Below are 113,686 nucleotides of genomic sequence, written 5' to 3'. Positions count from 1 at the left end.
AACTGGGCCAGTTCCCGTTGACCGGCGGCAGCTTCGGACATACCCGCAACCCGTGGGCGGCCGACCGGACGCCCGGCGGCTCCTCGGGCGGCAGCGCCGCGGCCGTCGCCGCCGGACTGGTGCCCGCCGCGCTCGGCTCCGACGGCGCCGGGTCGGTGCGGATCCCCGCGTCGTGGACCAACCTGGTCGGCATCAAGCCGCAGCGCGGCCGGGTCTCCACCTGGCCGGAGCCCGAGGCCTTCTACGGACTGACCGTGATCGGCCCGCTGGCCCGCACCGTCGCGGACGCGGCACTGCTGCTGGACCTGGTTTCCGGCTCGCACGAGGGCGACCTGCACCAGCCGCCGCCGGTGACCGTGCGCGACGCCGTCGACCGCGAGCCCGGCCGGCTGCGGATCGCGCTGTCGCTGAAGATCCCCTACACCGCGACCCCTCGCACGCTGGACCCCGAGATCAAGGACGCCGTCGGCACGACCGCACACACACTCCGCAAGCTCGGCCACGAGGTGGTGGTCGCCGACCCCGCCTACGGCATCCTGCTGGGCCTGAACTTCCTGCCCCGCTCGATGGCCGGGATCGAACAGTGGCGCGCGGGACTGCCGGATCCCTCCCTGGTCGACCCGCGCACCCAGGCCAACGCCCGCACCGGCCGACTGCTCGGCGGGCTGCCGCTGCGCGCGTCGCGGGCCGCCGAGCCGCGGATGCGCAGGCGGATCGGCGCCGTCTTCAACGACTTCGACGTGATCCTCGCGCCCAGCACCGCCACCCCGCCGCCGCCGGTCGACGCCATCGACGGGATCGGGCATTTCGAGACCGACAAGGTGATCACCGCGGCCTGCCCGTACACCTGGCCGTGGAATCTGCTCGGCTGGCCGAGCGTCAACGTGCCGGCCGGGTTCACCTCGAACGGGCTGCCGGTCGGCGTACAGCTGATGGGCCACCATGACACCGAGCCGATGCTGGTGTCGTTGGCCGCGCAGCTCGAACGCGAACTACGGTGGGACCGTGAACGTCCCGAGCAGTGGTGGTGAAGTGAGTGGTGGTGAAGTGACCGAGCGGGCACCGGCGCGGGATCGAATTCTCGCGGCGGTGCTGCACGTGATCGGCACGGACGGCATCGCCGCCGTGACGAACCGGCGGATCGCCGCGCAGGCGCAGGTGTCGCTCGGGTCGATCACCTACCACTTCCCCAGCCAGACGGACATGCTGCGCGACGCCCTGCTCGGGTTCGTCACCGAGGAGACCGCGCGGCTGACCGAGTTGGCGGAGCAGTACCGCGACCACGGACTGAGCGTGCAGGACGCCGCCTCGCTCACCGAGCAGGTGGTCCGCGACCTCGGCTGGGCCGCCGAGCGGGTGGCCCCGTTCGAGCTGTACATCCAGGCCGGCCGCGACCCGGCGCTGCAGGAGGCCGCGAGCGAGTGCTTCGCCGCCTACGACACCCTCACCGTCACCATCCTCGAGGCGCTGGGCGTGCCGAACGCGGCGATGCTGGCCCCGACACTGGTCGCCACGGTCGCCGGCCTGCAGCTGCGCCGGCTGGCGACCGGCGCCGCGGGCACGGACATCTCGACCGCGATCCTGCTGCTGGTCAGCGGGGCACAGCCGTGACGTAGGCAACCACCTCCTACGGTTCGAACATCAGCAGCGGTTTGCCCCCGTGCCCGGGAGCTTCGGCCTCCTGCCACGTGCCCGTGACTCCGATCGTGATGATGCGTTGCCCGACGGTCAGACCGTCTGTGCCGCTACCGAGTTCGTCGATCAGTCCGACGGATTCGATTCCGGGCACGGCAGGGAGTTCCGGGGGGTGAGTCCGTACGTCCCGCGGATGGCGTGCAGATCGCCGGCATGGACAGGTACAGCTGTCACCCGGATCCGGGCCTGACCGGGACGTATCGTCACGATGCCTTCGCGGCTCGGGAGCGCGCCCCGACACCCAACAGGGGCAGACAAGTTCGGTCGGCGACGACGGCGGTCAGTTCGGCTGCCACATCGCGTACCACTCGTCCCAGCTCGGCCCGCGCTCCGCGCGGTCCGCGGCGTGTGCGATCCCCTCCAGCATGAAGTCGAGGTAGCGCTCATGCAGTTCGCGGGCGCGCTCGGGGGCCGTGGGCAGCCGGGGACGCAGGTGCACCGTCATGAGCATTATGTCGGCTGGGGTGAAGCTGTCCGGCACCTGACCGCGGTCGCGGGCGACGTCGATCAGTGCCTCGAGTGCCGCCAAAAGGTCCCCTGTGGCCCGGTCCACTTCTGGGTCGCGCGGGAGGTGTCCGCCGAGTGTCGGGATTAGCGGGCTCTCCAGCTCGGCAAGATGGCGGCGAAAGAACACCTCGAGTAGTCGCTGGTCGGGGTCGGTGCGCTCGACGCAGTCACGGGCCAGTTGGGCGAGGTGGTCAATGACATACACCCGCAGGGATTGGGCGAGTTCCTCCTTGGTGCGGTATCGGCGGTAGATGCTGCCGACGCCTACCCCGGCCCGGTCGGCGATCGCGGAAACCGGTGCATCCCAGCCACGTTCGGCGAATATCTCACGGGCGGCGCGCAAGACGCCGATGTCGTTCGACCGAGCCTCCCTGACCCGACCCGGCCCGGTCGGGACCCGGTCGGGTCCGTGCATCTCGTCCTGTCGCATTGCCAGAGGCTATCAATCCGTGGTCTCATATCGGACCGGAACGCTCCGTTCCGATATTCGCCCCAAGTATGGCCGAGCAGGTCGTTGCTCCGAGAGGACCTCCATGAACATGTCGCTGACTGCGCCGAAGCACTTACGTGCGTCGCCGACGCCCGTGCACGCGGGCCTGCTGGTGGCGGCACTCTCGTTCACCGTACTGATCTACTCGATGATGCAGACGCTCCTGGTGCCGGCGCTGCCGGTGCTCGGCGACACCCTCGGCGCCTCGGTTCCGGCGACGGCGTGGATCCTCACCGCCTATCTGATGGCAGGGGCGGTGCTCGCGCCGGTGATCGGGTCTCTCGGCGACCGGTACGGCGACAAGCGCGTCCTCCTCGCCGTTCTGGTGGTGTTCGCGGCCGCCACCTTCGGTGCCGCGCTCACCAGCACCATCGAGATGTTGGTGGTGATGCGCATGCTGCAGGGTGTGAGCACGGCAGCCTTCCCGCTGGCGCTGGCGGTGATGCGGCGCAACTTGTCGGGTCCCGCCATGGCGTCCGGCATCGGCTGGGTCGCCGGCATGCTCGGTCTGGGCGCCGGTGCTGCGCTCGTCCTCGGCGGCCTGATCCTGGAGTACCTGAGCTGGCAGTGGCTGTTCGTCGGCGCCGGCATCCTGATCCTTGTGGCGTTGGTCATGGTGTGGCTGTGGGTGCCGCAAACTGAACGCCCCGCGGTCGCATCGCGGACCGACTGGGCCGGCACGGCGTTCCTCAGCAGCACGCTGGTCGCACTGCTCCTCGCGACGACACAGGGCGGCACCTGGGGATGGACGGCACCGGCGACCCTGGGACTGTTCGCGGTCGCGCTGCTCGCGGCGGTGGCGCTGGTCATCGCAGAACTCCGCCAGCCGAACCCGCTGGTGGATGTCCGCAGTCTCATGGACGCGCCGATGATGCTGACCAGCCTGGTCACCCTCGTCTTGGGCTTCGTTCCGTACGTCTTCTACCTGTGCATCCCGCGCATCTTGCAGGCCCCGCATTCCACCGGCTACGGCAGCGGGTTCACGGTGATCCAGACCGGGCTGGCACTGTTGCCGTCGGCGGTGATGGTCTTCCTCGGTGGGCGGATCGCTTCGGGCATCACCGCACGGTTCGGGCTGCGGACGCCGGCCATTGCCGCGATGGTGCTGATGGGGGTCGGCGCGGCCGGGATGGCCGTGTGGCCCACTCAGATGTGGTCCCTCGTGGTGTTCTTCAGTCTCATCGGCCTGGGCAGCGGGCTCGGATACGCGATCTGTGCGCAGCTCTTGGCCGTACTGGTGCCGCCGACCGAGATGGCGGCGGCGAGCGGCCTCAACAGCGTGATCCGCACGATCGGGTCGGCGATCAGCGCGCCGGTCACCACCGCCGTGCTCCTCGCGGGCGGCCAGGACCGTTCCGCGTTCGTGGGCGCCTTCGCAGTCGCAGTCGTGCTGAGTGTGCTCGGCGCCGGCGCTGCGGCCGGGCTGCGCACCGCTCGGTAGCGGGGTGGCGGCGCCGTACGTGGCCAACCATACGGACGGGCGCGAGTCGATGAGGTCGGCCCGTCGCCGACCGGCTCATGACGCGTCAGCTGATGGATCGAGCCGTGGCACTGTCCAGGAGTTCGGCCGCCCGAACGGTTGGGCACATCCCGCCGGACCCTATGGGAGCGTGGTGATCTGAAAGCGGTCCGGAGCCCGCCGGGGTGAAGATGCGGTGGACCGGATGCAATCTCACTGATTCGAGGTCCGCCCGATCCACGTGACAAGGGCGCTCAGAGTTTGTAACCGATCGTGCGGAGCAATGCCTTGCGGTCTGCGACATCGACGCTCGTCTCCACGCCGGCAGGTGGGCACCCGTCGATCACACCGACAATGCCCCGGCCGAGCTCCGTCTCGGCCACGATGACCTCGACGGGGTTGGCCGTAGCGCAGAAGATGCCGCACACCTCTGGCACCTGCTTCAGCGGGTTCAGGATGTTCACCGGATAGCCTTCCTCGACGAACACGAAGAACGAGTGGCCCGCGCCGACCGTGAGTGCGTTGCGCGTGGCCAACTCGACGAGGCGGTCGTCGTTGCCCGAGCAGCGCACGAGGCGAGGGCCCGAAGCTTCGCAGAACGCCACACCGAACCGGAGGTGGGGACTCACTCCAGCCAGTGCTTCGTGCAGGTCCTCGACGGTCTTGATGAAGTGCGCCTGCCCGACGACAACGTTCATGTCGTCGGGCTTGTCGACCGCCACGATGTGCAACTCCACGATTGCCTCCTCGGTTGCTGCGACTGTGCAGGCCAGCGTCGAAGTAAGTCTGCCTCGCTCCGGTAACGACGGCAACGACGGCAATGGAGGGGTGTTCACCTATGCCGGTTCGGTCTGAGCTGCATGCGGATTGGATAGGTCGACCAGTTGGTAATCACATTTAGTGATGGCTCCAGATCACACAAATCTGGAAGGTTTCCAATCTTCCGAGAGATATTGTCAAGACCTGTGGATCAGCAAGGTTCAGGCGACTCCGTCGGGGTTGTGTCGTTGAGGTGCTTGCCGACGGTTGGCTGGAGCTGAACGAGGACCATCCAGTTGCCTGGGTCCTTGATGTAGGTCGCCCGGATTCGGTATCGCCCTGGATCGAGGGCAATGTGGAGCTGGTTGTCGAGTTCGATCTCAGCTCCCGGCCATGCCGAGTCGAAAAGCATGACGGGCTCTCGAATTTCCCAGACGAGGTCTTCGTCTTGATCCCATGTGATGTGTTCTTGTAATGCTTGCCGCGCGGCGGCGACGAGTTCTTCTTCGGAGTCTGCCGCTGCCCATCGCAGGAACAACCGCTCGGCTGGGAGATATGTCGTGCGAGCGGGTTCGTCTCCAAGGATCCGTGGGACAGTAATCGGCGATAGGTTGACCAGCTATGTCGAACCAGATGATCGCTGTCGCGTATGTAGGCGGGGTGATGCTGTTCGCAGGGATTCTGCTGCTGGGCATCTTTGCGGCCGGACGTCGTGCTCGCGCGGGACGCAAGGCCGGCCGCTACACGTCGCGACCTGGTAACTCGTCGTCCAACTGGTAGTCATCCTCGTCGATCGCATCGGCAGCTCCGAGGTGAGTTGACCGCGGTGTTGACCTCCTACGGTTCGAGGTGCGGTTCGGGGATCGAGTTCAGCAGTGCGTCGAAGTCGTCGCGGTCAGTCATGGCTGGATCGAGCCAGTCAGGTGCGGTTCGCGATGCCTGTTCACGGCCCGTATTCGATACCTCGCCCCAGAGCATTCCCCCGCGATCTCCAGAGCTTCTCTCGGTCACGACCGTGAACATTGCGAGGGCGACGAACTTGGGTGCTGTACGGATCGACCACCGGGCGTCGATCGCTCTTCGTAGATCAGCTGCGACTGCGTCCTGTTCACAGATCGCCACTCAGGTTCTGATATGACGGATGCCGACGGCGGCCCGCCGGAGCTGATAACGGACGGGGTCCAGGCGGTCGCGTGCCAGGTGTAGGTCCGTGCGTGCCGCAATGTGCTCGACTACGTCGTCGACGGCGCGATCGTCGGTATCGACATGTTCAGTGAATCGTTCCGTGACTAGCGCGGTCACACACCGGCTGATCTGTTGCATAGCCCAGGTTTCATCGCTTCCCACAGCGCGACCCAGCCAGTAGCCGGTGCGGGTTTGCAGTCGACGTCGGAGAGTGCCGGGTGACGCGACGAGGGAGAAGTGCCTGACGTCAACGCCTTCGGTGGACAGACCTGCCATGATCTCGTCGAAGTAGTCCGGGTTGACCAGCGTCATCGGGACGATCACTGGACCGTCGTGGGCAGCCACCGCGTCGGCGAGCGTCGCGACTACAGCTGATCGCCACTGGGGTCGGTCCTGAAAGTCGCGTCGCGCGGAGGCCGGAAGCATCTTGTGGATGGCGAATCCGATGAGTTCAGGATCGGCGACGTGAGAGCGAGAGACACGTCGATTCAACTCGAACGCAGTCTGAGTCTTTCCCACACCGAACGCGCCGTTGATCCATATGAGCATTGCTCCGAGCCTAGCGAGCACGGCCGATTCGCGTCGGCGCTGACCTCGTAACAGTCCCACCTGATTCGGAGCGACCGACTGGAACAGCCGTGACCAGCGGACCGATCCGTGCAACGAAAACGAACAAGGCCACCGCTCTTGCGAGTTCGCGATCTCGTCGTCGCAGTTCGTGGATGGATGGACGGGGGCCCAGGCCGATGGAGCAACGACTCCACGGGCACGGGCCGGACTCCGATGCCGTCCACGTGGTCTGGCACACATCCTCATCGACGACAGGCACCCCCGCCTGGCGGAACTGGCAGACGCGCCGGATTCAAAATCGGTATCCGTAAGGGTGTCGGGGTTCGATCCCCCGGCGGGCACCGAACCGGACGGTGTCCGGTGTGACTGGGCTCGTGTGGGTCACTGCCCGAGGCCGTCTCGAACGGGATCCGCCCCACTCCGCCCGTAGGGCTCGGCGCCGGACCGCCCCACGAAGTTCCGTGTGCGAGGTCGCCGGACGACGCGCCGCCGACGGGGCGCCTGCTTTGATGACTGATGCGACGTCAACCCGAGGAGCCGAATTGTCCACCCGCCACGCACCCGACCCCACGACCCTGCACCCGGTCGCGGGACAGCCGCGGGTCGTCCTGCTCAAACCGCTGATCGACAACCCCCTGATCGAGATCGGGGAGTACACCTACTACGACGACCCCGAGTTCGCCGAGCAGTTCGAGACGCGAAACGTGCTGCACCACTACGGTCCCGACCGACTCGTGATCGGAAAGTTCTGCGCCCTCGCCACGGGGACGACCTTCATCATGAACGGCGCGAACCACCGGATGGACGGGGTCTCGACCTTCCCCTTCCCCATCATGGGCGGCGCGTGGGCCGAACACCTCGACCTGGTGACCGACCTGCCCTCGCGGGGCGACACCGTCGTCGGGCACGACGTGTGGATGGGCGGCAACGTCACCGTCATGCCCGGCGTCCGCATCGGCCACGGGGCGATCATCTCCACGGGATCCGTTGTCACCCGCGATGTTCCCGACTACACCGTGGTCGGCGGCAACCCCGCCGTCCACATCAAGGACCGCTTCGCCCCCGACGAGGTTCGGGAACTGCTCGCCCTCGCCTGGTGGGACTGGCCGATCGAGACCGTCACCGAGCACCTGCGGACCATCGCCTCGGGCACCGTCGCCGAGCTGGCCCTGGTCGCTCCGCACTCGTGAGTGGTTGACGGGTCCGTGGACCCTGTTCAGTCTGGGGACATGTGAGACACGAGATGTCTACCCAGATGTGAGAGTCCGTGGACCCGTCAACCACTCACGGGCGGCGCAGCCGCCTAGAAGCCCAAGCGGCCCAGCTGCTTCGGGTCGCGCTGCCAGTCCTTGGCGACCTTCACGTGCAGCTCCAGGAACACGCGGGTGCCGAGCAGCTTCTCGATCTGGGTGCGGGCCTTGGTGCCGACCTCGCGCAGCCGGACGCCGCCCTTGCCGATCACGATGCCCTTCTGGCTGGGCCGCTCCACGTAGAGCAGCGCGTGCACGTCGAGCAGTTCGCCCTGCTTCTCGGTGCGGCCCTCGCGCGGGATGATCTCCTCGATGACGACGGCCAGCGAGTGCGGCAGCTCGTCGCCCAGGCCCTCGAGCGCGGCCTCGCGGATCAGCTCCGCCATCAGCGTCTCCTCGGGCTCGTCGGTGAGCTCCCCGTCCGGGTAGAACGCCGGCCCGGGATCCATCTTCGACGCGAGCAGGTCCACGACGACCTCGACCTGCTCCCCCGACGCGGCCGAGACCGGCACCACCTCGCAGTCCGGGCCCAGCAGCTTCGACAGCGCCAGCAGCTGCTCGGCGACCTTCTCCCGGCTCACCTTGTCGATCTTGGTGACGATGCCGATCAGCGTGGTCTTGGGCGCCATCTGCCGCACCTGGTCGAGGATCCAGCGGTCGCCGGGACCGATCTTCTCGTCGGCGGGGATGCACAGGCCGATCGCGTCGACCTCCGAGTAGGTGTCGCGCACCAGGTCGTTGAGCCGCTGACCGAGCAGCGTCCGCGGCCGGTGCAGGCCGGGGGTGTCGACCAGGATCAGCTGCGAGTTCTCGCGGTGCACGATGCCGCGGATGGTGTGCCGGGTGGTCTGCGGCCGCGACGAGGTGATCGCGATCTTGCTGCCGACCAGCGCGTTGGTCAGCGTCGACTTGCCGGTGTTCGGCCGGCCGACGAAACAGACGAAGCCGGAACGGAATTCGGTCTCAGTACTCACAGTTGTTCTCCATCGGTAGGGCTGTCGGGCGTCCAGCCCATGACGTGCGGTGCCGACCCGTCGGCGCGGGCGGCGATGAGTTTGACGGTCGTGGTCACCTCGGTGAGGGCGAGCACGCCGGGTTCGGCGTTCCAGACGGCCTCGACGATCTCCTGGGCGGTGCCGGTCAGGTCGGCGTCGACCACGGCGGCGGCCTCGAAGCCCTGCGCGCCGCTCGACAGCGCCGCGACCACCGCCGCCTGCAGCGCGGTGAGGGTCAGTGCGTCGAGCGAGACCGGACCGGCGGCGTAGGTGCGGCCGTCGAGGTCCCGCACCGCGGCGCCCTGCCGCCCGCCGGTGCGGCCCATGGCGGCGCGGGCCAGGACCACCAGCTTGGCGTCCTCCTCGGCGAGTTGGTCACTCATGTCGGCCCCTCCCGGTCTCGGTCCGTCCGCCCGGTTCGTCGTCCGGTTCCGGCAGGCGCCACGCCAGCACGGTGTTGATCCGGACCCGGCCACGCGGGTCGCCGCCGCCCTCGGCACGCAGCGCCAGCCCGTGGGTGTTCACCTCGGAGCCGGGCAACGGCACCCGGCCGAGTTCGTAGCCGAGCAGCCCGCCGACGGTCTCGACCTCGTCGTCGTCGATCTCGATGTCGAACAGTTCGCCGAGGTCCTCGACGGGCAGCCGCGCGGACACCCGGAAGCGTCCGTCGCCGAGCGTCTCCACCGGCGGCGTCTCGTCGGTGTCGTACTCGTCGGCGATCTCGCCGACGATCTCCTCGATCACGTCCTCGATGGTCACCAGCCCGGCGATGCCGCCGTACTCGTCGACCAGCAGCGCCATGTGGTTGCGGTCGCGCTGCATCTCGGCGAGCAGGCTGTCGAGCGGCTTGGAGTCCGGCACGAACACCGGTGGCCGCATCACCTCCTCGACGGTGACGCCGCCGCCGCCGTCGGTGGAGTGGTAGGTCCGCGCCACCAGGTCCTTGAGGTACACCACGCCGAGCACGTCGTCGACGTTCTCGCCGATCACCGGGATCCGGGAGTGGCCGCTGCGCACCGCCAGCGACGTGGCCTGGCCGGCCGACTTGTCCGCCTCGATCCACACCATCTCGGTGCGCGGCACCATCACCTCGCGGGCCGGGGTGTCGCCGAGTTCGAAGACGGACTGGATCATCCGGCGTTCCTCGTCGGCCACCACGCCGCGTTCCTGCGCCAGGTCGACGAGCTCGAGCAGCTCGATCTCGGAGGCGAACGGGCCGTTGCGGAAGCCCTTGCCCGGGGTCAGCGCGTTGCCGAGCAGGATCAGCAGCCGGCTGATCGGGCTGAGCAGCACCGCCAGCGCCTGCAGGGGCATCGCCCCGACCAGCGCGATCGAGTACGCGTGCTGACGGCCCACGGTCCGCGGTCCGACGCCGATCGCCACGTAGTTGACCAGGATCATCACCACCGCCGAGATCACCAGCGCCCAGCCGCGGCTGAGCAGGTCCAGCAGCGCGGCGGCCAGCAGCACGGTGGCGCAGATCTCCGCGGCGATCCGCAGCAGCACCACCAGGTTCACGTACCGCGGACGGTCCGAGACGACGGCCAGCAGCCGCTGCGCACCCGGGCGGCCGTCCTTGACCATCTCCTCCACGCGGGCGCGGGAGACCGTGTTGAGCGCCGAGTCGACGGCCGCGAACAGGCCGCCGACCAGGACGAGGACGACGGCCAGCAGGATCAGCCCGATGTCACCGGTCACGGACACTCACGGCTCGCCGGGTTCGCCGAACTCCACGGTAGGCACCGCCTCACTGCTGGGGGCCGTCGACAAACCCGGTCTTGCCGAGCAGCCGCTGGTCGCGGGCGGCCAGCTCGGCCTCCCGCTCGGCGCGGGCCAGGTCCTCGTACCAGTCGGCGAGCAGGCTGTTCTGCAGCGCGAACATCTCCTTCTCCTCCTCCGGCTCGGCGTGGTCGTAGCCGAGCAGGTGCAGGACGCCGTGCACGGTGAGCAGCGCCAGCTCGTGCGCGGTGGAGTGACCGGCCTTGGCGGCCTGGTCGGCGGCGAACGCCGGGCACAGCACGATGTCGCCGAGCATGGCGGGGCCGGGCTCCGGCGCGTCGGGCCGTCCGCCGGGCTCGAGCTCGTCCATCGGGAACGACATCACGTCGGTGGGGCCGGGCAGGTCCATCCACCGCATGTGCAGCTCGGCCATCGTGTCGAGGTCGACGAGGACCATCGACAGCTCGGCGGCCGGGTGCACGTCCATCTGGGCGATGACGAACCGCGCGACGTTGATCAGCTCGGGTTCGGAGACGTCGATCCCGGACTCGTTGGATACCTCAATGCTCATGACAGTCGATCTCCTCGGGCGGCCGCGTGGGTGACGGTGGTGGGGTCCAACGGACGGGGCGGCACTAGCGCCGCTGCGAGCGGGCCGACGCCGACCGCCGGTGCGCCCGGTTGCCGAGCGTCACCTCGTCGACGCGCTCGGCCTCGAAGCGCTCGTAGGCGTCGACGATGTCGGAGACCAGCCGGTGCCGGACCACGTCGGCGCTGGTCAGCTCCGCGAAGTGGATGTCGTCGATGTCGGTGAGGATCTCACTGGCCGCGCGCAGGCCGGAGCGGGCGCCGCCGGGCAGGTCCACCTGGGTGACGTCGCCGGTGACCACGATCTTCGAGCCGAAACCCAGCCGGGTCAGGAACATCTTCATCTGCTCGGCGGTGGTGTTCTGCGCCTCGTCGAGGATGATGAACGCGTCGTTGAGGGTGCGTCCGCGCATGTACGCCAGCGGCGCCACCTCGATCACCCCGGCCTGCATCAGCTTCGGGATGGCCTCGGGATCCATCATGTCGTGCAGCGCGTCGTGCAGCGGCCGCAGGTACGGGTCGATCTTCTCGTGCAGGGTGCCGGGCAGGAAGCCGAGCCGCTCGCCCGCCTCGACCGCGGGCCGGGTCAGGATGATGCGGCTGACGTTCTTGGACTGCAGCGCCTGCACGGCCTTGGCCATGGCCAGGTACGTCTTGCCGGTGCCGGCCGGGCCGATGCCGAACACGATGGTGTTCGCGTCGATCGCGTCCACGTAGCGCTTCTGGTTGACCGTCTTGGGCCGGATGGTCTTGCCGCGCCGGGACAGGATGTCGAGGCTGAGCACCTCGGCCGGGGACTCCCCCATGCCGTCGGTGAGCATCCCGACGCTGCGCCGCACCGCGTCCGGCGTCAGCGACTGGCCGCGGGCGACGAGGACGGCCAGTTCGCCGATCGCCCGCTCGGCCAGGGCGACGTCCGCGCTGGTGCCGGTGAGGGTGATGGTGTTGCCGCGCACGTGGATGTCCGCGGTGAGTGCCCGCTCGAGAGCCTTGAGGTTCTCGTCCGCGGAGCCGAGCAACGGGAGCGCAATTTCGGGGTCGATCTCCATGCTGGAGCGGACCGTACGGTGTGCCGGGCGGTCCCGGCTCCCGTCCGGCGTCGACGCCGAGGTCACCGTGGTCTCACCCATTTCGCTGTCTGCACTCACGTGTTGGCTTCGGCCTGCTTCCCTGACTCGACGAATGCCTGTGCCTGCAGTCTATCGCGGGTCCACGCGGCCACCCACCGAGTTCACCCGGCCGGGACCCGCCGCGGGCAACCGCCCGCCCCCGGCATCCCGGATCCACGCCCGCGCCTGGTCGACCACCGCCGCCTCGCCCGCTAATTCCACTTCGTGCTCGGCCACGGACCGCTCGAGACCGGATCTCGAACCCCACGATTACTCTAGCGCTAGAGTAGTCCCGTGACCGACCATCTGACGGATGCCGAGCTGACCCTGCTCGGCCTCCTGAGTGAGCGCCCCCGGCACGGCTACGACCTCGACCGCGTGATCGAGGACCGAGGCATGCGGGAGTGGACCTCGTTGGGGTTCTCCTCGATCTACTACCTCCTCGACAAGCTCTCTCGCAGAGGCCTTGTCGAGCCGGAGTCCGCGGACGAGCCCCGTTCGCGGCGTGCGACCTACCGGCTCACCGACGAAGGTCACTCGCTGGCGGCGGCCCAGACGCTCGACGCCGTCGACACCCTCACACCGATCCGGGCGAGGGTCCTCGTCGGCATCGCCAACAGCCCGGACCTCGGCACGCCGGAGGTGACGGATCGGCTTCGCCGTCGGGCCGCGCGCCTCCGGGCGCAGCTCGACGCGCTGCGCGAACGGTCGCGGGCGCAGTCGCCGCTCCCCGACCACGCGGCCGCACTCTTCCGTTACAGCGAGGCAATGATCCTGGCCGACATTCAGTGGACCGAGGATCTCGTCTCCCGACAGAAAGCCGCCGGCATGGACAAGTACGACATCAAGAAGGCGCACAAGCAGCTCTACGCACCGAACGCGAAGGCGTTCGCACTCGTCGACGTCCCGGAGCTGACCTACATCGCCGTCGACGGGCACGGCGACCCGAACACGTCGTCCGAGCACACCGCCGCCGTCGAGGCGCTGTACGCCACCGCGTACGCGATCAAGTTCGCCAGCAAGAACGCAGGCGGCCGAGACTTCGTGGTCGGACCGCTCGAAGGTCTGTGGCGCGCCTCCGACATGCGCAGCTTCGTCACCCGCGACAAGGACGGTTGGGACTGGACGATGATGATCGTGCAGCCCGAGTGGATCACCGCGGCCGACATCGAGCGGGCGCGCGCAGAGGCGGGCGCCAAGAAGGATCTACCCGCCCTGGACCGGCTGCGCCCGATCACCCTCGCCGAGGGGCGGAGCGTGCAGATCCTGCACCTCGGCCCCTACGACGACGAGGCACCCACCCTGGCCCGGCTGCACGACGAGTTCATGCCCGAGCACGAACTGACCTTCAACGGCGATCACCACGAGATCTATCTCAGTGACGCCCGCAGGACGGTTCCGGCGAAGCTCCGGACGATCCTCCGTCAACCCGTCCGGTCCGCACAGCCCGTGTCACCGTCGGGTGGGAGCGGTGACGCGCGAGAGGCGTCGCCGGATGAATGACCTCCGCATCGCCGAGGTCACCTTCACCGACACAGACGTCGTCCTGACCCTCGCGAGCGGCGACGTGGTGACGACGCCGATTGTGCGGTACATCCGGGTCGAGAAGGCGGCACCCGCCGAGCGCACCCGCTGGGTGCACGCCGACGACGGGCACGGTGTGAACTGGCCGGAGCTCTGGGAACCCGACGACGAGGGCATGGTGAGCATCTGGGACATCCTCCAAGACCGGCTCTACGAGGCCGCGCTCGGTCGCGTGCAGCAGGCCGGCTGGGACGTGGACGCCCTGTCGCAGCGTGACCACGAGCTGGTCGCGCTGTGGCGGCTGGAGGCCGACGTCAACAACGGCGGGTTCTTGCAGTTCTTCGGCAACTGGGGCGTGCGCAACCATCTCACCGCCGTCGCCGCACTCGAGCTGATCGGTGCATGCCGGGCCGCAGAGCTCGTCCGCAGGATGCATGCGGTGATCGAGCCGTACGCCGACGAGGCCGTCTCACCCGCCGACCTTCCAGGTCTGCTCACCGAGTCCGACCATGACCGGCTGCAGGAGCTGGACGAGGCCTTCTGGGAGTACCCCGACCGGCTCGCGCGGCTCGTCGTGCAGCACTACGGCGCCGGCACGCACGATGAGCACACGAAAAGCACACGACGATCACACGAGGCGCGCAATGACCGAGTTTTTCAAACCCGCGCGGTAGCCGTTGGCGCAGAGCAGATGGAGCACAGGCGTTGATCAGAGTGATGGTAGGAAGCACCGTGCCGGCCGAACACCTCGACAGGGTTCTCGCGCTGTACGACCGGCTGGTGACGGAGACGCGGAAGGAACCTGGTTGCACGAGCTATGAACTCCTGCAACGGGAGGACGATCCACGAGAACTGATGTTGGTCGAGGAGTGGGAATCTCAGGAGCACCTCGACGCGCACACCAGGACGTCCCACTTCGTGTCCATTGTCGGGGAACTGGACCAGCTCGAACGGGCTGCACCAGCACTCATCTACAACCAGGTCTTCTAGGCCGGCAGGTCACCAGCACCTGCCGATGACCCCTGGTCTGGTGGTCGTGGTCAACCAGCTCTCGCGGCTGGTCGTGGATCCGGAGCGGTTCCCGGACGACGGCGAGCCGACCACCGCGTTCGGCCGCGGCGCCGTCTACACCCGCACCTGCGCTGGTTCGCGACTGCGTGCCGAGCCGTACCCGCATGCCGGCGTCCCGTGGGGTGGTGAACACGCGGCCAGCGATTTCCTTGCTGTTTGATCTCTTCAAATCTCTCATAATCAAGACGCCCTTCTTCGCCGCCTACTACGAACCGCGCACAGAACGCGGTGAACCCTGTCGACCACTCCAGCACCTCTGACTGCTGTCGTTGCAGTACTAGGGGATGCGGCCCACCGAATCCCCCGCCGGGTCTCCTGCGGACGCGAAGCTCATCGAGTCCGCAACCGAACCGTGACGCAACGTGACCAGGTCGCGGAAGAAGTTCATCCGCAGCCGCCACGGCGCCGCGTCGCCCTGCTTGGGGAAACTGTCGACCGTGCGCAGCACGTACCCGGCGGCGAAGTCGAGGAACGGCTCCTCTCCCACCGCGGGGTCACGGCGCGGCACGCAGGACGCGTAGCCGCCGGCGTCCATGTGGCCCAGCAGGCGAACGACGTACTCGCACACCAGGTCCGCCTTGAGGGTCCACGACGCGTTGGTGTACCCGACGACGAACGCGAAATTCGGTACCCCGCTGAGCATCATGCCCTTGTAGGCCATGGTCTCCGGGAGCGACACCGTGTCGCCGTCGACGACGATCTCGATGCCGCCGAACGCGATCAGGTTCAGGCCCGTCGCGGTCACGACGATGTCCGCCGGTAGCCGCTTACCCGACCGCAACGTGAGACCGAATTCGGTGAAGGTGACGATGTGGTCGGTCTCGATCTCGACGTCGCCGCGCCGTAGGGCGCGGAACAGGTCACCGTCGGGGACCAGGCACAGACGCTGGTCCCACGGGTCGTACCGCGGCGAGAGATGGGTTTCGATGTCGAAACCCTCACCCACCCGGCCGACCTGGGCCCGCCGGATCAGCGCCCGCGCGGCCCGCGGGAACCGTTGGCACAGCTCGTAGACCGCCACCGAGCGGGTGATGTTCTTGGCCCGGGCCACCGCGTAGGCGGCGCGGGTGGGCAGCACCCGGCGCAGCGCCGAGGCCATGGCGTCCTTCGCCGGCATGGCCACGATGTAGGTGGGTGAACGCTGCAGGATCGTCACCCGCGCACCCAGTTCCGCCAGGGCGGGCCCCAACGTGACGGCGGTCGCACCGCTGCCGATGACGACCACCCGCTTGCCGGCGCAGTCGAGGTCCTCGGGCCAGTGCTGGGGGTGGACGACCCGGCCCGCGAACTGATCGACACCCGCGAAGTCCGGCGTGTACCCCTCGTCGTAGCGGTAGTAGCCGCTGCAGGTCATGACGAAACCGGCGGTGAGCGTGACCCGTCCCCCGGTGTCGCTGCGCCGGGCGTCGACGGTCCACCGACTGTCCGCACTCGACCACGCGATCCGAGTCACCTGGTGCCGGAAGCGGATGTTGCGGTCGATCCCCGCGTCTGCGGCGGTGTCCCGGATGTACTGCAGGATCGACGGGCCGTCGGCGATCGCCTTGCCCCCGGTCCACGGCCGGAACCGGTAACCGAGGGTGTACATGTCGGAGTCGGACCGGATCCCCGGGTAGCGGAACAGGTCCCAGGTGCCGCCGATGCTCTCGCGCGATTCCAGGATCGTGTAGGTCTTGTCCGGGAAGTTCTCCTGCAGATGATGCGCGGCGCCGATTCCGGAGAGTCCGGCCCCGATGATCAAGACGTCGACGTGGTCGGCGGTCGGTTCTGTTCGCATCGCGTGGCGTCCTCCGCTCTTGCTCGTCGAGCCGTGTCAATACTAGTCAACACGTAACCCCCCCGGCCGGGTGCAGAGCTCAGGCCCGCAGCTCGTCCAGTCCCGCAGCCCATCGGGGCGAGTCACCTCTCGTCGCCAGGCGGCCTCGCACCGATGAGTTTCGCCCGCTCGAGACGTCTACCTCCCCTGAACGACAACCGGAGGCGGATCATGCGAATGATGCAGACACTGGCGAACGGTTTCGGCCAGCTGGAATCCCCACGCTGGCACGACGGCCGGCTGTGGTTCGCGGACTGGACGGCCGGGGTGATCCACGCGATCGACCCGGCGGGCCGGATCGAGGCCGTGGTCGAGCATCGGTCGTTGCCACTGTGCTTCGACTTCCTGCCCGACGGGGCACCGGTGCTCGCCTCGGGCCCCGAGCGGGCGCTGCTCCGCCTGTCCCCGGACCGGGCCCTCACGCGCTACGCGGACCTGTCGGCGCTGTCGCCGTACGGCAGCAACGACATCGTCGTCGACGGCCGGGGCAACACCTACGTCAACAACGTCAACTTCGACTTCGCCGCGGGGCCTCCCGCGGGTGAGTCCGCGCCGGGATTCGTGGCACTGGTCTCGACGGACGGGCGCGCCCGCGTGGCCGCCGACGACCTGGCCTTTCCGAACGGCATGGCGGTCACTGCCGACAACGCCACGCTCGTCGTCGCCGAGTCCTACCGTCACCGGCTGACCGCCTTCGACATCGCGGCCGACGCTTCGCTGACGAACCGCCGCGTGTGGGCCGACGTCGGCAACCACTCACCGGACGGCATCTGCCTCGACGGCGAGGGCGCCGCCTGGTACGCGGACGTCGGCGACCGGTGCTGCGTGCGGGTCGCGGAGGGCGGTCAGGTGCTCGACCGGGTGCAACTCGACCGGGGCGCGTTCGCCTGCGCGCTCGGCGGGGCGGACGGCGCCACCCTCTTCGTCGTCGCGGCGCGGTGGCCCGGGGCCGAGCGCTTCACGGACCACACGGCCTGGGACGGCACCGTCGTCAGCACCCCCGCGCCGGCGCCGGGGGCCGGGTGGCCGGGGGCCTGACTCGCGTCGGCGCCCGGCCTGTGTCACTGCGGCGGCGCCGACCAGGGATCGTCGTCGAGCAGCGCCCGCAGGGTGAGGTCCCAGCTGCGGGAACCGCGGGAGAGGAAGTCGTTGTGCCCCTCGCCCGGCACCTCCCAGAACGCCACCGTGTCCCCGGCCGCCGCCGCGGCGTCCCGGTACGCGCGGCTGGCGGCGGCGGGCACCTGGATGTCCTCCGCGCCGTGGATGCAGACCGCCGGGACGCCGATCGGGACCCGGTACACGGGCGAGGCGTCGCGATAGAGCTCCGGCGCGTCCTCGTACCGGGCGCCGAAGAACGCCGCCAGGGCGGCACCGGCGGTGCGACCGGCCGCCCGCGCGGCCAGGTCCATCGCACCCGCCTGCGTGACGACCCGCTCGGGGCGGATCGGGGAATCCCGTTGCCCGGCAACCCACAACGCCAGCTGCGCGCCCGCGGAGTGCCCGACGACCCGGACGTTGCCGAGGTCGAGCGGGATCGGCGACAGGCCGGGCAGCACGCCGCCGACCGCGGCCAGCGCGGCCTCGATGTCGGCACTGGTCTGCTCCCAGCCGCCACCGGCGCCGACCCGGCGGTACTCGACGTTCCACGACGCCACCCCGAGCCGGGACAGTTCGATCGCGAGGGCGGTCGCCAGGTTCAGGTGGAAGTCGGCGCTCCAGTAGCCGCCGTGCACGAGCATCACCACCGGCACCGGCTCGGCGACCGGGACGGAGGGCAGGTACAGGTGCCCGAACTGCTGCGGCTCGGGTCCGTAGTCGACGCGTTGGCGGGGCACCGCTAGTCCTGCAGGGGCCGCGCGGACCAGCGGTCGGTCAGCACGCCGAGCGCACCGAGCGCCACCGCGGCCGCCGTCGAGGTCCGCAGCACCGTCGGGCCCAGCCGCACCGCGACCGCGCCGGCCGCCGTCAGCGCCTCGACCTCCGAGCCGTCCAGGCCGCCCTCCGGGCCGACCACCAGCACCACTTCCGCCACGTCCGCCAGCTCCAGCCCGGCGAGCGCGGTGGTGGCCGACTCGTGCAGCACCCCCACCACCCCGCCGGACGCCGTGACGCGGCGCACCAGCTCGACCACGGCGGCGGTGCGGTGCAGCTCGGTGACCTCCGGAATGTGTGCGCGCCGTGACTGTTTCGCCGCGGCAACCGCCACCGCGCGCCAGCGGGCGACGCCCTTGTCCGCCTTCGGCCCCTCCCAGCGGGCCACGCAGCGCGCGGACTGCCACGGCACGATGGTGTCGACGCCGGCCTCGGTGGCCAGTTCGACGGCCAGCTCGGAGCGCTCGGCCTTCGGCAGCGCCTGCACCAGCGTCACCGTCGGCGTCGCGGGCGGCAGGCTGTCGCGTTCGCCGACCTCGAGGTCGAGCCGGTCCTTGCCGACCGCGACCACCACGGCCCGTGCGATGCCGCCGTGGCCGTCGGAGAGCACCAGGTGCTCACCGACCCGGATGCGGCGCACCGTGGCGGCGTGCCTGCCCTCCTTGCCGTCGAGCACCGCCGGCTGACCGGCAGCGGGCAGCGGGTCCAGGTAGAAGACGGTCGCGGCCATCGGTCAGACCCCGCCCTGTGCGGCCGGCATCCGTCGGTCAGCGGCCACTGAACGCGTCCCGCAGCCGGGAGAAGAGACCGCCGTTGTGCTGCGAACCGGTGGTCACGACCTCGGCGTGGTCCTTGTCGCGCAGGTCCTTGAACTCGCGCAACGCCGCGGCCTGCTTGCCGTCCAGGCGCGAGGGCACCACGACCTCGAGGTGGGCGTGCAGGTCGCCGCGCACGCCGGAGCGCAGCTTCGGCATGCCGTGCCCGCGCACCGACTCGACCGTGCCGGGCTGGGTGCCCGCGGGGATGTCGATCTCCGTCGGCCCGTCGAGGATGGTGTCGACGACGACCTTGGTGCCCAGCGCGGCGTCGGCCATCGGCACCCGGATGGTGCAGTGCAGGTCCTCGCCGTCGCGCACGAAGGTCTCGTGCGGCTGCTCGCTGATCTCGACGTACAGGTCGCCGGACGGTCCGCCGCCGGGACCGACCTCGCCCTGCGACGCCAGCCGGATCCGCATGCCGCTGCTCACGCCGACCGGGACCTTCACCGCGATGTCGCGGCGGGCCCGGACCCGGCCGTCGCCGCCGCACTTGTGGCAGGGGTCGGGGATGGTCTCGCCCGCGCCGCGGCAGGTGGGGCACGGCCGCGACGTCATCACCTGACCGAGGAACGAACGCTGCACCGACTGCACCTCGCCGGCGCCGGCGCAGGTCTCGCAGGTGACGGGCTTGGAGTCGCCGTTGGTGCCGGAGCCGGTGCAGCTGTCGCACAGGATCGCGGTGTCGACGGTGATGTGCTTGGTCACGCCCGTCGCGCATTCGTCGAGCGTCAGCTTGGTGCGCAGCAGCGAGTCCGCGCCGGGCTGGACGCGGCCGCGTGGGCCACGGGCGGCGCCGCCACCGCCGCCGAAGAACGCCTCGAACACGTCGCCGAGACCGCCGCCGAAGCCGGCACCACCGAAGCCGCCGGCACCCCCGCCGCCGCCCTGCGCGAGCGGGTCGCCGCCGAGGTCGACGATGCGCCGCTTCTCCGGGTCGGAGAGCACCTCGTAGGCGGTCGAGATGTCCTTGAACCGGGCCTGCGCGGACTCGTCGGGGTTGACGTCGGGATGCAGCTCCCGGGCCAGCTTGCGGTACGCCCGCTTGATCTCCTGGTCGGTCGCCTTGGATCCGACTCCCAGCAATCCGTAGTAGTCCCGTGCCACGTTCTCGTCTCTCACCCTCGTTGGTTGATCAGCATGAAGAAATATCGGTCAGTAAGCGGGCCCGACCGGGCCCGGAACGCGCGAAGTCCGCGCGTGGTTCAACGCTCGGCGAGCACCTCGCCGATGTACCTGGCAACCGCGGCCACCGAGGCGATTGTTCCCGGGTAGTCCATCCGGGTGGGGCCCAGCACACCCACGCCGCCGAAGCGGGTGCTCGCGGTGCCGTAGCCGGTGGTGATGACGGAGGTGCCGCGGATCTCCTCGACCTGCGTCTCCTCGCCGATCCGGACGGTCACGGTGCCGGCGTCGCCGGTCGCGGCCAGCAGCTTGAGCACGATCACCTGCTCCTCGAGCGCCTCGAGGACGGAGCGCATCGAGCCGGGGAAGCCGGTGAAGTCGGCGGCGTTGCGCGTCAGGTTCGCGGTGCCGCCGAGCACCAGCCGCTCCTCCGGGTGCTCGACGAGGGTCTCGATCAGCACGGTCGCCGACCGCACCACCGCGTTGCGCAGGTGGTCGGGGGCGTCGGCCGCCAGCTCCGAGACGGCGATGGACGCCGCCGCGAGCTTCTTGCCCTCCAGGGCGCCGCCGAGCAGGTCCCGCAGCCGGGCCAGGTTCTCGTCGTCGATGGTGTCGCCCAGTTCGACGATCCGCTGGTCCACCCGGCCGGAGTCGGTGATCAGCACCAGCAGCAGCCGGGCCGGGGTCAGCGCGACCACCTCGAGGTGCCGCACCGACGACGCCGACAGCGTCGGGTACTGCACGACGGCGACCTGGCGGGTCAGCTGCGCCAGCAGCCGGACGCCGCGCCGGAGCACGTCGTCCAGGTCGACGCCGGACTCGAGGAACTCGAGGATGGCCCGGCGCTCGGCCGGCGAGAGCGGCTTGACGTCGGCGATCCGGTCGACGAACTGCCGGTAGCCCTTGTCGGTGGGCACGCGGCCGGAGCTGGTGTGCGGCTGGGCGATGTAGCCCTCGGCCTCGAGCACCGCCATGTCGTTGCGGATGGTCGCGCTGGACACCCCGAGGTTGTGCCGCTCCACGAGTGCCTTCGAGCCGATCGGCTCCTGGGTGGCGACGTAGTCGGCGACGATCGCCCGCAGCACCTCGAATCGTCGGTCCTCGGTACTCGACACGCCGGCTCACCTCCGTTTCCCGGATCACACCGCCGGATTCCCGGCGACGACAGTCGTCCCTGTGTAGCAGGGGTGCGCACACCCCGCTGTCAGTAACCACTCTAGTAGCCGGTCACGACCGCCCCGTGGAGGCCTTACTGTGGGTGGCTGCGCGACACAGACAAGTGCCCGACGGCACACCACCGACTACCGCTACGGATGCATCGATGATTTTCAAGGGCGTGAGGGACGGCAAGCCATACCCCGAGCACGGGTTGTCGGTCCGTGACTGGTCGAAGATCCCACCGCGCCAGGTGCGCCTGGACGAGATCGTCACCACCACCAAGGTGCTCGAGCTGGACCGGCTGCTGTCCGAGGACTCCACCTTCTACGGCGACCTGTTCCCGCACGCGGTCCAGTGGGACGGCGTGATCTACCTCGAGGACGGCCTGCACCGGGCGGTCCGCTCGGCGCTGCGCAACCGCGTCGTGCTGCACGCCCGGGTCTTCGACTACGACGCGATCCGCTGACGCGACCGCAGGCCTTGTCCGCCGCCTCTCGACGCGAGGAGCCACCATCAGCATCGCCAGCGCAATCATGCTGCCGGAACGTGTGCTCACGCGCGGGTTCGGCGAACTCCGCGACCTGGAGCGTCAGTTCATGACGACCCTCGCCATGGCCCGCGGCGTCTTCGACGCGTTCGCCCGATCGTGGACCGGGCGCAGCAACTCGGTGCGCTCATCGATCGGCTCGGCCCCGCCCTCGACGACCTCTCCGAGTTGCTGGTGACCGCCCGGCAGATCGCCGAGAGCGCCGAGCGGATCGCGGTGAGCGCGCAGGGCATCGACGGCAGCGCCGCGATCGTCGCGCGCGACGCCGAGGTGCTGGCTCGCGACGCCGGGCGACTGGCCCGGTTCACCGACCGGATTCCCGGTTGCGGCAAGCGCCAGGCGTGACGCCCCGGCGTTGGTCGCGTCAGATCATCAGGGCGGCGAAACCGACACAGGCGACGGTGAACAAAGCCACGAGCGCGCACAGGACAACGGACCCGGTCACGATCAATGCGGGCGCGCAGGCCAAGATCCCGGAGCCGAGCGCGATGACCGGCGACGATCGGAGTCGGGAGGTCGACGGTTCGGCGGGGACGGGGGCCCGGTCGGCTGCTGGGCGGTTCATGTGATCTCCTGTCCCGGCCTACAGGCCGACGGTCTTTTCGAGGGCGCAGAGTTCGTCGTCGAGGTGACCGAGCAGCGGCTGCAGTAGCGGCACCGTTCGCCGGCAGCCGGTCAGCCCGAACGCGATCTCGTCATCGGTACTGGTGCAGGTGATGTTGAGGGCCTGTCCATCTACCGGGATCGACAGCGGATACAGCGCGGTCAGACGGGCGCCGTTCCAGTACAGAGGCTCAGCCGGCCCGGGAACGTTGGAGATCATCACGTTCGGCGGGCGGATCGGCCCGCCCATTCCGAACATGCCCAGTGCGAGCGGCGCGGCCCCGAGCGCACTCATCGCCAGGGCCTGCGCCGAGCTCATCGCCCGCAGTGCCTGTTTGCCCTCGCGCATGGAGGCCGTCACGGTCGCGAGGCGGTTCGCCGGGTCGGCGAGGTCGGTGGCGAGATTGCACATCAGCACCCCGATCTCGTTGCCTGCCTTGCCCTCCCGCTGCTCGCCACGCAGCGAGACCGGCACCATCGCGATCAGCGGGTCGGCGGGCAGCGCCTCGAGGTCGCCCAGGTAGCCGCGCAGCGCCCCTGAGCACATCGCGAGCACCACGTCGTTTATGGTCGCCTCGGCATGCTTGGCGACCAGCCGTAGCCGTTCGATCGGCCAGGAGCGCACCGCAAACCGTCGGGCCCCACCGATCGGCACGTTGAGCATCGACCCGGGCGCAGAGAGCGAGAGCGATCCGCCACGCCCGTGCAAGGCCCGGTCGACGGTGCCAACGAGCGCGGGCACGAGGCCTCCCAGCTCACCGAGCGCGCCGCGAGCGACACGCAGCGCGGTGGCAGGCACGCCGAGCGGTCCGGGACCGCCCGCCTGCTGGTCCGAGACGAGTCTCAGCGCGCTGCGCTCGCGCACCAGCGGCTCCCATGGCGCGGGCATCTCCCGCCGTGCCGGGTCCGTGCTGAGCCCACGGCGCAGCAGCTTCATCGCCGACACGCCGTCCGCGAGGGCGTGGTGGATCTTCGTGTAGACCGCGAAGCGGCCGTCAGCGAGGCCCTCGATGAGGTGCATCTCCCACAGCGGCCTGCTTCGGTCCAGCAACACGGCGTGCAGGCGGGAGACCAGCTCCAGCAGTTCGGTGATCCCGCCGGGGCGCGGCAGGGCATCGCGACGCACGTGGTACCCGAGGTCGACGTCGACATCCGTCTCCCAGCCCCACTGCCCCAGCGAGGTCACCGACCGACGGGCGCGTTTACGCAACAGCGGCGCGACATCGCCCCGACCCAAGGACGAATCGAGCAGTGCCCGCACATCGCACCCATCGGCGCGATCCGGCGGAGCGAACAGCGCGAGCCCCCCGACATGCATCGGATGGTCACGAGACTCGCCGAGCAGGAACATCGAATCGGTCGGCGCCATCGGCAGCAGCAAGGTTCGGCCTTTCCATGTGCCCGCACCCGGACGATCACGCGGGTCGTGGAGCCGAGGGGGGCGTGTTCTGGATTTTGTCCAGCGGCAACGATGGGACCAACGCTAGGTGCAGCAGCGGCTGAAGACTGTCCCCGAAGCGCGGGGGATGTCCCGATTGCGCAGGTACTTCGAGCGCGCAGGGTTTCGGGCCGGGCTACGTCGTGGTGAGGGTCTTCGACGGCGGTTGCCCGTACCGCTTTCGGTAGTCGATAGCGAAACGGCCGAGGTGCTGGAATCCCCAGCGGTAGGCCACATCGGTGACCGCGACGTCGGACGGGTCTGCCTGGATCAGGTCATCATGGGCCCGCTCGAGCCGCACATCGCGAAGATAGGCCAGTGGCGAGACCCCGACGTACCGCTGGAATCCGTCCTGCAGGGTGCGCACGCTGACACCCACCAGCCGCGCCAGCCCGCTGACGGTCCACGGCTCCTCGGGATGCGCGTGGATCGCATCGATGGCCCGGCTGATTGTGCGCGGGCGGGCCGCGTGTGCGGGCGAGTCGAGGAGCTCACGGCTGTCGTGAGTCGCCGTGAGCAGCAAACCGGTGGTCACGGCATCCACCAGCCGGCTCGAAACCAGCTCGTTGTAGAGCAGGCTGCTGTCGTCGTCGAGTTCCGCGGCGAGGGTTCGAACCAGCGCCAACCAGCTTGCGCCCGACTTGCGGGACAGATCGAGCACGGGGTCGAAGGTCACCGGTTTACCGACCGGCCGGCCGAGTAGCGCGCGAAGCTCGGACTCGAGGTAGGCGCGGTCGAACTTGATGCCGTACACGACGCAGTCCGCGCTCCATCGCGTGATCCTGGTGGAGCGATGCGGGAGGTAGATGGACGCACGCCCGTGGGTGACCACATCGGACTCTCCGCCAGCTTCCGACTGGATGCCGCCCGATATCGGAATGCTCACGTGGTAGGCACTTTCCAACTCGCCGAGGTCGATGCTCACGTCCGCTCCGTACGACAACCGCCCCACGGACACAGGACCGAGCTGCACAGTGCGTAGCGACATGTCGAGGTCGGAATCCGTGGTGAGCTGGGACAGCCGGTGGGGGTAGTACCTCCGACCGACGGCCGCGCGCGCTTCGTCGAGGGTTCGGGCGTGAAATGCCAACACCCGGCGCGTCGGTTCGGGCGCACCCGCTGCAGGCGATTTATCGTGCATCTTTCGCCTCCACACCCAGGCTACGCGCGGCCCGGCCGAAGCAGATCCCACAGGATCACCTGCCCACTTGTGCCGCTGACCCAAACCGCCCGTGGTTGTTGGCCGAATCGGCCAAGCGCGGCGGCTCCCGACGATCGGCCGACCGCCCGTGACCGTTCACTGCCCGGCGACCGGCGAGGTGGTCGGCTCGGTCCCCGACACCGAGCCCGACTCGGTCGACGACGTGGTCGACGAACTCCGCGCCCAGCAGCCCGCCTGGGAGGCCCTCGGACCCAAGGGCCGGGCGATGTGGCTCTTCGCCCTACGGGACTGGTTGCTGGACAACGAGATCCACCTGGCGGATGTGCTCCAGTCGGAGACCGGCAAGCCGCGGACCGAGGCCGGGCTCGAGGTGCCGGTGATCGCCGAGATCATCAACTTCTACGCCGCCCGCGCGCCGCGCGACCTGGCTGACGTGAAGCTCCCGAGCTCCGGTGCGTTCAGCGTCACCAAGTCGCAGCGCAAGACAACCGCCCGCATCCGGTGGTCGGGGTGATCACGCCGTGGAACTTCCCGCTGCTGATGCCCGCCATGGACGTGATCCCCGCGCTGCTCACCGGCGCCGCCGTAATCCTCAAGCCGTCCGAGGTGACCCCGCTGTCCGCGCTCGAACTGGCGCGCGGATGGCGCGAGATCGGCGCGCCGCCGGTGCTGGCCTGCGTCACCGGCCGCGGGGGCACCGGCGCGGCCGTCGTCGACGTCGTCGACATGGTGCAGTTCACCGGCTCCACCGTTCGGGTCGCCAACGACTCGGTCTACGGCCTGTCCGCGACCGTCTGGACCGGCAGCCGCTCCCGCGGGGACGCCATCGCTCGCCGCCTCGAGGCCGGGGCGGTGAACGTCAACGACATGTTCAGCAACCTCTTCTGCTTCGGCCTGCCGCACGGCGGATGGAAGAGCTCCGGGATCGGCGCGCGCTTCGGCGGCGCCTCGGGCCTGCACAAATACTGCCGGGTGCAGGCCGTCACCGCACCCCGGTTCCCCACCCTGACGAACGAACCGCTTTGGTACCCGTACACGCCCTCCCTGGGGCGGGTCGCGGCGCGCCTGCTGCGGGCGATCGTCGCCCGCGACGTTCGTCGCCGATTCTTCGGAAACCGTCGGTGACACTCGGAGGCCAGACCCGATCCCGTCTCCGGCGCAAGCCGATCGAGACGAAGTACGCGGAGATCGAGCGGCTGTACGGGTAGCGGCTCCGCCACCCGCAGTCCGTGCCGGTTGTGTTTAGCGGGTTGACCTGCGACGACGCCGATTTCCGAATTCGACTGCCGACCGGGCTGACTCGCCCTACCCAGACCGATCGGGGGTCGTCCGATGTGGGACACCCAGCCAGCACACTTCGAACGAAGGAACCTCATGTCTCGATCTCTGGCGCGCCGTGGCGCGTCCGTCCTCGTCACCGCGGCTCTGCTCGGCGGCGGCCTGGCCCTCGGTGGGGGCACCGCGTCGGCCGCGGAAGCCACCGGCAGCGCGAGCGGCATCCAGCGCTTGAGTCTCATCGATCTGCCGGCAGCCCTAGCGATAACGCTCGGGCAGGCGACAGGCTCCGTCGACATCGGTCCCAGCCCCTGCTCTGCGGTTGGCGGCTCCGGCATTCACTGTCCCAGCAACACGGAGCTTTTGCTCGACTTCTTGCTGGGAAGCGAGTCTTCCTGAGCTCCCCGTCAGTTCGAGGCCGCAGCCAGTCGGCCGCAACCCCCGCCCGCCCAGGATTCCCGGGCGGGCGGAGTTGCGTACTGAGGGTTCAGCTCAGGATGCCGCGGATGACGCCGTCGGCGAGCAGCCTGCCGCGGTCGGTGAGCACCAGGCAGCCGCCGCCGCGCACCAGCAGCCCGTCCTCGACCGCCTGCTCGGCGGCGGCGAGTTCGCCGGCGTCCAGGTCCGTCACCGGCAGCCCGGTGCGCAGCCGCAGCGCCAGCATCACCCGCTAGCCGAGGTTGTGCCGGCAGGCCGCGGTGTCACCGTCGACCGCGACGCCGCCGCCCGCCGCCCAGTCGTTCCGCAACCTGCGCAACCGTTACCGCCCACCGGTCGGGTAGTTGTCGATGGCCCGCTGCAGCCGGTCCACCGCCTCGCGCAGCTGGGTCAGCGCCGCATCGAGCTCGGCCCGGTCCGGAGCCGGCGGTGCGACCGGACCGACTGCGGTCGGCGGCTGGGGCGGGGGCGGACCCGGGCCGCCACCCGGCGCGGTGGCGACGTGCCCGGTGCCCGACCCGAACACCTGGTCCAGGGCCTCCGCGAGGGTCGGCGCGTACCCTACCCGGACGCCGCCGGTGGCTCCGGGCTCGCGGTAGCCGACCAGCAGCCGGGCCAACTGCGGGAACGTCGAGGTGTTCCCCGCCGTCGAAATCCGTTCCGTGAACAGAGGTTCCACGTACAGCACCCCACCGTCCGCGATCGGCAGCGTCAGCAGGTTGCCGTACTGGATCCGGTTGGACCGCTCGAGCAGCGTCCGCTCCGACGCCACCCGAGTGTCGGAGATCATCGAGTTCTGGATCTGCTGCGGCCCCTGGGTCAGCGTGTCCGTCGGCAGCCGCAGCACGGTGATCTTCCCGTAGTCCTCCGGGTCCGCGTGCGCGGAGATGTACGCGGACAGGAACTCCCGGTTGAACCCGACCATCGCGCTCGCCAGCCGGAACGACGGCTGCGCTGTCTCCTCGTCCCCGACGAGCACGTAGAACGGCATCTGGTAGGGGTTCGTCTCGACGGTCGGGTCACTCGGCACCGACCAGAAGGCATTGGTGGTGAAGAAGTCCCGCGGATCGTCGACGTGGTACTTGGCCAGCATCTCGCGCTGGATCTTGAACAGGTCCTCGGGATACCGGAAGTGCTCCCGCACGCCGGCCGGGATCGCCTCCTCCGGTTGGACGGTACCCGGGAATGCCCGCATCCACGTGGCCAGCACCGGATCCTGCCGGTCCACCTGATACAGCGTGACGGTGCCGTCGTAGGCGTCGACGGTGGCCTTCACCGAGTTCCGGAGGTAGGAGACCTCGCGGCCCCGCTGCCCCGGCAGGTCCCCGGCCACCAGCGCATCGAGCGAACTGCGCTGGGCGTACGGATAGCCGTCGACGGTGGTGTACGCGTCCACAATCCACACGATCCGCCCGTCAACCACGGCCGGGTACGGGTCGTGGTCGGTGGTCAGCCACGGCGCCACCCGGTGCACCCGGTCGGCCGGCGCCCGGTTGTAGAGGATCTTCGACTCCGGCCCGATCGCCTTCGAGAACAGAATGTTGCGTTCGGCATACTTCACCGCGAACGCCACGCGGTTGAACCAGTTTCCGATGTTCACCCCGCCCGACCCCGCGTAGGTGTACGTGGAGGTGTCGGTGTCGTACTCGCGCGGCCCCGAGCCCGTGGGCCCGCCGACGACGGCATAGTCGGGGTCGTCCTGCGCGATCACCTCGCCGAAGTAGATTCGCGGCTGCTCCACCGGGATCACCTGGTGCCCGGCGGCCTGGGTGGCGAGGTCGCTGACCGCGTACACCGGGTACCCACTGTTGCTGCTCGACGAGTCCCCCGCGGCGTCAAGCACGGCGGCGTTGACCTGGTTCGCGGGCGCGGCGACGAAGCCGTTGCCATGGGTGTAGACGGTGCGCCGGTTCACCCACTGAGTCTGGTTTCCGGTGAGGTGACGCGGGGTCAGCTCCCGCGCGGCGACGACGTAGTCGCGCAGCCGGCCGGCGACGACGTACCGGTCCAGGTCCAGCGTCGGCGGGAAGCTGTAGAAGTTCTTGAGCTGCTGTTGCTGGACGAAGGTGCGCGAGAGCACGTTCGGGTCCAGCAGTCGGGCGTTCGCGATGGTCGTCACGTCCGCGGGCACGTCGCGCGGAGCGGCGGACCCGATGCCCGGGTAGTCCCGGTACTCGACCTTGTCGAGACCGATCCCGTACGCCTGCCGGGTGGCGGCGATATTGCGCTCGATGTAGACCCGCTCCAGGTCGGCGGCGTTCGGCCGGACCACGAACTGCTCGACGCCCAACGGCAGCAGGGCCCCGACCAGGACCGAGCTGACCACCAGGAGAATCGCGGCCATCGCCGGGATCCGCAGGTCCCGCATCACCACCGCCGCAAAGAACGCCCCCGCGCAGATCACCGCGATGGCGACGAGGATCAGCCGGGCCGGCAACACCGCGTTGATGTCGGTGTAGCCGCCGCCGGTGAACGTCGGCTCCTTGCGTCCGCTCGACAGCAGCGCGTACCGATCCAGCCAGTACGCAACGGCCTTGAGCAGTATGAAGGTTCCCACCAGCACCGCGCACTGGATGCGGGCGGGGCGGCCGACGCGGCTGCCGTTGCCGGACAACCGAATCCCGCCGAGCACGTAGTGCGCGAGCAGCGCGGCCAGCAGCGCCAGGAAGACAGCGACGAACAGCCAGTTCAGCACGGACCGGTAGAACGGCAGGTCGAAGACGTAGAACCCGACGTCCAGCCCGAACTGCGGGTCGGTGACGCCGAATGCCCCGCCGTGCAGGAAGAGCCGCACCGCCATCCAGTTCGACTGCGCGATCAGCCCGCACAGCACGCCGACGGTCACCGGGACCCACAGGGCGAACACCCGCGGCCGGCGCGCGACGACGGCCCGGACCACCTCGATCGGGTCGTCCGGCTCGGCCCGGGGCACCATCAGCGGCCGAGTCCGGTACGCCGCCAGCACCGTCGCCACCAGTACGCCTGTGACGAGCACCGTCACCGCCACGAACAGCAGCAGTCGGGTGATCAGCACGGACGACCAGACCGAGCGGTACCCGACCTCCCCGAACCACAGCCAGTCGGTGTAGACGTCCACCAGCACGGGGACGACGAACAGCGCCGCCACCAGCACCACCGAGGTCAAGAGCAGCCAACGGCCGCGGCGCGAGAGCACCGGCCGCGACGGCGTACGTGGATCTTCCGCGGGTGCCATACCCACTTCCTGACCGCGTCCCCGCCCCACCGTCGATTCTACGGAGGGCCGCGGGTTCCCGCGGCCGGCCGCGTGCCGGTCAGCTCAGGATGTCGCGCACCACGGCGTCGGCGAGCAGCCGGCCGCGGTCGGTGAGCACCAGGTGGCCGTCGCCGCGCACCAGCAGCCCGTCCGCGACCGCCTGCTCGGCGGCGGCGAGTTCGCCGGCGTCCAGGTCCGTCACCGGCAGCCCGGTCCGCAGCCGCAGTGCCAGCATCACCCGCTCGGTGTGCCGGTCCTCGGCGGTGAGCACCTCGCTGCCGCCCACCGGCAGCCGGCCCGACGCCAGCTGGTCGGCGTAGCGCGCCGGGTGCTTGACGTTCCACCAGCGCACCCCGCCGACGTGGCTGTGCGCGCCCGGACCGGCGCCCCACCAGTCGCCGCCGTCCCAGTAGCCGAGGTTGTGCCGGCAGGCCGCGGTGTCACCGTCGACCGCGACGCCGCCGTCCGCCGCCCAGTTGGACACCTCGTACCAGCTCAGGCCGGCGCCGGCGAGCGTCGCGTCGATCCGCTCGTACCGGGACGCGAGGACGTCGTCGTCGGGCGCGGGCAGCTCGCCGCGGCGTACCCGGCGGGCCAGCGCGGTGCCGTCCTCGACGATCAGCGCGTACGCCGAGACGTGGTCGACCCCCGCGGAGAGCACCGCCGCCAGGGTCGCGTCCAGGTCCTCGTCGCGTTCGCCGGGTGTGCCGTAGATCATGTCCAGGTTGACGTGCTCGAAGCCCGCGGCCCGCGCCTCGAGCGCCGCGGCGGCCGCCCGCCCGGGGGTGTGGGTGCGGTCGAGCACCGCGAGCACGTGCGCGGCGGCGGACTGCATGCCCAGCGAGACCCGGGTGTACCCCGCGTCCCGGATCCGGCCGAAGAACTCGGGCGAGGTGGACTCCGGGTTCGACTCGGTGGTCACCTCGGCGCCCGGGGCCAGGCCGAAGCTGTCGCGGACCGCGCCGAGCACGTCGGCCAGTCCGTCGCCGCCGAGCAGCGACGGCGTGCCGCCGCCGACGAACACCGTCTGCGCGGCCGGGACGGCGCCGCCTGCGGAGCCGAGCATCCTTGCCCCCGCGTCGAGTTCGCGCCGCAGGCCCTCGAGCCAGGACTGCGGCGACGCCGAGGTGCCGAGCTCACCGGCGGTGTAGGTGTTGAAGTCGCAGTACCCGCAGCGGGTCGCGCAGAACGGGACGTGCACGTAGATGCCGAAGGGCCGCGTCCCCACCCCCGCCAGCGCGTCGGCCGACAGCACGAAGTCCGGTTGCCCGTCAGCCCCGCCCACACCGGCCGCCGGTGCTGTCGTCGGTCCACTGATGTCGCTGGTCGTGCCGCGGGCTGTACTCACCCCTCCAGTGTCCCATCGCCGCGGACCCGCCCCCGCCGAACTCCCGGGTCCCGACCGCCTCCACCCCGGCCAGACCGGTTCCGCGCCGATGTGTCACGGATCACACCGGCCCCTGCCTGCGCATTTCCCCCAGTTTCGGGGGAAATACCGCCAGGGGGTCGGCTTTGCGGAGCTGATCTGGCACGATAGCGACTGTGACCGGACTTGGGATTGCGCTCGTGGCTCGACGCCACGTCGATCTCAAGCGTGTCTGTAGCTGTCTGCCCTTCTCTGCGTAGACGCATTCCGCCAGCCCCCTTGTTGTCCCGGCCGGTCTCGGATGTGGCACGGGGACAGCCCTCCTTGTGACTGCATGCCCTCTTCAGGACCGGCGCCCTAGATCTTGGAGCGCCCGATGTCGCAGACAGTCGACACTTCACCTCCCGCGCGCCCAGCGCGCGCCGCCCGCCCCGTCAAGACCCGTGCCGAGGGCCAGTGGGCCCTCGGCTACCGCGAGCCCCTGAACGCCAACGAGCAGGCCAAGAAGGACGACAACCCGCTCAACGTTCGCGCCCGCATCGAGAACATCTACTCGAAGCAGGGCTTCGACAGCATCGACAAGTCCGACCTGCGTGGCCGGATGCGCTGGTGGGGCCTCTACACCCAGCGCGAGCAGGGCTACGACGGCACCTTCACCGGCGACGAGAACATCGACCTGCTCGAGGCCCGGTACTTCATGATGCGGGTGCGCTGCGACGCCGGTGCCCTGAACGTCGAGCAGCTGCGCACCCTCGGCGGCATCTCCACCGAGTTCGGTCGCGACACCGCCGACCTCTCCGACCGCGAGAACGTCCAGTACCACTGGATCGAGATCGAGAACGTCCCGGAGATCTGGAAGCGCCTCGAGTCCGTCGGCCTGCACACCACCGAGGCCTGCGGCGACTGCCCGCGCGTGGTGCTCGGCTCCCCGCTGGCCGGCGAATCCCTCGACGAGGTTCTCGACGCGACCCCGGCGATCGACGAGATCGTGCGCCGCTACATCGGCAAGCCCGAGTACTCGAACCTGCCGCGCAAGTTCAAGACCGCCATCTCCGGCCAGCAGGACGTGGTGCACGAGATCAACGACGTCGCCTTCGTCGGCGTCAACCACCCCGAGCACGGCCCCGGCCTGGACCTGTGGGTCGGCGGCGGGCTGTCCACCAACCCGATGCTCGCGCAGCGCGTCGGCGCCTGGGTGCCGCTCGACGAGGTGCCGGACGTGTGGGAGGCCGTGGTCTCGATCTTCCGCGACTACGGCTACCGCCGGCTGCGTTCCAAGGCGCGGCTGAAGTTCCTGATCAAGGACTGGGGCATCGAGAAGTTCCGCGAGGTGCTCGAGACCGAGTACCTGAAGCGGAAGCTGATCGACGGCCCGGCACCGGCGAAGCCGGAGCGGCCGATCGACCACATCGGCGTGCAGAAGCTGCGCAACGGGCTCAACGCGATCGGCTTCTCCCCCATCGCGGGCCGGGTGTCGGGCACCGTCCTGACCAAGGTGGCCGAGGCGGTGGCCGCCGTCGGCTCCGACCGCGTCCGCTTCACCCCGTACCAGAAGCTGATCGTGCTCGACGTGCCGGACGACAAGGTCGAATGGCTGATCGAGGAGCTCAAGCCGCTCGGCCTGCACGGGCGTCCGTCGCACTGGCGGCGAAACCTGTTGGCGTGCAGCGGCATCGAGTTCTGCAAGCTGTCCTTCACCGAGACCCGAAAGCGCTCCCAGGTGCTCGCACCGGAACTCGAGGAGCGCCTGGCGGACGTCAACGCCAACCTGGACGTGCCGATCACGGTGAACATCAACGGCTGCCCCAACTCCTGCGGCCGGTCCCAGATCGCCGACATCGGCTTCAAGGGCATGCTCGTCGACGACGGCGCGGGCAACCAGATCGAGGGCTTCCAGGTGCACCTGGGCGGCAGCCTCGGCCTCGACGCCGGTTTCGGCCGCAAGCTGCGCCAGCACAAGGTGACCAGCGAGGAGCTGGGCGACTACATCGAGCGCGTGGTGCGTCAGTTCGTCAAGCACCGCAACGAGGGCGAGCGCTTCGCCGAGTGGACAGTCCGAGCAGACGAGGAGGACCTGCGATGAGCATCGACCTTTCCAGCGCAACCGAGGACGACCTGAGGGAGCTCGCCTCGCAGGGGGCGGCGAGCCTCGACGGGGCGTCCGCGCTCGAGCTGCTGCAGTGGACCGAGGACACCTTCGGCAACGACTTCATCGTCGCGTCGAACATGCAGGACGGCGTGCTGGTGCACCTGGCGACCCAGGTGCACCCCGGCGTGGACGTGCTCTTCCTCGACACCGGCTACCACTTCGCGGAGACCATCGGCACCCGGGACGCCGTCGAGGCGGTGTACGGACCGCGGATCGTCAACGCCGCGGCCGAGGCCAGCGTCGCCGAGCAGGACGCGGCCGAGGGCAAGGACCTCTTCGCCCGGGACGCCGCCCGCTGCTGCGCGCTGCGCAAGGTGGCGCCGCTCAAGGCCACCCTGCAGAACTACCGCGCCTGGGTCACCGGGATCCGGCGGGTGGAGGCCCCCACCCGGGCCAACGCGCCGCTGATCTCGTTCGACGACGCCTTCGGACTGGTGAAGATCAACCCGATCGCCGCCTGGTCCGACGACGACATGCAGGCCTACATCGACAAGCACTCGATTCTGGTGAATCCGCTTGTCGACGAGGGCTATCCGTCCATCGGGTGCGCACCCTGCACCGCCAAGCCAGCACCCGGCTCCGATCCGCGCAGCGGACGGTGGGCCGGCCAGTCCAAGACAGAATGCGGGTTGCACGCCTCATGACTGCTGAATTGACCGACATCCGACCGCTTCTCGACGGCGCCTCCTTCGACACACTGGACGCGCTCGAGTCCGAGGCCATCCACATCTTCCGGGAGGTGGCCGGCGAGTTCGAGCGCCCGGTGATCCTCTTCTCCGGCGGCAAGGACTCCACGGTGCTGCTGCACCTGGCGATCAAGGCCTTCTGGCCCGCGCCGGTGCCGTTCGCGCTGCTGCACGTCGACACCGGGCACAACCTGCAGGAGGTGCTGGACTTCCGCGACCACGTCGTCGCCAAGTACAACCTGCGCCTGCACGTGGCCAAGGTGGAGGACTACCTCGCCGACGGCCGGCTCACCGAGCGGCCGGACGGCATCCGGAACCCGCTGCAGACCGTGCCGCTGCTCGACGCGATCGCCGAGAACCGCTTCGACGCGGTCTTCGGCGGTGCCCGACGCGACGAGGAGCGGGCCCGCGCGAAGGAGCGGATCTTCTCGCTGCGCAACTCCTTCGGGCAGTGGGACCCGAAGAAGCAGCGTCCGGAGCTGTGGAACCTGTACAACGGGCGGCACTCCCCCGGCGAGCAGGTCCGGGTGTTCCCGCTGAGCAACTTCACCGAGCTCGACATCTGGCGGTACATCGCCCGCGACAACGTCGAGCTCGCCAGCATCTACTACGCCCACCAGCGCCCGGTCTACCAGCGCGACGGCATGTGGATGACCCCCGGAGTGTGGGGCGGACCCGCCGAGAACGAAGAGCTGCAGACGCTCTCGGTGCGCTACCGCACCGTCGGCGACGGCTCGACCACCGGCGCGGTGCTGTCCGAGGCCGCCGACAACGAGGCGATCCTCGCCGAGGTCGCCGCGTCCCGACTGACCGAACGCGGCGCCACCCGAGGCGACGACCGAGTTTCCGAAGCGGCCATGGAAGACCGCAAGCGAGAGGGCTACTTCTGATGAGCGACCTGTTGAGGCTCGCTACCGCGGGCAGCGTCGACGACGGCAAGTCCACCCTGGTGGGCCGGCTGTTGTACGACACCAAATCCGTGCTCGCCGACCAGATCGACGCCGTCACCCGGGCCTCGGTGGACCGCGGCCTGGATACCCCGGACCTGTCGCTGCTGGTCGACGGCCTGCGTGCCGAGCGTGAGCAGGGCATCACCATCGACGTGGCGTACCGCTACTTCGCGACGCCCAACCGCACGTTCGTCCTCGCCGACACCCCGGGCCACGTGCAGTACACCCGCAACACGGTCTCCGGCGCGTCCACCGCGCAGCTGGTGATCCTGCTGGTGGACGCGCGCAAGGGCGTCATCTCGCAGACCCGCAAGCACGCGGCGGTGCTCGCCCTGCTGGGCGTCCCGCGACTGGTGCTGGCGGTCAACAAGATCGACCTCGTCGAGGATCCGGCCCAGGTGTTCGCGGACATCTGCGCCGAGTTCACGTCGCTGACCTCGTCGCTGGGCTGGGCGGCCGAGGACGTCGTGGAGATCCCGGTCTCGGCGCTGCACGGCGACAACGTCGCGGTGCGCTCGGAGAACACCCCGTACTACGACGGCCCCACCCTGATCGAGCACCTCGAGTCGATCCCGGTGGACGCCGAACCGCACCGGGTGGGCCTGCGCTTCCCCGTGCAGTACGTGATCCGGCCGCGCACCGCCGAGTTCCCCGACTACCGCGGCTACGCCGGTCAGGTCGCCGCCGGGTCGGTCACACCGGGCGACGACGTCGTGGTGCTGCCCTCGGGCATCCGCACCACGGTGACCCGCATCGACACCGCCGACGGCGAGCTCGACTCCGCGCACGCCGGCCGCAGCGTCACGCTGATCCTCGCCGACGACGTCGACATCTCGCGCGGCGACACCATCGCCTCCCCGCAGGACGCGCCGGAGCCGATCGGCGAGTTCGACGCCACCGTGTGCTGGCTCGCGGAGAAGCCGCTGCGCCCCGGCGCCCGGCTGCTGCTCAAGCACGGCACCCGCACCACGCAGGCGATCGTGGGCTCCATCGTGGAGCGGTTCGACGAGCAGGACCTCACCACCGAGGCGAACCCGGACACGCTCGCGCTCAACGAGATCGGCAAGATCTCGGTGCGCGTCGCGGAGCCGATCGTGGCGGACGACTACCGCCTCAACCGGCACACCGGCAGCTTCCTGCTGATCGACCCCGCGGGCGGCAACACGCTGGCCGCGGGCCTGGTCGGCGACGCCATCGCGGCCATCGAGCTCGGCGAGCGCGTCTAGCGATGTCCTCGACGCCGGCCGTCCCGCTGATCGCTGTCGCCCACGGCAGCCGCGACCCCCGCTCCGCGCGGGCGGTCGCGGCCGCCGTGGCGGCGATCCGCGCCCGGCGACCGGACCTGGACGTGCGGCTGTGTTTCCTGGACCTGTCCGCGCCGTCGGTGGACCAGACGATCGACACCGTGGCGGTGCAGGGGCACTCGGCCGCCGTGGTGGTTCCCCTGCTGCTCGGCCGGGCGTTCCACGCCCGGGTGGACCTGCCGGGCCTGCTCGCCGCCGCCGCCTTGCGGCACCCGGGCCTGGACCTGGTGCAGGCCGAGGTGCTCGGCGACGACGACCGCCTGGTCGAGGCGGTCCGCGACCGGGCGGTGGCCGCGGGGGCCACGCTCGGTGACCCCGAGGTCGGCGTGGTCCTGGCGGCGGTCGGCTCGTCGTCCGAGACGGCCAACGCGCGGACCGCAGCGATCGGCCCCCGGCTGCTGGCCGGCACCGGGTGGTCCGGCGTGGCGACCTGCTTCGCCACCGCCGGACCCGCACTGCCGGAGGCGGTCTCGCGCCTGCAGTCACGGGGCGCCGGCAAGATCGTGATCGCGCCCTGGTTCCTGGCGCCCGGCCTGCTCACCGACCGCATCGACGCGACCGCCGACGTGCACGCCCCGGACGCGTTGCGCGCCGACGTGATCGGTGCGCATCCGCTGCTGGCCGAGGTGGCCCTGGACCGCTACCGCGCCGGCGCCGCGGACCTGTTCACCGCGGTCCGCACCGAACTCTCCGCCTGACCCGACGCTCCGCCTGACCCGCCAGGGGCTCAGAGCAGTTCGGCCCGCAACTGCGCCGCCGACTTCGGCGAGAGCAGTCCGGGCGCCACGTCGTAGACGGTCTGCGCACCGATCTGCCCGGCGGCGTTCATCCGGTGCACCGCGCGCGCGTAGGCGGTGAGGACGCTGGCCGTGAACTCGGGGTTGCTGCCCAGGTTGAGGCTGTACTCGACGACCTGCCGGTTGCCCCCTCCGGTGTCGCCGCTGCGGATCACGAACCCGCCGTGCGGCATCCCCGCATGGTCGCGCGCCAGGACGTCGGCGTCGACGAAGTGCACGGCGGTGTCGTACTCGTCGAAGTAGTCGGGCATCGTCACGATCGACTTGCGCACCACGTCGGCGTCGGCGCCCTCCGCGAGCACCACGAAGCACTCGCGGACGTGCTTCTGCCGGGTGCTCAACGTCGGCCGGGTGCCGCTGCGCACCTCGGCGATGGCGTCCGCGGACGGCAGCGTGTACTGCACGGCGGCCGCGACGCCCGGCACCCGGCGCACCGCGTCGGAATGCCCCTGGCTGACTCCGCGGCCCCAGAACGTGTAGGTCTCGCCCACCGGCAGGATGGCCTCGCCGTAGACCCGGTTGATCGAGAACAGGCCCGGGTCCCAGCCGGTGGAGATCAGTGCCGTCCGGCCGGCGGCGCGGGCGGGGGCGTCCACCGCGGCGTGGTACTCGGGAATGCGGGCATGGGTGTCGAAGCTGTCGACCGTGTTGAACCGGGCGGCCAGTTCCGGGCCCTGCTCCGGCAGGTCCGACTTCGAGCCGCCGCACAGGATCAGCACGTCGACCTCGTCCTCCTGCCCGGCCAGCGCGTCCCAGCCGAACACCCGGGTGCCCGGCAGCTGCGGCGTCACGGTCGCCGGGTCACGCCGGGTGAACACCCCCACGAGGGTCATGTCCGGGTTGGCCGCGACCGCGGACTCGACTCCTCGACCGAGGTTTCCGTAACCCGCGATGCCGATCCGGATCTGTGCGCTCACTGCTCGTGCCTCCTGACGGCAGACGGCCGTCGTCTGTCCGCCGACCCACGCTACCGAGCGGGTCGGCGACCACACCGCCCACCTCACAGCGCCGAGCGGGACACTGTGAGGTATGGCCGTCGCGGTGAGCAGCCCGGGCCCCCGATTGCCTCTGGCGTACGCCGTCGAACTGGCAGAGACTGGAGTCGAGGCAAAAGGAGACTCCACGATGACCACAGCACCGATCCGACACGGAATCGTGGCAGGCATCGACGGATCGGACAGCGCAATGGACGCCGCACGATGGGCCGCGGGAGCCGCCCAACGGTTCGACGAGCCGCTCCATCTGGCCCATCTGCTGCCCAAGACGCCGAAATCTGCCGCCGGCACGTCCACCGAACCCGAGGAGAAGCTGGACGACCAGCTGCTGGCCGAGGGCGACGAACTGCTCGACGCGGCCGAGAAGGCGGTCCGCGAGGCCAACCCCGACGTCGTCGTCGAGCGCAGCGTCAAGCACGGACCACCGGCCCGCGGGCTGGTGGACCTGTCCCGGACCGCGCGGATGCTGGTGCTCGGCCGGGCCGGGACCAGCGAGATGCAGTCGGTCTTCCTCGGCTCGGACGTCATCCGCGTGGCGAACAACGCCAAGTGCCCCGTGGCCGTCTGGCGCGGGACCCATGCCCCCGACGACACCGCCTCGCGTCCCGTCGTGGTGGGGGTGGACGGCAGCAAGCTCAGCGACCTGGCGGTGGCCCACGCCTTCGAGTTCGCGGCCTTCTTCGAGGTCCCGCTGATCGCCGTGCACTGCTGGCGGGAGGTCGCCGGCTTCGGCGGCTACTCCGAGGCCAGGCGGTTCTCCGATCTCGAGGTCCACGAGCAGCGCAGCGACGCCCGCCTGGCCGAGCGCCTGGCGGGGTGGGGCGAGCGGTACCCCGACGTGAAGGTCACCCGCAGCGTGGAGCGGGTCGGCCCGAACGTCGCGCTGCTCGAGCACACGGAGGAGGCCCAGCTGGTGGTCGTGGGCAGTCACGGACGCAACCCGTTCGTCGCCTCGCTGATCGGCTCGACCAGCCAGAGCCTGATCCATCACGCGTTGTGCCCGGTGCTGGTCTGCCGCGAGGGGTGAGGGCGCCGGTGTGACGTCCGACATGCTTCCTTTACCTCAACCCGAGTTGAGGTCCTAGCGTTGGTGGCGCGAGATCGACACGGCAACGGACGCCTCGTCCGCACCGTCTGATCACCCCTCGCCGGCCCCCTCGAAAGGATCCCCATGTCGAACTACGTGCTGCCCGAACTCGACTACGACTACTCGGCGCTCGAGCCCCACATCTCCGGCGAGATCATGGAGCTGCACCACGGCAAGCACCACGCCGCCTACGTCGCCGGCGCCAACACCGCACTCGAGCAGCTCGCCGAGGCCCGCGAGGACGGCACCATCGCCACGAAGGCGCCGCTGCTGAGCAAGAACCTCGCCTTCCACCTCGGCGGCCACACCAACCACTCGATCTTCTGGAAGAACCTCTCGCCGAACGGCGGTGACCGGCCGACCGGCGAACTGGCCGCCGCGATCGACTCCGACTTCGGTTCGTTCGACAAGTTCGTCGCCCACTTCACCGCGGTCGCCAACACCCTGCAGGGCTCCGGCTGGGCGGTGCTGGCGTGGGACGCGATCGGCCGGCGACTGGTCGTCGAGCAGCTCACCGACCAGCAGGGCAACATCAGCATCGGGATCACCCCCGTGCTCATGCTCGACATGTGGGAGCACGCCTTCTACCTGCAGTACCGCAACGTCAAGGCCGACTACGTCAAGGCCTACTGGAACGTCGTGAACTGGGCCGACGTGGCCGAGCGCTTCGCGGCCGCCACCGCCTAGGCACTGCGTGCCTGTGCGCCTTTCTGGTGGCTGGAGCGACCAGAAAGGCGCACGGGCGGCGCAGCCGCCTCAGGACGGGATGGCGGGGATCAGCGTGGCGCGGGCGTAGACGGTCTCGCCCTCCTGCAGCTGCAGCGCCTCGCTGTCGCCGCGGGTCACCTGCGCGGCGAACAGGTCGCCGGTGGCCGCGTTGCGCAGCTCCACCCGCACCTCGAACCCGAGGTGCACCACCCGCTCGACCGTGGCGCGGGTGACGCCCGCGGACTCCGCGGTGCCGGCCTTCTGGGCGACCGCCATGCTCGGGTCGCGCCCGACGCGGATGTCGTGCGGCCGGACCAGCTGGCCGTTGAGCTTGGCCACCGGACCGAGGAACGACATCACGAAGTGGTTCGCCGGCCGGTCGTAGAGGTCCCGCGGGGTCCCGACCTGCTCGATCCGCCCCTTGTTGAGCACCGCGATCCGGTCGGCGACGTCGAGCGCCTCCTCCTGGTCGTGGGTGACCAACACGGTGGTCACGTGCACCTCGTCGTGCAGGCGCCGCAACCAGGTCCGCAGGTCCTCGCGCACCTTGGCGTCGAGCGCGCCGAACGGCTCGTCGAGCAGCAGCACCTGCGGGTCCACCGCCAGCGCGCGGGCCAGCGCCATCCGCTGACGCTGACCACCCGACAGCTGCGCCGGGTAGCGGTGCTGGAACCCGTCGAGACCGACGATCTCGAGCAGGTCGTTGACCTTCTTGGTGATCTCGTTCTTCGGCCGCTTGCGGATCTTCAGGCCGAACGCGACGTTGTCCCGCACCGTCATGTGCTTGAACGCCGCGTAGTGCTGGAAGACGAACCCGATGTCCCGCTTCTGCGGCGGCACGCCGGTCACGTCCTTGCCGGCGATGGTGATGGTGCCGCCGTCCGGGTTCTCCAGGCCGGCGATCGACCGCAGCAGCGTCGACTTCCCCGAGCCCGACGGCCCCAGCAGCGCGGTCAGCGACCCGGCCGGGATCTCCAGGGTCAGGTCGTCCAGCGCGGCGAAGTCGCCGTAGTTCTTTCGCGCCCCGATCACGGAGATCATGCGTTGCTCCTCTTGCGGTCCAGCAGCGTCATCAGCAGCAGCGTCACCAGGGCGATGCCCATCAGCAGTGTCGCCGCGCAGTACGCGCCGTAGGTGTTGTGGTCGTCGATGTAGCGCGAGTGCACCAGCAGCGTCAGGGTCTGGGAGACGCCCGGGAACCCGGACGAGACCATGATCACCGCGCCGAACTCGCCGAGCGCGCGGGCCACGGTGAGCACCACGCCGTAGGTCAGTCCCCACCGGATCGCCGGCAGCGTGATCCGCCAGAAGGTCTGCCACTTGGACGCCCCGAGGGTGGCCGCGGCCTGTTCCTGCTCGTCGCCGATCTCGTGCAGCACCGGTTCGACCTCACGCACCACGAACGGCAGCGTGACGAAGATGGTCGCCAGCACCATGCCGGGCAGGCCGAAGATGACCTGGAACCCCCACGAGTCGAGCGCACCGAACCAGCCGTTGACGCCCCACAGCAGGATCAGCGAGACGCCGACCACGATCGGGGACACCGCGAACGGCAGGTCCACCAGCGCCTGCATCAGCCCGCGGCCGGGGAACCGGCCCCGGACCAGCGCCAGCGCCGTGACCACGCCGAACGCCACGTTGATCGGCACCACGATGGCCACGATCAGCAGCGACAGGTTCAGCGCCGAGATGGCCGCCGGCGTGGAGATCGCCTCGATGAACGAGGCGATGCCGCGCTCGAAGGTGCGCCACAGGATCACCATGATCGGCACCAGCAGCAGCATGAACAGGTAGCCGAGCGCGACCACCCGCATGCTCAGCCGGGCCGGGGTCGAGACGTTCACTGGGAATGCTCCTGACGTCGCTGGTTACGGCCGGCCACCACACGCAGCACGAGCAGCGTCAGGAACGAGATCGCCAGCAACGCCACCGAGATCGCGGCGGCGTCGACCGGCCGGTCGATCTCGATGCGCTGCTGGATCAGCTGCGAGGCCATCTGGGTCTCGTGCGGGATGTTGCCGCCGATCAGGACCACCGAGCCGTACTCGCCGATGGCCCGGGCGAACGCCAGCCCCGCGCCGCCGATCATCGCCGGGGCGAGCGTCGGCAGCACCACCTTCCGGAAGATCGTCAGGTTGCTCGCGCCGAGCGACGCCGCGGCCTGCTCGACGTCCCGGTCGAGTTCGATCAGCACCGGCTGCACCGACCGGACCACGAACGGCAGCGTCACGAACGCCAGCGCCACCACCAGGCCGGGCTGGGTCGCGTTGAGCTCGATGTGCACCGGGCTGTTCGGGCCGTACAGCGAGAGCAGCACGATGCTCGCCACGATCGTCGGCAGCGCGAACGGCAGGTCGATCAGCGCGTTGACGACGCGCTTGCCGGGGAACTCGTCGCGCACCAGCACCCACGCGATCAGGGTGCCCATCACCACGTTGATCAGGGCCACCACCACGGACACGCCGATGGTGATCCGCAGCGACGCAAGCGCCGCCGGGCTGGTGACCGCCTCCCAGAAGCCGGCCAGTCCGTCCTCGAGCGAGGTCACCGTCAGCGCCGCGAGCGGCAGCAGCACGATGACGCTGAGCCAGAGCATCGCCACGCCGATGCCGAGCGGGCCGACGGTGCCGGTGACCGAGGACCAGCCGCGGCGCCGCCGGGCCTTCGGCGCGGGCGCCGGGCCGGACGCGACGTCGGCGGCCGACGGGGAGCCGATCTGGGACACCGCTCCCCCCGTCGCCGTGTCGGTCGCACTCGTCACGGTCAGGCTACTTGCTGACGCCGTCATAGATCCTCGCGATCGTTCCGGAATCCTTCTTGAACAGGGAGTCGTCGATGGCCTTCCACCCGCCCAGGTCCTCGACCGTCCACAGCTTCGCCGGGGCCGGGAAGTCCGCGGCGAACTCGGCGGCGACCGCGGGGTCGACCGGGCGGAAGCCGGACTCGGCCCAGAGCTTCTGCGCCTCGGGGGTGAACAGGAAGTCCTTGAACGCCGTCGCCTGCTCGGGGTTCTTGCTGTTCTCCAGCACCGCAACCGGGTTCTCGATCTTGAAGGTGGTCGGCGGGGTGACGTGCTCGACGGGGTCGCCGTTGCGCTCGGCGAAGAGCGCCTCGTTCTCGTAGCTCAGCAGCACGTCGCCGCGGCCCTGCAGGAACGTCTCCGTCGCCTCGCGGCCGGACTTCGGCTGCACCTTCACGTGGTCGGTGACCAGTGCGTTGACGTAGTCGAGTCCGGCCTGCGGGTTCGCGCCGCCGTCACTCTTGGCCGCGTAGGGGGCCAGCAGGTTCCACTTCGCCGACCCGGAGCTGAACGGGTTCGGGGTGATCACCTCGATGCCCGGCGCCAGCAGGTCGTCCCAGTCCTTGATGCCCTTGGGGTTGCCCTCGCGCACCACGACGGTGACCACCGAGCCGAACGGAATGCCGTGGTAGGCATCGGCATTCCAGTCCTCGCTCACCAGACCGGCATCGACGAGCCGGGTGATGTCCGGCTCGACGGAGAAGTTGACGACGTCGGCCGGCGCCCCGTCCTTGACCTTGCGGGACTGGTCGCCCGACGCCCCGTAGGACGGCTGGACCCGCACGTCCTTGCCCGCCTCCGTCTGCTGGAAGGCGGGGACAACCGCGTCGAAACCGACCTTGGGCACCGCGTACGCGAACAGGTTGATGGTGGTCGCGTCGCCGTCGGCGCCTGACTCACCGCCGATCACGTCGGAGGAACCGCCGCTGCAGGCGGTCAGGGCCACCGTCGCGGCGGTGAGGACCGCGGTGAGGAGGAGTCCGGGACGGGTGACACGTGAGCGAATGCTCATGAGGGTTGTGCCTTTCACGACTGCGCCACGAGGGCGAGAGGATTCGTCGATCACAGACCACACGAACGCCACGCCCGGGCGGGCGTGGTGTCGGGGTGACCGAGGAGAAAGAGAGAAAGGTGCCCACTGACGTGGGGCGAACCGGCCGCGGCGTCAGCCGCAGGGCGGGGACGTCAACAACAGTCGATGTCGGCGACCGCAAGCATGCCGACAGCGATCAACGCCAACTCATGGCGGACCTGGTGCACGACGGTTGCAGACACGCGGGTGAATCTATCAGAGCCCGCGGCTCGGCTCGAACCGMGCCGCGGACACGGGGGGCTAGCGGGTCAGCAGCCAGCCGACCAGGACCAAGAGGATCAGTGCGATCAGCGCGAGGGTCACTCGTGAACGGGGCATCAGTGCTCACCTCCGACCACGGTCGGGGCCGGCACCGACGCACGGTCACGACCGAGCAGCGCAAATACCCGGGCGAGCACCAGATCGAATCCTCGGGCGATGCCGAAGGCCGCCGGCAGCACCACGCCCATCACCAGCAACAGTTGCGGGACGTACGGCAGGCCGATGAGCCACAGCTCGGCTCCGTCCCACCAACTGGCGATCTGATTCACGGACCCACCCTATCGTCCGGCTCCCGGGTGGACGCCCGCGCCCGGCGGGCAGATGATGAGCTGATGGGAACCTCCGAGGACGCCGAGCTCCCCGCCAACCTGCCCGCCGTCGTCGACTCGACGCACCGCAGCACCTTCCCGCCGATCGACGACTACGCATTCCTCTCCGACTGCGAGAGCACCTGCCTGATCTCCCGCAGCGGCGCCGTCGAGTGGATGTGCCTGCCGCGCCCGGACTCCCCCAGCGTGTTCGGGGCCGTCCTGGACCGCAGCGCCGGGCACTTCCGGATCGGGCCCTACGGGCAGAACGTGCCGGCCGCGCGCCGGTACCTGCCGGGCGGCCTGATCGTCGAGACCACCTGGCAGACCGAGACCGGCTGGCTGGTGGTCCGCGACGCCCTGGTGATGGGTCCGTGGCACAACAACACCCACCGCTCCCGCACCCACAAGCGCACCCCGACCGACTGGGACGCCGAACACATCCTGCTGCGCACCGTCAAGTGCGTGAGCGGGACGGTCGAGCTGGAGATGAGCTGCGAGCCCGCCTTCGACTACCACCGGTCCACCGCACGCTGGGAGTACACCGGCAAGGTGTACGAGGAGGCCACCGCGACCTGCGAGGCCAGCGCGCTCGGCGAGCAGCCGACGCTGCGGGTGACCACCAACCTCAAGCTCGGGCTCGAGGGCCGCGAGGCCCGGGCCCGCACCCGGATGTTCGAGGGCGACAACGTCTTCGTCGCCCTGACCTGGGCCGACCAGCCGATGCCGACGACCTTCGAGGAGGCCGCGGACAAGATGTGGAAGACCGCCGAGTGCTGGCGGCAGTGGATCAACATCGGCCGCTTCCCCGACCACCCGTGGCGGGGCTACCTGCAGCGCAGCGCCCTGACCCTCAAGGGGCTCACCTACGCGCCCACCGGTGCCCTGCTCGCCGCATCGACCACGTCCCTGCCGGAAACCCCCGGCGGCGAACGGAACTGGGACTACCGCTACGCGTGGGTCCGGGACTCCACCTTCGCCCTGTGGGGCCTGTACACCCTGGGCCTGGACCGGGAGGCCAACGACTTCTTCGCGTTCATCTCCGACGTCTCGCAGTCCGACGACGGGCACCCGAACCCGCTGCAGGTGATGTACGGCATCGGCGGCGAGCACTCCCTCGAGGAGCAGGAGCTCAGCCACCTGTCCGGCTACGACGGCGCCCGTCCGGTGCGGATCGGCAACGGCGCGTACACCCAGGACCAGCACGACATCTGGGGCACCATGCTGGACTCGGTGTACCTGCACGTCCGCTCCCGCGACCAGGTGCCGGACGCGCTGTGGCCGCTGCTCAAACGCCAGGTCGAGGAGGCGATCAAGCACTGGCGCAAGCCCGACCGCGGCATCTGGGAGGTGCGCGGCGAACCGCAGCACTTCACCACCTCCAAGCTGATGTGCTGGGTGGCCCTCGACCGCGGCGTCAAGCTCGCCACCCTGCACGGGGAGAAGTCGTACGCCCGGCAGTGGTCCGAGATCGCCGAAGAGATCCGGGCCGACATCCTCGAGCACGGCGTGGACGAACGCGGCGTGTTCACCCAGCGGTACGGGCACCCGTCGCTGGACGCGTCGCTGCTGCTGGTCCCGCTGCTGCGGTTCCTGCCGGCCGACGACCACCGGGTCCGCGCGACCGTGCTGTCCATCGCCGACGAGCTGACGGAGGGCGGGCTGGTGCTGCGGTACCGGGTCGAGACCACCGACGACGGCCTCTCCGGCGACGAGGGCACGTTCACCATCTGCTCGTTCTGGCTGGTGTCCGCGCTGGTCGAGATCGGCGAACTGCCCCGCGCCAAGCGGCTGTGCGAGCGTCTGCTCGGCTACGCCAGCCCGCTGAAGCTGTACGCGGAGGAGATCGACGCCCGCACCGGCCGGCATCTCGGCAACTTCCCGCAGGCGTTCACGCACCTGGCGCTGATCAACGCCGTCGTGCACGTGATCCGAGCCGAGGAGTCCGCCGCCTCCGGCACCTTCCAGCCCGCGCACTCCCCCACGTAGGCCGTCCGCCCTCCCTCCGCCGTTCCCCAATGTCACATTGGGTGCCCCGGGGATACCCGATGTGACATTGGGGACCCGACATCCGGGCACTTAACCGAGCCGACGGCCGCCCGCGCTCAGGCGAACCGGCGCAGCAACCGTTCCGCGTCGGCCGCGATCGCCCGCACCACGTCGCCCGCCGGACGTTCCGACGTCACCAGCCCCGCGACCTCCCCCGCGTACACGACGCCCTGCCGGGGGTCGGCCGGATCGTATGCGGCCGAAAGGGTTTCGTTGTCGGCGCCGCGACCGTCCCACTTGTCGGTGTAGTCGTTGGCCAGCGCCCGGCCGCCCCAGCGGGCCGGCCACGGCTGGTCGCGCGCCTGGTCGAAGACGGACGTGTACACCGTGTCGGCGCTGCCGGCCTCGATCAGCCGCCGCCGCGCGTAGTCCGGGCCGATGGTCTCGGGGCTCGCGAGCAGCGCGGTGCCGATCAGCGCGCCCTCCGCGCCCGCGGCGACGACGGCGGCCAGGCCGCGTCCGGTGCCGATGCCGCCGGCCGCGAGGACCGGCAGGCTGGTCGCGTCGAGCACCTCCTGCAGCAGCGGCAGCGTCCCGATCCGGCCGGTGTGGCCGCCGGCCTCACCGCCCTGCGCGATCACGAAGTCGACCCCCGCGCGTTCGACGACGCGCAGGTCCTCGACGGTGTTCACCTGCGACACCGCCAGCGCGCCCGCCGCGTGCACCCGCTCGACGTAGGGCGCCGGGTCGCCGAACGACAGGGAGACCACCCGGGGCTTCTCCGCGAGCGCCGCCCCGAGCAGCGTGTCGTCGTCGTCGAGCGCCCACGTCATCAGCCCGATACCCAGTGCGCCGCCGCCGATCTCGCGCGCGACCGCGGACTCGGCGGCGATCCACTCCGGCGTCGCGTAGCGCGCGGCGCCGAGCAGCCCGAGCCCACCGGCCCGGGTCACCTCGCCGGCGAGCTTGCCGCCGGCCCGGCCGCCCATCGGCGCACCGAGGATCGGCACATCCAGTCCCAGTTCACGGGTCAGCCAGGTGTCGATCACGGCACGCTCCTTCGGTTCCGGACGGCCGGCGTCGGTCCGCCGGACTACTTCTTGGGCTTCTCGCCGACCGACTCGGACGTCAGCGCCGCCACGAAGGCTTCCTGCGGGACCTCGACACGGCCGATGGTCTTCATCCGCTTCTTGCCCTCCTTCTGCTTCTCGAGCAGCTTGCGCTTGCGGCTGATGTCGCCGCCGTAGCACTTGGCGAGCACGTCCTTGCGGATCGCGCGGATGTTCTCGCGAGAGATGATCTTCGAGCCGATCGCCGCCTGGATCGGGACCTCGAACTGCTGACGCGGGATGAGCTCACGCAGCTTCGAGGTCATCCGGCCGCCGTACGCGCCCGCGTTGGTGCGGTGCACGATCGAGGAGAACGCGTCGACCGCCTCGCCCTGCAGCAGGATGTCGACCTTGACCAGGTCCGACTGCTGCTCGCCGGACTCCTCGTAGTCGAGGCTGGCGTAGCCCTTGGTCCGCGACTTGAGGGCGTCGAAGAAGTCGAACATGATCTCGCCCATCGGCAGCGTGTAGCGCAGCTCGACGCGCGTCTCCGACAGGTAGTCCATGCCGCCGAGTTCGCCGCGGCGGCTCTGACACAGTTCCATGATCGCGCCGGTGTACTCGCTCGGCGCGATGACGGTGCACTTGGCCATCGGCTCGTACACCTCGCGCACCTTGCCCTCGGGCCAGTACGACGGGTTGGTCACCTCGTGCTCGGCGCCGTCCTCCATCACCACGCGGTAGACCACGTTGGGTGCGGTGGAGATGAGCTCGAGGCCGAACTCGCGCTCGAGGCGGTCGCGGGTGATCTCCATGTGCAGCAGGCCGAGGAAGCCGCAGCGGAAGCCGAAGCCCAGCGCCACGGACGTTTCCGGCTCGTAGGCCAGCGCGGCGTCGTTGAGGCGCAGCTTGTCCAGGGCGTCGCGCAGCACCGGGTAGTCGGAGCCGTCCATCGGGTACAGGCCGGAGTAGACCATCGGCTTGGGGTCACGGTAGCCGACCAGTGGCTCGGTCGCGCCGTTGCGGAAGGTGGTGACGGTGTCGCCGACCCGCGACTGGCGGACGTCCTTCACACCGGTGATCAGGTAGCCGACCTCGCCGACGCCCAGGCCGGTGGTGGCCTTGGGTTCGGGCGAGATGATGCCCACCTCGAGCAGCTCGTGGGTGGTGCCGGTCGACATCATCGTGACCTTCTCGCGGGGACGGATCTTGCCGTCCACCACGCGCACGTAGGTGACGACGCCACGGTAGGCGTCGTACACCGAGTCGAAGATCATCGCGCGGGCCGGGCCGTCCGCGTCGCCCACCGGGGCGGGCACCTGACGGATCACCTCGTCGAGCAGTTCCTTGACGCCGACGCCCGTCTTGCCGGACACGCGAAGCACGTCGCCGGGCTCGCAGCCGGTGATGTGCGCGATCTCCTCCGCGTAGCGCTCAGGGTCGGCGGCGGGCAGGTCGATCTTGTTCAGGACCGGGATGATCTTGAGGTCCTTCTCCATCGCGAGATAGAGGTTGGCCAGCGTCTGCGCCTCGATGCCCTGGGCGGCGTCGACGAGGAGCACCGCGCCCTCACAGGCCTCGAGCGCGCGCGAGACCTCGTAGGTGAAGTCGACGTGGCCGGGGGTGTCGATCAGGTGGATGACGTATTCCTCGTCGTCCATCGTCCACGGCAGGCGGACGTTCTGGGCCTTGATGGTGATGCCGCGCTCGCGCTCGATGTCCATCCGGTCCAGGTACTGGGCACGCATCGCCCGCTCCTCGACCACACCGGTGAGCTGCAGCATCCGGTCCGCCAGCGTCGACTTGCCGTGGTCGATGTGCGCGATGATGCAGAAGTTCCGGATCCGGGAGGGATCCGTGAACGTCGTGTCGGCGAAGCTGCTGATGGCGAACCCCTTAACTGGACGGCACCGACCCGCTTTCGGGCCGCTGTCTCCATAGCAGGATATCCGTATCGCACGGCCGTGAATGCCGCGGTGTGCGTCGGCGGCGCAGGTCCGCCGCGATCGCGCCGGCGGGCGGTCGAGAAGATCTACACCGATCGGTCCGCGATCGGGTTCTGCGCGAGGTCCCCGGCGAGCAGAACGATCTGCGCCGCCGACCGGAATCACCCACCGTGCCGCGGGTGTCTGGGCGTGGCTCATCGGAACCCCGGCCCACGGGCCGCCTGGTCGGCCACCCGGATTTCACGCCGGAGGAAGTCGACAGCGGCGATCCGGCGTGTCAGTTGCGTGGTGCCGCGGCCTGGCGGCGCCATGCCAGGTCGCGGAGCCGGACCCAGTCGACGGTGGGTGCGGCGGGGTGTACCCCCGGGCGGTCGCGGGGTACCCGGACCCGGAGCCCGCCGGGCTCGATCGTGCAGCGCACGGGGGTGTCGAGGAGCAGCGATTCCCCGTCGACCCCGACCGGGGTCTCGGGTGCGTCGGCGTCGACGACCACCTCGGTCGCGGTGTTCTGGGTCAGGCCACGGACATTGACCCGGCCGAGGAGGCCGACCGCCTGGCGGGCGCTCGCAGCCGACACGGTCACTACTCCGAGTACGCCGCGGTCGAGCCGGTCTCGACGGCTCAGTCCGGCGAGATCGCTGGTGCCGTAGGGGTTGTTGCTCACCAGCACGGCCTGCGGGTTCCGCACGGTGAGGTTCCCGATTTCCGCGACGAGCGGCGAGCCCGCTTGTCCGGCGAGCAGGTCCGGGAGCATCTGGAGCACGGTCCCGGTCTTGTCGTCGCGGTAGGCCGGACTGCGGACCACCTCGGCGTAGACCCCGAAGGAGGCGTTGTTGACGAACGGCCTGCCGTTGATCCGGCCGAGGTCGACGGCGAGCTCGACCCCGTCGCGGAGGGCTTCGAGACAGCGGCTGGGATCGGCGCGGTCGAGGCCGAGGTCCATCGCGAAGTGGTTGCGCGTCCCGGCGCTGATCACCAGGAACGGCAGGTCGTGCTCGGCCGCGACCCCCGCGACGAGAGCCTGGGTCCCGTCGCCGCCGGCCACGCCGAGCAGGTCGGCTCCGCGCGCGACCGCCTGCCGGGCCAGTTCGGTGACGTCGACGGTTCCGGGCCCTTCGAGCAGGACGACCTCGGCGCCCAGTTCCTCGGCCTTGCGCTGGAGGTCGAATCTCGCGACCTTGCCGCCGCCGGAGTGTGGGTTCATGATCAGGATCGGACGCCGTGCGGGTGTGGCAAGCACCTCGTCGACGACCGTGTCCGACTGCCGTCCACGCAGGGCGGCGCGGGCGCAGAGCACGGCGAGGACCACCAGCACGAGGGACGCCAGCACGACGGCGAGCAGGTCGGCGCGGACGAAGAGGACCAGCACGACGATCGGCGTGAGCACCGCGATGGCCAGCGAAATCCAGCGCAGGACACCGCGACTGGCGAGGAACCAGTAGAGCGCCATCACGCCGACGACGAGGCCTCCGATCCCGACGAGGAGCACCCCTGCGGTGCTCAGCAGACCGGCGAACACCAGCGGCACCACCGCCGCGAGAATCGCGAGGGCGAACGCGGCCCGCGCCCACCAGCGCCGGGACCGGGTCGCGCTGTCGGAGGTGGCGGACCGGTCGTTGCTCGGCATCAGGACTCCCGTCGTGCGGTGATCCTGCCGTCGTCGATCGCCTCGAGCAGCGCGGCGTGGTCGCGGGCGTTCTGGTCGGCGTAGGTCTCGGCGAACTCGGCAAGTGCTCTGTCGAAGTCGTCGTCCGAGCCGAGGTACCCGGCGATGGCAAACCGGTCGCCGGCGCGTGCATGCGCGAATGCGAGCACGCGGGCGCACAGCCGGCCGTAGAGGGCCATCAGGTCGGCGGACATGGTCTCGATGACCGCCGAGCCCTTGCCGTCGCGCAGTTGGCGGACGTAATAGTCCCGGACCGTCCCGTGCGCGTCGGGCCCCTGTTGCCAGCCGAGCAAAATGTCGCTGGCGGCCTGTATCACCCTCTGCCCATCCACGACGCGTTCGCCCTGGTTCGCATAGGACGGGCCCTCCAGGTATCCGGCGAGGACCGACTGGCCTGCCTCCTTGGCCTGCAGGAACAGCGGGTCGCCGCCGGGGCCGAGGAGGAGAATGATCCAGGCCCGGGTGCCGACGCTGCCCACGCCGACGACCTTCCGAGCCGTCTGGACGTATTCGAATCGATCGAAAAGGACACGTCGCGCGGGTTCGAGGGTGTCGCGATACTCCCGTAGTCGCTGGATCAGCTCGCGGTTGATCCGCTCGGCTTCGACATCGCCGAGGATCTCCTCGATGGGGGCGATCAGCGGCGGCGCGCTCACGATCCGCGGCTGCCCGTTGCTCATGGTGGTCAATTTCGACAGCGCCTGCATGCTGTCGCGGCCCCAGGACTTGCGAATCGTCTTCTGGACACGTTTGCGGGTCGAGGAGTCCAGGACGTCGCGGAACTCGTCCAGCTGCGAGGCGGCGTCGATGTGGGCGTAGCAGACCGCGAGCTCGCCGCGGGCGGCCTGGTACGCCATCGTCTCGCGGTACTCGGCCGCGCAGGCGCGGGCGATCCGTTTGCGCTGTTTGCCACTGAACTCGTTCTGGCGCCCGGCCACAGCCAGGCTCGCGATGAGTCGTTTGACATCCCATTCGAACGGTCCGGGATAGGTCTCGTCGAAGTCGTTCACGTCGAAGGCGAGTTCGCGTTCGGGCGTCGCGAAGAGTCCGAAGTTGCTCAGGTGGGCGTCCCCGCAGAGCTGGGTGTACAGACCCGTGTTCGGGGCCTGTGAGAGGTCGTCGGCCATCACCAGCGCAGCGCCTCGGTAGAACGCGAACGGCGAGTCGGCCATCCGCCCGTACCGGATTGGGAGGAGTTCCGGGACCCGGCTGGAGGCCTGGGACTCGAGCAGCCCGACAGGGTCACGGTCGCTGGTCGGAGCGTGTTCGGCGATGGCGCCGAACGGGGTCCGGCGCCGGACCTTTTCGCCGTGTTCGATGCGGGCCGCCCGGGTCGGGTGGCCGACCCCGCCTGCGGGTCGCAGATCGGGAAAGGTGTCCAGTTCGGTCATGGCGTGATCCCTTGGGTGATGTTGTCCGCGGATGAGGGGAGGTCCGCCCTGGCGAGCGGCATGCCGTCGTCACTTCTGTGGGCCAGCCTGTCCCGGATGGGATCGCTGTCCTCACCGTCTCCGCGTACTCGACCGTCGGATTCTGGACATCCTGGCGGTCTCGGACACGGGGCGGGCGGTGGTCGCCGCCCATTTGATCGCAAGCGGGGCGCACCTGGGCATCGGCGGCGGAGCCGTCGAAAGCTCACGCGCGAGCCAGGCGCCCACGGATCCCGCCCAGCGGTTTCGCCGCCAGGCGGGACCAGGCCGTGCACGGGCGCACCCGTCAGGACTTGGACGCCTCGTCGATCTCCTTGCTGACCTGTTCGGGGTCCGCCTCGAGCTGCTTCTTGGTCACCTTGGATGCGCGTTCGAGCGCCTTCTCGACGCGCGCCTCGAGATCCGTCGCCGCGATGACGATCAACCCGCTGTCACCCTCGTCGAGCAGCTCGCCCACCTCCTTGAGGTCGGAGCGGCTCATCCCGGCCGCGACATGCCCGCCGAGCGCACCGAGACCGGCGCCACCCGCGCCGCCCAGCAACAGCCCGGCCCCGAGCCCGACGGCTGGGAACAGGGCCACCAGCGCGCCCCCGACCAGGCCGATGCCGAGTCCGCCCCAGGCGCCCTGCCGAGTCGGCTGCTCATGCTTCTTGACGATCTTGACCTTGCCCTTGTCCGTCCTGGTGATGACGGCCGCGTCGTAGGTGTCGACCAGGTGGGCCTCGACGTAGAGATCGTGGACGGCGTCGTAGTCGGCGATCGCGGCGTCCTCCGAGTCGTAGACCGCTGCAAGCAGAGCGAATGTGTCGAGGGCCATGATTTCCTCCGAATGAATTGGTCGACGGTGGGCCAGTGGACGCCGGCGATGAGTCGCTACCCGGTTGACGTAACGGCGATACCCAGGACACGAACCGCCTGGCCGTCGCACAGGGGCGGCGGCCGGGGACGGATCGGACCTGGCAGTACCTACCGGCAGTCCGGATGCCGAAGCCCAGAGGTCGAGCGCGATGCATTTGACGTCCGGCTTCCAGCCTCGGCAGCCGCGGCGCCGGGCGCATCCCCCAAAACGGGTGAACGCCCGCCAACTACCGGTACGACGCACGAGCTGCAGGTTCCGGGCGCGCGCGCTCGACCTCGTGCAGTGGGAACTGCAGATCCTCGGAACCGAACAGCCTCCGCCCCAGCCTCGTCGAGGCGGGGGTGGAGGCTGTGTCGGGGCTCTCAGGAAGAGGTCGTGGCGTACGTGACGAGCGCAATGCCGACGCCGGGGCCGCCGTCGGGCAGCTGCACCAGCGGACTCCTGGTGAACTTCAGTTCGGTGGGGTCCGACACCCAAATCGGGCTTCCGGCGTTCGCATGCCAAGACTCACGCATGTTGACCCGGATCCAACTGGTCAGGGCGCCGGGTTCAACCCAGAAGGTGTCCGGTGCGACCGGCCCCGCACCCACGAACTTCGTCGTAGGTGAGCTGAGAGCGTTCTTGTCGCCCACCCGCCGATACTCGGTCCTGGGGTTGCTCGACTTCGTACCGGGGTATTCCTTGGTTCCGACCTCCTCGTAGATCGGAACCCCCGCGTTCCAAGCCGCGATCAGTGCCTGGCTCGTCATTCCCTGGGGCGCGGCAATGTCGCCGACACCTGCGCCCGCCGCGAAAGTGGTGACGGGCGCCAGCGGATCCGTCGTTGCGCCCGCCGGTGCCGCCACGGCAATACCGATCGCGACCGCGACCACGCCCCCAGCTACTGCGCGTTTGGCTGAAATGCCCATGTCGATATCCCCCTCCTGGTTGGTGCCCTGTGGTGGGCGAAGGGGGTGCCGAACAAACCGCCCCCAACTGCTTCCCATCCCCAATGTCGGTAATGGATGCGTGGCCGTTACAAGAGGATTGGGAACTTTCGAGGCCCCGAGTCCTGGCGCGTGCCGGCGCTTCCTCCCACGTCAGTTACCGGACCGGACCGAGTCGCTCCATGCCGGCATTCGAATCTCTGAAGCATTGGCAGAAGCACTGGACGTCTCCCGGACGATCGGACCGGTCGTGCACTACTCGCCCCGCTTCCTCCACGGCCGCATTCGCTCACCCAATCATTCGCAGAATCGAACGGCCATTCCTCCACCAGCCAACGGATGGCAATTCGCCCACCCTCAGACAGGGACAATTGCCGCATCCAGCGGCCGACAGAACCGGATCGATTCCCGATGCCCTCGGCCTATCGCAGAACTGGCCACCGATACCTCTTGGCGCCGGTCACGAGAATCCCTGCCGTAAAGACGACGACAACTGCGACGCGTGACGTCTTGAACTTGCCGTCGGCTGGCGTACGTGAAGACATGGCGACCACCCCTCCGCTTCGCCCCAGAGTCCGGAACTGCCCCCGGACGGGGCTGGGCGACCAACGATAATTCGAAACGTAGCAATTTTCCAGCAAATAGATTTTCAGTGCGGCGCAGGCGATGACCGTACGGTCGCTCGGACCGCCCACGACGACGAGTTTTCGCCTCGCGACCGGTCGCCAGCTGTGGCAGAGCAGCGTGCAGAAGGACGGAGAGCCGATGTCACGCCCATTGGTGAACTTCATCGCGATCATCGCCCGTCGCTCCGGCGGGACGAGCTGAAGCCATGCTGATCTACTCGATGGGCGTCTCGGTGGACGGCTTCATCGCCGACCGCGAGGGCGCGTTCGGGTGGACGGTCCCTAACGAGGAGCAGTTTCGTTTCCACACCACGCAGGCGCGCGAGCTCGGCGGTTATCTTTGCGGCCGTAGGCTTTACGAGACGATGCTGCCCTGGGAGACGGATCCGTCGCTGCGCGACAACGAGCTCAGGTCGGCGTTCGCCGACGTCTGGTGCTCGATCCCGAAGGTCGTCTTCAGCCGCACGCTCGACAGCGTCCAGGGCAACGCCCGGCTCGCGACGGCGTCACTGGCCGAGGAGACCGCTACGGCGCTCGACGCGACCGACAAAGACGTCTCGATCGGCGGCGCCGGCCTGGCCGCGGCGGCTGTCGAGCTCGGCCTCGTCGACGAGCTGCGCATGTTCCGCAATCCGGTAGTCGTCGGTGGCGGGACGCCGTTCCTGCGGCCGGTCACCGAACGAACATACTTCCCTGGGGCGGGCGGCGTTTCGCGTTCCCCCATCAGGGTGTTTGCGTTGCGGACGGTGCCCTCGAAGCATCAACGCGGGAGCACCCGCGGATGAGACGAATGTGCCGCGACACACCTGGCGGCGGACGTAGGCTGACAGCATCTTCGGCCGGCGTCGGTGCTCGGGACCGGGTGCGGGCCGCCAGGCCGGGAGGTCCGTCGATGAGACAACGTCACCGTCTACGCCGGGCATCGATCGTCGCCGGGGCCGGCGTCGCACTGCTCGTCGCCGCACAGCCGGCCGCCGCCGCGCCGACCGACACCGTCTTCCCCATTCCCGTCGTAGGCGTCGGGTGGATGAATCCGCCCGGACTCCCCACCGGGGGCAGCATGTACGTGACCGCCAGCACCGACCCGGCGACGCCGGGCGTCACGCGATTCTCCAACGACCGCTACTGCTGCGTCTTCATTCATTGGCGAAACGTCGCGACCGGCGCGGCCGGGATCGCGTACCTCGGGTATCCGAGCGTCGAGGCCCAGACCGGGTCCGGAACCGTGGTCGCCGCCGTCACGGTGCCGACCGGCCCGCCCGGGTACCCGGCACTCATGCTCCTGCCCGGCGCCGGCGCCTGGACGGCCCCCTGACCGACGGAGTGTGTTCTCCGCGACGCTTCCGGCCGTGGACAGCCCAGAGAACCGCGATCATCCGGAAGATTCTCCAGCACAACCGATTACGTCGACATCGAGGACACCGGCATCAGACCCAGGGGAACGTCGGCACGAATCCCCCAGGCTTGACGGTGTGCCCACGTACACCGAGCCGGCGCCGGACAACTACCCGAAACGGACTCTCACTCGGCCAGAACCGCCGCCCCCTCGCACGGAAGGCTCGAGCTCGTGAGGACGACGAGTCGCTGGGTCGCCCGGGTCATCGCGACGTAGCGGTCGACCGCGCCCTCGATGCCGTCACCGAACTGCTCGGGGTCGACCAGGACGACCAGGTCGAACTCGAGGCCCTTCGCCAGTTCCGGGGTCAGCGACCGGACGCGGGTCGTCGCCGGGAACGTCCTGCTGCCGACGTCACCGGTGCCGATGACGCAGGCGATCCCGTCGGCATTCTCCGCGAGCCAGGTGTCGAGGACCGCGTCCAGCTCCGCGACGGACCCGTGGGCGACGGGGATGCCGCTGCTGCGGATGGAGGTCGGCACGTTGGCGTCCGGCAGCGCGGCCCGGATGACCGGCTCGGCCTCGGCCATCACCTCGGCCGGCGTCCGGTAGTTGATGCTCAGGGAGGCCAGGTCCATCCGGTCGAGCCCGATCCGCGCGAGCCGGTCCTGCCAGGACTCCGTGAACCCGTGCCGGGCCTGGGCGCGGTCGCCGACGATGGTGAAGCTCCGAGAAGGGCAGCGCAGCAGCAGCATCCGCCACTGCGCGTCGGTCAGTTCCTGCGCCTCGTCCACCACGATGTGCGCGAACGGACCGGCGAGCGCATCTTGATTGACGCGAGTCGGGTCGACGGCAGGCAGGGCGGCCTCGTCGACCAGCATCTCCTGCAGGTCCTGCTGCCGCAGCTGCGTCATCAGGCCCTCGCCGTCGGCGTAGGTGTCGGACGCGATCAGGTCGTCGATGACCCTGGACCGCTGCTCGCGCTCGGCCGCGACGGCGGCGTTGTGCCGACGCTGACGTCGTGACGCCTCGGGATCTCCGAGCCGCTGCCGTGCGGCGTCGAGCAGCGGCAGGTCGGAGACAGTCCACGCTTTCGCATCCGCGCGCTGCAGCTTCCGAACCTCGTCGGGGCTGAGCCAGGGCGCGCACTTGCGCAGGTAGGCGGGCACCGACCACAGGTCGGCGACGAGGTCGGCCGCCTCGATCAGCGTCCATGCGTTGTCGAGGGTGGTGCGCAGTTCGTCGTTGCGTTGCAGCGACTTCCGGAGCTGGGCAACCGGGACGTCACCGTCGTACTTGTCCACCAGGATCGTCAGCAGCAGCTCCCAGATCTGCTCGCGGGCTTCGTTGTGCGGGGTCCCCGGCTCCGGCGCCCCGAACGCCTCGGCCCAGTCGTCGGCGCCGAGCCATATGTCGGACCACTCGGACGCGACAGTCATCCCCTTGGTCGGCGGCTGCTCGTAGAACCTGACGGCCGCCTCGATCGCCTTCACCAGATCCGCCGACGACTTCAGGCGGGCCACCTCCGGGTCGGTCTCGTCCCGGGCTGCGGCACCCTCGGCGACCAGGTCGCGCAGTGTGCACAGCTGCACGCTGTCCTCGCCGAGGCTGGGCAGCACGTCGGCTACGTAGGCGAGGTAGGGCTCGTGCGGACCGACGAACAGCACGCCGTGACGGAGCCGGGGGTCGGAGTAGAGCAGGTACGCCGCGCGGTGCAGCGCGACAACGGTCTTGCCGGTGCCGGGACCGCCGTCGACGACGAGCGCGCCGCGAGATCCCGCGCGCACGATGGCGTCCTGGTCGGCCGCGATGGTGCCGAGCACGTCCCGCATCCGGGGCGACCGGTTGCTGCCCAGGCTGGCGATGAAGGCGGACTGGTCGTCGAGCGCGGCGTTGGCCTCCAACCCGTCGGGTGTGAACACCTCGTCCCAGTAGTCGCTGACCCGGTCACGGGCCCAGCGATACCTACGGCGGCTGGCCAGGCCCATCGGGTTGGCGTGGGTCGCCCCGAAGAACGGCTCGGCAGCGGGCGAGCGCCAGTCGACCAGCAGCTGGTTGCCCGCGCTGTCCATGAGGCCGAGTCGTCCGACGTACACGGCCTCGGAGTTGTCCGCCCCGACCATGCGTCCGAGGCACAGGTCCAGGCCGTAGCGACGCAGGGCGCGCAGCTCGGCGCCCAGCCGGTGGACCATCATGTCCCGCTCCATCGCCTCCTGGCCCATGCGGCGGGGCGCCTTTCGCTCCGCGTCGATGCGGTTGGACAGGTCCGCGATGGACCTCTCGAGACTTTCCGCGAGGGCCGCGAGGTGCCGCTCGTCGTCGGCGATCAGCGTCGGGTCGGCCTTGGGGGCGAGGCGGTCGCGAAGGTCGAACGCACTGGTGGTCAGAGGGCTCACAGCATCAGCTCCGAAGTCCGTAGGTTTTGGCCTGGCCAGCGATTCTGCGGCACCACCCGGGCCTTGCCGCAAGCCCCGGGGTCGGCTATAAATTGAAAATGGAAGGGAGTACGTACCCCTTTCATTCGGGTCGGCGACCGACACTCGACGAACCTCGCCACGATCACGGATCCGGAACACCTGGCCCACTGCCGGCGGCTACGCGCCCACCACGCCGAGCACCAGGACACCGTCCACGCCCGACACCTCCGCGCTCCCCCACCCTTCCGAGCGCATCAGCCCCCGTCGAAACACGCTCCGTACCCGCCTGTTTCGAATGTCGCGGTCGAACAGTACGTCGCCTCCGGGTAGTACGCACCCATGCTCGCCGCCGGGTCGGTGTGCTGGTCCTGCGAGGCCTGCACCGACTGCGGGTAGAACTGCCGGCTCGGCAGCATGTGCCGCAAGAACAGCACCTTCCGCGGCACGGCCGTCGAACCCCAGGGCAGGACCGTCACGGTCGGATCCGCCTGGGCTCGTGGCGGGACGTCGGCCGGCGCGGCCACCACGTAGGTGTAGTTCCCCGCGTCGTCGACCCGGGTCTGGAAGTCCGCCGCGCAGGCAACCACCGGGTACGGCGAGACCTGGTCGTTCTGGCACATCGACCAGTAGCGGACCTGGGTGCCCGGCTCGGTCGGCAGCGCGCCGGCGCGGGTGTCCGGGAAGGTCGGGGCCCGGCCGCGGACCACCACGATCCGGCCGGGCTGATAGGTCAGGCCGGCGCCGAGGTACTTGTTGTCACCGTTGGGGAAGAGCCCGGACGTGCTGGCCGGGTTGACGAAGGTGGCCTCGGGCACGCCGCCCGGGAAGGCGCCGGACGCGGCGCCGGCGATGACGTTGTCGAACGCCGCCGTCAGCGCCTGACCGACCGGACCGTTCTGCACGGTCGCGGGGTCGAACGCCGCCGCGCAGGTGGGCACCGGTGTCCGGACCGCGCCGTTGCCACGGACCAGCGTCACGTCCGGTAGCGGCACGCCCCCGGGAGCCGAGTTCGGGTCGTCGGGGACGTACACCCGGATGATCAGGAACCCGAGCGGCGCGGACTGGCCGGCGGCGGGCAGGCCCCGGATCTGGTTGACCGAGTGGTCGGCGGCGCCGGGCACCACCGTCGCATGCCAACGCCGTGCGGACTCGGGCGCAGCCGCCGCGGTGGGATCGGCAAACGGGTTGCCGCTGCCGGGGTCCGGTGCGATCTGGTCGTCCCGCAGCGTGTCGACGGTCCCGAAGTCGGTGCCGTAGGTGTTCAGGGACATGTACCGCGCGTCGGGGAAGGTGCCGCTCAACTCGATGTGCTCATCGGGGGTCAGTGCGTACGGCAGCACCCAGTACGTCGCGTTGACGTCCGGGAACGCCACGTTGAGCACCTGACTGTCCGACATGAACTGCCAGGCGCAACCGGGCTGGGACGCCGGCTGGGCCCGTTGCGCCGCACCGGCCGGAACCGCCGAGAGCGACGCGCACAGCACGGCGGCGGCCGCGAACGCGACAGATCTCGAGCGTGGCAACGAGTCAGCTCTGCCCATGACCCACCGGTCCCGTCTCGTCGGGTGCGGAGCGCAACGCGGTCGCGAATTCCAGTAAACACCCAGCGCCACGGCCATGTCGGCGCTCTCGTGGCAATACTGTGTCGTCATGAACTCTGCACGGGACTTCGTCGAGCTGTTGACCCTGGAACCTCTCGGCGTGGACGTCTACCGCGGCACCTGCCATTCGGGGTCCCCGATGCGCGCGTTCGGCGGACAGGTGGCCGCGCAGTCGCTGATCGCCGCCGGTCACACGGTCGGCGAGGAACGGGTGGCGCACTCCCTGCACGGCTACTTCATCCGCGGCGGACGCACGGACCAGCCGATCGAGTACCACGTCGACCGCACCCGGGACGGCGGTTCCTTCACCACCCGACGGGTCACCGCCGAGCAGGACGGCAAGGCGATCTTCAGCCTCTCCGCGTCCTTCCAGGTCCCCGAGGTCGGCACCGACCACCAGCCGACGATGCCGCAGGTGCCCAGGCCGGAGGAGCTCACCGCCGACAAGCACAAGTGGACGGCCTGGTTCGACGACGAACCCCCGGTGCCGGCGCTGGTCCTCGACCTCCGGTTCGTCGGCGACAGCACCGTCGGCCTGCCCGACGTCGGGAACGGCCCGCGGCAGCGGTTCTGGGTTCGGGTGCGGGACGACCTGCCCGACGAGAGCCTGCTGCACACGTGCGCGCTGACCTACATCTCCGACGTCAACCTGGTCCGCACCGTGAACCTGACCCGGGGCACCAGTTCCACCCCGCGCCAGGTGGCCTCGCTCGACCACGCGGTGTGGCTGCACCGCCCGTTCCGCGCCGACGAGTGGCTGCTGTTCACCCAGGAGGTCCCCAACGCGTCGGGCGGCCGCGGTCTGGCCCGGGGCCAGATCTACTCCGAGGACGGGGTACTCGTCGCCTCGGTGATGCAGGAGGCCCTCCTGCGCGACACCCCGCCCAGCGCCTAGGACTTCTCCAGGAATTCGATCTTGTCGATCGCCAGCGCGGCGGTGACCATCGAGGCCAGGCCGGGGTGCGCGGTCAGCTCGGGGTCCGCGGTCACCACCTTCTGCGCGAACTCCCGGGCCGCCTCGATGACGTCCTCGTGGTCCAGCAGCGAGAGCAGCCGCAGCGTCGACAGGCTGCCGGACTGGGCGGCGCCGAGCACGTCACCCTCCCGCCGCTGCGCCAGGTCCAGCTGCGCGAGTTCGAAGCCGTCGTTGGTGCCGGCGACCGCGGTGAGCCGCTGGTACGCGGGCGACTGGGGGCTCATCTCCGTGATCAGGATGCACAGGCCCTGGTGCCCGCCGCGGCCGACCCGGCCACGCAACTGGTGCAGCTGACTGACGCCGAACCGGTCCGCGTCCTGGAGCACCATCACCGTCGCGTTCGGCACGTCCACGCCGACCTCCACCACCGTGGTGCACACCAGCACGTCGATCCGGCCGGCCGTGAAGTCCTTCATCACGGCGTCCTTCTCGTCGGACGGCAGCCGGCCGTGCAGCAGCCCCACCTCCAGCGACGAGAGCGCGCCGAAGCGGAGCTCGTCGAACAGCGCGAGCGCCGCGACGGTGTTCTGTTCCTTCGCGTCGGGCCCCTCGTCGTCACCCTCCCCGATCCGCGAGCACACCACGTACGCCTGCCGGCCCTGCGCCACCTCCTCGCGGATCCGTTCCCAGGCCCGGTCCACCCATGCCGGCTTCTCGCTGGCGGAGACCACCCGGCTGACGATCGGCGACCGGCCCCGCGGCAGCTCCCGCAGCGTGGAGGTCTCGAGGTCGCCGAGCACGGTCATCGCGATGGTCCGGGGAATCGGCGTCGCGGTCATCACCAGCAGGTGCGGGCTCAGTCCCTCGCGGGCACGGCCGCGCAGGGCATCGCGCTGCTCGACACCGAAGCGGTGCTGCTCGTCGACCACCACCATGCCGAGGTTGAAGAACTCCACGCCGTCCTGGATGAGGGCGTGCGTCCCGATCACGATGCCGGCGTCACCGGTGACCGCCTCGAGCAAGGCCGTCCGGCGCGCCGCGACGGGCATCGACCCGGTCAGCAGGGTGACCCGGGTGGCATTCCCGGCGGCGTCGAGTTCCCCTGCGGTGCCGAGGTTTCCGAGCATCTGACGGATCGACCGCGCGTGCTGGGCGGCGAGCACCTCGGTGGGTGCGAGCAGCGCGCACTGGTGTCCGCTGTCCACCACCTGCAGCATGGCCCTCAGCGCGACGATGGTCTTACCCGAGCCCACCTCGCCCTGCAACAGGCGGTTCATCGGGTGTGGACGGGTCAGGTCCGCCGAAATCTCCTCCGCCACGGCCTGCTGGCCGTCGGTGAGGGTGAACGGCAGCATCGCGTCGAACGCCGCGGCGATGCCGTCCGGCTTCGGTGGGCACGCCGGGGCGACGCGACCCTCGGCGGTGTGCCGACGTTGCGCCAGCACCAGCTGCAGCGCCGCGGCCTCGTCGAACCGGAGCCGCTCACGGGCCCGGACCACCTCCTCCTGCGTCTCCGGCAGGTGCACCAGGCGCAGTGCCTCGTCCAGCCCGATCAGGCCGTGCTCGCGCCGGACCGACTCGGGCAGCGGGTCCTCCACGTCGTCGAGCTGGTCCAGCACCTGACGCATGCACCGCATCAGGGTCCAGCTCTCCACGTCACGGGTCGCCGGGTACAGCGGGATGAGGCTGCGTTCGAAGACCGACATGTCCACGCCGGAGCCGTCCTGCGCGCTGCGCGCCATCCCCGCCAGCTCACCCGCACCGCGGATGCTGCCCGAGACGATGTCCTCCTCGCCCGGCTCCGGCAGGAGCAGGTAGCTCGGGTGGGTCAGTTCGGGCTTGTTGTTGAAGTACTTCACCTTGCCCGAGAACATCGCCCGGGTGCCGGTGCGGACCAGGTGCTTGACCTTCTGCCCGTTGAAGAAGGTGGCGTCGATGCTCTGCTGGTCCGCGGCGTCCTTCTGGTCGGGGACCAGGGTCGCCTTGAGCAGGAAGCCGCGCCCGGACCGCATTGCCCGCAGGTCCGTCTTGCTCACCCGCGCGACGACGGTGAGGTGCGCGCCCTCTTCCGGGCGCTGGTCCACCAGCCCCGTGCCCCGGGTCGCGTAGCGGTGCGGGTAGTGCCGCAGCAGGTCCTGCACGGTGCTGATGTCGAAGACCTCGGCCAGTGCGGCCGCCGTCTTCTGTCCGAGCAGGTGGTCGAGTCGATCCGTCAGTGTTGCCAATGTTCCTTCTCGTCCCTACTCGACGCCGAGTTGCAGCAGGTCGCCGTCCTGGCCACCGGGGTAGACCAAGACCTCCACCCCCGGATGGTGCCGGTCGACGTGGTCGATGAGCATGTCCGCGAGTCCGTCCGGCGCGGCGGCGCCGAGCAACAGGGTGACCATCTCGCCGCCCACCCCGAGCACCTGGTCCAGCAGTCGCCTTCCGGCCTCCGACGCATCGGGCGCGATCACCACCACCTCGTGACCGATCAGGCCCAGACCGTCTCCGGGTTCACAGGTGCCGACCAGGGTCAGGGCCCGTTCCGGGGCAATCCGCAGCGACCCCCACCGGGTGCTGGCCGCGGCCTCCGACATGGTGAACGCGTCGTCCGCCGCGACCCGCGACGGGTCGTGCACGGCCAGCGCCGCCAGCCCCTGCACCGTCGACGAACTCGGCAGCATCAGTACCGAATGGTTCTCGTTGCGAGCCGCCACGCTGACGGCCACCAGTTCCTGTGCGGACAGGGCACCGTTCGGCAGCACCAGGACCTCGCCGTGCCCGACGTCGCGGATTGCCGCGAGCAACTGCCCGGGGGTCACCGACTGCTTGTACCGCAGCACCTCGGCGCCCTCCTCCTCGAACAGGTCCGCCGCACCCGCACCCGCGACCACCGCCAGGATGCCGCGGGTGGCGGCCGGCGCCGGGCCGAGGCGGCGACGCTGGTCGAGGACGAAGCACGAGATCCGAACCTGATGGGGGCGGCCGGCGGCGAGACCCGCCTCCACGGCCGCACCGGGGTCTGCGCAGTGCACGTGCACGGAGTACGCACCGGCCCCGTCACCGACGATGATCACCGAGTCGCCGAGCGCGTCGAGGTCGGACCGCAACGCGCCGACCCGCACGTCGTCGCTGTCGGCGAGCAGATACATCACCTCGTAGTCCTGGTCGTCCGCCTGATCCACGCAGTCCGGCGTCGGGACCTCGACCTCGACGACCGGCACCCGGGGCACCGCCACGCCGAGGTCGACCCGTTCCGGGGTCTCGCCCGTCACCACGCCGACCAGCGCGTCGAGGATCACCACCAGGCCCAGGCCGCCCGCGTCGACGACGCCGGCCAGTCCGAGGGCGGCGAGCTGGGACGGGGTTCGGGCGAGCGCCTCGGCGGCTGCGTCCGCCGCGGCGCGGACCACGTCGGACAGCGGGGTGTCGTGCGGGCAGGCGCTGGCGGCGGCGGCCCCGTGCCGCAGCACCGTCACGATGGTGCCCTCGACGGGCACGCTGATCGCCTCGGCGGCGAGAACCGAGGCCTCGTTCAGTGCGGACCGGGCGGTGGCGGCGTCGAGGCGCCCGCAGTCGGCGGCCTCCGCGATGCCACGCAGCACCTGGGAGAGGATCACGCCGGAGTTGCCGCGGGCTCCCGCCACTGCCCCGCGGGCCAGGGCGGCCGCGACCTCGCTCACCGACGCGTCCGACGCCGTCAACGCCTCGGCGGCCGCCGCGCGCATCGTGACGAGGAGGTTGGTGCCGGTGTCGGAGTCCGGGACCGGGAAGACGTTGAGCCGGTTGATCTCGTCGCAACGGCTCTCGAGGCCGTCCACACAGGCCCGCGCCCAGCGCCCCAGGGCCGTACCGTCCACGCTGTCCAGGGCCTTGAACACGTCGCTTCGTTTCCTCCGCCCGAGTGGGTATTGTCGACCTCGCAAGACTAGCGGTCGGGTCGGACAGTGCGCCCCGAGCGATGCGCAGGCGAGGCCGGTTTGGTCAATCGAGGCAAATACGGCTAGTCTTTCGGGGTTGCCTCGCAAGGGTCGCTTCAGTGTCTCCTGTTCGTAGGCAGGCTCAATCGCTCCACCTGCAAGACAATTTCAGTTTCCATTCACTTAAATCAAGGAGTTCGCGACTATGGCTGCCGTCTGCGACGTATGCGCCAAGGGGCCCGGCTTCGGTAAGTCGGTCTCGCACTCGCACCGGCGTACCAACCGTCGCTGGAACCCGAACATTCAGACTGTCCGGGCCCAGGTTGGAACCGGTAACCGTCAGAGGCTCAACGTGTGCACCTCTTGCCTCAAGGCAGGCAAGGTTGTCCGCGGCTGATACCTCTCAGCGCATCGACTGTGCCCCGGCACCCTTTGGGTGTCGGGGCACAGTCATGTCCGGGGCAATGTCCGGGGCACGCACATCGGGAGCACGGTAGTCCTACCAGTCGGTCCGCGGTGCAGGTTGGGCTCCGGACGACAGATATGGTCGTCGAGTGACTTTCTTCGATGATCTCAGCCAGGTGCGCCTCGAAGGCGACGTTCTCCGCATTGCCATCGCCACCGACGCCAACGGCACCTCTCTCGACTTCGACGGCGTCGCCCAGGGCACCCACGCGCTCCGCGCACTGAGCGCCGGCACCATCGCCGCCCGCAGCGTGTTGCTGGTCGGCGAGGGCGCCAACTTCTGCGCCGGCGGCAACGTCCGCGCATTCGCGAACGCCGAGGACCGCGGCGCGTTCGTCGGCGGCCTCGCCGGGACGCTGCACGACTTCGTCCGAGAGCTCGACGCCACCGAGGTCCCCGTGGTCGCCGCCGTGCACGGCTGGGCAACCGGCGCCGGGATGAGCCTGGTGTGCGCCGCGGACATCGCCATCGGCGGTCCCGCCACCAAGCTCCGCCCCGCCTACCCCTCGATCGGCTACACCCCGGACGGCGGCATGTCCTGGTCGCTGCCGCGGATCGTCGGCATCGCCAAGGCCCGTGAGCTGCTGCTGACCGACGCCGTGATCAGCGGCGAGGAGGCCGCCCGGCTCGGCGTGCTCAGCCGCCTGGTCGGCGACGACGAGATCAAGGACGAGGCGCTGCGGGTGGCGCGCACCCTGGCCGCGGGGCCGACGAGTTCCTACGTCGGCATCAAGAAGCTCCTCGCCCGGTCCGGGCAGGCCACCCTCTCCGAGCAGCTCGACGCGGAGACGGCATCGATCGCTGTGGCCGCGGAGTCCCCCGCGGGCCGCGAGGGTGTCAACGCGTTCGTGGAGAAGCGCCGCGCGGACTTCGCGGGCCTCTAGGGCAGCCGCCAGTCGACCGGCTTCTCCCCGAGTCCGTCGAGAAGCCGGTTGACCCGGCTGAACGGGCGCGACCCGAAGAACCCGCGGCGGGCGGAGAGCGGCGACGGGTGGGCGGACTCGATCACCGGGGCGCCGCCGAGCATCGGCTTGAGCGTTCCCGCGTCGCGGCCCCAGAGGACCGCCACCACCGGGCGCGGCGTCCCGTCCGGGCCGCGGCGCTCGACGAGCGCCCGGATCGCCTGTTCGGTGACCTGCTCCCAGCCCTTGCGCCGGTGCGAGGCGGCCTCCCCCGGCTGCACGGTGAGCACCCGGTTCAGCAGCAGCACGCCGCGGGCGGCCCACGGGGTGAGGTCACCCGACGTGGGCGTCGGGAAGCCCAGGTCCTCGGTGTACTCGGTGAAGATGTTGACGAGGCTGCGTGGCACCGGCCGCACATCCGGCGCCACCGAGAAGCTCAGTCCCACTGCATGTCCCGGGGTCGGATACGGATCCTGCCCGACGATCAGGACACGCACGTCGTCGAAGGGCTGCGCGAACGCGCGGAGCACCAGCTCGTCCGCGGGCAGGTAGCCGCGGCCCTGCTCGGTCTCCTCGCGGAGGAACTCCCGCATCGCGGCAACCCGATCCGCCACCGGGCCCAGCGCCCGCGCCCAACCCGGTTCCACGAGTTCGTCCAGGGACGCCCCGGCCATCAGTCCAGCCTGCGCAGCGACTCGCGGTAGTACGCGGAGTTCGCCGCGTACATCTTCACGTTCAGCTCCACGTGCCCGAGCGGAACCTCGTAGCCCTCGCGGATCTTCGCGGGCACGCCGAGCGCCATCCGCCGTGCCGGCACCTCGAAATTGAACGGCACCACCGCGCCCGCGCCGACGATCGCCCCGTCGCCGACCCGCGAGCCGTTGAGCACCACCGAGCCCGACGCGATCAGGCAGTCGTCGCCGATCACCGCCCCCTCGATGTGCGCGTTGTGACCGACCACGCAGCCCGCACCGATCACGGTCGCGTCCACCATGGTGCAGTGGATGACGGTCCCGTCCTGGATGTTGGTGTTCGCGCCGATGCTGATCGTCCCGTAGTCCCCGCGCAGGACCGCCTGGGGCCAGACCGAGGCCCCGGCCGCGAGGGTCACCGCGCCGATGACGACGGCGTCGGGATGGACGTAGGCGTCGGGATGGATGTCGGGCACGCGGTCGCCGAGGGCGTAGACGGTCATGGGTGCATGTTAGCCACGTGCGGTGGCGGCAAAGTTCCGGCGTCGTCCGATAGTCTGCGCCGGGTTGCCGTACGGATCACAAAGGGGATTGAACGTGAAGATTGTCTTCCTGCACGGCATCGGCGACGGGGACCCGGCCGCCGGGTGGCTCGAGGGGCTCAACCGGGGCCTCGTCCGTGATCGCTTCGAGCCGATCGATCAGGCGGACACCTGCGCGCCTCGCTACGCATCCTTCCTCTCTACCGACGGGATCTCGGCGAAGCTCCCGGCCACCACCTACAAGGCGGGCGACGAAACAACCGGCCGGCGCGAGTTCGAGCGCCGACAGGCCCGAGTCCGCCGGGTACTCGGACTCGATCCGGTGTCCTCGGCAGTCGGATTCCACCGCGTGCCCGAGCAGGTCCTCGACCCCACCCGACAGGCCGCTCTCCGGTTCGTCAACCGCTTCGACCTGCCTCAGGTCAGGCGTTACGTCGGCAGCGAGGCGGTGCGCGGCGCCGTGCTACGACGAATCCTCGACCAGATCCCGGCCACCGGCGAGATCATGCTGATCGGCCACAGTCTCGGCAGTGTCATCGCAATCGACCTCCTCGACCACCTCCCGGCGGAAGTGCACGTCCGTCGATTCATCACCATCGGCAGCCCCGCGAATGCGAAGGTCTTGCACGAGGGAAGTGAACGCCTGCTCAAGAAGTTCCCGTACCGGCGTGTCGACGACTGGACAAACTTCCTCAACATCGGCGACCACGTCACCGGCGGACGCGGCCTCGGTGCCACCTTCACTGCCGCGCAGGATTTCCGGATCGACGTCGGCCTCCTGGAACACTCTGCGGCCGCCTACCTCGGCCACGAGTCCGCCACCCGACTGATCGCCGATCTGCTGTATCCGACAAAGGTTGTCGCTCTGCGTAGTTCCGAGGTGGCAGTCCGGCTCACCGACTCCGAGGCGTCCGCCCTACTGGTCCTGCACTACGCCCAGTTGGTGGCCCGGTGCATCAAGGACAAGGACCGCGCGACCCGCTATCGATCCGCACTCGACATGACCCGCGACAATGTTGCGGCCCGACTCGCCGAGCAGGCCGCGGCAGAAGGCCGTCCCCCGGCACCCGAGCTCACGGCGCTCCAGGGCGGCGAGATGCCCGCACTGCCCCAACGCTGGGAACTCTCCCGAGCGGTCAACGCCCTCGTCGCGCTCGCCGTCACCAATGTCGTCGAACCGTTCGAGATCGACGTGGCCAGGGCGCCTCTCGATGCGCTGCCCGAGATCGCCGAGGCTCTCGGGTTTCGGCGGGATGCCGGGGAGAAGATCGGCAGGGCAATCACCGAGGTACAGCAGTCGGTCGACCGCCGAGGCGGAGTTCCGTGGGGGCGCGTCCTCACCGTCGCGGCGGGTGTGGCGCTCGTCGCGGCGGGTCCGGTCGGTCTTGCCGTCGCCGCACCCGCCTCGGTGTTCGGGGCAGCGGCGATCACAGGCGGCCTGGCAGCCTTCGGACCCGGCGGAATGGTCGGCGGACTCGCACTGCTCGGCGGTCTCGCCTCGACCGGAGCCGCCGTCGCCGCCACCGGGGTGGCCGGCAGCTCGGATGTCGACCACGTCATTCCGGACGCGGTCACCCTCGTCCTGCGGGTCGCCACCGAGCATGCACGCAAGCTGCTCGACCTCGAGTACGACGAACAACTCTGGTACCTGCTCGCGAATGCAGAGATCCAGCTGTCCGGGCAGATCAATCACCTCTCGGCATTCAGCGATCCCAAGTCGGCCAAGATCACCCAGCTCACCGCCGCCCGCACCACGGTCACGCGACTGATGACATTCCTGATCGAGAAGGGTCTCGCACCACGGGCACTCGACTGCGCCGAATCGACGGCTCCCGATGACAGCGAGCGGCTGCCGGTCGAGGTCTAGGAGAAGCTCTGCCACCCGCCGGCGCCGGCCCAGTTGCGGCCGTCCACGTGAACCCCGTCACCCGCGCGCACCACGCCGATCCGTCGCCAGCCCTCCGGCAGCGCGGCACCGGCGGGGAAGGTCGCGGCCAGCGCGTGATCCTCGCCACCGGTGAACACCCACTCCCGCGCGTCGGCGCCGAGTGCCGTGGCGGCGGCCCGCAGCTGCGCATCCGGCTCGAGCAGGGTCGTGTCGAGGTCGACGCCGACACCCGAGGCCACACTCAGGTGCCCGAGGTCCGCCACCAACCCGTCGGAGATGTCCGTCATCGCGGTCGCGCCGGCCCGCGCGGCCGCCGGCCCACATCGGTAGGGCGGCGTCGGGACCTGATGCGCACCAACGAGTTCCGGAAAGTCTTCCGAGCCGGCGAGTAGCGCGGCCAGCCCCGCGGCGGACCAGCCGAGCCGGCCCGCGACCGCCACCTGGTCACCGGCCCGCGCGCCCGACCGCAGCACCGGGTCGTGGCCGCCGAGGTCACCGAGCACGGTGATCGAGATCACCACCTGTTCCGACTGCACCATGTCGCCGCCGATCACGCCTGCCCCGAATTCGGCCACCTCGGACCAGATCCCGTCGGTCAGCGCGTCCGTCACCGACACCGGGGTGTCGGCGGGACAGCCGAGCGCCACCAGGAACGAGGTGGGCCAGGCACCCATCGAGACGATGTCGGCACCGTTCTGCGCCACCGCCTTGCGCCCGACCTGCTCCGGGCTCGACCAGTCCAGCCGAAAGTGTCTGCCCTGCACCAACATGTCGGTCGACGCCACCACCCGGCCGTCCGCGGCGCGGACCACCGCGGCGTCGTCTCCCGGCCCCAGCAACGTGGACGCGGGCTGCACGCGACCGGCCACCGCGCGGTCGATCACCGCGAACTCACCGACGTCGGCGACCGTACGACCGGCGTCCGGATCCGTCGAGTTGATGGCGCACCTCCGAGAAATCACACTGCGGTACCTTGGGAAGGCAGCCGGGACTGCCCCGGCCACGCACGACGCGAACCAGAGCCAAGGCGACTCTACCGAGGTCACCGTGGCACTGCGCCGGGAAGGGCTCCATCACCGAGGTGGACGCACCCGCGCGTCGACCAGCCGGATGACTGAGAGCACAGGACGATGACCGAACCCACCCAGCCCCCAGGCTCCACCGACACTGCCGCCGACACCGACGACTCGCCCACCCGCCGCAACCCGGCGCTGATCGCCGCCGCGGTGGCCCTGCCGGTGGCGATGGTCGTGGGCATCCTGGTCGCCGCGGTGATGGCCGGCAAGAACCCGGTCCTCGAACCCGTCGCGCTGGGCACCGTCCCGGCCGCGGCCGCCGGTTCCCCCGAGTGCGCGAGCCTGATCGGCTCACTGCCCGAGCAGCTCGGCGACTTCGACCGCGCAGAACTCGTCGACCCGGCGCCCGAGGGCGCCGCGGCCTGGCAGAACGTCGACGCCCAGGAGATCGTGCTGCGCTGCGGTGTCGACCGGCCGGGCGAGTTCAACGCGGCGAGCGCGCTGCAGGTGATCGACGGGGTTCAGTGGTTCGAGATCCCCGGCGGCGAGGGCCTCGACGCCAGCACCTGGTTCGCCGTCGACCGCGGCGTCTACGTGGCGCTGACCGTCCCGTACGGCCTGGGGCCGAGCCCCCTGCAGGACGCGTCCGGCGCCGTGGCGGCCGCGCTCGAGGCCAAGCCGATCGACCCGGCGGCCGTGCCGGCGCCCGTCCCCAACCCCTAGCCCCTCACCAACCGAAGTCCCTCCCCGACCGAAGTCCCTCACCAACCGACTCCGCCCSAGCGAACGAGACGTTCGACTCGGGCGGAGTGCTGTGGCCGGGGCTCAGCGCAGGCCGGTCCCCCGGGCCAACGCGGTCTCGACGAGGGTGCTCACCAGCGTCGCGTTGTCGATGCCGGCGGCCTCCCACATCCGCGGGTACATCGAGATCGAGGTGAAGCCGGGCATCGTGTTGATCTCGTTGATCACCGGACCGTTCTCGGTGACGAAGAAGTCGACCCGGGACAGGCCCTGGCAGTCCAGCGCAGCGAACGCGCGGACCGCGAGCGCCCGGATCTCCTCGCTGACGTCGTCGTCCAGCTTGGCGGGCACGTCGAACTCACAGATGTCGTCGAGGTACTTGGTGTCGAAGTCGTAGAAGGAATCCTCGTCGGCACTCACCTCCGGCATCCGGATCTCCGCGACGACACTGGAACGCACTGTGCCGTCAGGGAACTCGAGCACTCCGCACTCCACCTCCCGGCCCACGATCGCGGCCTCGACGATGACCTTCGGGTCGTGGCTGCGGGCCTCGGCGATCGCCTCTTCCAGCTTGTCCCAGCTCGACACCCGAGAGATGCCGATCGACGATCCACCGCGTGCGGGCTTGACGAATACCGGCAGGCCGAGGTCCGCGCGGTCCGCCGCGGAGAGGGTGGCGGTGCCCGGGCGCAGCACCACCTGGCGGCCGACGGGCAGTCCCTCGGCGGCGAGCAGCTTCTTGGTGAACTCCTTGTCCATGCCGGCCGCGCTGGCCAGCACCCCGGGTCCGACGTACGGCACCCCGGCAAGCTCGAGCAGTCCCTGGACGGTGCCGTCCTCGCCGTACGCACCGTGCAGTACGGGGAACACCACGTCCACCGAGGTGAGGACCTTGCCTGCCTCCGTCGCCGCGAGGGAGACCACCGCGCCGGCCCGGGTCGGGTCCGCGGTCAGCGCGAGTGCGGTGCCCCCGGCGTCGACGGTCGGCATCGTGCGCCCGTCGATCGACAGCGCGGAGGCGTCGGCGGGGCCGAGCACCCAGGCGCCCTCCTCGGTGATGCCGATCGGGATCGCCTCGTAACGCTCGGGATCGAGGTTGCGCAGCACACTACCAGCGGATACACAGGAAACAGAGTGCTCACTGCTGCGACCACCGAAGACCACAGCCACCCTCGTACGCGGATTACTCACCCACAAACAGTACCGGCTCACACGCCCACGAGCCCGCTCGGTACCGGCGTCGACCGGCGCTCATTCCGGCTTGACGCGCCTGCCCAACAGCAGGCCGACGGCCTCCCGCACCGACATGCCCTCGTGGCACACCCGGTGCACGGCGTCGGTCAGCGGCATCTCCACCCCGTGGCGCAGGGCCAGTGCCCGGACCGAGGTGCAGGACTTCACACCCTCGGCGACCTGCCCGTTGGTGGCGGCCTGCGCACTCGCCATGTCGCCGCCCGCACCGAGGTGCGCGCCGAAGGTGCGGTTCCGAGAGAGCGGCGACGAGCAGGTCGCGACCAGGTCACCGACGCCGGCGAGTCCGGCGAGCGTCGCCGGGTTGGCGCCGAGCGCCACGCCCAGCCTGATCATCTCCGCCAGACCCCGGGTGATGATCGAGGCGCTGGTGTTCTCCCCCAGCCCGATGCCCGACGCCATGCCGCAGGCCAGTGCGATGACGTTCTTGCACGCCCCGCCGATCTCGCAACCGACCACGTCGGAGTTGGTGTACGGGCGGAAATAACCTGTTGCACAAGCCTTCTGAAGCTCCAATGCCCGATCCGAGTCGGTGCACGCAATGACCGTCGCGGCCGGCTGGCCGACAGCGATCTCCTTCGCCAGGTTCGGCCCGGAGAGCACCGCCACCCGAGACGGGTCCGCGCCGGTCACCTCGACGATCACCTCGCTCATCCGCATCAGGGTGCCACTCTCGATGCCCTTGGCCAGCGAGAGCATCGTCGCGTCCGCCCCGATCGAGGGCGCCCACACCGCGAGGTTCTCGCGCAGCGACTGCGACGGCACCGCCAACACCACCACGGAGGCCCCGTCCAGTGCCTCGCGATAGTCGCTCGTCGCCTTCAGCGTCGACGGGAGGTCCACCCCGTCGAGGTAGAACCGATTGACGTGGTCGGTCGAGATTGCCTCGGCCACTTCCGTTCTGCGCGCCCAGAGCGTCACATCGGTGCCGGCATCGGCCAGCACCTTCGCAAATGCCGTGCCCCACGAACCCGCACCCAGTACTGCCGCCCTGCCCATGGAAGTCCCTCCGCCGATGCTGCACCTGAAACGCATTCTGACAGTAATCGGCCCGTCAGGTGCCGCGGTCCCTCTCACCGGTACCCGTGCTGGCAGGATCGATGCCATGGACACCGCACTCCACCTGCCGCCGCACCGCGCGCACGTGCTGATCGCGGTCAAGGACCTGGGTCGGGCCAAGACCCGGCTGGCCACTCGTCTGCTGCCCACCGAACGGACCGACCTCGTGTTGGCGATGCTGCGCGACACCGTCGCCGCCGCCCGCACGGCGTCCGCGGTCGGTGAGATCACGGTGATCACGCCGGACCCGACGGTGGTCGCCGTCGCCGAGGAGTGCGGGGTCGGATGGCTGCCGGACCCGCCGTCGCCGGGCGACGATCCCCTCAACGCCGTGCTGCGCGCAGCGGCCGCGCACCCCGGCGCCCGCCCCGGCCGCACTGCGGTGGTGGCCCTGCAGGGCGATCTGCCGTGCCTGCTCGGCAGCGAACTGGACGCGGCACTCGCCGCCGCCCGGAATCACCCCCGGGCGATCGTCGTCGACCACCACGGCACCGGCACCGCGGCGCTGATTGTCGGCGAACCGGCCGTGGGGCTGGACCCCCGCTTCGGGCCCGATTCCGCGGCACGTCACCTCGGTTCCGGCGCAACGGCTTTGACCGGCGACTGGCCGGGCCTGCGGCTCGACGTGGACACGGCCGCCGACCTCGACGCGGCCGCCGCGCTCGGCCCCGGGCCGGCGACCGCGGAGCAACTGCGCCGGATCGGCTGGCACAGCGGCGCCGCACCCACCCGAAAATTCACCTGACATCTCCGCCATCGATTGTCGCGCACTCGCGATCTGAGGGATGATCGAGCTGTGACCAATGCCGAGAACGTCCGACACGAGCCCGGATCCAAGCCCGCCGCCGCGGTGAGCGAACGCGAGCGGTTCGCCGCGGTCACGAACCACCTGCCGGTAATTCCCACCGCGCCGCCCGCGGCCACCCCGCTGCCCGTCGACGGCTCCCTGGCCCCGCTGCCGGAGGACCGCTACCTCAACCGGGAGCTGAGCTGGCTCGACTTCAACACCCGGGTGCTCACCCTCGCCCAGGACCCGTCGCTGCCACTGCTCGAGCGCGCCAAGTTCCTCGCGATCTTCGCCTCGAACCTCGACGAGTTCTACATGGTCCGGGTCGCCGGGCTCAAGCGACGGGACGAGACCGGGCTGTCGGTTCGCTCGGCGGACGGGCTGAGCCCGCGTGAGCAGCTTGCGCTGATCAACCGCCGATCGCAGCAGATCGCCGAGAAGCACGCGCGGACGTTTCTCGACATGGTGCTCCCCGCCCTGGCCGACAAGGGCATCTCCATCATCGGCTGGTCGGACCTGACGACCGACGAGGAGCGCAGGCTCTCGGAGTACTTCCAGGAGCAGGTGTTCCCGGTGCTGACCCCACTGGCGGTGGACCCGGCCCACCCCTTCCCCTACATCAGCGGCCTGAGCCTGAACCTCGCCGTGACGGTCAAGGACCGCACCACCGGCGGCGAGCACTTCGCCCGGGTCAAGGTGCCCGACAACGTCGACCGCTTCGTCCGCGTCAACCGCCCGGACTCGCCGTCGTCCATCCCGGCCTTCCTGCCGACCGAGGCGCTGATCGCGGCGCACCTGGACACCCTGTTCCCCGGCATGGAGATCGTCGAACACCACGCGTTCCGGGTCACCCGCAACGCCGACTTCGAGGTCGAGGAGGACCGGGACGAGGACCTGCTGCAGGCCCTCGAACGCGAACTCGCCCGCCGCCGGTTCGGTTCTCCGGTTCGGCTCGAGGTGGCCGACGACATGACCGAGCACATGCTCGAACTTCTGTTGCGCGAGCTCGACGTGGACCCCGGCGACGTGATCCAGCTACCCGGACTGCTCGACCTGTCCTGCATGTGGCAGGTCTACGGGGTCGAACGCGCCGACCTCAAGGACGCGCCGTACGTGCCGGCCACCCATCCGGCGTTCGGCGAGCGGGAGACCCCGAAGAGCGTGTTCTCCACGCTGCGGGACGGCGACGTGCTGGTGCACCACCCGTACGACTCCTTCTCGACCAGCGTGCAGCGCTTCATCGAACAGGCGGCGGCGGACCCGCACGTGCTGGCAATCAAGCAGACCCTCTACCGCACCTCCGGCGACTCCCCGATCGTCAACGCCCTCATCGACGCCGCCGAGGCGGGCAAGCAGGTGGTCGCGCTGGTGGAGATCAAGGCGCGCTTCGACGAGCAGGCGAACATCAAGTGGGCGCGCAAGCTGGAGCAGGCCGGCGTGCACGTGGTGTACGGACTGGTCGGTCTCAAGACCCACTGCAAGACTTGCCTTGTGGTCCGGCGCGAGGGCTCCACGATCCGCCGGTACTGCCACATCGGTACCGGCAACTACAACCCGAAGACCGCCCGGATGTACGAGGACGTCGGCCTGTTCAGCGCCGCACCGGAGATCGGGGCCGACCTGACCGACCTGTTCAACTCGCTGACCGGCTACTCGCGAAAGGCGAAGTACCGCAACCTCCTCGTCGCCCCCTACAGTGTCCGGTCCGGCATCGTGGAGCGGATCGCCGCGGAGGTGGCGCACCAGCAGGCGGGCCGCCCGGCCGGGGTGCGCCTCAAGGCGAATGCCCTGGTGGACGAGCAGGTCATCGACGCCCTCTACCGTGCCTCGCAGGCCGGCGTGCCCGTCCAGGTGGTGGTACGCGGGATCTGCGCCCTCAAGCCGGGAGTGCCGGGCCTGAGCGAGAACATCGAGGTGCGTTCGATTCTCGGCCGCTTCCTCGAGCACTCCCGCATCCTGCACTTCGTCGGGGGGAACGAGTTCTGGATCGGCAGCGCCGACATGATGCACCGCAACCTGGACCGCCGCGTCGAGGTCATGGCGCAGGTCAAGGACCCGCGACTGGCCGATCAGCTCAGCGGCATCTTCGACTCGGCGCTCGAACCGACCACTCGCTGCTGGGTGCTCGAGCCGGACGGACGCTGGGTGGCCTCGCCGGCCCGCGGCGAGAAGGTGCGCGAGCACCAACAGGAACTGATGCGCAGCCGACGCGGAGGCGGGGCCTGATCCGGCACACCGCCGGTACCCGGTTCCGCCCACAGAGAGGAAGTTCGTGAGCTCGAAGTCGGACCGACCGATCAAGGCAAACATCTTCGCCGCCGGCGCGGTGCTCTGGCGCAAGTCGCCCACGAACCCGTACGAGATCGAGATCGGGCTGATCCACCGTCCTCGCTACGACGACTGGTCCTTCCCCAAGGGCAAGCTCGACCCGGGCGAGACGCCTGTCGTCGCGGCCCTGCGTGAGGTGGAGGAGGAGACCGGGCACCGGGTCCAACTCGGCCGCCACGTCACCCGGGTCGCCTACGAGATCCCGGGCCACCGCAAGCGCAAGCGGGTCGACTACTGGGCGGCCGAGGCACGCGGCGGCGAGTTCGTGCCCAACAACGAGGTCGACGAACTCCGGTGGCTCGCCCCCGACGACGTGCCGGGCGCGCTGTCCTACTCGGTGGACCTGAAGGTGACGCGACGGTTCATCTCGGTGCCTGCCGACACCACCACCGTGCTCGTGGTCCGGCACGCCAAGGCGGGCAGCCGCGCCCGGTACACGGGTCCGGACCCCGAACGTCCGCTGGACAAGCACGGACGCACCCAGGCGCTCGCGCTGTCCCCGGTGTTGCAGGCGTTCGGCGCCACGGAGATTCACGCGGCCGACCGGGTCCGCTGCGTCCAGACGGTGGAACCGCTGGCCGGCGCGCTCGGCGTCGACATCGGCCTCGAGCCGGCGCTGACCGAGGAGGCCTACACCGAGGATCCCGCACGGGCCCGCGCGCTCGTCCGCAAGATCGCCGCGCGCGGCGGCGTCCAGGTGATCTGCACCCAGGGCCTCGTGATCCCCGACCTGCTCCAGTGGTGGGCGCAGCGCGACGGCATCGCCCTCCCCCCGGCCCGCAACCGGAAGGGCAGCATCTGGGTCCTGTCGCTGTCCGGCGGCAAACTCGTGGACGCCAACCACATCGACAGCGCGCTTCCTGACCTCTGAGAGCGCCGCCCGGCCACTCCCCGGGCCCGCCCCTGATCAGCACGCCGACGCGTGCACAGTCGGTCTACTTGCGCGCAGCCTTCTTGGCGGGCGCCTTCTTCGCGGGCGCCTTCTTGGCCGGTGCGGCCTTCTTCGCGACGGTCTTCTTGGCCGGTACAGCCTTCTTGGCCGGCGTCACCTTCTTCGCGACCGTCTTCTTGGCCGGTGCCGCCGCCTTCTTCACAACGGCCTTCTTCACGGGCGCTGCCTTCTTGGCCGGCGTCACCTTCTTCGCGACCGTCTTCTTCGCGGGCGCCGCCTTCTTGGCCGGTGTCACCTTGGCGGGCGTCACCTTCTTCGCGACCGTCTTCTTCGCGGGCGCCGCCTTCTTGGCCGGCGTCACCTTCTTCGCGGGCGCCGCCTTCTTGGCCGCGGTCTTCTTCGCCGCTGCCTTCTTGGCCGGAGCCGCTGCCGCGGAACCACGCTTGACGGCCGGGCCGCTGGCGGGAAGCTTCTGCTTGCCCGCGATTACGGCCTTGAACTGAGCGCCGGGGCGGAAGGCGGGCACCGAGGTCGGCTTGACCTTGACGGTCTCGCCGGTGCGCGGGTTGCGAGCCACTCGGGCCGCGCGCCGACGCTGCTCGAAGACACCGAAGCCGGTGATCGTCACGTTCTCACCGGAGTGCACCGCGCGGACGATGATGTCGACGATGTGCTCGACGGCCTCCGTCGCGCCGCGCCTGTCCGAGTTCAGTCGCTCGGTGAGCTGATCAATGAGCTCTGCCTTGTTCATGGATATTCCTCCGCAAACCAAATGGCCCATTGTCGGACCGACTATGAATCACGGTAAACCTGAAAAGAGCAGGAGTCTATGTGCCACGCCAATTCTCATGCCGCTCTCAGTGGCGTGGCACACCGGACGGTACCCGTTTTTGGTTAGCCCGTCACATCAGTTCGCGTCGTCCACCCGGGCCGGAAGGGTGACCGGTTTCCATGAAGGCCTTGACTTTTCGAAGCTGGAAATGGCGTCTACCTGGCGCAACGTCAATCCGATGTCGTCGAGACCCTCGAGCAGACGCCACCGCGTGTAGTCGTCAATCGTGAAGGGCACCACCAACGTTCCGGCTGTGACGGTGCGCTCTGTGAGATCCACGACAACTTCGAGACCGGGCTGCTCTTCGAGTGCCTTCCAGAGCAACTCGACGTCGGACTGCTCCACCTGAGCCGCCAGCAGACCCGCCTTGCCGGCGTTGCCGCGGAAGATGTCTGCGAACCGAGATGCGATCACAACCCGAAATCCGAAGTCCGAGAGTGCCCACACCGCGTGCTCGCGGGAGGAGCCGGTGCCGAAGTCCGGGCCGGCCACCAGAACCGAACCCCTGTCGTAGGGCGGGATGTTGAGGATGAACCCGGGGTCGTTACGCCAGGCGGCGAACAACCCGTCCTCGAAACCGGTACGCGTGACGCGCTTTAGGAAGACCGCCGGAATGATCTGGTCGGTGTCGACATTGGACCGCCGCAGGGGGACGCCGATGCCCGTGTGAGTCGTAAAGGCTTCCATCGAGATATCTCCTGTCGTTCGAAGTGGTCTTCAGTCCAGGTCGGCCGGTGCGGACAGCGTGCCGCGCACCGCCGTCGCCGCCGCCACCAGCGGGGAGACCAGGTGAGTGCGCCCGCCCTTGCCCTGCCGACCCTCGAAGTTGCGGTTGGAGGTCGACGCCGATCGCTCCCCCGGTGCCAACTGGTCCGGGTTCATCCCGAGGCACATCGAGCAGCCGGCCTGCCGCCACTCCGCTCCCGCCGCGGTGAAAATCTCGCCCAGGCCCTCCTTCTCGGCCTCGACTCGCACCCGCATCGAGCCCGGGACGATGAGCATCCGCACGCCGTCGGCCACCTTGCGGCCCTCCAGCACGCTCGCCACCTCACGAAGATCCTCGATGCGCCCGTTGGTGCAGGATCCGACGAACACGGTGTCCACGGCGACCTCACGCAGCGGTGTGCCCGCCTCCAGGCCCATGTAGGCCAACGCCTTCTCGGCCGAGGCCCGCTCGCCCTCGTCGACGATGTCCGCCGGGTTCGGCACCGACTCACCGAGGGGGGCGCCCTGCCCCGGGTTGGTGCCCCAGGTGACGAACGGGGTCAACGTGTTCGCGTCGATGCGCACCTCGTTGTCGAACACCGCGCCGTCGTCGGTCTTCAGCTGTGACCAGGCCGCCACGGCCGCATCCCAGTCCGCACCCTGCGGAGCGTGCGGGCGACCCTTGATGAACTCGTAGGTCGTCTCGTCGGGCGCGATCATGCCGGCCCGTGCGCCCGCCTCGATGGACATGTTGCAGATGGTCATTCGCGCTTCCATCGACAGCTTCCGGATGGCCTCGCCGCGGTACTCGAGCACGTAGCCCTGACCGCCGCCGGTGCCGATCTTCGCGATCACGGCGAGGATCAGGTCCTTGCTCGTCACCCCGGGCTGCAGCTCGCCGTCGACGGTGACAGCCATCGTCTTGAAGGGGCGCAGCGACAGCGTCTGCGTCGCCATCACGTGCTCCACCTCGCTGGTGCCGATACCCATTGCGAGGGCACCGAAGGCGCCGTGCGTCGAGGTGTGGCTGTCACCGCACACGACGGTCATGCCGGGCTGGGTCAGACCCAACTGGGGGCCGACCACGTGCACGATGCCCTGGTCCAGGTCGCCCATCGGGTGCAGGCGCACACCGAACTCCTCGCAGTTGCGGCGGAGGGTCTCGACCTGGGTGCGCGAGACCGGGTCGGCGATCGGCTTGTCGATGTCCACGGTGGGCACGTTGTGGTCCTCGGTGGCGATCGTGAGATCCGGGCGCCGCAACGGGCGACCTGCGAGCCGGAGCCCGTCGAAGGCCTGCGGGCTGGTCACCTCGTGCACCAGATGCAGGTCGATGTAGATCAGGTCGGGATTGCGCCCGGAACCCTCGCCCTCACCCTTGACGACGACGTGGTCGTCCCACACCTTCTCCGCCAGGGTGCGTCCTGTGCTCGCCATGCTCTCCACCTCTTCGTGATTCGTCCGGGCCGAAGGTCCTGCCGGGCCTCGGCAACCTCCGACACCCATCATCTCTCGGTTCGCGGGCGAACCGTCCCGAGCTTCCATCTCAGCATTCGAGAAGATAGTATCGACCTATGAGACAGCATAGCGGCCCTCCCGCTGCCAGCGGGATCGGGGTGCTCGACAAGGCAATGGCGGTCCTGTACGCAGTGGCCGAGCAGCCGTGCAATCTGGGCGAACTGTGTGCCCGCACCGGACTGCCCCGAGCGACGGCCCACCGACTCGCAGTCGGCCTGGAGGTCCACCGACTCCTGGCCCGCGACGGCGACGGGTTGTGGCGCCCCGGCCCCGGACTCGCGGAGCTTGCCCCCACCGCCCACGACAGCCTGCTCGAGGCGGCGTCACTCATCCTGCCCCGCCTTCGCGAGATCACCGGCGAGAGCGTCCAGCTGTACCGGCGCGAGGGCCTGCAGCGCGTCTGCATCGCGGCCATGGAACCGCCGACCGGCCTGCGCGACACCGTGCTCGTCGGCGCCCGGCTGCCGATGACGGCAGGCTCCGGCGCCAAGGTGCTGCTCGCGTGGGCGGACCCCCAGGTGCAGCGGACCGTCCTCGCCGACGCACTGTTCAGCGAGCGGGTGCTCGTCGAGGTACGCAAGCGCGGATGGGCACAGAGCGCGGCCGAGCGCGAGGCAGGCGTCGCAAGCGTGGCCGCACCCGTGCGCGACCGCGCCGGCGTCGTGATCGCCGCGATCTCCGTCTCCGGCCCCATCGACCGGATGGGCCGTCGGCCGGGTGCCCGCTGGGCGGCCGACCTGCTCGCGGCGGCCGAGGCGCTGCACAAGCGGCTCTGACTCCCCGGAGGCGCCCCCTCACCCGGGGACGCCTCCGGAGCGCCCGCCGAGAACCACTGTGCCGTGGCCCATGCCGTGGCACAGTGCATGCGAGAAACAGATTCCGATCCCCATGGAGGACCTCGCAGTGGGCACCAACCAACGATCTCAGATCACGATGGCTGATACCGAGATCACGCAATTCGTCGAGCGCAGCCGAGTCGCCACCATGGCCACTGTCGGCCCGAACGGCGCCCCGCACCTGATCGCCATGTGGTACGCGCTGATCGACGGCGAACTGTGGTTCGAGACGAAGTCCAAGTCCCAGAAGGCCGTGAACCTCCGCCGCGACAACCGGATCACCGTGATGATCGAGGACGGCCAGACCTACGACACCCTGCGTGGCGTGTCCTTCGAGGGCACCGCCGAGATCGTCGACGACGCCGACGCGCTGTGGCAGGTCGGAGTGAGCATCTGGGAGCGCTACACCGGCCCGTACACCACGGACGTCGACCCGGCCATCGAGATGATGCTGCACAAGCGTGTGGCGGTGCGGGTCAGGCCGGAGCGGGTGCGGTCCTGGGACCACCGCAAGCTCGGCCTGCCCGAGCTGCCGATCGGCGGCACCACCGCGCAGTACCTGTGACCACGGGTAATTGACGGGCCCCGAGGCCGTCACCGCGGTACGGTCACGATGCGACCGACAAACAGGAGGAACGCATCGTGACCGAGTCCGAGAACGAACAGATCAAGCAGCAGTTCCGCGAGGCGCTCGACCGCAAGAACGAGAAGAGCGCGGGTCCGGGAGCCGCCACCGCCGGCGACTCGAAGATCCACCACACGCACGGACCGGCGGACCACAAGCGAGAATTCCGCCGCAAGAGCGGATAGGCCGTATCACCGCGTGACACAACGAGAGAGACCCCCCGGCATGAGCCGGAGGGTCTCTCTCGATTTGTAGCCCCGACGGGATTCGAACCCGCGCTACCGCCTTGAGAGGGCGGCGTCCTAGGCCGCTAGACGACGGGGCCAGGAACTTGATGGTGCGTGATCTCGGTGATGCGTGGAACTTGGGTGGTACCTGCGTCAGGGATGAAACCCTGCGCCAAAAGAAAACCCCCCGATCGCTGATCGGAGGGCAATTCCCTGGTAGCCCCGACGGGATTCGAACCCGCGCTACCGCCTTGAGAGGGCGGCGTCCTAGGCCGCTAGACGACGGGGCCAGAACATTTTCAAGGTGCGCCGCCACATGCTCGCGACACGGTGGAACTCTTCCTATTTCGAAACGATCCTGTCGGATCAGATCAACGGTGGAAGCTCGGCTAGCTTAGCTGGCCGGAGTTCAGAGTCAAAATCGGCTTCAAACCAAATTTGGCTGAACTCTCCGCTGGGGTACCAGGACTCGAACCTAGAATGGCGGTACCAGAAACCGCTGTGTTGCCAATTACACCATACCCCAATGCTGTTCCGGGCTCGTCCTTGCCTTTCGGCTTGGCCGCTCCCTTCCAACGAGGAGAACACTATCAAAGCCCCCCACCGTTTCTCCAAATCGGCTGGTCAGAGGGCCAAATTTGCCCTCTGACCGCCAATCGGAAGCTATTTACCCGAGCTGCGCGCGGGCGGAACGCAGCCGGCCGAGCGTCTTCTCGCGACCGAGCAGTTCCATCGACTCGTACAGCGGCGGGCTGATGTGGGACCCGGTCACCGCGACGCGCACCGGGGCGAACGCCTTGCGCGGCTTGAGTTCCAGACCGTCGATCAGGGCGCCCTTGAGCGACTCCTCCAGGTCCGCCGTCGCCCACGTCTGCAACGCGTCCAGCGCGGCGATCGTGGCGTCCAGCACGGGCGCGGAATCGGCGCCGAGGTTCTTGGCGGCGGCCGCGGGGTCGATCGCGAACTCGGACTCGTCCACGAAGAGGAACTTCAACAGGTCCCACGCGTCGGACAGCACGACGATGCGGGTCTGCACGAGGTCCGCCGCGACGTCGAAGGCCTGGGCGTCCACCGAGTCCACCGGGTGGCCGTGCATCGTCAGGAACTCGCGCAGACGGCCGGAGAAGTCCTCGGGGGCCAGCAACCGGATCTGCTCCGCGTTGATGGCGTCGGCCTTCTTCTGGTCGAAGCGGGCCGGATTGGAGTTCACCTTCGAGATGTCGAAGGCCTCGACCATCTCGGCGAGGCTGAACACGTCGTGGTCGTCCGCGATGCTCCAGCCCAGCAGCGCCAGGTAGTTGAGCAGGCCCTCGGGGATGAACCCGCGGTCGCGGTGGATGAACAGGTTCGACTCGGGGTCGCGCTTGGAGAGCTTCTTGTTGCCCTGTCCCATCACGAAGGGCAGGTGCCCGAACTCGGGGGTGGACTCGGCCACCCCGATGCGCTGCATCGCCTCGTAGAGGGCCAGCTGACGCGGCGTGGAGGACAACAGGTCCTCGCCACGCAGCACGTGGGTGATGTTCATCAACGCGTCGTCGACGGGGTTCACCAGGGTGTACAGCGGGACGCCGTTGCCGCGGGTGAGGGCGAAGTCCGGCACCGTGCCGGCCTTGAAGGTGGTCTCGCCGCGGACCAGGTCGTGCCATGTCAGGTCGTGGTCGGGCATCCGCAGACGCACCACGGGCTTGCGGCCCTCGTCGAGGTACGCCTGCCGCTGCTCGGCCGTCAGGTCACGGTCGAAGTTGTCGTAGCCGAGCTTCGGGTCGCGGCCGGCGGCCTTGTGCCGGGCCTCCACCTCCTCGGGCGTCGAGAAGGACTCGTAGGCCTCACCCGCGGCGAGCAGCTTGGCCACCACCTCGAGGTGGAGGTCGCGGCGCTGCGACTGCCGGTACGGCTCGTGCGGCCCGCCGACCTCCGGCCCCTCGTCCCAGGTCAGGCCGAGCCAGCGCAGCGCGTCGAGGATCGCCTGGTACGACTCTTCCGAGTCGCGGGCGGCGTCGGTGTCCTCGATCCGGAACACGAACTTGCCACCGTGATGCCGCGCGTAGGCCCAGTTGAACAGGGCCGTGCGGATCAACCCGACATGCGGGGTTCCGGTGGGAGACGGACAGAATCGGACGCGCACTTCGCTGGTGGTCATGGCTCACTAGGGTCTGCGAGGGTGGATTGGTCCCTTACAGGCTAGTCGCCGCCACCAGCGCAGTGGCATCCGATGCGTGGGCTCAGCCCTTGGCCGCCACCGGGTTGGTGAGGGTGCCGATTCCCTCGATGGTCACGCTGACGGTGTCGCCGGCGACGATCGGTCCCACACCCTCGGGCGTGCCGGTGAGGATGACGTCGCCGGGCAGCAGCGTCATCACGGCCGAGACCCACTCGATGATCTTCGGAATGTCGTGCAGGAGCAGCGAAGTGCGGCTCCGCTGCTTGACCTCGCCGCCCACCTCGGTCTTGATCTCCAGGTCGGACGCGTCGAGCGTGGTCTCGATCCAGGGTCCGAGCGGGCAGAAGGTGTCGTGCCCCTTCGCGCGCGTCCACTGGCCGTCGTGCCGCTGGTGGTCACGGGCCGAGACGTCGTTGGCGACGGTGTAGCCGAGCACCACGTCCAGCGCCTTGGCGGCCGGCACATCCTTGCAGGGGCGGCCGATCACGATCGCCAGCTCACCCTCGTAGTGAACCTCGTTCGAACTGGGCGGCAACAGGATCGGCGCGCCGGGGCCGACGATCGAGGTGTTCGGCTTGAGGAAGATCACCGGGTCCTCGGGCGCCTCGCCGCCCATCTCGGCCGCGTGCGCCGCGTAGTTCTTGCCGATGCACACGACCTTGCTCGCAAGGATCGGGGCGAGCAGTCGGACGTCTGCGACGGGCCAGCTGCGGCCGGTGAAGGTGGGTGTCCCGAAGGGGTGCTCGGCGATCTCCTTCGCCGTCTGCGCATCGCCCTCCCCCTCGATGGAAACAAAGGCGACCCCGTCCGGGCTGGCAATTCGACCTAGGCGCATGAGCGAAGTCTATCGACCGTGCCGCGGCCCACCCGCCTGCCCCGGCACGGGGCGGCTCCGGGCGGGTATAGACTCGCGGCACAATCCACTTTGTAAGATAATTATTTCATATGTTGGGACGTGCCGATGAACGACGTCACCCCGGACCGCCAGCTGTCCGCCGCCCGCAGATGGTCGATGCTCGGCCTCGGCGTCCTCGCCCAGGCCGCGGGCGCGGTGTTCTCCAACGCCCCCGCGTTCCTCATCCCCACCCTGACCACGCAGACGGGGATGTCGCTGCCCCAGGCCGGGCTCATCGCGGCCGCGCCCACCGTCGGCTTCCTGTTCACGCTCTTCGCATGGGGCATCGTCGTCGACCGGATCGGCGAACGGCGGGTGCTGGCGATCGGGCTCACCGCGACCGCGCTGGCCGCGGCGGCCGCCGCGACGAGCTCGTCCTACGTCGCGCTGGGCATCTTCCTACTGCTCGGCGGCATGGCGGCGTCCAGCGCGAACGCCGCCAGCGGCCGGGTGGTGGTGGGCTGGTTCCCGGCCCACCGCCGCGGCTTCGCCATGGGCGTGCGTCAGATGGCCCTGCCGCTCGGCGTCGCGGTGGCCGCGCTGACCATTCCCGGCCTGGCCGCGGCACACGGCATCGGCTGGGCGCTGGCGGTGCCCGCCGCGATCTGCGCGGTCGCGGCGCTGGCCTGCCTGCTGTTCGTGATCGACCCGCCGCGACCGAGCCGGGCCGCGGCGGCAGAGCAGGGCCTGCTCGACAACCCGTACCGCGACCAGGCCGTGCTCTGGCGCATTCACGGCGTCTCCATGCTGCTGGTTGTGCCGCAGTACCTGGTGTGGACGTTCGCGCTGGTCTGGCTGATGACCGACCGGCACTGGTCCGCGGCGTCCGCCGGCATCCTCATCACCCTCACCCAGCTGCTGGGCGCGGCCGGACGCATCGCCGCGGGCTTCTGGTCCGACCGCGTCGGCAGCCGGATGGGTCCGCTGCGTCAGGTCGCCGTCGCCGCCGCCGTCGCCATGTTCGCGCTGGCGGTCACCGACTGGCTCGACTCCCCCGTCTCGGTGGCGCTGCTGGTGGTCGCGTCGGTGATCACCGTCGCCGACAACGGACTCGCGTTCACGGCCGTCGCGGAGATCTCCGGGCCGTACTGGAGCGGTCGCGCGCTGGGCGCACAGAACACCAGCCAGTACCTCGCGGCATCGCTGGTGCCGCCGGCGTTCGGGGCGCTGATCGCCGCGCTCGGCTTCCCCGCCGCCCGCGAACCTCGTCGGTTCGCGGGCGGAGTTGCCGATACGGCGTGAGGCCGGACTAGACGGCGGCGGCGATCCGGTCGCCCACCTCGGTGGTGACGATCGGGGCGTCACCGCGCGAGGCCAGGTCGGCCTCGACGGCACGCTCGATGCGCGCGGCGTCGTCCTCGCGGCCCAGGTGACGCAGCAGCATCGCGGCCGACAGGATCGCCGCGGTGGGATCGGCGATCCCCTGGCCGGCGATGTCGGGCGCGGAGCCGTGGACGGGCTCGAACATCGACGGGCTGGTGCCCGACGCGTCGATGTTGCCGCTCGCGGCCAGGCCGATGCCACCGGTGACGGCCCCCGCGAGGTCGGTGATGATGTCGCCGAACAGGTTGTCGGTGACGATCACGTCGAAGCGCGTCGGGTCGGTGACCATGTAGATGGTCGCGGCGTCGATGTGGCAGTACGCCGTCTCGATGTCGGGGTACTCGGCGCCCACGGTCTCCATCGCACGGGTCCAGATGCGGCCGGCGTTGGAGAGCACGTTGGTCTTGTGGATCAGCGTCAGGTGCTTGCGGCGGGTCCGTGCCAGCTCGTACGCGGCGCGGACGACGCGCTCGGCACCGAACCAGGTGTTGACCGAGACCTCGGTGGCAACCTCGTGCGGGGTGCCGATCCGGATCGAGCCGCCGTTGCCGGTGTACGGCCCCTCCGTGCCCTCACGGACCACGACGAAGTCGATGTCCGGGTTGGCGGCCAGCGGCGACTTCGACCCCGGGTACGTGCGGGCCGGACGCAGGTTCACGTGGTGGTCGAGCAGGAAGCGCATGTTCAGCAGCAGTCCGCGCTCGAGGATGCCCGGGGCCACGATCCGCGGATCGCCGATGGCGCCGAGCAGGATCGCGTCGTGGGTGCGGATCTCCGCGAGCTCCGCCTCGGGCAGCAGGTCGCCGGTGGCGTTGTAGCGCTTCGCACCGAGGTCGTACTCGGTGGTCTCCAGGTCCGGGACCAGCTTCCGCAGCACCTTCAGTGCCTCGGCCGTGACCTCGACACCGATGCCGTCACCGGGAATGACTGCAAGCTTCATGAACTACTCACTTCCTTCGCGGCGACGCCGCAACCAAGACTGGGCTGTGCGACGACGGCCGCGACCGTACAAGACGATCGCGGCCATCGCGGTTGGTGCTGAGGTCCGATCAGGACAGGTCGACCTGCGCAACGCGGGCATCGAGCTTCTCGACGATCTGCGCGACCTCGGCGTCGCCGACCACGCGGTCGACGCGCAGGATGACGGTGGCGCCCTCTCCCTCGACGTCCTGGCTCAGCGCCGCGGCCTGGATGTCGATGCCGGCGGTGCCGAGCACGGTGCCGAGCACGCCGAGCACGCCCGGGCGGTCCGCGTAGTGCACGACGATGTTGTGGCCCTCGGCGCGCAGGTCGAAGCTGCGGCCGTTGACGTTGACGATCTTCTCGACCTGCTGCAGGCCGGTCAGCGCGCCCGCGACGGCGGTGACGGTGCCGTCGGCCGCGACCGCGCGCACCTCGACGGCGCTGCGGTGGCTCTGTGCCTCGCTGTGCTTCTCCACCTCGACGCTCACGCCGCGCTGCTCGGCGAGCTGCGGGGCGTTGACGAACGTGACGGCCTCGTCGCTGCTGGCCGAGAACAGGCCGCGCAGGGCCGCGAGGCCGAGGATCTCGACGTTCTCGGCGGACAGCTCACCGGTGACGACGACCTGCACGTTCTGCACGGCCTCGGGCGAGAGGGTGCCGGCGAGCAGACCCAGCTTGCGGACCAGCTCGAGCCACGGCGCGACCTCTTCGCCGACCGGGCCACCGGAGACGTTGACGGCGTCCGGCACGAACTCGCCGGCCAGGGCCAGCAGGACGCTCTTGGCGACGTCCGTGCCCGCGCGGTCCTGGGCCTCCGAGGTGGAGGCACCGAGGTGCGGGGTGACGACGACGTTGTCGAGGTCGAACAGCTTGGAGTCGGTGCACGGCTCGGTGTTGAACACGTCGAGGCCGGCGGCGCGAACCTTGCCGCCCACGAGCGCGTCGTACAGCGCGTCCTCGTCGATCAGGCCGCCGCGGGCGGCGTTGACGATGATGACGCCGTCCTTGGCCTTGGCCAGACGCTCGGCGTTGAGGAGGCCGGCGGTCTCCTTGGTCTTGGGCAGGTGCACCGAGATGAAGTCGGCGCGCTCGACCAGCTGGTCGATGTCGACGAGCTCGATGCCAAGCTGCGCGGCGCGAGCGGCCGGCAGGTAGGGGTCGTACGCGATGATCTCGGTCTCGAACGCGGCGAGGCGCTGCGCGAACAGCTGGCCGATGCGGCCCAGGCCGACGACGCCGACGGTCTTGCCGAGGATCTCGGTGCCGTTGAAGCTCGAGCGCTTCCAGGTCTTCTCACGCAGCGTGCGGTCGGCGGCCGGGATCTGGCGCGCGGTCGAGAGCAGCAGCGAGACGGCATGCTCGGCGGCGGAGTGGATGTTGGAGGTCGGCGCGTTGACGACCATCACACCGCGCTCGGTCGCGGCCGGGATGTCGACGTTGTCCAGTCCGACGCCGGCGCGGCCGACGATCTTGAGCTTCGGCGCCACGGCGAGGACCTCGGCGTCGACGGTGGTCGCGGAGCGGACCAGCAGGGCGTCGGCCTCCGGGACTGCGGCGAGGAGCGCCGGGCGGTCCGGGCCGTCGACCCAGCGAACCTCGACACCGTCTCCGAGCGCATCGACGGTCGATTGTGCAAGCTTGTCGGCGATGAGGACTACGGGCCGGCCATTCTGGCTCACGAGTGAACTCCCTGCGGTAGATGTCGGGCGGATCGACCACGGCCAGCCGCCGCACCGGGCGCCCACGTCAGCCGTGACCCGGACAGCTTAGTCTCCGGCCCCGGCCAATCCACCTCGTGGGGGCCGGATACCACATAGTGGGCACTCCGAACGCCAAAAACCCGGTGCCGCTTCGTCGACAGTCGAGACTGTCCGGAAGCGGCACCGGGTTCAGGTGCGTGCTGCGGCGCGACGGCCGGAGCGCAGGTCCTGCCTACTGACTAGGCAGTTTCGGTGATCGGGCGATCGACCCAGCTCATCAGGTCGCGCAGCTTCTTGCCGGTGACCTCGATGGGGTGCTCGGCGTTGGCCTTGCGCAGGCCCTCGAGCTCGGTGTTGCCGTTCTCGACGTTGGCGACCAGGCGACGGGTGAACTCGCCGGACTGGATGTCCGCCAGGATCGCCTTCATGCGCTCCTTGGTGCCGGCGTCGATGACGCGCGGGCCGGAGAGGTAGCCGCCGAACTCCGCGGTGTCGGACACCGAGTAGTTCATGCGCGCGATGCCGCCCTCGTACATGAGGTCGACGATGAGCTTGAGCTCGTGCAGCACCTCGAAGTACGCCATCTCGGGCGCGTAGCCGGCCTCGACCATGACCTCGAAGCCCGTCTTGACGAGCTCCTCGGTGCCGCCGCAGAGCACGGCCTGCTCGCCGAAGAGGTCCGTCTCGGTCTCTTCCTTGAAGGTGGTCTTGATGACGCCCGCGCGGGTGCCACCGATCGCCTTGGCGTAGGACAGCGCGAGGGCCTGGCCCTCACCCTTCGGGTCCTGGTCGACGGCGATGAGCGCCGGGACGCCCTTGCCGTCGACGAACTGACGACGCACCAGGTGGCCGGGGCCCTTGGGGGCGACCATGCCGACCGTGACGAACTCCGGAGCCTTGATCAGATCGAAGTGGATGTTGAGGCCGTGGCCGAAGAACAGCGCGTCGCCGTCCTTCAGGTTCGGCTCGATGTCGTTGGTGAAGATCGACGCCTGGGCGGTGTCGGGCGCGAGCACCATGATCACGTCGGCCCACTCGGACACCTCCGCCGGCGTGCCGACGGTCAGGCCCTGCTCCTCGGCCTTGGCGCGAGACTTCGAGCCCTCCTTGAGGCCGATGCGCACATCGACGCCCGAGTCGCGCAGGCTCAGCGAGTGCGCGTGGCCCTGGCTGCCGTAACCGATCACAGCGACCTTGCGGCCCTGGATGATCGACAGGTCGGCGTCATCGTCGTAGAACATCTCGACTGCCACTGGTATTACCTCTCCTCTGGGGATCTTTGAAAAAGTTCTGAAATGAAGCCTGGTTCGTGCACTTAAGGTACTAGCGAGCCGCCGTGATCGACTTGGGCCCACGTCCGACCGCAACGACGCCGGACTGCACGATCTCACGGATGCCGTACGGGTCCAGCATCCGCAGCAGCGCGTCGAGCTTCGAGCGGGTACCGGTCGCCTCGATGGTCAACGACTCGGTGGAGACGTCGATCACCTTGGCGCGGAACAGGTTCACGGTCTCGAGAACCTGTGTGCGGACGCTCGCGTCGGCCCGGACCTTGATCAGGACCAGCTCGCGCGCGACGGAGGCGTCGCCTTCCTGCTCGACGATCTTGAGCACGTTCACCAGCTTGTTGAGCTGCTTGGTGACCTGCTCGAGCGGGAACTCGTCGACGGTGACGACGATGGTCATACGGGAGACCTCGGGGAGCTCGGTCGCCCCGACCGCGAGGGACTCGATGTTGAAGCCCCGACGGGAGAACAGCGCGGCCACGCGGGCCAGCACCCCCGGCTTGTCCTCGACGAGAACGCTCAGGGTGTGACTCGTGCTCACTTGTTGTCCTCGCTGTCCGTGGCGGCCGAATCGACGAACTGCTGCTCGCGCTCCATGGCCTCGTGGATGACGGCAGGCTCGGCGGCCAGTTCGTCGTCGTCGAAGAGCGGCCGGATTCCCCGGGCCGCCATGATCTCGTCGTTGCTGGTGCCCGCGGCGACCATCGGCCACACCTGGGCGTCGTCGCTCACGATGAAGTCGATCACCACGGGCTTGTCGTTGATCGACTGCGCCTCGCGGATCGCGGCCTCCACGTCCTCCTCGCGCTCGACCCGGATTCCGTGGCAGCCCAACGCCTCCGCCAGCTTCACGAAGTCAGGGATCCGGACCGCGCCGTGGGTACCGAGGTTGGTGTTGGAGTAGCGCTCCTCGTAGAAGAGGGTCTGCCACTGCCGGACCATGCCGAGGTTGCCGTTGTTGACCAGCGCGACCTTGATCGGCACGCCTTCGAGGGCACAGGTCGCCAGTTCCTGGTTGGTCATCTGGAAGCAGCCGTCGCCGTCGATGGCCCACACCTCGGCCTCAGGCCGGCCCATCTTGGCGCCCATCGCGGCAGGCACGGCGTAGCCCATGGTGCCGAGACCGCCGGAGTTCAGCCAGGTGCGCGGCTTCTCGTAGTTGACGAACTGCGCGGCCCACATCTGGTGCTGGCCGACGCCGGCGCAGTAGATCGCGTCGGGACCGGCGAGCCGGCCGACCGCCTCGATCACGAACTCGGGCGAGAGCGCGCCGTCCGAGGGGCGTGTGTACGCCAGCGGGTAGGTCTTGCGCAGGCCGTCGAGGTACGCCCACCACTCGGTCAGGTCGGTGGTGGTGCCGGTGGCCATGTCGGCCCGGATCGCCTCGATCAGCTCGACGATGACCTCCTTGCAGTCACCGACGATCGGCACGTCCGCGTACCGGTTCTTGCCGATCTCGGCCGGGTCGATGTCCGCATGGATCACCTTGGCGTCGGGCGCGAAGGAGGTGAGCTGGCCGGTGACCCGGTCGTCGAAACGGGCACCGAGGGTGATCAGCAGGTCGCTCTTCTGCAGCGCCGCGACGGCCGAGACCTTGCCGTGCATGCCGGGCATGCCGCAGTGCAGCTGGTGGCTGTCCGGGAAGGCGCCGCGGGCCATCAGGGTGGTCACGACGGGAATCCCGGTCAGCTCCGCCAGCTCGATCAGTTCCGCGGACGCGTTGGCCTTGATGACGCCGCCGCCGACGTAGAGCACGGGCGACTTGGCGTCGGCGATCAGCCGGGCCGCCTCGCGGACCTGCTTGCCGTGCGGCTTGCTGACCGGACGGTAGCCCGGCAGCCGCATCTCCGGCGGCCACGAGAAGGTGGTCTGCGCCTGCAGGATGTCCTTCGGGATGTCGACGAGGACCGCACCCGGTCGACCGCTGGACGCCAGGTAGAAGGCCTCCGCGATGATGCGCGGGATGTCGATCGCGTCGGTGATGAGGAAGTTGTGCTTGGTGATCGGCATCGTGATGCCGGAGATGTCGGCTTCCTGGAAGCCGTCGGTGCCGATGAGGCTGCGCGCGACCTGACCGGTGATCGCGACGACCGGGACGGAGTCCATCTGCGCGTCGGCCAGCGGCGTCACCAGGTTGGTCGCGCCGGGGCCGGAGGTGGCCATGCAGACGCCGACCTTCCCGGTTGCCTGTGCGTAGCCGGTCGCGGCGTGGCCGGCGCCCTGCTCGTGACGGACCAGGACGTGACGGACCTTCTTCGAGTCGAAGAGCGGGTCGTACACGGGCAGCACTGCGCCACCGGGGATCCCGAAGACGGTGTCGACCTCGAGCTCCTCGAGGGCCCGAACCACGGACTGCGCGCCGGACACGCGCTCCGGGGCGACCTGGCGGCGGGCGCCGGGCTGGGTTGCTGCGGTTGTCGGGGCGGGCTGAGCCGTCGCCCCCGCCTTGCGCGGCGTGGGCTGCGGCCGTGCGATTGGTGCGCTCACTACGTAATCCTCTGGTCTTGAAGTTTTGAAGCTAGCTCCGGGCAAGAAAAAACCCCCGTCAGCAATTCATGCTGTACGAGGGTGGCGCGTCGTGCTTGCGAGTTGACGGGTATCGACTCAGGCGACGACGCGCCAGCCGATTACGAGCAACTCATTCTGCTTCACGCGCTCGAAGGTAGGCGCATCAAGGATGAACAGTCAACCTGGTGAGTTCTCTGTCCCAGAATGTGAGAGCGCTGGCGGCGATGCGAGGATGGTGCTGTGTCATCCCCATCGCAGCCCGTGCCACCACGCCCATCCTCCCACACCGCCGAACCGGTCGAGCAGTCCATACACATCTCCAAGCTCTCGATCCTGCCCGTCCTCATGCTGGCGTTCGGCCTCACCTTCGTCATCTTCGCGAGCCCGCCCTGGGTGTCCGTCCTGTGGCTCGTCCCGGTCGCCGTCCTGGTGTGGACCCTGCGAGTGCGCACCGTCGTCTCCCCCGACGGCCTGCGAGTGCACCGGATGTTCTCCAGCCGGAACATCGAATGGAGCGAGCTCAAGGGTTTCCGCTTCCCCAAGCACGGCTGGGCCCGGGCGGAGCTGACCGACGGCAGCGAGGTCACGCTCCCCGTGGTCACCTTCGGCCGACTCCCCCAACTGGCCGCAGCCAGCGGCGGCCGGGTCACCGATCCGTACGCCGCGGCCGACCGCGCCGCCCGCGAAGCCGCGCAGGCTGAAGCCGAGACCGACACCGAGCCCGACGGCCCCACCGGCACCGAGCCGGACACCGACGCCCACTGAGACGCGAGTACCGTTGCGCGGACAGCACTCGACGTCTACACGGTCGGTCCGTTGATGTCATCGCGGTCCGTTCTGCGGCAGCCCCCGCAGGCCGGGTGCCTACGCTCGCGTCACGTCGACCGATCCCCACACCAGCGGATCCCCAGATAGTGAAGGACACCCCATGCCCCCGTTGAGGTCACGCACCACCACCATCGGCCGCAATGCCGCCGGAGCCCGATCCCTGTGGCGCGCCACCGGAATGACGGACTCCGACTTCGGCAAGCCGATCGTCGCCGTCGCGAACTCCTACACGCAGTTCGTGCCCGGCCACGTGCACCTCAAGAACGTGGGCGACATTGTCGCCGAGGCGATCCGCGAGGCGGGCGGCGTCCCGCGCGAGTTCCACACCATCGCTGTCGACGACGGCATCGCGATGGGTCACGGCGGCATGCTCTACTCGCTGCCCAGCCGCGAGATCATCGCCGACTCGGTCGAGTACATGGCGAACGCGCACACCGCCGACGCCCTCGTCTGCATCTCGAACTGCGACAAGATCACCCCGGGCATGCTCAACGCCGCAATGCGCCTGAACATCCCGACGGTCTTCGTCTCCGGCGGACCGATGGAAGCCGGCAAGGCAGTGGTGGTCGGCGGCGTCGCACAGGCTCCCACCGACCTGATCACGGCCATCTCCGCATCCGCCAACGACGCCGTCTCCGAGGAAGGCCTCGACGAGGTCGAGCGCAGCGCGTGCCCCACCTGCGGCTCCTGCTCGGGCATGTTCACCGCCAACTCGATGAACTGCCTCACCGAGGCGCTCGGCCTGGCACTGCCCGGCAACGGCTCCACGCTGGCCACCCACGAGGCCCGGCGCGCCCTGTTCTCCCGCGCCGGCACCGTCGTCGTCGAGGCCGCGCTCCGGTACTACCGCGACGAGGACGAGTCGGTGCTGCCCCGCAACATCGCGACGCCGGCCGCGTTCCGCAACGCGATGGCACTCGACGTCGCCATGGGCGGGTCGACGAACACCGTGCTGCACACCCTCGCCGCCGCCCAGGAGGGCGAGGTCGACTTCGACCTCGACACCATCGACGCGATCAGCCGCAAGGTCCCCTGCCTGTCGAAGGTCTCCCCCAACTCCGACTACCACATGGAGGACGTGCACCGGGCCGGCGGAATCCCGGCCCTGCTCGGCGAGTTGCGGCGCGGCGGAATGCTCGAGACGGACGTCTCGACGGTGCACACCAAGAGTTTCGACGAGTGGCTCGACACCTGGGACATCCGCTCCGGCAAGGCTTCCGAGGAAGCACTCGAACTCTTCCATGCGGCGCCGGGCGGGGTGCGCACCACGGAGCCGTTCTCGACGGCCAACCGTTGGTCCGCGCTGGACACCGACGCCGCGGGCGGCTGCATCCGCGACGTCGAGCACGCCTACACCGTCGAGGGCGGCCTGGTCGTGCTGCGCGGCAACATCGCCGTCGACGGCGCGATCCTCAAGACCGCGGGCATCGACGAGGAACTGTTCTCCTTCCAGGGGCCGGCGCTCGTCGTCGAGTCACAGGAAGAGGCAGTCTCGGTGATCCTGCAGAAGAAGATCAAGCCGGGCGACGTCCTGGTGGTGCGCTACGAGGGACCGAAGGGCGGGCCGGGCATGCAGGAGATGCTGCACCCCACCGCGTTCCTGAAGGGCGCGGGCCTGGGCAAGGAGTGCGCCCTGATCACCGACGGCCGCTTCTCCGGTGGCACCTCGGGACTGTCCATCGGGCACATCTCGCCGGAGGCCGCCGCCGGTGGCGTGATCGGCCTGGTGGAGACCGGTGACCAGGTTCGCATCGACGTCGCCACCCGCACCCTCGAGATCCTCGTCGACGACGCGGCGCTCGCCGAGCGTCGCGCGAAGATGGAGGCCTCCGAGCGCCCCTGGCAGCCCGTGGACCGTCAGCGCACCGTCACGACCGCGTTGCGGGCCTACGCCGCGCTCGCCACGTCGGCAGACAAGGGCGCCGTCCGCTACGTCCCCTGAGCAACCGGCAGCCCCGGAAATCCCTCGGCCCCGTCACCCTCCCGTCCCATTCGGACGCGGTGGGTGGCGGGGCCGAGTCGTGCGCCCGGGGCGTCGCGAGGGCGCTTGCCGCTGTGTCCGACCTCCGTCACTGTCGACACCTGACTGTTAGTTCCGTCACATGAACTCATCCGCCGGCCGCCGACATCCCCGGGCTCGCACCGACACCCCGCGCCCGGCCTCGGGCGACGCCCACGGCCGACCTCGACCCGCCACCGGGCGACGGGAACCCGCACGGAAGCCGCACCCGAAACCCGCCCGCCGCCGGTCACGATCCGGCCGCACCGGGCGCCCGCGGACACCGCGTGACGTAATCGAATAAGGCGTGCTGACCGCATACTTGCACCCTGGATTCTAGTTTTGAGAAACGCAAGTTCACACATAATTCGGCGCAATACTACTTTTCGGTAATTTACCGCGAAGTATCGAATGAACCGCGATTTCTACCCATAGGTAGCCTCGCAGTTTCTTACGGCAGACAATCCGGAGAAATGCGACAACGGGACCACGAAAAGTGCCCCCGACTGGGCATCGACCCGGTTCCGCCAGCCGAGATACATGTCTGGCGCCCTCCGCGCACATCGCTTACCGTCTGCCTCGGCCACAATTCCGAGGCCCTGGTATTTCGTTATCCAGATGCACTGAATTGTTTCAGCGAACCCCGGAATTTGCTCCACGGGTGCGGTCTGGAGCAATTGGGAAATCGACACAGGGGATGAAATGAGTTCCAGTAATACCGTTGGCTGTGCCGTGCACAGGGTGACGATGGGCGATCTTGCTGATCTCGAGGGGAAGGCGCTCGCGGGTTCTTCGCGGGTACTGATATCTCAGCAACGCATCGACACCTTCGCCGACGCGACAAACGACCACCAGTGGATCCATGTGGATCCCGTTCGAGCCGCCCAGGGCCCGTTCGGCACCACCATCGCGCACGGCTACCTGACCTTGTCGCTCGCCGTGGAGTTGTTCTGGGGCATCCTCGAGGTCACCGACTCCGTGCAGGTGATCAACTACGGACTCAACAAGGTGCGCTTTCCCGCCCCCGTCCCGGTCGGCTCCGAGGTCGGCGCCACCGCGACCGTGCTGTCGGTCGATCCGGTCCCGGGTGGACACCAGTTGACGGTCAAGCTGACCTTCGACGTGGCGGGCATCGACCGGCCGGTCTGCGTGTGCGAAATGATCCTGCGCTACTTCGGCGACAGCCCCGACTCGACGACAAATGGGACGAACGGTGGCGGCAATGCTTGAGAATCTGCAGCGCCGGATCGGCGCCAAGGTGGACCCCGTCGGCTGGTTCTCGGCAACCGGGTCGGTGTCGAAGAACGCGATCAAGAACCCGGCGGAGGTGACGGCGGCGACCGGCCGGCTGGCACGGACCCTGGCCCAGATTCCGCCGGCGACCCTGCGGGTCGCCCTCGGCACCGAGGCCTCGGCGCCGCAGTCGGTGAGCGAGTGCGACAACCGCTTCCGCGATCCCGCGTGGCGGGAGAACCCCGCGTACTTCGCCCTGCTGCAGTCCTACCTGACCACACGGACCTTCGTCGACGACCTGGTCGACGCCGGCACCGAGGACGAGTTCACCGCGGCCAAGGCACGCCAGTTCGCGCACCTCGCACTCGACGCGGCGGCCCCGACCAACTCGCCGTTGACGAACCCGACGGTGCTCACCCGGGCGATCCAGACCGGCGGCAAGTCCTTGGTCCGCGGCGCGGGCTACGCGCTGGAGGACCTCGTCAAGCGCGGCGGCCGGCCGTTGCGGGTGGACCATGACGCCTTCACTGTCGGCGAGAACATGGCCGCGACCGAGGGCAAGGTCGTCTTCCGCAACGAGATGATCGAGCTGATCCAGTACGCGCCGCAGACCACACAGGTACACGAGATCCCTCTGCTGGCCTGCCCGCCCTGGATCAACAAGTACTACATCATGGACATCGGTCCGGACCGCAGCTACCTCGAGTGGGCCGTCCAGCACAACCGCACCGTGTTCGCGATCTCGTACCGGAACCCGGACGAGTCGATGGGCGCAGTGACGTTCGAGGACTACCTCGACCAGGGCATCGACGCGGCGATGGACGCGGTCCTGGAGATCACCGGGGCTCCGCGGGTCGACATCGCGGGCCTGTGCCTCGGCGGGGCCATGTCCGCGATCGCGGCCGGGCACTTTGCCGGCAAGGGCGACCAGCGGATGGGGACCCTGACCCTGATCAACACGCTCCTCGACTACAGCGAGCCGGGTGAACTCGGGTTGATCTCCGACCCGGAGACGCTGTACAAGATCGACATCATCATGGGGAAGAACGGCTACCTCGCGGGCGAGGACATGAGCCTGACCTTCGACCTGCTCCGCGCGAACGACCTGATCTTCGGCTACTGGGTCAGCCGGTGGATGCTCGGCGAAAAGCCTGCCGCCTTCGACCTTCTCGTGTGGAACGAGGACTCCACCCGGATGCCGGCCGCCATGCACAGCCGCTACCTGCGTTCGCTCTACCGGGACAACGAACTGGCCAGGGGCGAGTTCACGATCGGCGACGAGAAGATCTCGCTGTCCAACTTCACCAACGACGTGTACGTCATCGGCGCGGAGAACGACCACATCGTGCCGTGGGCGTCGTCGTACGCCAGCGCGGGGCTGTTCGGCGGCAAGGTGCGCTACGTGCTCTCGAACGGCGGCCACATCGCCGGCATCGTCAACCCGCCCGGGAAGAAGAGCTGGGTCGAGGCTCTGGGCGCCCCCGACGCCAAGCAGGCGCCCGCCCTGCCGGCCGACGCGCAGACCTGGCGGGAGAAGGCGAAGCGGAGCCCGGGGTCGTGGTGGGCGGACTGGACGACCTGGTCCAACCAGCGCGCCGGCGCGCTGCAGGCTCCGCCGCCGATGGGCGGACCCGGGCACAAGGTGCTCGGCGCCGCACCGGGCACGTACGTGTTCAGCTGACCGCAACCCTGGAGAGTTAGCAGTGATCATGCTAACCTGCTAACGTGCCGTAGGCGGGCAAGGACTGTTGCCGCACACGCGATTCCACCGCACATCCGATCACCACGAGGAGTAGCCATGACCGTCACGAAGTCCGCTCAGAGCACCATCGACGCCAGTGTCGAGAGCGCCACCAAGGTCGTCGACGCCAGCGCCGCTCGCGCCGCCAAGGTCGTCGACGCGACCACCGAGCGGGTCACCAAGGCCGTCGACGCGACCACCGAGCGGGTCACCAAGGCCGTCGACGAGAGCGCCGAGCGCGCACAGAACTTCAACGAGAAGGTCTACGCCGCGGCCAAGCAGGCCAGCCTGCTGACCCTGGACAGCTACGAGAAGTCGCTGGGCACCGTCACGGAGTTCCAGAAGAAGCTCGCCGGCGCGTCGGGCCTGGACTGGGTCGGGGCCGTCGTCAACGCGCAGGCCGACCTGGTCTCCGGCCTCACCGCCACCGCCACCTCCGCGGCCCGTCCCCGGCAGGCACACTCACTCCTGCCGGGGACCGCGCCGTCTTTGTCCACAACTACAGAAAGCAACGCATGCGCGTGATCAGAGAAGTCGCCGAGGCCGCCGTCACCAGCTGGACGCGGTACGCACGCGGCGCGCTGCGCCGCGATCGGGCTCCGTGGGGACCGCTTGCCGACGCCGCGGTGTTCTGGCAGGTACTCCTCCACCGGTCGCCGCCGCGTTTCCACCACGACAGCGTCACCGAGAAGCTCTGGACGCAGGCCTGCCTGCGGAACTTCTCCACCGCGGCCGCGGCCGGATCGGGATCGATCCTTCCGACCTTGGTGGTGCCGCCCCGATCCGGGCAGACCTCGTGCGTCGTCGACCTGTCCCCCCGGCAGAGCCTGCTCGGCACCTGCCTCGAGGCCGGCCTGGACGACCTGCACTGCATCGAATGGCTCGATCCGACTGCGGCCGAGGACGACTGGGGAATCGAGGAACACCTCCGGGTACTCGACGAGGCCGTCGCCGCACTCGGCGGCCGGGTCAACCTGGTCGGCTTCTCCCAGGGCGGCTGGCTGGCCGCGACGCACGCCGCCCGGCGCCCCGAATCCGTGGCCACCCTGACCGTGGCATCCGCACCGATCGACTGCGAACGCGGAGTCGACGCGCAACGCACTGCCTGGATGCGGGCGGGACGGAGCAGCGTCGGCGCCGGCGTGGTCGGCGCGCTGCCGTGGGACCTGCTGCAGTCCGGACGCACCCAGGCGGCGGCACTGAACCTGGCGGAGTGGCCGACCGAATGGGGTCGGATGATGGCGCTGTGGGGTGCCATCGACGATCCGGCGGCGGTCGAGGCGGAAACCGCGTTCCGGAACTGGATCAACCATCCGCAGGACGTTCCGACGGCGCTCTACCGTTGGACGCTCGAGCACCTGTTCCTGCGCAACGAACTCGCCCGCGGCGAGATGACCGTCGGCGGCGAGCGTATCGACCTGGCCGCCGTCGAGTGCCCGCTCTTCCTCCTCGCCGGCACCCGCGACACCGTCACGCCGCCCACACAACTGTGGGCGCTGGCCGACCTCGTCTCGACGCCCCGGGAGTCCGTCACCAGGATCACCGCGGACACCGGCCACCTGGGCATGGTGTGCGAGACGGAAGTTCTTCGCCGGCAGTGGCTTCCGCTGCTGCGGGACGTTGCCGTCGTATCGGCCCCGCGGGGCTAGTCGGTACCGGCCTGGCCACGGCCACGGCGCCGGTTGGCGACCGTCATCTCGCGGAAGGTCGTGTACATCTCCTCCAGCGCGGCGCGCTGCGCCTTCGTGAGGTCCTTGTCCCTGCGGATGGCCACGACCACATCGGGCTTGCCGTCGGTGTCGCCGCGGTGCGCCCGGGCCGAGAGCAGGTCGGCGGACATCTTCAGGTGGTCCGCGATCGACTCGAGCACCTGCTCGCTCGGCTCACGCAGGTTGCGTTCGATCTGGGACAGGTAGGGGTTCGAGATGCCCACCATCTCGGCGAGCTGCCGCATCGGGAGGGCGGGTCCCACCCACCGGGGCGCGGCCGGCCGCTCAGGCCGCGGCGAACTCGGCGATCCGCCGGCGGGCGAGCGACACCGCGGCCGTGTCGCTGTCCACCCCGACGACGCGGGCGTAGTCGAGGATCTCGAGCACCACCTCGCCGATCCGGTCGACCCGGTCGACGAAGTCGCTCACCCCGTTCACCTCCGCCTCGCACGAGATCAGCCCGCCGGAGTTGGAGACGAAGTCCGGCACGTACACGACGCCACGGGCAGCGAGCGTCGCGCTGACCGTCGGCTCGGCCAACATGTTGTTCGCCGCACCCACCACCGCGACCGCGGAGAGCCGGTTCGCCACGGCGTGGTCGACCACCTGCCCCGGTCCCGCCGGGCAGACCACGTCCACCTCGGCGTGCAGGATGTCGGACAGCGGACTCGGCTGCGCACCAAAGCTTTCCACTGCCTTCTCGACCCGCACCGGATCCGGGTCGGCGACCAGGACGGTGGCTCCGCGCGCGGTCAGCTGCTCGACGATGCCCAGGCCCACGTTGCCCGCGCCCTGCACCGCCACCCGCAGCCCCTCGACGTCGCGGCCCAGGTGCGACGCCACCGCCGCGATCGAGGCCACCACGCCGCGGGCGGTGTACGGCGAGGGGTCACGCCCGGCACTCGAGACCCGCGGCACGTACCGGCCGATCACCTCGAGGTCCGCGCTGCCGGTGCCCATGTCGGCCCCTGGGATGTACCGCCCGCCGAACATTCCGATGTGCCGGCCGTGCGCTTCGAGCAGGTCCCGGGTCTTGTCACCGAACGGGTCGGCGTTGACGACACTCTTGCCGCCGCCGAGCGGGAGGCCCGCCAGGGCGGCCTTGAAGGTCATCGCGCGCGCCAGCCTCATGGCGTCGGCGGCCGCCAGTTCGTCGCTGGCGTACTTGCGGATCCGGACACCGCCCAGCGCCGGGCCCAGCGTGGTGTCGTGCACCGCGACGATGCTCGCGAATCCGCCCTCCGTCCGGCGGATCGACAGCTGCTCGAAGTCCTGATCGGCCAGCGAATTCACGACGCTCATGACGCTCTCCTGTGATACTCCGCCCGCGACAAGTCCACCTCGTGGGGCTGACTCGCTGTGGGGCAATGATTTACGGCACTTGTGGCACGTTCCGGCGGGACCCCGCCGGAGAAGAACTGTAAGCGGCGTCACACAATTGTCAACCCCGCTGGGCCGCACGCCGCGCGGCCGACGATCCGCCTGCGCACGGAGCGCAGCTGCGGTGCCGGATGGCGCACCGAGGTGAGCATCCTGCTCAACTTGGCCGCCGGGTATTGCCGCCGCGGGCCCTCGGATGGTTCCCTTCGTGTCGCCACTGAGACCTGGATCACAGTCCACCTACGATCGCCTTCGGTGACACCGCCCATTTCCCGGCCCACGAGGCCGCAGGCTGCACAGCAAGGAGTCCACCCATGCCCGGAGCAGGCATCTGGCGAACGAAATCAGTCGAACAGTCGATAGCGGACACGGACGAACCCGGCAGCCGCCTGCGGCGCGACCTCACGGCCTGGGACCTGACGGTGTTCGGCGTCGCCGTGGTCGTCGGCGCGGGCATCTTCACGCTGACCGCGCGCACCGCGGGCAACGTGGCCGGGCCGTCGATCTCGCTGGCCTTCGTCCTTGCCGCCGCGGCGTGCGGGCTGGCGGCCCTGTGTTACGCCGAGTTCGCGTCCGCCGTGCCGGTGGCCGGCAGCGCCTACACCTTCTCCTACGCCACCTTCGGCGAGTTCGTCGCCTGGATCATCGGCTGGGACCTGATCCTCGAGTTCGCGCTCGCCTCGGCGGTGGTCGCGAAGGGCTGGTCGCTGTACCTCGGCAACGTGATCGGCGCGGCCGGGTCCACGACCGCGCACCTCGGACCGATCGCCTTCGACTGGGGCGCCCTGGTGATCATCGGTGCGATCACCCTCGTCCTCGCCATCGGCACCAAGGTGTCGTCGCGGGTCTCGGCCGTCATCACCGCCATCAAGATCATCGTGGTCCTGCTCGTCATCGTGGTCGGCGCGTTCTACGTCAAGAAGGAGAACTACTCGCCGTACGTCCCGCCCGCCGAGGGCGCCGCCAGCACCGCCAGCGGCGTGCACCAGTCGCTGTTCTCGTTCTTCACCGGCGCCGGCGGCAGCACCTACGGCTGGTACGGCCTGCTCGCCGCCGCCAGCCTGGTGTTCTTCGCGTTCATCGGATTCGACGTCGTGGCCACCACCGCGGAGGAGACCAAGAACCCGCAGAAGGCGCTGCCGCGGGGCATTCTCGGCTCCCTCGCCATCGTCACCGTGCTCTACGTCGGCGTCACCCTGGTGCTGACCGGGATGGTCAAGTACACCGACCTGCGCACCGGCAGCCCACTGGTCGGCGACAGCAGCGCGACGCTCGCCACGGCCTTCGAGGCGCACGGCATCACCTGGGCGCAGTGGGTCATCAACTTCGGCGGACTTGCCGGCCTGACCACGGTCGTGATGGTCATGATGCTCGGCCAGACCCGGGTGCTGTTCGCGATGTCACGGGACGGCCTGATGCCCCGCGGCCTGGCGAAGACCGGCAAGAAGGGCACCCCGGTGCGGATCACCCTCATCGTCGGCGGCGTCGTCGCCCTGCTGGCCGGATTCTTCCCGATGGGCACCCTCGAGGAGATGGTGAACATCGGCACGCTGTTCGCCTTCGTCCTGGTCTGCATCGGGGTGATGGTGCTGCGCCGCACCCGTCCGGACCTGCCGCGTGGCTTCCGGGTCCCGCTGATGCCCGTCGTCCCGATCGTCGCGGTGCTGGCCTGCCTGTGGCTGATGCTCAACCTGTCGGTGGAGACCTGGATCCGCTTCGTCGTCTGGATGGTGCTCGGCATCGCCGTCTACTTCGCCTACGGGTACCGCAAGTCGGTGCTCGGCCGGCGCCTCAACGCCCCGGTGGAGCCGGCGCCGCAACCCGAGCCGGCGAGCCTGCCCGTCTGACCTCACTCACCTCTCAGCCAGCCCCCTGGTCACTCAGATCAGGGGGTTGGCGCCGTCCAGGAAGATCCACAGGCACACCCCGGCCGCGACGCCGAGGATCAGCGCCAGCGCCGATCCGGTGCGCGGGCGGGTGGCCCACCGATGGGTGCCGTCCACGGCGATCCGGCCGGGTCCGCAGAGGATCACCGCGATCAGGGCGGCCACCAGCAGGGTCTCGTACTCGACACCCGCCGGGGCGAAGAACTGCAGGCCCGGTTCGGCGACCTGCCGCACACACCAGGCGTTGATCATCACCACGAGCACCGCGGCGGCGGCCAGGGGCGTCATCAACCCGACGATCAGGAACACACCGCCGGCGACCTCGGCGACCGCGCCGAGGGTCGCGAGCAGCCGGGCCTGGTCGAACCCCGCCTCGACCAGCGTGGTCTCGAAGCCGTCGAGGCCGGGTCCGGCCCACCAGCCGAAGAGCTTCTGCAGGCCGTGCCCGAGCGCGAGCGCGCCGACCGCGACCCGCAGCACCAGCAGCCCCAGGTCCAGGGTGCCCCGCGGCGCCGCGGCAGGCGACGCGGCGGCGGCCGGGTCCGATTCCGCGGCGAGTCGAGCCGGGGCGGGTGCCACGACGGCCGGCGCCGGCGTCACGTACGGCTCCTCGAGGGCAAAGGAGCCGTCGACGTCGTAGGCGTCGCCGGTCGGCAGTACCTCGGTGGTGCGGGTCGGCGACTCGTACTCCGGCGCAACGTACTCCGGTTCCGTGTACGCCGTTGCGACGTACTCCGTGACCGGTTCGGGGGTCCGGCGGGCGGCCGGGAGCGCGGGACCGTTGTAGGTCGGAATCTGCTCGGTGGGCAGCAGACCCAGGTCCTCGTCGGTGGTCGGGATCCGCTCGGTGGGGTGGTCGAACGGGCTGGAGACGTCGCGAGGCTTCTGTGTCACGGTGACAGGGTAGAGCGCGCGGGCAGCCCGCGGCGCATGGCGAGGGTCGGCGCGCCGCACCGGCCGTCACTTCCGTACCGTTCGAAGGCATGGGAGTCTCACGCGGACGGCCGTCGACTGCGGCACTGGCACTGCGTCGCACCGCAGCGACGACACTGATCGGGCTGTCCGTCGTCGGCTGCGCGAAGTTCGACGACACCGCGTCGACCCCGTTCACCCCGGTGCCGACCTTCGCGCCCGGCGGCGACACCGCGCCCGGCCGGCCGGCGCCGACCGCCGAGAGCCCCGCCCCGAGCACCTCCCCGCGGCCGCTGGCCCCGTGCGAGGACGCGGACCCGTCCGTCGTCGCGACCTGCCTCGACACCACCGGCAGCCTGACGATGCTGCCCGACGGCCAGACCGCACTGGTCACCGAGCGGCGCACCGGCCGGATCCTGCGCGTCGCCCCCGGCCAACCGCCCGCCGAGGTCGCCCGGCTCGACGTGGACGGTTCCGCCGACGGCGGCCTGCTCGACGTGGCCCTGTCCCCCACCTACGCGGAGGACAACCTGCTCTACGCGTACGTGAGCACGTCGTTCGACAACCGGGTGGTCCGGATCGCGCCCGGGGACCTGCCCAAGGAGGTGCTCACCGGGATTCCGCGCGGCCCGGTCGGCAACACCGGCGCACTCGCCTTCAGCTCACCGAGCGAACTCCTGGTGTTGACCGGCGACGCCGGGAACCCTGCTGCCGCAACAGATCCCGGCTCCCTGGCCGGCAAGCTGCTGCGGGTCACCACGCTGGGGCCGGCCCCCGTCACCGGGCCGTCCGCCCCCCGCGTCGCGCTCTCCGGTGTCGGCACCGCGGGCGACGTCTGTGTGGACCCGCACGGCGGCGCCATCTGGGTGACCGACCGGACGCCGCTCGAGGACCGGCTGCAGCGGATCACCACGGACGGCGCGTCCGGGGTGCCGGTGTGGTCGTGGCCGGACCGGCCGGGCGTCGCGGGATGCGTCGCCGGGGGCGCCGCGGTCGCGGTGTCGCTGAGCGACGCCAACGCACTCGCCGTGCTGACGCTGGACTCGCAGACCGGCGCGGTGACGGCGGCACCGTCGCTGGCGGCGCAGGACAAGTACGGGAAGCTGCGCGGCGCCGGACTCGGCGGCCAGGACCAGATCTGGGTGTCCACCGAGAACAAGACCGACGGTCAGCCCGGCCCGACCGACGACCGGGTGGTCCGGATCGACGCCCCCCTCGGCGGCGGCGGCTTCGACTAGAGCGGGGCCGCAGGGCCCGGGCAGCGCCGGGTAGCCGCGACAACCCGTCGGCCACCCGACGACGAGGACCGGCGGGCGGACGGCCAGGGCCAGCTAGGGAACCCGCTCGACCGGCTTGAGCTCAGGCTTCGAGCCGAGCAGCGACGCGGTCAACGGCAGCACCAGCACGGTGATCGCGCCCGCCGCGACCAGGATCGAGGCGTTGGACTCGGTCATCTGACCGGCGTTCACGGCGACCTCCGTCACCGCGACGATCAGCGGCAGCCCGGTCGCGGCATACAGCGCCACCTGACCCCGCTCGCGCACGGTCGGCGGCGGATCCTCGAGGTCCGGGCCCCGGTCGAATCGTTCGGCGAAGAACACCGGCAGCCCGCGCACCAGCAGGATCAGCACCAGGAACGCGAGCAGGATCCCCGGCGCGGCGGCCACGGCCTTGACGTCGATCGCCATGCCCGAGGTGACGAAGAAGATCGGGATGAGCAGCCCGAAGGCCAGCCCGTCCAGCTTCGCCTCCAGCTTCTCGTCCCCCGCGGGCCTCGCCCGGCGCAGGATGAAGCCCGCCGCGAAGGCTCCGAGGATGATGTCGAGGTCGAAGATGGTCGCGACCGCGATCAGCGTGACCAGCAGCAGCATCGTCAACCGCACGGTCGTCTGCGCCGTGGTCTCGGAGCCGAGCCGGATGATCGAGGCCAGCTTCGAGCCCTCACGGCGCAGGCCCGCCGGGATGAACGCGACTCCCACCGCCGCCGCCGCGAACGCCGCCAGCACGACCAGCGACGCGCCCGCACCCCGTGAGCTCAGCAGGATCGCCATCGCGATCACCGGGCCGAGCTCGCCGAAGGCGCCGTGGTTGAGGACGGTGCGGCCCAGGCGGGTGCCGAGCATGCCGCTGTCCTTGAGGATCGGCAGCAGCGTGCCGAGTGCCGTGGAGGTCAGGGCGATGGCCACCGCGATCTCCGCGTCGATCGCGCCGGTCAGGCCGAGCAACCCGATCACCACGAAGGCCAGCACCAGGCACGACAGCCAGGTGATCAGCGCCCGACGCCCGCCGCGACCGGTCAGCTCGCTGGTGTTGATCTCGTAGCCGGCGAGCAGGAACAGCATGCCGAGGCCGAGCTCGCGGAGCAGGTCGATCTCGCTGCCCACGACGGCGAGGTCGAGGACGTGCGGACCGACGATGACGCCCGCGATCAGCAGCAGCACCACCTCCGGCACCAGCTTGCGCGGGACCAGCCCCGCCAGTAGCGGCGCGACCACCGCGCAGAGGGCTATCCAGAAAAGTGAGGCACTGACCGGCGGGCCTTCGGTCAGATCCCCTTCGAGCAGGACCTAGGAGCAGGCCGCGATGACCATGTCCTTGACCTGAGCCGGGTCGGCCTGGCCGCGGGTGGCCTTCATGACGTCGCCGACGATCTTGCCCGCCGCGGCGACCTTGCCGGAACGGATCTTCTCGGCGATGTCCGGGTTGGCGGCGAGCGCGGCGTCGACCGCGGCCTGCAGCGCCGAGTCGTCGCGCATGACGGCGAGTTCCCGCTTGGCGACGACCTCGTCCGGCTCGCCCTCGCCGGCGAGCACACCGTCGACGGCCTGCCGGGCCTGCTTGTTCGCGAGGGTGCCGTCGGCGACGAGCGCGATGACCCGCGCCAGCTGCGCCGGGGTGATCGGCAGCTCGGCCAGCTCGACGCCACGGGCGTTCGCCTGCTGCGAGAGGTAGGCCACCCACCAGGACCGCGCCGCGTCGGCGGGCGCGCCGGCCTCGGTGGTCGCGATGACCAGGTCGAGCGCGCCGGAGTTCACCAGGTCGCGCATCTCCTCGTCCGAGAGACCCCAGTCGGCCTGGATGCGGGCGCGGCGGATCCACGGCAGCTCGGGCAGCGTGCCGCGCAGCTCCTCGACCCACTCGGCGCTCGGGGCGACGGGCTCGAGGTCCGGCTCCGGGAAGTAGCGGTAGTCCTCGGCGGTCTCCTTGCGACGGCCGGCGGAGGTGGTGCCGTCGGCCTCCTGGAAGTGCCGGGTCTCCTGGATGACCTCGCCGCCGGCGCTGAGGACGGCGCCCTGACGGCGCATCTCGTAGCGGACGGCCACCTCGACGCTCTTGAGCGAGTTGACGTTCTTGGTCTCGGTGCGGGTGCCGAGCTCGGTGGCGCCGATCGGCATCAGCGAGATGTTTGCGTCGCAGCGCATCGAGCCCTGGTCCATCCGGACGTCGGAGACGTCGAGCGCCTTGAGCAGGTCGCGCAGCGCGGTGACGTAGGCGCGGGCCACCTCGGGCGCGCGTTCGCCGGCACCGGAGATGGTCTTGGTGACGATCTCCACCAGCGGGACGCCGGCGCGGTTGTAGTCGAGCAGCGAGTGGCTGGCGCCGTGGATCCGGCCGGTGGCGCCGCCGACGTGCAGCGACTTGCCGGTGTCCTCCTCCATGTGCGCGCGTTCGATCTCGACCCGCCAGGTGGTGCCGTCGTCGAGCACCACGTCGAGGTAGCCGTCGGTGGCGATCGGCTCGTCGTACTGCGAGATCTGGTAGTTCTTCGGCTGGTCCGGGTAGAAGTAGTTCTTCCGGGCGAACCGGCCCCACGGGGTGATCGAGCAGTTCAGCGCCAGCCCGATCCGGATCGCGGACTCCACCGCGGACGCGTTGACCACCGGCATCGAGCCGGGCAGGCCCAGGCACACCGGGCACACCTGGGTGTTGGGCTCGGCACCGAACGCGGTCGGGCAGCCGCAGAACATCTTGGTCGCGGTGTGCAGTTCGACGTGCACCTCCATGCCCATGACAGGCTCGAAACGTGCGAGCACCTCGTCGTAGTCGAGAAGGTCTGTCGTGGTCGCCACCTGGCCGGCTGCAGTCATGGCCACAAGTTTATGCGGCGCGTCCCGACAGCAGGAGGTCGGCCACCGGTGGCCGACTCAGCCGAAGATGATGCGCATCTCCTGATAGCGGTGTTCGGGCACCGACTTGTGGTCGACGAGCGCCTCGTCGAACCCGACCCGGACGATCTCGGTCCCGTGCAACGCGACCATGTGGCCCCACTGTCCGTCGGCGACCAGGTCGGTCACGGCCATCCCGAGCCGGGTCGCGAGGACCCGGTCGAAGGCGGTGGGGACGCCGCCCCGCTGGATGTGCCCGAGCACCGTCGCCCGCGTCTCGATGCCCGTGCGCTCCTGGATCATCGGGGCCAGCACCTCGGCGATCCCCCCGAGCCGCGGCCGGTCGAACCCGTCGAGACCCTTGGTCGAGTGCGCCTGCGCCATGCCGGGCAGGGTGAAGCCCTCCGCGACCACCACCATCGGGGACCGGCCGCGGTCCCGGACGCTGGTCACCCACTCGCAGATCTGCTCGACGGACTCGGGATGCTCCGGGATCAGGATGGCGTGCGCGCCGCCGGCCGTCCCCGAGTGCAGTGCGATCCACCCGGCATTGCGCCCCATCACCTCGAGGACCATGCAGCGCTTGTGGGAGTTCCCCGTGGTGCGCAACCGGTCGATCGCCTCGGTGGCGATCTCGACGGCGGTGTCGAAGCCGAAGGTGTAGTCGGTCTGGTCGAGGTCGTTGTCGATGGTCTTCGGCACCCCGACGATCCTGATCCCGCCCTCGTGCAGGCGCTGGGACGCCGCGGCGGTGCCCTCGCCGCCGATCGCGATGACGGCGTCGACACCGAGCCGGTCGAGCGTCCGGGCGATGTTCTCCGCTCCCCCGTCCGGCCCCTGGAACGGCCCGAACCGGCTGGTCCCGAGGATGGTGCCGCCCTCGTGCGAGAGACCGCGGACACGAGGACGGTCGAGCGGGATCGCCTCCCCCTCGACCAGCCCGCGCCAGCCGTCGAGGAACCCGACGAACTCCTGCCCGTGCACGGTGGCGCCCTTGAGGACGGCCCCGCGGATCACCGCGTTGAGGCCGGGGCAGTCGCCGCCGCTGGTCAGAATGCCGATCGTCGTCATGGAGGTCCCCGTTCCCCGGGTGTGCGTGGATGTCTCTCCACCGCCATACTGCCCGCGACGCGGCGCTCGGGCATCCCGGGACGCGCCGTCATCCGGGCGTGACCAGTCCGCTCTCGTACGCCAGCACCACCGCCTGGGCCCGGTCCCGCAGGTGCAGCTTGCCGAGCACCTTCCCGACGTGGGTCTTGACGGTCTGCTCGGCCACGAACAGTGACTCGGCGATCTCCCCGTTGGAAAGGCCCCGCGCGATCAGCTCGAGCACCTCGCGCTCGCGTGGGGTCAGCGCGGCCAGCTTGGCCGGCTCGGGGCGCGGGGCGGCGCGGCGGCTGGTGACGTCGGCGATCAGCCGCCGGGTGACGGTCGGCGCGAGCAGCGCCTCGCCCGCGGCCACCACCCGGACCGCCCGCACCAACTCCTCGGCGGGTGCGTCCTTGAGCATGAAGCCGCTCGCCCCCACCCGCAGCGCCTGGTAGACGTAGTCGTCGATGTCGAAGGTGGTGAGCATCAGCACCCGGACCGGCGGGTCGAGCCGCGCCGACAGGATCCGTTCCGCGGCCTCGAGCCCGTTCATCTCCGGCATCCGCACGTCCATCAGCACCACGTCGGGACGCAGCCGCAGCACCTCGTCGACGGCGACCTTCCCGTCGGGTGCGTCACCGACGACGGTGAGGTCGGGTTGCGCGGCGAGCAGGGCACCGAAGCCCTGCCGCACCATCGCCTGGTCGTCCGCAATGAACACCGTGATCGCCACCCGGCCAGCCTATGTCGGCTGGACGGGTCCGCCCGACACCTGCATCCCAAGGGCGGTCGGGATCCTCGCCCGGACCGCGAAACCTCCGCCGCCGTCGGCGCCGGCGCTGAGGATGCCGCCGACGGACGAGGCCCGCTCCCGCATCCCGGCGATGCCGTGACCTCCGGACGAATGTGCCGTTGCACCAACCGAATTCGCGCCCCCGGCGGCCGCCGGTCCGGACGCGGTCGCGTCGTTGAGCACGTCGAGCACGGCCAGGTCGCCGTCGTGGCCGAGGGTGACGCGGACCGCGGCACCCGGCGCGTGCCGGGCCGCGTTCGACAGCGACTCCTGCAGGATCCGGTAGAGGGCGAGCGAGACGGAGTCCGGTATCGGATCGGGCAGACCACCGTCGTCGACGCTGACGACCATGCCCGCCCGCCTGCTGCCCTCGACCAGTTCGCCGATGCGGTCGACCCCCGGCACCGGCGCGTGCTCGGCGAGTTGGCCGTCGCTGCGCAGCACCCCGAGCATGCCGCGGATCTCGTTGAGCGCGTCGCGCGCGGTGGCGCCGATCGACTCGAACTCCGCGCGGACCTCCGGGGAGACCCCCTCGATCCGGTACGGCGCGCTCTGCGCCTGCACCACCACCAGCGACATGTGGTGCGCGACCACGTCGTGCAGGTCCCGGGCGATCCGGGCCTTCTCCTCCAGGACGGCCCGGCGGGCACGCTCGACCTCGTTGACCTCCTCCTGCCTCGCCAGCTCGCGCCGCGAGAGCACCAGCCAGCGGACCAGCAGCCCGAAGATCACCAACCCGGTGAGGCCGACCGCCCAGCCCCGGCCGTCCTGGCCGGGGGCGTGCGCCAGGAACAACAGCACCGTGGACACCCACGCGACGGCCACCACCTGCAGCGGAGACCGCATGCTCACCGCCACCAGGAGGGCCGTCAGCACCATCACGTGCACCACCTGCCACGGGAAGCCGTAGTCCGGGAACGGCTCGAACACGATCGGGATCACCAGCGCGGCACCCGCCGAGATCGCCCATCCCAGAGCGGGATTCGCCCGGATCAGCAGGAACGGCAACGCGGCCAGGCCACCGATCACCGGCTGCACGCCCGCCGGAACGTGGTGCGTCACCTGCAGCGTCGGCCAGGCGATCGCGAACAGCACGAGGCCGACGAACACGACGAGTGCGTCCCACCGCTGGCCCGCGTCGAGCCGGCGCAGCCGCGGCCGGCCCGCCAACCGTCGCAACGCCTTGGCGTCGCCGGCCTTCTTGTCCCTGTTCTCTCCCACGCCCAGAACCCTAGGAAACCCGGCCCCGGAAGTCCTCACCCCACGGAGTGAGATCGGCCTGGCTCCACGGTACGAGACCGGGCCGCCGATCGCCCCCGGGCGGGAGTCCCGGAACCGCGCCACAGGGTGATGTGCCAGCGTACGGCCGATTTCTAGCGTTCTCGGCATGCGAAAAGCCACCTGGACAGTGCTGGCGGCGGCGGCCGCCTCGACCCTGATCTCCGGCGTCCCCGTCACCGCCCACGCGGACTCCACCCGCGAGGATGCGGCGGCCGCGCGGGCCGTGCTCGCGTTGACGACGCAGGCACCCGACGCGGCCGCGGCCTCGATCCCGGACGGCTTCGCGGCCGCGGCCGGCTACCGGCCCACGACTGTCGACGGGATGCTGGTGAACCCGAACGGGGACTGCTCCTCGCCGGTCCCGCTGCCCGCCGAGTTCGACGCCTCCTGCCAGGCGCACGACCTGGGCTACGACCTGCTGCGCTACGCGGACGGCGCGGGCGCGCAGCTCGGCCCGTGGGCACGCAGAAGCCTTGACGCGCAGCTGGACCGGCGGATGCACGACGCCTGCGCGGCGCGGACCGACGAGACGGCTCGGGCGTCGTGCTTCGTGATGGCCAACGTCGCCACCACTGCGGTGACGTCGAACTCGTGGCGGCAGGGCTACGTGGCGCCGCGCCCGGAGCCGGTCACCGGCTACCTGCTGGCCGCGGGCGGCGGGCTCGCGGTGCTCGGCGGCGCGGTGGCGGCGGGCCGGCTGCGCCGCCGCGGCCTCGCACCCCGGCACCTCCGGGCGGACACACCCCGGCACCTCGGCGCGGCGACGGCGGTGACGGCATGAGCGCCGTGCTCGACCGCCGCTCCCGGGGCTGGGACCTGGCCCGGTCGACGGCGCTGCCGTCCGTCGCGACGAGCCTGTGGGTCAGTGCCGCGGTGGTGCTGTCGCTGGCGCCGTCGCTGCTGCCGCGGTCGGCGACCGTGCAGGCGGTGGCGACCGGGGTGCTGGCCGCCCTGGGGTGGGCGCTCGCGGCGGCGTGGCGCCGCCGGCCGTGGCGGCGGGGCGCCGGTGCAGCCG

At 69.8% G+C, this 113,686-nt stretch carries 104 protein-coding genes, 4 tRNA genes and 5 pseudogenes (1 of these 113 cut by a window edge); 48 read left to right on the top strand and 65 right to left on the bottom strand.

Annotation, left to right across the window (positions count from 1 at the left end; translation table 11 throughout):
- On the top strand, window positions 1-1,031 hold the 3' portion of the coding sequence (locus AC1DWC_RS06260) for an amidase (RefSeq protein ID WP_477906632.1). 385 nt of this gene lie to the left of the window's left edge; 1,031 of the gene's 1,416 nt are visible here — the last part of the coding sequence; its start codon lies beyond the left edge, outside the window; its stop codon occupies window positions 1,029-1,031.
- 16 nt (window positions 1,032-1,047) lie between these two features.
- Entirely contained in the window at window positions 1,048-1,611 is a 564-nt protein-coding gene (locus tag AC1DWC_RS06255) for a TetR/AcrR family transcriptional regulator (protein WP_477906631.1), read from the top strand.
- A gap of 16 nt (window positions 1,612-1,627) precedes the next feature.
- Here the strand turns inward: AC1DWC_RS06255 and AC1DWC_RS06250 are convergent, their stop codons facing one another.
- Both AC1DWC_RS06250 and AC1DWC_RS06245 read right to left on the bottom strand, forming a co-directional pair.
- Window positions 1,628-1,789 (bottom strand): hypothetical protein, encoded by a 162-nt coding sequence (locus tag AC1DWC_RS06250; protein WP_477906630.1) that lies wholly within the window; start codon window positions 1,787-1,789, stop codon window positions 1,628-1,630.
- A 186-nt stretch (window positions 1,790-1,975) separates the two neighbouring features.
- The gene (locus AC1DWC_RS06245) at window positions 1,976-2,632 is read right to left on the bottom strand and encodes a TetR/AcrR family transcriptional regulator (protein WP_477906629.1); all 657 of its coding nucleotides are present in this window, start codon (window positions 2,630-2,632) and stop codon (window positions 1,976-1,978) included.
- A 103-nt stretch (window positions 2,633-2,735) separates the two neighbouring features.
- On the opposite strand from AC1DWC_RS06245, the gene AC1DWC_RS06240 reads away from it, so the two are divergent.
- Window positions 2,736-4,133: an MFS transporter gene (locus AC1DWC_RS06240; RefSeq protein ID WP_477906628.1), complete on the top strand. Its 1,398-nt coding sequence runs from the start codon at window positions 2,736-2,738 to the stop codon at window positions 4,131-4,133.
- A 272-nt stretch (window positions 4,134-4,405) separates the two neighbouring features.
- On the opposite strand, the gene AC1DWC_RS06235 is transcribed toward AC1DWC_RS06240, so the two are convergent.
- From AC1DWC_RS06235 to AC1DWC_RS06220, 4 genes and pseudogenes are all read right to left on the bottom strand, one after another.
- Entirely contained in the window at window positions 4,406-4,888 is a 483-nt protein-coding gene (locus AC1DWC_RS06235) for an adenosine-specific kinase (protein WP_477906627.1), read from the bottom strand.
- A gap of 233 nt (window positions 4,889-5,121) precedes the next feature.
- The gene (locus AC1DWC_RS06230) at window positions 5,122-5,496 is read right to left on the bottom strand and encodes an Imm21 family immunity protein (RefSeq protein ID WP_477906681.1); all 375 of its coding nucleotides are present in this window, start codon (window positions 5,494-5,496) and stop codon (window positions 5,122-5,124) included.
- A gap of 254 nt (window positions 5,497-5,750) precedes the next feature.
- Window positions 5,751-5,828, bottom strand: a pseudogene (locus AC1DWC_RS06225) (SOS response-associated peptidase); the annotation flags it as partial.
- Between the two features lie 204 nt (window positions 5,829-6,032).
- Window positions 6,033-6,644 (bottom strand): AAA family ATPase, encoded by a 612-nt coding sequence (locus AC1DWC_RS06220; protein ID WP_477906626.1) that lies wholly within the window; start codon window positions 6,642-6,644, stop codon window positions 6,033-6,035.
- A gap of 281 nt (window positions 6,645-6,925) precedes the next feature.
- Between AC1DWC_RS06220 and AC1DWC_RS06215 the strand changes: the two genes are divergently transcribed.
- A tRNA-OTHER gene (locus AC1DWC_RS06215) sits at window positions 6,926-7,006 on the top strand.
- 168 nt (window positions 7,007-7,174) lie between these two features.
- Complete coding sequence (locus tag AC1DWC_RS06210; RefSeq protein WP_477906625.1) at window positions 7,175-7,855, top strand: CatB-related O-acetyltransferase; 681 nt, start codon at window positions 7,175-7,177, stop codon at window positions 7,853-7,855.
- 113 nt (window positions 7,856-7,968) lie between these two features.
- Here the strand turns inward: AC1DWC_RS06210 and era are convergent, their stop codons facing one another.
- The 5 genes from era to AC1DWC_RS06185 form a co-directional block, all read right to left on the bottom strand.
- On the bottom strand, window positions 7,969-8,889 hold the full coding sequence (era, locus tag AC1DWC_RS06205) for a GTPase Era (RefSeq protein WP_477906624.1): 921 nt from the start codon (window positions 8,887-8,889) through the stop codon (window positions 7,969-7,971).
- Window positions 8,886-9,293 carry a cytidine deaminase gene (locus AC1DWC_RS06200; RefSeq protein ID WP_477840356.1) on the bottom strand — a complete coding sequence of 136 codons (408 nt, stop codon included), beginning with the start codon at window positions 9,291-9,293 and terminating at the stop codon, window positions 8,886-8,888. Before AC1DWC_RS06200 ends, era begins: the two co-directional genes overlap by 4 nt.
- Complete coding sequence (locus tag AC1DWC_RS06195) at window positions 9,286-10,608, bottom strand: hemolysin family protein (RefSeq protein ID WP_477906623.1); 1,323 nt, start codon at window positions 10,606-10,608, stop codon at window positions 9,286-9,288. The genes AC1DWC_RS06200 and AC1DWC_RS06195 overlap by 8 nt, the downstream gene beginning before the upstream one ends.
- Window positions 10,609-10,657: 49 nt before the next feature.
- A complete protein-coding gene (gene ybeY / locus AC1DWC_RS06190; protein ID WP_072845864.1) occupies window positions 10,658-11,200 on the bottom strand; it encodes an rRNA maturation RNase YbeY in 543 nt (180 codons plus the stop codon).
- Window positions 11,201-11,264: 64 nt separating this feature from the next.
- Entirely contained in the window at window positions 11,265-12,347 is a 1,083-nt protein-coding gene (locus AC1DWC_RS06185; protein ID WP_477906622.1) for a PhoH family protein, read from the bottom strand.
- Window positions 12,348-12,620: 273 nt separating this feature from the next.
- Between AC1DWC_RS06185 and AC1DWC_RS06180 the strand changes: the two are divergent.
- The 5 genes and pseudogenes from AC1DWC_RS06180 to AC1DWC_RS06160 form a co-directional block, all read left to right on the top strand.
- Window positions 12,621-12,857 (top strand): annotated as a pseudogene (locus AC1DWC_RS06180) (PadR family transcriptional regulator); the annotation flags it as partial.
- A 297-nt stretch (window positions 12,858-13,154) separates the two neighbouring features.
- Entirely contained in the window at window positions 13,155-13,829 is a 675-nt protein-coding gene (locus tag AC1DWC_RS06175; protein WP_477906680.1) for a GyrI-like domain-containing protein, read from the top strand.
- Entirely contained in the window at window positions 13,822-14,559 is a 738-nt protein-coding gene (locus tag AC1DWC_RS06170; RefSeq protein WP_477906621.1) for a DMP19 family protein, read from the top strand. The genes AC1DWC_RS06175 and AC1DWC_RS06170 overlap by 8 nt, the downstream gene beginning before the upstream one ends.
- A gap of 8 nt (window positions 14,560-14,567) precedes the next feature.
- Window positions 14,568-14,840, top strand: coding sequence for a putative quinol monooxygenase (locus AC1DWC_RS06165; protein WP_477906679.1), 273 nt, complete (start codon window positions 14,568-14,570; stop codon window positions 14,838-14,840).
- A 43-nt stretch (window positions 14,841-14,883) separates the two neighbouring features.
- A pseudogene (locus AC1DWC_RS06160) lies at window positions 14,884-15,018 on the top strand (N-formylglutamate amidohydrolase); the annotation flags it as partial.
- Between the two features lie 180 nt (window positions 15,019-15,198).
- Here AC1DWC_RS06160 and AC1DWC_RS06155 read toward each other — a convergent pair.
- On the bottom strand, window positions 15,199-16,698 hold the full coding sequence (locus AC1DWC_RS06155) for a flavin-containing monooxygenase (protein WP_477906620.1): 1,500 nt from the start codon (window positions 16,696-16,698) through the stop codon (window positions 15,199-15,201).
- Window positions 16,699-16,914: 216 nt separating this feature from the next.
- Here AC1DWC_RS06155 and AC1DWC_RS06150 point away from each other — a divergent pair, with 216 nt between their 5' ends.
- Window positions 16,915-17,775 carry an SMP-30/gluconolactonase/LRE family protein gene (locus tag AC1DWC_RS06150; protein ID WP_477906619.1) on the top strand — a complete coding sequence of 287 codons (861 nt, stop codon included), beginning with the start codon at window positions 16,915-16,917 and terminating at the stop codon, window positions 17,773-17,775.
- 23 nt (window positions 17,776-17,798) lie between these two features.
- Here AC1DWC_RS06150 and AC1DWC_RS06145 read toward each other — a convergent pair whose 3' ends face one another.
- The 4 genes from AC1DWC_RS06145 to hrcA all read right to left on the bottom strand — a co-directional run bounded on the left by AC1DWC_RS06145 (window position 17,799) and on the right by hrcA (window position 21,664).
- Complete coding sequence (locus AC1DWC_RS06145; RefSeq protein ID WP_477906618.1) at window positions 17,799-18,572, bottom strand: alpha/beta hydrolase family protein; 774 nt, start codon at window positions 18,570-18,572, stop codon at window positions 17,799-17,801.
- A gap of 2 nt (window positions 18,573-18,574) precedes the next feature.
- Window positions 18,575-19,339 carry a 16S rRNA (uracil(1498)-N(3))-methyltransferase gene (locus AC1DWC_RS06140; RefSeq protein ID WP_477906617.1) on the bottom strand — a complete coding sequence of 255 codons (765 nt, stop codon included), beginning with the start codon at window positions 19,337-19,339 and terminating at the stop codon, window positions 18,575-18,577.
- 37 nt (window positions 19,340-19,376) lie between these two features.
- Window positions 19,377-20,531: a molecular chaperone DnaJ gene (dnaJ, locus tag AC1DWC_RS06135; protein WP_072845899.1), complete on the bottom strand. Its 1,155-nt coding sequence runs from the start codon at window positions 20,529-20,531 to the stop codon at window positions 19,377-19,379.
- A gap of 98 nt (window positions 20,532-20,629) precedes the next feature.
- Window positions 20,630-21,664 (bottom strand): heat-inducible transcriptional repressor HrcA, encoded by a 1,035-nt coding sequence (hrcA, locus tag AC1DWC_RS06130; protein ID WP_072845873.1) that lies wholly within the window; start codon window positions 21,662-21,664, stop codon window positions 20,630-20,632.
- A 206-nt stretch (window positions 21,665-21,870) separates the two neighbouring features.
- Here hrcA and AC1DWC_RS06125 point away from each other — a divergent pair, with 206 nt between their 5' ends.
- Entirely contained in the window at window positions 21,871-22,173 is a 303-nt protein-coding gene (locus AC1DWC_RS06125; protein WP_477840374.1) for a type II toxin-antitoxin system VapB family antitoxin, read from the top strand.
- A 180-nt stretch (window positions 22,174-22,353) separates the two neighbouring features.
- Entirely contained in the window at window positions 22,354-22,599 is a 246-nt protein-coding gene (locus AC1DWC_RS06120; RefSeq protein ID WP_477906616.1) for a hypothetical protein, read from the top strand.
- Window positions 22,600-22,618: 19 nt separating this feature from the next.
- Here AC1DWC_RS06120 and AC1DWC_RS06115 read toward each other — a convergent pair whose 3' ends face one another.
- From AC1DWC_RS06115 to AC1DWC_RS06105, 3 genes are all read right to left on the bottom strand, one after another.
- Complete coding sequence (locus tag AC1DWC_RS06115) at window positions 22,619-22,819, bottom strand: hypothetical protein (protein ID WP_477906615.1); 201 nt, start codon at window positions 22,817-22,819, stop codon at window positions 22,619-22,621.
- A gap of 18 nt (window positions 22,820-22,837) precedes the next feature.
- A complete protein-coding gene (locus AC1DWC_RS06110; RefSeq protein WP_477906614.1) occupies window positions 22,838-24,238 on the bottom strand; it encodes a WS/DGAT/MGAT family O-acyltransferase in 1,401 nt (466 codons plus the stop codon).
- A gap of 193 nt (window positions 24,239-24,431) precedes the next feature.
- Window positions 24,432-25,436, bottom strand: a complete 1,005-nt coding sequence (locus AC1DWC_RS06105; protein ID WP_477840381.1) for an AraC family transcriptional regulator — start codon at window positions 25,434-25,436, stop codon at window positions 24,432-24,434.
- A gap of 106 nt (window positions 25,437-25,542) precedes the next feature.
- Between AC1DWC_RS06105 and AC1DWC_RS06100 the strand changes: the two are divergent.
- Both AC1DWC_RS06100 and AC1DWC_RS06095 read left to right on the top strand, forming a co-directional pair.
- A pseudogene (locus AC1DWC_RS06100) lies at window positions 25,543-26,582 on the top strand (aldehyde dehydrogenase family protein).
- 249 nt (window positions 26,583-26,831) lie between these two features.
- Window positions 26,832-27,131: a hypothetical protein gene (locus tag AC1DWC_RS06095; RefSeq protein ID WP_477906613.1), complete on the top strand. Its 300-nt coding sequence runs from the start codon at window positions 26,832-26,834 to the stop codon at window positions 27,129-27,131.
- Between the two features lie 88 nt (window positions 27,132-27,219).
- On the opposite strand, the pseudogene AC1DWC_RS06090 reads toward AC1DWC_RS06095, so the two are convergent.
- From AC1DWC_RS06090 to hemW, 3 genes and pseudogenes are all read right to left on the bottom strand, one after another.
- A pseudogene (locus AC1DWC_RS06090) lies at window positions 27,220-27,402 on the bottom strand (radical SAM family heme chaperone HemW); the annotation flags it as partial.
- 90 nt (window positions 27,403-27,492) lie between these two features.
- Entirely contained in the window at window positions 27,493-30,384 is a 2,892-nt protein-coding gene (locus AC1DWC_RS06085) for a UPF0182 family protein (RefSeq protein ID WP_477906612.1), read from the bottom strand.
- A 79-nt stretch (window positions 30,385-30,463) separates the two neighbouring features.
- The gene (hemW, locus tag AC1DWC_RS06080; protein ID WP_477906678.1) at window positions 30,464-31,690 is read right to left on the bottom strand and encodes a radical SAM family heme chaperone HemW; all 1,227 of its coding nucleotides are present in this window, start codon (window positions 31,688-31,690) and stop codon (window positions 30,464-30,466) included.
- Between the two features lie 257 nt (window positions 31,691-31,947).
- Here hemW and AC1DWC_RS06075 point away from each other — a divergent pair, with 257 nt between their 5' ends.
- The 6 genes from AC1DWC_RS06075 (at window position 31,948) to AC1DWC_RS06050 (ending at window position 37,558) form a co-directional block, all read left to right on the top strand.
- The gene (locus AC1DWC_RS06075) at window positions 31,948-32,031 is read left to right on the top strand and encodes an Ms4527A family Cys-rich leader peptide (protein WP_477840391.1); all 84 of its coding nucleotides are present in this window, start codon (window positions 31,948-31,950) and stop codon (window positions 32,029-32,031) included.
- 116 nt (window positions 32,032-32,147) lie between these two features.
- Complete coding sequence (locus AC1DWC_RS06070; RefSeq protein WP_477906611.1) at window positions 32,148-33,854, top strand: nitrite/sulfite reductase; 1,707 nt, start codon at window positions 32,148-32,150, stop codon at window positions 33,852-33,854.
- Window positions 33,851-34,564, top strand: a complete 714-nt coding sequence (locus AC1DWC_RS06065; protein ID WP_477906610.1) for a phosphoadenylyl-sulfate reductase — start codon at window positions 33,851-33,853, stop codon at window positions 34,562-34,564. The genes AC1DWC_RS06070 and AC1DWC_RS06065 overlap by 4 nt, the downstream gene beginning before the upstream one ends.
- Complete coding sequence (gene cysD / locus AC1DWC_RS06060) at window positions 34,561-35,496, top strand: sulfate adenylyltransferase subunit CysD (RefSeq protein WP_072845879.1); 936 nt, start codon at window positions 34,561-34,563, stop codon at window positions 35,494-35,496. The genes AC1DWC_RS06065 and cysD overlap by 4 nt, the downstream gene beginning before the upstream one ends.
- Window positions 35,496-36,782 (top strand): sulfate adenylyltransferase subunit 1, encoded by a 1,287-nt coding sequence (locus AC1DWC_RS06055; protein WP_477839652.1) that lies wholly within the window; start codon window positions 35,496-35,498, stop codon window positions 36,780-36,782. The genes cysD and AC1DWC_RS06055 overlap by 1 nt, the downstream gene beginning before the upstream one ends.
- 2 nt (window positions 36,783-36,784) lie before the next feature.
- The gene (locus tag AC1DWC_RS06050; protein WP_477906609.1) at window positions 36,785-37,558 is read left to right on the top strand and encodes a sirohydrochlorin chelatase; all 774 of its coding nucleotides are present in this window, start codon (window positions 36,785-36,787) and stop codon (window positions 37,556-37,558) included.
- Window positions 37,559-37,587: 29 nt separating this feature from the next.
- Here the strand turns inward: AC1DWC_RS06050 and AC1DWC_RS06045 are convergent, their stop codons facing one another.
- Window positions 37,588-38,574, bottom strand: coding sequence for a diaminopimelate dehydrogenase (locus tag AC1DWC_RS06045; RefSeq protein ID WP_477906608.1), 987 nt, complete (start codon window positions 38,572-38,574; stop codon window positions 37,588-37,590).
- 208 nt (window positions 38,575-38,782) lie between these two features.
- On the opposite strand from AC1DWC_RS06045, the gene AC1DWC_RS06040 reads away from it, so the two are divergent.
- The gene (locus AC1DWC_RS06040) at window positions 38,783-39,679 is read left to right on the top strand and encodes a universal stress protein (protein WP_477906607.1); all 897 of its coding nucleotides are present in this window, start codon (window positions 38,783-38,785) and stop codon (window positions 39,677-39,679) included.
- A gap of 144 nt (window positions 39,680-39,823) precedes the next feature.
- The gene (locus AC1DWC_RS06035) at window positions 39,824-40,426 is read left to right on the top strand and encodes a superoxide dismutase (protein WP_477839659.1); all 603 of its coding nucleotides are present in this window, start codon (window positions 39,824-39,826) and stop codon (window positions 40,424-40,426) included.
- Between the two features lie 69 nt (window positions 40,427-40,495).
- On the opposite strand, the gene AC1DWC_RS06030 is transcribed toward AC1DWC_RS06035, so the two are convergent.
- From AC1DWC_RS06030 to AC1DWC_RS06005, 6 genes are all read right to left on the bottom strand, one after another.
- Entirely contained in the window at window positions 40,496-41,488 is a 993-nt protein-coding gene (locus AC1DWC_RS06030) for a sulfate/molybdate ABC transporter ATP-binding protein (RefSeq protein WP_477906606.1), read from the bottom strand.
- On the bottom strand, window positions 41,485-42,261 hold the full coding sequence (cysW, locus tag AC1DWC_RS06025) for a sulfate ABC transporter permease subunit CysW (RefSeq protein ID WP_092776183.1): 777 nt from the start codon (window positions 42,259-42,261) through the stop codon (window positions 41,485-41,487). Before cysW ends, AC1DWC_RS06030 begins: the two co-directional genes overlap by 4 nt.
- Window positions 42,262-42,287: 26 nt before the next feature.
- The gene (cysT, locus tag AC1DWC_RS06020) at window positions 42,288-43,163 is read right to left on the bottom strand and encodes a sulfate ABC transporter permease subunit CysT (RefSeq protein WP_477906677.1); all 876 of its coding nucleotides are present in this window, start codon (window positions 43,161-43,163) and stop codon (window positions 42,288-42,290) included.
- 52 nt (window positions 43,164-43,215) lie between these two features.
- Window positions 43,216-44,259 carry a sulfate ABC transporter substrate-binding protein gene (locus tag AC1DWC_RS06015; RefSeq protein ID WP_477906605.1) on the bottom strand — a complete coding sequence of 348 codons (1,044 nt, stop codon included), beginning with the start codon at window positions 44,257-44,259 and terminating at the stop codon, window positions 43,216-43,218.
- Window positions 44,260-44,432: 173 nt separating this feature from the next.
- Window positions 44,433-44,522, bottom strand: a complete 90-nt coding sequence (locus AC1DWC_RS06010) for an Ms4533A family Cys-rich leader peptide (RefSeq protein WP_425439070.1) — start codon at window positions 44,520-44,522, stop codon at window positions 44,433-44,435.
- 135 nt (window positions 44,523-44,657) lie between these two features.
- Complete coding sequence (locus AC1DWC_RS06005; protein ID WP_072845169.1) at window positions 44,658-44,870, bottom strand: hypothetical protein; 213 nt, start codon at window positions 44,868-44,870, stop codon at window positions 44,658-44,660.
- Between the two features lie 63 nt (window positions 44,871-44,933).
- Between AC1DWC_RS06005 and AC1DWC_RS06000 the strand changes: the two genes are divergently transcribed.
- Window positions 44,934-46,898, top strand: a complete 1,965-nt coding sequence (locus tag AC1DWC_RS06000) for a glycoside hydrolase family 15 protein (protein WP_477906604.1) — start codon at window positions 44,934-44,936, stop codon at window positions 46,896-46,898.
- A 116-nt stretch (window positions 46,899-47,014) separates the two neighbouring features.
- On the opposite strand, the gene AC1DWC_RS05995 is transcribed toward AC1DWC_RS06000, so the two are convergent.
- The 6 genes from AC1DWC_RS05995 to AC1DWC_RS05970 form a co-directional block, all read right to left on the bottom strand.
- Complete coding sequence (locus AC1DWC_RS05995) at window positions 47,015-47,947, bottom strand: NAD(P)H-dependent flavin oxidoreductase (protein WP_477906603.1); 933 nt, start codon at window positions 47,945-47,947, stop codon at window positions 47,015-47,017.
- 44 nt (window positions 47,948-47,991) lie between these two features.
- The gene (lepA, locus tag AC1DWC_RS05990) at window positions 47,992-49,833 is read right to left on the bottom strand and encodes a translation elongation factor 4 (RefSeq protein ID WP_477906676.1); all 1,842 of its coding nucleotides are present in this window, start codon (window positions 49,831-49,833) and stop codon (window positions 47,992-47,994) included.
- Between the two features lie 337 nt (window positions 49,834-50,170).
- On the bottom strand, window positions 50,171-51,520 hold the full coding sequence (locus AC1DWC_RS05985) for a diacylglycerol/lipid kinase family protein (protein WP_477906602.1): 1,350 nt from the start codon (window positions 51,518-51,520) through the stop codon (window positions 50,171-50,173).
- Window positions 51,520-52,950 (bottom strand): DUF2252 domain-containing protein, encoded by a 1,431-nt coding sequence (locus AC1DWC_RS05980; RefSeq protein WP_477906601.1) that lies wholly within the window; start codon window positions 52,948-52,950, stop codon window positions 51,520-51,522. The genes AC1DWC_RS05985 and AC1DWC_RS05980 overlap by 1 nt, the downstream gene beginning before the upstream one ends.
- Before the next feature lie 325 nt (window positions 52,951-53,275).
- Window positions 53,276-53,806: a DUF1269 domain-containing protein gene (locus AC1DWC_RS05975; protein ID WP_477906600.1), complete on the bottom strand. Its 531-nt coding sequence runs from the start codon at window positions 53,804-53,806 to the stop codon at window positions 53,276-53,278.
- A gap of 404 nt (window positions 53,807-54,210) precedes the next feature.
- The gene (locus AC1DWC_RS05970) at window positions 54,211-54,756 is read right to left on the bottom strand and encodes a hypothetical protein (protein ID WP_477906599.1); all 546 of its coding nucleotides are present in this window, start codon (window positions 54,754-54,756) and stop codon (window positions 54,211-54,213) included.
- Between the two features lie 850 nt (window positions 54,757-55,606).
- Here AC1DWC_RS05970 and AC1DWC_RS05965 point away from each other — a divergent pair.
- Both AC1DWC_RS05965 and AC1DWC_RS05960 read left to right on the top strand, forming a co-directional pair.
- A complete protein-coding gene (locus tag AC1DWC_RS05965) occupies window positions 55,607-56,185 on the top strand; it encodes a dihydrofolate reductase family protein (RefSeq protein ID WP_477906598.1) in 579 nt (192 codons plus the stop codon).
- Between the two features lie 107 nt (window positions 56,186-56,292).
- Complete coding sequence (locus AC1DWC_RS05960; RefSeq protein ID WP_477906597.1) at window positions 56,293-56,715, top strand: hypothetical protein; 423 nt, start codon at window positions 56,293-56,295, stop codon at window positions 56,713-56,715.
- Between the two features lie 206 nt (window positions 56,716-56,921).
- Here the strand turns inward: AC1DWC_RS05960 and helR are convergent, their stop codons facing one another.
- Window positions 56,922-59,132, bottom strand: coding sequence for an RNA polymerase recycling motor ATPase HelR (gene helR, locus AC1DWC_RS05955; RefSeq protein WP_477906596.1), 2,211 nt, complete (start codon window positions 59,130-59,132; stop codon window positions 56,922-56,924).
- Between the two features lie 275 nt (window positions 59,133-59,407).
- Entirely contained in the window at window positions 59,408-60,694 is a 1,287-nt protein-coding gene (locus tag AC1DWC_RS05950; RefSeq protein WP_477906595.1) for a hypothetical protein, read from the bottom strand.
- A 109-nt stretch (window positions 60,695-60,803) separates the two neighbouring features.
- Here AC1DWC_RS05950 and AC1DWC_RS05945 point away from each other — a divergent pair, with 109 nt between their 5' ends.
- Window positions 60,804-61,649, top strand: coding sequence for an acyl-CoA thioesterase (locus AC1DWC_RS05945; RefSeq protein WP_477906594.1), 846 nt, complete (start codon window positions 60,804-60,806; stop codon window positions 61,647-61,649).
- On the opposite strand, the gene recG is transcribed toward AC1DWC_RS05945, so the two are convergent.
- Together recG and AC1DWC_RS05935 are read right to left on the bottom strand one after the other, a co-directional pair.
- Window positions 61,646-63,895, bottom strand: coding sequence for an ATP-dependent DNA helicase RecG (gene recG, locus AC1DWC_RS05940; RefSeq protein WP_477906593.1), 2,250 nt, complete (start codon window positions 63,893-63,895; stop codon window positions 61,646-61,648). The genes AC1DWC_RS05945 and recG overlap by 4 nt on opposite strands.
- A gap of 15 nt (window positions 63,896-63,910) precedes the next feature.
- On the bottom strand, window positions 63,911-65,533 hold the full coding sequence (locus AC1DWC_RS05935) for a DAK2 domain-containing protein (RefSeq protein ID WP_477906592.1): 1,623 nt from the start codon (window positions 65,531-65,533) through the stop codon (window positions 63,911-63,913).
- Between the two features lie 244 nt (window positions 65,534-65,777).
- Between AC1DWC_RS05935 and rpmB the strand changes: the two genes are divergently transcribed.
- Together rpmB and AC1DWC_RS05925 are read left to right on the top strand one after the other, a co-directional pair.
- Window positions 65,778-65,969 carry a 50S ribosomal protein L28 gene (gene rpmB, locus AC1DWC_RS05930; protein ID WP_072845156.1) on the top strand — a complete coding sequence of 64 codons (192 nt, stop codon included), beginning with the start codon at window positions 65,778-65,780 and terminating at the stop codon, window positions 65,967-65,969.
- 157 nt (window positions 65,970-66,126) lie between these two features.
- Window positions 66,127-66,921: an enoyl-CoA hydratase/isomerase family protein gene (locus AC1DWC_RS05925; RefSeq protein WP_477906591.1), complete on the top strand. Its 795-nt coding sequence runs from the start codon at window positions 66,127-66,129 to the stop codon at window positions 66,919-66,921.
- On the opposite strand, the gene AC1DWC_RS05920 is transcribed toward AC1DWC_RS05925, so the two are convergent.
- A complete protein-coding gene (locus AC1DWC_RS05920) occupies window positions 66,918-67,613 on the bottom strand; it encodes a uracil-DNA glycosylase (RefSeq protein ID WP_477906590.1) in 696 nt (231 codons plus the stop codon). The genes AC1DWC_RS05925 and AC1DWC_RS05920 overlap by 4 nt on opposite strands.
- Complete coding sequence (locus tag AC1DWC_RS05915; protein ID WP_477906589.1) at window positions 67,613-68,134, bottom strand: gamma carbonic anhydrase family protein; 522 nt, start codon at window positions 68,132-68,134, stop codon at window positions 67,613-67,615. Before AC1DWC_RS05915 ends, AC1DWC_RS05920 begins: the two co-directional genes overlap by 1 nt.
- A gap of 94 nt (window positions 68,135-68,228) precedes the next feature.
- Here AC1DWC_RS05915 and AC1DWC_RS05910 point away from each other — a divergent pair, with 94 nt between their 5' ends.
- Window positions 68,229-70,040 (top strand): lipase family protein, encoded by a 1,812-nt coding sequence (locus AC1DWC_RS05910; RefSeq protein WP_477906588.1) that lies wholly within the window; start codon window positions 68,229-68,231, stop codon window positions 70,038-70,040.
- Here the strand turns inward: AC1DWC_RS05910 and AC1DWC_RS05905 are convergent.
- A complete protein-coding gene (locus tag AC1DWC_RS05905; protein WP_477906675.1) occupies window positions 70,037-70,945 on the bottom strand; it encodes a thiamine-phosphate kinase in 909 nt (302 codons plus the stop codon). The two genes, AC1DWC_RS05910 and AC1DWC_RS05905, sit on opposite strands and share 4 nt — an antisense overlap.
- Window positions 70,946-71,191: 246 nt before the next feature.
- Between AC1DWC_RS05905 and AC1DWC_RS05900 the strand changes: the two genes are divergently transcribed.
- Window positions 71,192-71,800: a DUF3515 domain-containing protein gene (locus AC1DWC_RS05900; protein WP_477906587.1), complete on the top strand. Its 609-nt coding sequence runs from the start codon at window positions 71,192-71,194 to the stop codon at window positions 71,798-71,800.
- Between the two features lie 102 nt (window positions 71,801-71,902).
- On the opposite strand, the gene AC1DWC_RS05895 is transcribed toward AC1DWC_RS05900, so the two are convergent.
- Window positions 71,903-73,009, bottom strand: a complete 1,107-nt coding sequence (locus AC1DWC_RS05895; RefSeq protein ID WP_477906586.1) for a D-alanine--D-alanine ligase family protein — start codon at window positions 73,007-73,009, stop codon at window positions 71,903-71,905.
- Between the two features lie 60 nt (window positions 73,010-73,069).
- Complete coding sequence (locus tag AC1DWC_RS05890) at window positions 73,070-74,068, bottom strand: NAD(P)H-dependent glycerol-3-phosphate dehydrogenase (protein WP_072845150.1); 999 nt, start codon at window positions 74,066-74,068, stop codon at window positions 73,070-73,072.
- A gap of 106 nt (window positions 74,069-74,174) precedes the next feature.
- Between AC1DWC_RS05890 and cofC the strand changes: the two genes are divergently transcribed.
- The 3 genes from cofC (at window position 74,175) to AC1DWC_RS05875 (ending at window position 78,114) form a co-directional block, all read left to right on the top strand.
- Entirely contained in the window at window positions 74,175-74,873 is a 699-nt protein-coding gene (gene cofC / locus AC1DWC_RS05885) for a 2-phospho-L-lactate guanylyltransferase (protein ID WP_477906585.1), read from the top strand.
- Window positions 74,874-74,978: 105 nt separating this feature from the next.
- Window positions 74,979-77,141: an RNA degradosome polyphosphate kinase gene (locus AC1DWC_RS05880; RefSeq protein WP_477906674.1), complete on the top strand. Its 2,163-nt coding sequence runs from the start codon at window positions 74,979-74,981 to the stop codon at window positions 77,139-77,141.
- 46 nt (window positions 77,142-77,187) lie between these two features.
- Entirely contained in the window at window positions 77,188-78,114 is a 927-nt protein-coding gene (locus AC1DWC_RS05875; RefSeq protein ID WP_477906584.1) for an NUDIX hydrolase, read from the top strand.
- A 64-nt stretch (window positions 78,115-78,178) separates the two neighbouring features.
- Here AC1DWC_RS05875 and AC1DWC_RS05870 read toward each other — a convergent pair whose 3' ends face one another.
- From AC1DWC_RS05870 to leuC, 3 genes are all read right to left on the bottom strand, one after another.
- Entirely contained in the window at window positions 78,179-78,886 is a 708-nt protein-coding gene (locus AC1DWC_RS05870; RefSeq protein WP_477906583.1) for an HU family DNA-binding protein, read from the bottom strand.
- Window positions 78,887-79,042: 156 nt separating this feature from the next.
- The gene (gene leuD, locus AC1DWC_RS05865; protein WP_477839707.1) at window positions 79,043-79,654 is read right to left on the bottom strand and encodes a 3-isopropylmalate dehydratase small subunit; all 612 of its coding nucleotides are present in this window, start codon (window positions 79,652-79,654) and stop codon (window positions 79,043-79,045) included.
- A 30-nt stretch (window positions 79,655-79,684) separates the two neighbouring features.
- Window positions 79,685-81,118: a 3-isopropylmalate dehydratase large subunit gene (leuC, locus tag AC1DWC_RS05860; RefSeq protein ID WP_477906582.1), complete on the bottom strand. Its 1,434-nt coding sequence runs from the start codon at window positions 81,116-81,118 to the stop codon at window positions 79,685-79,687.
- A gap of 128 nt (window positions 81,119-81,246) precedes the next feature.
- On the opposite strand from leuC, the gene AC1DWC_RS05855 reads away from it, so the two are divergent.
- From AC1DWC_RS05855 to AC1DWC_RS05845, 3 genes are all read left to right on the top strand, one after another.
- On the top strand, window positions 81,247-81,966 hold the full coding sequence (locus AC1DWC_RS05855) for an IclR family transcriptional regulator (protein WP_477839709.1): 720 nt from the start codon (window positions 81,247-81,249) through the stop codon (window positions 81,964-81,966).
- A 127-nt stretch (window positions 81,967-82,093) separates the two neighbouring features.
- Window positions 82,094-82,591 (top strand): pyridoxamine 5'-phosphate oxidase family protein, encoded by a 498-nt coding sequence (locus AC1DWC_RS05850; protein WP_072845184.1) that lies wholly within the window; start codon window positions 82,094-82,096, stop codon window positions 82,589-82,591.
- 77 nt (window positions 82,592-82,668) lie between these two features.
- Window positions 82,669-82,836 carry a DUF5302 domain-containing protein gene (locus AC1DWC_RS05845; protein WP_169888322.1) on the top strand — a complete coding sequence of 56 codons (168 nt, stop codon included), beginning with the start codon at window positions 82,669-82,671 and terminating at the stop codon, window positions 82,834-82,836.
- Between the two features lie 67 nt (window positions 82,837-82,903).
- Here AC1DWC_RS05845 and AC1DWC_RS05840 read toward each other — a convergent pair.
- From AC1DWC_RS05840 to AC1DWC_RS05820, 5 genes are all read right to left on the bottom strand, one after another.
- Window positions 82,904-82,976 (bottom strand) — tRNA-Glu (locus tag AC1DWC_RS05840).
- A 116-nt stretch (window positions 82,977-83,092) separates the two neighbouring features.
- A tRNA-Glu gene (locus tag AC1DWC_RS05835) sits at window positions 83,093-83,168 on the bottom strand.
- A gap of 164 nt (window positions 83,169-83,332) precedes the next feature.
- A tRNA-Gln gene (locus AC1DWC_RS05830) sits at window positions 83,333-83,404 on the bottom strand.
- A gap of 141 nt (window positions 83,405-83,545) precedes the next feature.
- Entirely contained in the window at window positions 83,546-85,018 is a 1,473-nt protein-coding gene (gltX, locus tag AC1DWC_RS05825) for a glutamate--tRNA ligase (protein ID WP_477906581.1), read from the bottom strand.
- Between the two features lie 82 nt (window positions 85,019-85,100).
- On the bottom strand, window positions 85,101-85,874 hold the full coding sequence (locus AC1DWC_RS05820) for a fumarylacetoacetate hydrolase family protein (protein WP_072845144.1): 774 nt from the start codon (window positions 85,872-85,874) through the stop codon (window positions 85,101-85,103).
- Between the two features lie 126 nt (window positions 85,875-86,000).
- Between AC1DWC_RS05820 and AC1DWC_RS05815 the strand changes: the two genes are divergently transcribed.
- On the top strand, window positions 86,001-87,176 hold the full coding sequence (locus AC1DWC_RS05815; RefSeq protein ID WP_477906580.1) for an MFS transporter: 1,176 nt from the start codon (window positions 86,001-86,003) through the stop codon (window positions 87,174-87,176).
- A 7-nt stretch (window positions 87,177-87,183) separates the two neighbouring features.
- Here AC1DWC_RS05815 and AC1DWC_RS05810 read toward each other — a convergent pair whose 3' ends face one another.
- From AC1DWC_RS05810 to AC1DWC_RS05790, 5 genes are all read right to left on the bottom strand, one after another.
- Window positions 87,184-88,197, bottom strand: a complete 1,014-nt coding sequence (locus AC1DWC_RS05810) for a 3-isopropylmalate dehydrogenase (protein WP_477906579.1) — start codon at window positions 88,195-88,197, stop codon at window positions 87,184-87,186.
- A 109-nt stretch (window positions 88,198-88,306) separates the two neighbouring features.
- Entirely contained in the window at window positions 88,307-89,899 is a 1,593-nt protein-coding gene (gene serA, locus AC1DWC_RS05805) for a phosphoglycerate dehydrogenase (RefSeq protein WP_072845142.1), read from the bottom strand.
- A gap of 260 nt (window positions 89,900-90,159) precedes the next feature.
- The gene (ilvC, locus tag AC1DWC_RS05800) at window positions 90,160-91,161 is read right to left on the bottom strand and encodes a ketol-acid reductoisomerase (protein WP_174556706.1); all 1,002 of its coding nucleotides are present in this window, start codon (window positions 91,159-91,161) and stop codon (window positions 90,160-90,162) included.
- An 82-nt stretch (window positions 91,162-91,243) separates the two neighbouring features.
- Window positions 91,244-91,747: an acetolactate synthase small subunit gene (gene ilvN, locus AC1DWC_RS05795; RefSeq protein ID WP_072845140.1), complete on the bottom strand. Its 504-nt coding sequence runs from the start codon at window positions 91,745-91,747 to the stop codon at window positions 91,244-91,246.
- Window positions 91,744-93,693 carry an acetolactate synthase large subunit gene (locus tag AC1DWC_RS05790; protein WP_477906578.1) on the bottom strand — a complete coding sequence of 650 codons (1,950 nt, stop codon included), beginning with the start codon at window positions 93,691-93,693 and terminating at the stop codon, window positions 91,744-91,746. Before AC1DWC_RS05790 ends, ilvN begins: the two co-directional genes overlap by 4 nt.
- A 282-nt stretch (window positions 93,694-93,975) precedes the next feature.
- On the opposite strand from AC1DWC_RS05790, the gene AC1DWC_RS05785 reads away from it, so the two are divergent.
- The 6 genes from AC1DWC_RS05785 to AC1DWC_RS05760 all read left to right on the top strand — a co-directional run bounded on the left by AC1DWC_RS05785 (window position 93,976) and on the right by AC1DWC_RS05760 (window position 101,164).
- Window positions 93,976-94,479 (top strand): PH domain-containing protein, encoded by a 504-nt coding sequence (locus AC1DWC_RS05785; protein ID WP_477906577.1) that lies wholly within the window; start codon window positions 93,976-93,978, stop codon window positions 94,477-94,479.
- Between the two features lie 163 nt (window positions 94,480-94,642).
- Window positions 94,643-96,484, top strand: coding sequence for a dihydroxy-acid dehydratase (gene ilvD / locus AC1DWC_RS05780; protein ID WP_477906576.1), 1,842 nt, complete (start codon window positions 94,643-94,645; stop codon window positions 96,482-96,484).
- Between the two features lie 804 nt (window positions 96,485-97,288).
- Window positions 97,289-97,771: a MaoC family dehydratase gene (locus tag AC1DWC_RS05775; RefSeq protein ID WP_477906575.1), complete on the top strand. Its 483-nt coding sequence runs from the start codon at window positions 97,289-97,291 to the stop codon at window positions 97,769-97,771.
- On the top strand, window positions 97,764-99,455 hold the full coding sequence (locus AC1DWC_RS05770; protein ID WP_477906574.1) for a PHA/PHB synthase family protein: 1,692 nt from the start codon (window positions 97,764-97,766) through the stop codon (window positions 99,453-99,455). Before AC1DWC_RS05775 ends, AC1DWC_RS05770 begins: the two co-directional genes overlap by 8 nt.
- A gap of 117 nt (window positions 99,456-99,572) precedes the next feature.
- Entirely contained in the window at window positions 99,573-100,040 is a 468-nt protein-coding gene (locus AC1DWC_RS05765; RefSeq protein ID WP_477906573.1) for a hypothetical protein, read from the top strand.
- Complete coding sequence (locus AC1DWC_RS05760; protein ID WP_477906572.1) at window positions 100,031-101,164, top strand: alpha/beta fold hydrolase; 1,134 nt, start codon at window positions 100,031-100,033, stop codon at window positions 101,162-101,164. Before AC1DWC_RS05765 ends, AC1DWC_RS05760 begins: the two co-directional genes overlap by 10 nt.
- On the opposite strand, the gene AC1DWC_RS05755 is transcribed toward AC1DWC_RS05760, so the two are convergent.
- On the bottom strand, window positions 101,161-101,487 hold the full coding sequence (locus tag AC1DWC_RS05755; protein WP_477906571.1) for a helix-turn-helix domain-containing protein: 327 nt from the start codon (window positions 101,485-101,487) through the stop codon (window positions 101,161-101,163). The two genes, AC1DWC_RS05760 and AC1DWC_RS05755, sit on opposite strands and share 4 nt — an antisense overlap.
- Window positions 101,488-101,509: 22 nt before the next feature.
- A complete protein-coding gene (locus AC1DWC_RS05750; protein WP_477906570.1) occupies window positions 101,510-102,526 on the bottom strand; it encodes a Glu/Leu/Phe/Val dehydrogenase dimerization domain-containing protein in 1,017 nt (338 codons plus the stop codon).
- A gap of 392 nt (window positions 102,527-102,918) precedes the next feature.
- Here AC1DWC_RS05750 and AC1DWC_RS05745 point away from each other — a divergent pair, with 392 nt between their 5' ends.
- Window positions 102,919-104,451 (top strand): amino acid permease, encoded by a 1,533-nt coding sequence (locus AC1DWC_RS05745; RefSeq protein WP_477906569.1) that lies wholly within the window; start codon window positions 102,919-102,921, stop codon window positions 104,449-104,451.
- 33 nt (window positions 104,452-104,484) lie between these two features.
- Here the strand turns inward: AC1DWC_RS05745 and AC1DWC_RS05740 are convergent, their stop codons facing one another.
- Window positions 104,485-105,384 (bottom strand): DoxX family protein, encoded by a 900-nt coding sequence (locus AC1DWC_RS05740; protein WP_477906568.1) that lies wholly within the window; start codon window positions 105,382-105,384, stop codon window positions 104,485-104,487.
- Window positions 105,385-105,473: 89 nt separating this feature from the next.
- On the opposite strand from AC1DWC_RS05740, the gene AC1DWC_RS05735 reads away from it, so the two are divergent.
- On the top strand, window positions 105,474-106,640 hold the full coding sequence (locus AC1DWC_RS05735; RefSeq protein ID WP_477906567.1) for a PQQ-dependent sugar dehydrogenase: 1,167 nt from the start codon (window positions 105,474-105,476) through the stop codon (window positions 106,638-106,640).
- Window positions 106,641-106,733: 93 nt separating this feature from the next.
- Here AC1DWC_RS05735 and AC1DWC_RS05730 read toward each other — a convergent pair whose 3' ends face one another.
- The 5 genes from AC1DWC_RS05730 to AC1DWC_RS05710 all read right to left on the bottom strand — a co-directional run bounded on the left by AC1DWC_RS05730 (window position 106,734) and on the right by AC1DWC_RS05710 (window position 112,560).
- Window positions 106,734-107,897, bottom strand: a complete 1,164-nt coding sequence (locus AC1DWC_RS05730) for a cation:proton antiporter (protein WP_477906566.1) — start codon at window positions 107,895-107,897, stop codon at window positions 106,734-106,736.
- A gap of 72 nt (window positions 107,898-107,969) precedes the next feature.
- Window positions 107,970-109,490, bottom strand: coding sequence for an Asp-tRNA(Asn)/Glu-tRNA(Gln) amidotransferase subunit GatB (gatB, locus tag AC1DWC_RS05725; RefSeq protein WP_477906565.1), 1,521 nt, complete (start codon window positions 109,488-109,490; stop codon window positions 107,970-107,972).
- A 57-nt stretch (window positions 109,491-109,547) separates the two neighbouring features.
- Window positions 109,548-110,579 carry a 6-phosphofructokinase gene (locus AC1DWC_RS05720; RefSeq protein ID WP_477906564.1) on the bottom strand — a complete coding sequence of 344 codons (1,032 nt, stop codon included), beginning with the start codon at window positions 110,577-110,579 and terminating at the stop codon, window positions 109,548-109,550.
- An 88-nt stretch (window positions 110,580-110,667) separates the two neighbouring features.
- Window positions 110,668-111,330 carry a response regulator gene (locus AC1DWC_RS05715; protein ID WP_477844640.1) on the bottom strand — a complete coding sequence of 221 codons (663 nt, stop codon included), beginning with the start codon at window positions 111,328-111,330 and terminating at the stop codon, window positions 110,668-110,670.
- 9 nt (window positions 111,331-111,339) lie between these two features.
- Window positions 111,340-112,560 carry a sensor histidine kinase gene (locus AC1DWC_RS05710; RefSeq protein ID WP_477906673.1) on the bottom strand — a complete coding sequence of 407 codons (1,221 nt, stop codon included), beginning with the start codon at window positions 112,558-112,560 and terminating at the stop codon, window positions 111,340-111,342.
- A 217-nt stretch (window positions 112,561-112,777) separates the two neighbouring features.
- Here AC1DWC_RS05710 and AC1DWC_RS05705 point away from each other — a divergent pair, with 217 nt between their 5' ends.
- Complete coding sequence (locus AC1DWC_RS05705) at window positions 112,778-113,452, top strand: hypothetical protein (RefSeq protein ID WP_477906563.1); 675 nt, start codon at window positions 112,778-112,780, stop codon at window positions 113,450-113,452.
- The coding region (locus AC1DWC_RS05700; protein ID WP_477906562.1) for an alpha/beta-hydrolase N-terminal domain-containing protein at window positions 113,449-113,686 on the top strand (238 nt) is incomplete at its 3' end. The genes AC1DWC_RS05705 and AC1DWC_RS05700, both read left to right, overlap by 4 nt.

The organism is Rhodococcus sp. P4_C10 (assembly GCF_056402135.1).
Note: the sequence above shows the minus strand (reverse complement) of the source record. Positions and strands in the feature narration are given on the sequence as shown.

What these genes read in the sequence shown, in the direction of transcription:
- AC1DWC_RS06245 (WP_477906629.1), bottom strand. Translation starts at nt 2,632, where the DNA reads ATGCGACAGGACGAGATGCACGGACCCGACCGGGTCCCGACCGGGCCG.
- AC1DWC_RS06240 (WP_477906628.1), top strand. Translation starts at nt 2,736, where the DNA reads ATGAACATGTCGCTGACTGCGCCGAAGCACTTACGTGCGTCGCCGACG.
- AC1DWC_RS06220 (WP_477906626.1), bottom strand. Translation starts at nt 6,644, where the DNA reads ATGCTCATATGGATCAACGGCGCGTTCGGTGTGGGAAAGACTCAGACT.
- AC1DWC_RS06210 (WP_477906625.1), top strand. Translation starts at nt 7,175, where the DNA reads ATGACTGATGCGACGTCAACCCGAGGAGCCGAATTGTCCACCCGCCAC.
- AC1DWC_RS06200 (WP_477840356.1), bottom strand. Translation starts at nt 9,293, where the DNA reads ATGAGTGACCAACTCGCCGAGGAGGACGCCAAGCTGGTGGTCCTGGCC.
- ybeY (WP_072845864.1), bottom strand. Translation starts at nt 11,200, where the DNA reads ATGAGCATTGAGGTATCCAACGAGTCCGGGATCGACGTCTCCGAACCC.
- AC1DWC_RS06185 (WP_477906622.1), bottom strand. Translation starts at nt 12,347, where the DNA reads ATGGGTGAGACCACGGTGACCTCGGCGTCGACGCCGGACGGGAGCCGG.
- AC1DWC_RS06175 (WP_477906680.1), top strand. Translation starts at nt 13,155, where the DNA reads ATGGACAAGTACGACATCAAGAAGGCGCACAAGCAGCTCTACGCACCG.
- AC1DWC_RS06170 (WP_477906621.1), top strand. Translation starts at nt 13,822, where the DNA reads ATGAATGACCTCCGCATCGCCGAGGTCACCTTCACCGACACAGACGTC.
- AC1DWC_RS06165 (WP_477906679.1), top strand. Translation starts at nt 14,568, where the DNA reads ATGGTAGGAAGCACCGTGCCGGCCGAACACCTCGACAGGGTTCTCGCG.
- AC1DWC_RS06155 (WP_477906620.1), bottom strand. Translation starts at nt 16,698, where the DNA reads ATGCGAACAGAACCGACCGCCGACCACGTCGACGTCTTGATCATCGGG.
- AC1DWC_RS06150 (WP_477906619.1), top strand. Translation starts at nt 16,915, where the DNA reads ATGATGCAGACACTGGCGAACGGTTTCGGCCAGCTGGAATCCCCACGC.
- AC1DWC_RS06140 (WP_477906617.1), bottom strand. Translation starts at nt 19,339, where the DNA reads ATGGCCGCGACCGTCTTCTACCTGGACCCGCTGCCCGCTGCCGGTCAG.
- AC1DWC_RS06125 (WP_477840374.1), top strand. Translation starts at nt 21,871, where the DNA reads ATGATTTTCAAGGGCGTGAGGGACGGCAAGCCATACCCCGAGCACGGG.
- AC1DWC_RS06115 (WP_477906615.1), bottom strand. Translation starts at nt 22,819, where the DNA reads ATGAACCGCCCAGCAGCCGACCGGGCCCCCGTCCCCGCCGAACCGTCG.
- AC1DWC_RS06105 (WP_477840381.1), bottom strand. Translation starts at nt 25,436, where the DNA reads ATGCACGATAAATCGCCTGCAGCGGGTGCGCCCGAACCGACGCGCCGG.
- AC1DWC_RS06095 (WP_477906613.1), top strand. Translation starts at nt 26,832, where the DNA reads ATGTCTCGATCTCTGGCGCGCCGTGGCGCGTCCGTCCTCGTCACCGCG.
- AC1DWC_RS06085 (WP_477906612.1), bottom strand. Translation starts at nt 30,384, where the DNA reads ATGGCACCCGCGGAAGATCCACGTACGCCGTCGCGGCCGGTGCTCTCG.
- AC1DWC_RS06070 (WP_477906611.1), top strand. Translation starts at nt 32,148, where the DNA reads ATGTCGCAGACAGTCGACACTTCACCTCCCGCGCGCCCAGCGCGCGCC.
- AC1DWC_RS06065 (WP_477906610.1), top strand. Translation starts at nt 33,851, where the DNA reads ATGAGCATCGACCTTTCCAGCGCAACCGAGGACGACCTGAGGGAGCTC.
- cysD (WP_072845879.1), top strand. Translation starts at nt 34,561, where the DNA reads ATGACTGCTGAATTGACCGACATCCGACCGCTTCTCGACGGCGCCTCC.
- AC1DWC_RS06055 (WP_477839652.1), top strand. Translation starts at nt 35,496, where the DNA reads ATGAGCGACCTGTTGAGGCTCGCTACCGCGGGCAGCGTCGACGACGGC.
- AC1DWC_RS06050 (WP_477906609.1), top strand. Translation starts at nt 36,785, where the DNA reads ATGTCCTCGACGCCGGCCGTCCCGCTGATCGCTGTCGCCCACGGCAGC.
- AC1DWC_RS06040 (WP_477906607.1), top strand. Translation starts at nt 38,783, where the DNA reads ATGACCACAGCACCGATCCGACACGGAATCGTGGCAGGCATCGACGGA.
- AC1DWC_RS06035 (WP_477839659.1), top strand. Translation starts at nt 39,824, where the DNA reads ATGTCGAACTACGTGCTGCCCGAACTCGACTACGACTACTCGGCGCTC.
- AC1DWC_RS06030 (WP_477906606.1), bottom strand. Translation starts at nt 41,488, where the DNA reads ATGATCTCCGTGATCGGGGCGCGAAAGAACTACGGCGACTTCGCCGCG.
- cysW (WP_092776183.1), bottom strand. Translation starts at nt 42,261, where the DNA reads ATGCGGGTGGTCGCGCTCGGCTACCTGTTCATGCTGCTGCTGGTGCCG.
- AC1DWC_RS06015 (WP_477906605.1), bottom strand. Translation starts at nt 44,259, where the DNA reads ATGAGCATTCGCTCACGTGTCACCCGTCCCGGACTCCTCCTCACCGCG.
- AC1DWC_RS06000 (WP_477906604.1), top strand. Translation starts at nt 44,934, where the DNA reads ATGGGAACCTCCGAGGACGCCGAGCTCCCCGCCAACCTGCCCGCCGTC.
- AC1DWC_RS05985 (WP_477906602.1), bottom strand. Translation starts at nt 51,520, where the DNA reads ATGCCGAGCAACGACCGGTCCGCCACCTCCGACAGCGCGACCCGGTCC.
- AC1DWC_RS05980 (WP_477906601.1), bottom strand. Translation starts at nt 52,950, where the DNA reads ATGACCGAACTGGACACCTTTCCCGATCTGCGACCCGCAGGCGGGGTC.
- AC1DWC_RS05975 (WP_477906600.1), bottom strand. Translation starts at nt 53,806, where the DNA reads ATGGCCCTCGACACATTCGCTCTGCTTGCAGCGGTCTACGACTCGGAG.
- AC1DWC_RS05970 (WP_477906599.1), bottom strand. Translation starts at nt 54,756, where the DNA reads ATGGGCATTTCAGCCAAACGCGCAGTAGCTGGGGGCGTGGTCGCGGTC.
- AC1DWC_RS05965 (WP_477906598.1), top strand. Translation starts at nt 55,607, where the DNA reads ATGCTGATCTACTCGATGGGCGTCTCGGTGGACGGCTTCATCGCCGAC.
- AC1DWC_RS05960 (WP_477906597.1), top strand. Translation starts at nt 56,293, where the DNA reads ATGAGACAACGTCACCGTCTACGCCGGGCATCGATCGTCGCCGGGGCC.
- AC1DWC_RS05950 (WP_477906595.1), bottom strand. Translation starts at nt 60,694, where the DNA reads ATGGGCAGAGCTGACTCGTTGCCACGCTCGAGATCTGTCGCGTTCGCG.
- AC1DWC_RS05945 (WP_477906594.1), top strand. Translation starts at nt 60,804, where the DNA reads ATGAACTCTGCACGGGACTTCGTCGAGCTGTTGACCCTGGAACCTCTC.
- rpmB (WP_072845156.1), top strand. Translation starts at nt 65,778, where the DNA reads ATGGCTGCCGTCTGCGACGTATGCGCCAAGGGGCCCGGCTTCGGTAAG.
- AC1DWC_RS05920 (WP_477906590.1), bottom strand. Translation starts at nt 67,613, where the DNA reads ATGGCCGGGGCGTCCCTGGACGAACTCGTGGAACCGGGTTGGGCGCGG.
- AC1DWC_RS05915 (WP_477906589.1), bottom strand. Translation starts at nt 68,134, where the DNA reads ATGACCGTCTACGCCCTCGGCGACCGCGTGCCCGACATCCATCCCGAC.
- AC1DWC_RS05900 (WP_477906587.1), top strand. Translation starts at nt 71,192, where the DNA reads ATGACCGAACCCACCCAGCCCCCAGGCTCCACCGACACTGCCGCCGAC.
- AC1DWC_RS05890 (WP_072845150.1), bottom strand. Translation starts at nt 74,068, where the DNA reads ATGGGCAGGGCGGCAGTACTGGGTGCGGGTTCGTGGGGCACGGCATTT.
- cofC (WP_477906585.1), top strand. Translation starts at nt 74,175, where the DNA reads ATGGACACCGCACTCCACCTGCCGCCGCACCGCGCGCACGTGCTGATC.
- AC1DWC_RS05870 (WP_477906583.1), bottom strand. Translation starts at nt 78,886, where the DNA reads ATGAACAAGGCAGAGCTCATTGATCAGCTCACCGAGCGACTGAACTCG.
- leuD (WP_477839707.1), bottom strand. Translation starts at nt 79,654, where the DNA reads ATGGAAGCCTTTACGACTCACACGGGCATCGGCGTCCCCCTGCGGCGG.
- AC1DWC_RS05855 (WP_477839709.1), top strand. Translation starts at nt 81,247, where the DNA reads ATGAGACAGCATAGCGGCCCTCCCGCTGCCAGCGGGATCGGGGTGCTC.
- gltX (WP_477906581.1), bottom strand. Translation starts at nt 85,018, where the DNA reads ATGACCACCAGCGAAGTGCGCGTCCGATTCTGTCCGTCTCCCACCGGA.
- AC1DWC_RS05820 (WP_072845144.1), bottom strand. Translation starts at nt 85,874, where the DNA reads ATGCGCCTAGGTCGAATTGCCAGCCCGGACGGGGTCGCCTTTGTTTCC.
- AC1DWC_RS05815 (WP_477906580.1), top strand. Translation starts at nt 86,001, where the DNA reads ATGAACGACGTCACCCCGGACCGCCAGCTGTCCGCCGCCCGCAGATGG.
- AC1DWC_RS05810 (WP_477906579.1), bottom strand. Translation starts at nt 88,197, where the DNA reads ATGAAGCTTGCAGTCATTCCCGGTGACGGCATCGGTGTCGAGGTCACG.
- ilvC (WP_174556706.1), bottom strand. Translation starts at nt 91,161, where the DNA reads ATGTTCTACGACGATGACGCCGACCTGTCGATCATCCAGGGCCGCAAG.
- ilvD (WP_477906576.1), top strand. Translation starts at nt 94,643, where the DNA reads ATGCCCCCGTTGAGGTCACGCACCACCACCATCGGCCGCAATGCCGCC.
- AC1DWC_RS05775 (WP_477906575.1), top strand. Translation starts at nt 97,289, where the DNA reads ATGGGCGATCTTGCTGATCTCGAGGGGAAGGCGCTCGCGGGTTCTTCG.
- AC1DWC_RS05770 (WP_477906574.1), top strand. Translation starts at nt 97,764, where the DNA reads ATGCTTGAGAATCTGCAGCGCCGGATCGGCGCCAAGGTGGACCCCGTC.
- AC1DWC_RS05765 (WP_477906573.1), top strand. Translation starts at nt 99,573, where the DNA reads ATGACCGTCACGAAGTCCGCTCAGAGCACCATCGACGCCAGTGTCGAG.
- AC1DWC_RS05760 (WP_477906572.1), top strand. Translation starts at nt 100,031, where the DNA reads ATGCGCGTGATCAGAGAAGTCGCCGAGGCCGCCGTCACCAGCTGGACG.
- AC1DWC_RS05750 (WP_477906570.1), bottom strand. Translation starts at nt 102,526, where the DNA reads ATGAGCGTCGTGAATTCGCTGGCCGATCAGGACTTCGAGCAGCTGTCG.
- AC1DWC_RS05745 (WP_477906569.1), top strand. Translation starts at nt 102,919, where the DNA reads ATGCCCGGAGCAGGCATCTGGCGAACGAAATCAGTCGAACAGTCGATA.
- AC1DWC_RS05735 (WP_477906567.1), top strand. Translation starts at nt 105,474, where the DNA reads ATGGGAGTCTCACGCGGACGGCCGTCGACTGCGGCACTGGCACTGCGT.
- gatB (WP_477906565.1), bottom strand. Translation starts at nt 109,490, where the DNA reads ATGACTGCAGCCGGCCAGGTGGCGACCACGACAGACCTTCTCGACTAC.
- AC1DWC_RS05720 (WP_477906564.1), bottom strand. Translation starts at nt 110,579, where the DNA reads ATGACGACGATCGGCATTCTGACCAGCGGCGGCGACTGCCCCGGCCTC.
- AC1DWC_RS05705 (WP_477906563.1), top strand. Translation starts at nt 112,778, where the DNA reads ATGCGAAAAGCCACCTGGACAGTGCTGGCGGCGGCGGCCGCCTCGACC.